At 41.7% G+C, this 115,343-nt stretch carries 99 protein-coding genes (2 of these 99 running past the window's edge); 51 read left to right on the forward strand and 48 right to left on the reverse strand.

The window, feature by feature from the left end:
* On the forward strand, window positions 1-1,016 hold the 3' portion of the coding sequence (locus LEP1GSC192_RS10870) for a PhoX family phosphatase (protein WP_036089795.1). It extends 655 nt beyond the left edge of the window; the window shows 1,016 of its 1,671 coding nt (coding positions 656-1,671); the start codon falls outside the window, past its left edge; it ends in the stop codon at window positions 1,014-1,016.
* Here the strand turns inward: LEP1GSC192_RS10870 and LEP1GSC192_RS10875 are convergent.
* From LEP1GSC192_RS10875 to LEP1GSC192_RS10885, 3 genes are read right to left on the reverse strand one after another with little or no spacing between them, the layout of a single operon-like run.
* On the reverse strand, window positions 1,013-1,360 hold the full coding sequence (locus LEP1GSC192_RS10875) for an STAS domain-containing protein (RefSeq protein ID WP_020770065.1): 348 nt from the start codon (window positions 1,358-1,360) through the stop codon (window positions 1,013-1,015). The two genes, LEP1GSC192_RS10870 and LEP1GSC192_RS10875, sit on opposite strands and share 4 nt — an antisense overlap.
* A complete protein-coding gene (locus tag LEP1GSC192_RS10880; RefSeq protein ID WP_020769982.1) occupies window positions 1,353-2,255 on the reverse strand; it encodes an NAD(+)/NADH kinase in 903 nt (300 codons plus the stop codon). Before LEP1GSC192_RS10880 ends, LEP1GSC192_RS10875 begins: the two co-directional genes overlap by 8 nt.
* Window positions 2,256-2,302: 47 nt before the next feature.
* A complete protein-coding gene (locus LEP1GSC192_RS10885; RefSeq protein ID WP_020769936.1) occupies window positions 2,303-4,684 on the reverse strand; it encodes a SpoIIE family protein phosphatase in 2,382 nt (793 codons plus the stop codon).
* Window positions 4,685-5,165: 481 nt separating this feature from the next.
* Here LEP1GSC192_RS10885 and LEP1GSC192_RS10890 point away from each other — a divergent pair, with 481 nt between their 5' ends.
* The gene (locus tag LEP1GSC192_RS10890; RefSeq protein ID WP_020770076.1) at window positions 5,166-5,645 is read left to right on the forward strand and encodes a hypothetical protein; all 480 of its coding nucleotides are present in this window, start codon (window positions 5,166-5,168) and stop codon (window positions 5,643-5,645) included.
* A gap of 61 nt (window positions 5,646-5,706) precedes the next feature.
* On the opposite strand, the gene LEP1GSC192_RS10895 is transcribed toward LEP1GSC192_RS10890, so the two are convergent.
* From LEP1GSC192_RS10895 to LEP1GSC192_RS10915, 5 genes are all read right to left on the reverse strand, one after another.
* On the reverse strand, window positions 5,707-6,513 hold the full coding sequence (locus LEP1GSC192_RS10895; protein WP_020770046.1) for an acyl-CoA desaturase: 807 nt from the start codon (window positions 6,511-6,513) through the stop codon (window positions 5,707-5,709).
* 321 nt (window positions 6,514-6,834) lie between these two features.
* Window positions 6,835-8,064, reverse strand: coding sequence for an ankyrin repeat domain-containing protein (locus LEP1GSC192_RS10900; RefSeq protein ID WP_036089799.1), 1,230 nt, complete (start codon window positions 8,062-8,064; stop codon window positions 6,835-6,837).
* 45 nt (window positions 8,065-8,109) lie between these two features.
* Window positions 8,110-9,696, reverse strand: a complete 1,587-nt coding sequence (locus LEP1GSC192_RS10905; protein ID WP_020769926.1) for a hypothetical protein — start codon at window positions 9,694-9,696, stop codon at window positions 8,110-8,112.
* A gap of 49 nt (window positions 9,697-9,745) precedes the next feature.
* Window positions 9,746-10,699 carry an LAO/AO transport system ATPase gene (locus LEP1GSC192_RS10910; RefSeq protein WP_020770159.1) on the reverse strand — a complete coding sequence of 318 codons (954 nt, stop codon included), beginning with the start codon at window positions 10,697-10,699 and terminating at the stop codon, window positions 9,746-9,748.
* 3 nt (window positions 10,700-10,702) lie between these two features.
* A complete protein-coding gene (locus tag LEP1GSC192_RS10915) occupies window positions 10,703-12,718 on the reverse strand; it encodes a protein meaA (RefSeq protein WP_020770034.1) in 2,016 nt (671 codons plus the stop codon).
* Window positions 12,719-12,826: 108 nt separating this feature from the next.
* Between LEP1GSC192_RS10915 and LEP1GSC192_RS10920 the strand changes: the two genes are divergently transcribed.
* Both LEP1GSC192_RS10920 and LEP1GSC192_RS10925 read left to right on the forward strand, forming a co-directional pair.
* A complete protein-coding gene (locus tag LEP1GSC192_RS10920; protein ID WP_036089804.1) occupies window positions 12,827-14,158 on the forward strand; it encodes a hypothetical protein in 1,332 nt (443 codons plus the stop codon).
* Complete coding sequence (locus LEP1GSC192_RS10925; protein ID WP_020769971.1) at window positions 14,155-14,835, forward strand: bifunctional 2-polyprenyl-6-hydroxyphenol methylase/3-demethylubiquinol 3-O-methyltransferase UbiG; 681 nt, start codon at window positions 14,155-14,157, stop codon at window positions 14,833-14,835. The genes LEP1GSC192_RS10920 and LEP1GSC192_RS10925 overlap by 4 nt, the downstream gene beginning before the upstream one ends.
* 2 nt (window positions 14,836-14,837) lie before the next feature.
* Here the strand turns inward: LEP1GSC192_RS10925 and LEP1GSC192_RS10930 are convergent, their stop codons facing one another.
* The gene (locus LEP1GSC192_RS10930) at window positions 14,838-17,633 is read right to left on the reverse strand and encodes an FG-GAP repeat protein (protein WP_020769938.1); all 2,796 of its coding nucleotides are present in this window, start codon (window positions 17,631-17,633) and stop codon (window positions 14,838-14,840) included.
* A gap of 308 nt (window positions 17,634-17,941) precedes the next feature.
* Here LEP1GSC192_RS10930 and LEP1GSC192_RS10935 point away from each other — a divergent pair, with 308 nt between their 5' ends.
* Window positions 17,942-19,135, forward strand: a complete 1,194-nt coding sequence (locus tag LEP1GSC192_RS10935; protein ID WP_020770077.1) for a membrane protein — start codon at window positions 17,942-17,944, stop codon at window positions 19,133-19,135.
* 3 nt (window positions 19,136-19,138) lie between these two features.
* Window positions 19,139-19,750 (forward strand): response regulator transcription factor, encoded by a 612-nt coding sequence (locus LEP1GSC192_RS10940; protein ID WP_020770166.1) that lies wholly within the window; start codon window positions 19,139-19,141, stop codon window positions 19,748-19,750.
* Window position 19,751: 1 nt separating this feature from the next.
* On the opposite strand, the gene LEP1GSC192_RS10945 is transcribed toward LEP1GSC192_RS10940, so the two are convergent.
* The gene (locus LEP1GSC192_RS10945; RefSeq protein WP_020769915.1) at window positions 19,752-20,879 is read right to left on the reverse strand and encodes an MBL fold metallo-hydrolase; all 1,128 of its coding nucleotides are present in this window, start codon (window positions 20,877-20,879) and stop codon (window positions 19,752-19,754) included.
* Window positions 20,880-21,040: 161 nt separating this feature from the next.
* Between LEP1GSC192_RS10945 and LEP1GSC192_RS10950 the strand changes: the two genes are divergently transcribed.
* Window positions 21,041-21,940 (forward strand): haloalkane dehalogenase, encoded by a 900-nt coding sequence (locus LEP1GSC192_RS10950; RefSeq protein WP_020770020.1) that lies wholly within the window; start codon window positions 21,041-21,043, stop codon window positions 21,938-21,940.
* Here the strand turns inward: LEP1GSC192_RS10950 and LEP1GSC192_RS10955 are convergent, their stop codons facing one another.
* On the reverse strand, window positions 21,941-22,693 hold the full coding sequence (locus tag LEP1GSC192_RS10955; RefSeq protein ID WP_020770044.1) for an enoyl-CoA hydratase/isomerase family protein: 753 nt from the start codon (window positions 22,691-22,693) through the stop codon (window positions 21,941-21,943).
* A gap of 120 nt (window positions 22,694-22,813) precedes the next feature.
* Here LEP1GSC192_RS10955 and LEP1GSC192_RS10960 point away from each other — a divergent pair, with 120 nt between their 5' ends.
* Window positions 22,814-23,290: a hypothetical protein gene (locus LEP1GSC192_RS10960; protein WP_020770078.1), complete on the forward strand. Its 477-nt coding sequence runs from the start codon at window positions 22,814-22,816 to the stop codon at window positions 23,288-23,290.
* Here LEP1GSC192_RS10960 and LEP1GSC192_RS10965 read toward each other — a convergent pair.
* Window positions 23,287-24,675 carry an OmpP1/FadL family transporter gene (locus LEP1GSC192_RS10965; RefSeq protein ID WP_020770178.1) on the reverse strand — a complete coding sequence of 463 codons (1,389 nt, stop codon included), beginning with the start codon at window positions 24,673-24,675 and terminating at the stop codon, window positions 23,287-23,289. The two genes, LEP1GSC192_RS10960 and LEP1GSC192_RS10965, sit on opposite strands and share 4 nt — an antisense overlap.
* A gap of 99 nt (window positions 24,676-24,774) precedes the next feature.
* Here LEP1GSC192_RS10965 and LEP1GSC192_RS10970 point away from each other — a divergent pair, with 99 nt between their 5' ends.
* The 4 genes from LEP1GSC192_RS10970 (at window position 24,775) to LEP1GSC192_RS10985 (ending at window position 33,424) form a co-directional block, all read left to right on the forward strand.
* Window positions 24,775-25,899, forward strand: a complete 1,125-nt coding sequence (locus LEP1GSC192_RS10970; protein WP_036089808.1) for an oxygenase MpaB family protein — start codon at window positions 24,775-24,777, stop codon at window positions 25,897-25,899.
* Between the two features lie 3 nt (window positions 25,900-25,902).
* Complete coding sequence (locus tag LEP1GSC192_RS10975; protein WP_020769933.1) at window positions 25,903-26,583, forward strand: membrane protein; 681 nt, start codon at window positions 25,903-25,905, stop codon at window positions 26,581-26,583.
* Between the two features lie 71 nt (window positions 26,584-26,654).
* On the forward strand, window positions 26,655-31,922 hold the full coding sequence (locus LEP1GSC192_RS10980) for a trifunctional serine/threonine-protein kinase/ATP-binding protein/SpoIIE family protein phosphatase (protein WP_020769994.1): 5,268 nt from the start codon (window positions 26,655-26,657) through the stop codon (window positions 31,920-31,922).
* A gap of 83 nt (window positions 31,923-32,005) precedes the next feature.
* Window positions 32,006-33,424: a sodium:solute symporter family protein gene (locus LEP1GSC192_RS10985; RefSeq protein ID WP_020770173.1), complete on the forward strand. Its 1,419-nt coding sequence runs from the start codon at window positions 32,006-32,008 to the stop codon at window positions 33,422-33,424.
* Here the strand turns inward: LEP1GSC192_RS10985 and LEP1GSC192_RS10990 are convergent.
* Complete coding sequence (locus LEP1GSC192_RS10990) at window positions 33,389-34,504, reverse strand: GGDEF domain-containing protein (RefSeq protein WP_020770161.1); 1,116 nt, start codon at window positions 34,502-34,504, stop codon at window positions 33,389-33,391. The two genes, LEP1GSC192_RS10985 and LEP1GSC192_RS10990, sit on opposite strands and share 36 nt — an antisense overlap.
* Window positions 34,505-34,815: 311 nt before the next feature.
* Between LEP1GSC192_RS10990 and LEP1GSC192_RS10995 the strand changes: the two genes are divergently transcribed.
* The 4 genes from LEP1GSC192_RS10995 to LEP1GSC192_RS11010 all read left to right on the forward strand — a co-directional run bounded on the left by LEP1GSC192_RS10995 (window position 34,816) and on the right by LEP1GSC192_RS11010 (window position 39,798).
* Window positions 34,816-36,036 carry an MFS transporter gene (locus LEP1GSC192_RS10995; RefSeq protein ID WP_020770006.1) on the forward strand — a complete coding sequence of 407 codons (1,221 nt, stop codon included), beginning with the start codon at window positions 34,816-34,818 and terminating at the stop codon, window positions 36,034-36,036.
* Between the two features lie 538 nt (window positions 36,037-36,574).
* A complete protein-coding gene (locus LEP1GSC192_RS11000; protein ID WP_020770052.1) occupies window positions 36,575-37,459 on the forward strand; it encodes a patatin-like phospholipase family protein in 885 nt (294 codons plus the stop codon).
* Window positions 37,460-37,465: 6 nt separating this feature from the next.
* On the forward strand, window positions 37,466-39,367 hold the full coding sequence (locus tag LEP1GSC192_RS11005) for a cellulase family glycosylhydrolase (RefSeq protein WP_020770058.1): 1,902 nt from the start codon (window positions 37,466-37,468) through the stop codon (window positions 39,365-39,367).
* A 152-nt stretch (window positions 39,368-39,519) separates the two neighbouring features.
* Window positions 39,520-39,798, forward strand: coding sequence for a TIGR04454 family lipoprotein (locus tag LEP1GSC192_RS11010; protein WP_020770055.1), 279 nt, complete (start codon window positions 39,520-39,522; stop codon window positions 39,796-39,798).
* A gap of 46 nt (window positions 39,799-39,844) precedes the next feature.
* Here the strand turns inward: LEP1GSC192_RS11010 and LEP1GSC192_RS19510 are convergent, their stop codons facing one another.
* Window positions 39,845-40,138 (reverse strand): hypothetical protein, encoded by a 294-nt coding sequence (locus LEP1GSC192_RS19510; RefSeq protein WP_081603592.1) that lies wholly within the window; start codon window positions 40,136-40,138, stop codon window positions 39,845-39,847.
* A gap of 437 nt (window positions 40,139-40,575) precedes the next feature.
* On the opposite strand from LEP1GSC192_RS19510, the gene LEP1GSC192_RS11020 reads away from it, so the two are divergent.
* The 11 genes from LEP1GSC192_RS11020 to LEP1GSC192_RS11070 all read left to right on the forward strand — a co-directional run bounded on the left by LEP1GSC192_RS11020 (window position 40,576) and on the right by LEP1GSC192_RS11070 (window position 52,220).
* A complete protein-coding gene (locus LEP1GSC192_RS11020) occupies window positions 40,576-41,100 on the forward strand; it encodes an RNA polymerase sigma factor (protein WP_020770024.1) in 525 nt (174 codons plus the stop codon).
* 25 nt (window positions 41,101-41,125) lie between these two features.
* Window positions 41,126-42,154 carry a FecR family protein gene (locus LEP1GSC192_RS11025; RefSeq protein ID WP_020769924.1) on the forward strand — a complete coding sequence of 343 codons (1,029 nt, stop codon included), beginning with the start codon at window positions 41,126-41,128 and terminating at the stop codon, window positions 42,152-42,154.
* Between the two features lie 63 nt (window positions 42,155-42,217).
* Complete coding sequence (locus LEP1GSC192_RS11030; RefSeq protein ID WP_036089873.1) at window positions 42,218-42,778, forward strand: hypothetical protein; 561 nt, start codon at window positions 42,218-42,220, stop codon at window positions 42,776-42,778.
* A gap of 103 nt (window positions 42,779-42,881) precedes the next feature.
* Window positions 42,882-43,964 carry a site-specific DNA-methyltransferase gene (locus tag LEP1GSC192_RS11035; RefSeq protein WP_020770158.1) on the forward strand — a complete coding sequence of 361 codons (1,083 nt, stop codon included), beginning with the start codon at window positions 42,882-42,884 and terminating at the stop codon, window positions 43,962-43,964.
* Window positions 43,965-44,048: 84 nt separating this feature from the next.
* Window positions 44,049-44,774: a FecR domain-containing protein gene (locus LEP1GSC192_RS11040; protein ID WP_020770068.1), complete on the forward strand. Its 726-nt coding sequence runs from the start codon at window positions 44,049-44,051 to the stop codon at window positions 44,772-44,774.
* Between the two features lie 76 nt (window positions 44,775-44,850).
* On the forward strand, window positions 44,851-45,384 hold the full coding sequence (locus LEP1GSC192_RS11045; protein ID WP_020770080.1) for a DUF1564 family protein: 534 nt from the start codon (window positions 44,851-44,853) through the stop codon (window positions 45,382-45,384).
* Between the two features lie 110 nt (window positions 45,385-45,494).
* A complete protein-coding gene (locus LEP1GSC192_RS11050) occupies window positions 45,495-46,535 on the forward strand; it encodes a metalloregulator ArsR/SmtB family transcription factor (RefSeq protein ID WP_020770152.1) in 1,041 nt (346 codons plus the stop codon).
* On the forward strand, window positions 46,535-47,848 hold the full coding sequence (ahcY, locus tag LEP1GSC192_RS11055) for an adenosylhomocysteinase (RefSeq protein ID WP_020770143.1): 1,314 nt from the start codon (window positions 46,535-46,537) through the stop codon (window positions 47,846-47,848). The genes LEP1GSC192_RS11050 and ahcY overlap by 1 nt, the downstream gene beginning before the upstream one ends.
* A 17-nt stretch (window positions 47,849-47,865) precedes the next feature.
* Window positions 47,866-48,165, forward strand: coding sequence for a DUF362 domain-containing protein (locus tag LEP1GSC192_RS11060; protein ID WP_036089812.1), 300 nt, complete (start codon window positions 47,866-47,868; stop codon window positions 48,163-48,165).
* Window positions 48,162-51,899: a methionine synthase gene (metH, locus tag LEP1GSC192_RS11065; RefSeq protein WP_020770054.1), complete on the forward strand. Its 3,738-nt coding sequence runs from the start codon at window positions 48,162-48,164 to the stop codon at window positions 51,897-51,899. Before LEP1GSC192_RS11060 ends, metH begins: the two co-directional genes overlap by 4 nt.
* Window positions 51,900-51,905: 6 nt before the next feature.
* Window positions 51,906-52,220, forward strand: coding sequence for a hypothetical protein (locus LEP1GSC192_RS11070; RefSeq protein WP_020769987.1), 315 nt, complete (start codon window positions 51,906-51,908; stop codon window positions 52,218-52,220).
* A gap of 90 nt (window positions 52,221-52,310) precedes the next feature.
* On the opposite strand, the gene LEP1GSC192_RS11075 is transcribed toward LEP1GSC192_RS11070, so the two are convergent.
* Together LEP1GSC192_RS11075 and LEP1GSC192_RS11080 are read right to left on the reverse strand one after the other, a co-directional pair.
* On the reverse strand, window positions 52,311-52,934 hold the full coding sequence (locus LEP1GSC192_RS11075; RefSeq protein ID WP_020769940.1) for a hypothetical protein: 624 nt from the start codon (window positions 52,932-52,934) through the stop codon (window positions 52,311-52,313).
* 67 nt (window positions 52,935-53,001) lie between these two features.
* Window positions 53,002-54,033, reverse strand: coding sequence for a hypothetical protein (locus LEP1GSC192_RS11080; RefSeq protein ID WP_036089877.1), 1,032 nt, complete (start codon window positions 54,031-54,033; stop codon window positions 53,002-53,004).
* A gap of 120 nt (window positions 54,034-54,153) precedes the next feature.
* On the opposite strand from LEP1GSC192_RS11080, the gene LEP1GSC192_RS11085 reads away from it, so the two are divergent.
* Window positions 54,154-55,449: an ATP-dependent 6-phosphofructokinase gene (locus LEP1GSC192_RS11085; protein WP_020770036.1), complete on the forward strand. Its 1,296-nt coding sequence runs from the start codon at window positions 54,154-54,156 to the stop codon at window positions 55,447-55,449.
* Between the two features lie 36 nt (window positions 55,450-55,485).
* Here LEP1GSC192_RS11085 and LEP1GSC192_RS11090 read toward each other — a convergent pair whose 3' ends face one another.
* Both LEP1GSC192_RS11090 and argB read right to left on the reverse strand, forming a co-directional pair.
* Window positions 55,486-57,234, reverse strand: a complete 1,749-nt coding sequence (locus LEP1GSC192_RS11090; RefSeq protein ID WP_020769983.1) for a GAF domain-containing SpoIIE family protein phosphatase — start codon at window positions 57,232-57,234, stop codon at window positions 55,486-55,488.
* A gap of 98 nt (window positions 57,235-57,332) precedes the next feature.
* Window positions 57,333-58,205, reverse strand: a complete 873-nt coding sequence (gene argB / locus LEP1GSC192_RS11095) for an acetylglutamate kinase (RefSeq protein WP_020769970.1) — start codon at window positions 58,203-58,205, stop codon at window positions 57,333-57,335.
* 43 nt (window positions 58,206-58,248) lie between these two features.
* Here argB and LEP1GSC192_RS11100 point away from each other — a divergent pair, with 43 nt between their 5' ends.
* Entirely contained in the window at window positions 58,249-58,965 is a 717-nt protein-coding gene (locus LEP1GSC192_RS11100; protein ID WP_020769978.1) for an SDR family NAD(P)-dependent oxidoreductase, read from the forward strand.
* Here the strand turns inward: LEP1GSC192_RS11100 and LEP1GSC192_RS11105 are convergent.
* Complete coding sequence (locus LEP1GSC192_RS11105; protein WP_020770134.1) at window positions 58,952-60,718, reverse strand: M61 family metallopeptidase; 1,767 nt, start codon at window positions 60,716-60,718, stop codon at window positions 58,952-58,954. The two genes, LEP1GSC192_RS11100 and LEP1GSC192_RS11105, sit on opposite strands and share 14 nt — an antisense overlap.
* A 3-nt stretch (window positions 60,719-60,721) precedes the next feature.
* On the reverse strand, window positions 60,722-61,201 hold the full coding sequence (locus LEP1GSC192_RS11110) for a peroxiredoxin (protein ID WP_020770082.1): 480 nt from the start codon (window positions 61,199-61,201) through the stop codon (window positions 60,722-60,724).
* A 128-nt stretch (window positions 61,202-61,329) separates the two neighbouring features.
* On the opposite strand from LEP1GSC192_RS11110, the gene LEP1GSC192_RS11115 reads away from it, so the two are divergent.
* From LEP1GSC192_RS11115 to LEP1GSC192_RS11145, 7 genes are all read left to right on the forward strand, one after another.
* On the forward strand, window positions 61,330-63,594 hold the full coding sequence (locus tag LEP1GSC192_RS11115; protein ID WP_020769984.1) for an adenylate/guanylate cyclase domain-containing protein: 2,265 nt from the start codon (window positions 61,330-61,332) through the stop codon (window positions 63,592-63,594).
* A 52-nt stretch (window positions 63,595-63,646) separates the two neighbouring features.
* Complete coding sequence (locus LEP1GSC192_RS11120; protein WP_020770170.1) at window positions 63,647-64,015, forward strand: hypothetical protein; 369 nt, start codon at window positions 63,647-63,649, stop codon at window positions 64,013-64,015.
* Between the two features lie 163 nt (window positions 64,016-64,178).
* Window positions 64,179-65,285: a hypothetical protein gene (locus LEP1GSC192_RS11125; protein WP_020770117.1), complete on the forward strand. Its 1,107-nt coding sequence runs from the start codon at window positions 64,179-64,181 to the stop codon at window positions 65,283-65,285.
* Between the two features lie 9 nt (window positions 65,286-65,294).
* Complete coding sequence (locus LEP1GSC192_RS11130) at window positions 65,295-66,101, forward strand: SDR family oxidoreductase (RefSeq protein WP_020770051.1); 807 nt, start codon at window positions 65,295-65,297, stop codon at window positions 66,099-66,101.
* A gap of 1 nt (window position 66,102) precedes the next feature.
* Window positions 66,103-66,723: a trimeric intracellular cation channel family protein gene (locus LEP1GSC192_RS11135; protein ID WP_020770043.1), complete on the forward strand. Its 621-nt coding sequence runs from the start codon at window positions 66,103-66,105 to the stop codon at window positions 66,721-66,723.
* Window positions 66,724-66,769: 46 nt separating this feature from the next.
* Window positions 66,770-68,059: an alanine racemase gene (locus LEP1GSC192_RS11140; protein WP_020770115.1), complete on the forward strand. Its 1,290-nt coding sequence runs from the start codon at window positions 66,770-66,772 to the stop codon at window positions 68,057-68,059.
* 45 nt (window positions 68,060-68,104) lie between these two features.
* A complete protein-coding gene (locus LEP1GSC192_RS11145) occupies window positions 68,105-69,517 on the forward strand; it encodes an MFS transporter (protein WP_020769942.1) in 1,413 nt (470 codons plus the stop codon).
* Window positions 69,518-69,520: 3 nt separating this feature from the next.
* Here LEP1GSC192_RS11145 and LEP1GSC192_RS11150 read toward each other — a convergent pair whose 3' ends face one another.
* The 4 genes from LEP1GSC192_RS11150 to LEP1GSC192_RS11165 form a co-directional block, all read right to left on the reverse strand.
* The gene (locus LEP1GSC192_RS11150) at window positions 69,521-70,414 is read right to left on the reverse strand and encodes a tyrosine-type recombinase/integrase (RefSeq protein WP_020769958.1); all 894 of its coding nucleotides are present in this window, start codon (window positions 70,412-70,414) and stop codon (window positions 69,521-69,523) included.
* A 325-nt stretch (window positions 70,415-70,739) separates the two neighbouring features.
* Window positions 70,740-71,279: a shikimate kinase gene (locus tag LEP1GSC192_RS11155; protein ID WP_020769922.1), complete on the reverse strand. Its 540-nt coding sequence runs from the start codon at window positions 71,277-71,279 to the stop codon at window positions 70,740-70,742.
* On the reverse strand, window positions 71,276-72,127 hold the full coding sequence (locus tag LEP1GSC192_RS11160; protein WP_020770049.1) for an HDOD domain-containing protein: 852 nt from the start codon (window positions 72,125-72,127) through the stop codon (window positions 71,276-71,278). Before LEP1GSC192_RS11160 ends, LEP1GSC192_RS11155 begins: the two co-directional genes overlap by 4 nt.
* A 4-nt stretch (window positions 72,128-72,131) precedes the next feature.
* Window positions 72,132-72,638, reverse strand: coding sequence for a chemotaxis protein CheD (locus tag LEP1GSC192_RS11165; RefSeq protein ID WP_020770114.1), 507 nt, complete (start codon window positions 72,636-72,638; stop codon window positions 72,132-72,134).
* Window positions 72,639-72,850: 212 nt separating this feature from the next.
* On the opposite strand from LEP1GSC192_RS11165, the gene LEP1GSC192_RS11170 reads away from it, so the two are divergent.
* The 6 genes from LEP1GSC192_RS11170 (at window position 72,851) to LEP1GSC192_RS11195 (ending at window position 80,134) form a co-directional block, all read left to right on the forward strand.
* Window positions 72,851-74,047 (forward strand): TraB/GumN family protein, encoded by a 1,197-nt coding sequence (locus LEP1GSC192_RS11170; RefSeq protein WP_020770021.1) that lies wholly within the window; start codon window positions 72,851-72,853, stop codon window positions 74,045-74,047.
* Window positions 74,048-74,070: 23 nt separating this feature from the next.
* Window positions 74,071-76,212 (forward strand): 7TM diverse intracellular signaling domain-containing protein, encoded by a 2,142-nt coding sequence (locus LEP1GSC192_RS11175; RefSeq protein WP_020770083.1) that lies wholly within the window; start codon window positions 74,071-74,073, stop codon window positions 76,210-76,212.
* A 13-nt stretch (window positions 76,213-76,225) separates the two neighbouring features.
* Entirely contained in the window at window positions 76,226-76,771 is a 546-nt protein-coding gene (locus LEP1GSC192_RS11180) for a CsgG/HfaB family protein (protein WP_020770125.1), read from the forward strand.
* Between the two features lie 111 nt (window positions 76,772-76,882).
* Window positions 76,883-77,290 (forward strand): hypothetical protein, encoded by a 408-nt coding sequence (locus tag LEP1GSC192_RS11185; protein ID WP_036089815.1) that lies wholly within the window; start codon window positions 76,883-76,885, stop codon window positions 77,288-77,290.
* On the forward strand, window positions 77,278-78,705 hold the full coding sequence (locus tag LEP1GSC192_RS11190) for a UTP--glucose-1-phosphate uridylyltransferase (protein ID WP_020770053.1): 1,428 nt from the start codon (window positions 77,278-77,280) through the stop codon (window positions 78,703-78,705). The genes LEP1GSC192_RS11185 and LEP1GSC192_RS11190 overlap by 13 nt, the downstream gene beginning before the upstream one ends.
* Before the next feature lie 55 nt (window positions 78,706-78,760).
* Entirely contained in the window at window positions 78,761-80,134 is a 1,374-nt protein-coding gene (locus LEP1GSC192_RS11195; protein ID WP_020770060.1) for an EAL domain-containing protein, read from the forward strand.
* Window positions 80,135-80,326: 192 nt separating this feature from the next.
* Here LEP1GSC192_RS11195 and LEP1GSC192_RS11200 read toward each other — a convergent pair whose 3' ends face one another.
* The 15 genes from LEP1GSC192_RS11200 to LEP1GSC192_RS11270 form a co-directional block, all read right to left on the reverse strand.
* Window positions 80,327-82,726: a C1 family peptidase gene (locus LEP1GSC192_RS11200; protein WP_020769995.1), complete on the reverse strand. Its 2,400-nt coding sequence runs from the start codon at window positions 82,724-82,726 to the stop codon at window positions 80,327-80,329.
* Between the two features lie 11 nt (window positions 82,727-82,737).
* A complete protein-coding gene (locus tag LEP1GSC192_RS11205) occupies window positions 82,738-83,190 on the reverse strand; it encodes a hypothetical protein (protein ID WP_020770132.1) in 453 nt (150 codons plus the stop codon).
* A 159-nt stretch (window positions 83,191-83,349) separates the two neighbouring features.
* Window positions 83,350-83,928: an SCO family protein gene (locus LEP1GSC192_RS11210; protein ID WP_020770098.1), complete on the reverse strand. Its 579-nt coding sequence runs from the start codon at window positions 83,926-83,928 to the stop codon at window positions 83,350-83,352.
* Window positions 83,929-84,071: 143 nt separating this feature from the next.
* A complete protein-coding gene (locus LEP1GSC192_RS11215) occupies window positions 84,072-84,728 on the reverse strand; it encodes an energy transducer TonB (protein WP_020769996.1) in 657 nt (218 codons plus the stop codon).
* Between the two features lie 9 nt (window positions 84,729-84,737).
* Window positions 84,738-85,142, reverse strand: a complete 405-nt coding sequence (locus LEP1GSC192_RS11220) for a biopolymer transporter ExbD (protein ID WP_020769935.1) — start codon at window positions 85,140-85,142, stop codon at window positions 84,738-84,740.
* A 27-nt stretch (window positions 85,143-85,169) separates the two neighbouring features.
* On the reverse strand, window positions 85,170-85,787 hold the full coding sequence (locus tag LEP1GSC192_RS11225) for a MotA/TolQ/ExbB proton channel family protein (protein WP_020769980.1): 618 nt from the start codon (window positions 85,785-85,787) through the stop codon (window positions 85,170-85,172).
* Between the two features lie 78 nt (window positions 85,788-85,865).
* Entirely contained in the window at window positions 85,866-86,351 is a 486-nt protein-coding gene (locus LEP1GSC192_RS11230; protein WP_232421008.1) for a hypothetical protein, read from the reverse strand.
* A 14-nt stretch (window positions 86,352-86,365) separates the two neighbouring features.
* Complete coding sequence (locus tag LEP1GSC192_RS11235) at window positions 86,366-88,912, reverse strand: TonB-dependent siderophore receptor (RefSeq protein ID WP_020770135.1); 2,547 nt, start codon at window positions 88,910-88,912, stop codon at window positions 86,366-86,368.
* Window positions 88,909-89,250 (reverse strand): hypothetical protein, encoded by a 342-nt coding sequence (locus LEP1GSC192_RS11240; protein ID WP_020769989.1) that lies wholly within the window; start codon window positions 89,248-89,250, stop codon window positions 88,909-88,911. Before LEP1GSC192_RS11240 ends, LEP1GSC192_RS11235 begins: the two co-directional genes overlap by 4 nt.
* The gene (locus LEP1GSC192_RS11245; protein ID WP_232421009.1) at window positions 89,247-89,570 is read right to left on the reverse strand and encodes a hypothetical protein; all 324 of its coding nucleotides are present in this window, start codon (window positions 89,568-89,570) and stop codon (window positions 89,247-89,249) included. The genes LEP1GSC192_RS11240 and LEP1GSC192_RS11245 overlap by 4 nt, the downstream gene beginning before the upstream one ends.
* A 96-nt stretch (window positions 89,571-89,666) precedes the next feature.
* A complete protein-coding gene (locus LEP1GSC192_RS11250) occupies window positions 89,667-90,047 on the reverse strand; it encodes a hypothetical protein (protein WP_020769928.1) in 381 nt (126 codons plus the stop codon).
* Window positions 90,048-90,356: 309 nt separating this feature from the next.
* Window positions 90,357-91,406: a methylmalonyl Co-A mutase-associated GTPase MeaB gene (gene meaB, locus LEP1GSC192_RS11255; protein ID WP_020770000.1), complete on the reverse strand. Its 1,050-nt coding sequence runs from the start codon at window positions 91,404-91,406 to the stop codon at window positions 90,357-90,359.
* 7 nt (window positions 91,407-91,413) lie between these two features.
* Window positions 91,414-93,591: a methylmalonyl-CoA mutase gene (scpA, locus tag LEP1GSC192_RS11260; protein ID WP_020770175.1), complete on the reverse strand. Its 2,178-nt coding sequence runs from the start codon at window positions 93,589-93,591 to the stop codon at window positions 91,414-91,416.
* The gene (locus tag LEP1GSC192_RS11265) at window positions 93,588-95,465 is read right to left on the reverse strand and encodes a methylmalonyl-CoA mutase family protein (RefSeq protein ID WP_020769985.1); all 1,878 of its coding nucleotides are present in this window, start codon (window positions 95,463-95,465) and stop codon (window positions 93,588-93,590) included. Before LEP1GSC192_RS11265 ends, scpA begins: the two co-directional genes overlap by 4 nt.
* Before the next feature lie 12 nt (window positions 95,466-95,477).
* A complete protein-coding gene (locus LEP1GSC192_RS11270) occupies window positions 95,478-96,470 on the reverse strand; it encodes a TerC family protein (RefSeq protein ID WP_020770050.1) in 993 nt (330 codons plus the stop codon).
* A gap of 104 nt (window positions 96,471-96,574) precedes the next feature.
* Here LEP1GSC192_RS11270 and LEP1GSC192_RS11275 point away from each other — a divergent pair, with 104 nt between their 5' ends.
* The 7 genes from LEP1GSC192_RS11275 to LEP1GSC192_RS11300 all read left to right on the forward strand — a co-directional run bounded on the left by LEP1GSC192_RS11275 (window position 96,575) and on the right by LEP1GSC192_RS11300 (window position 103,122).
* A complete protein-coding gene (locus tag LEP1GSC192_RS11275) occupies window positions 96,575-97,204 on the forward strand; it encodes a lysoplasmalogenase (RefSeq protein WP_020770142.1) in 630 nt (209 codons plus the stop codon).
* Between the two features lie 68 nt (window positions 97,205-97,272).
* Complete coding sequence (locus LEP1GSC192_RS11280) at window positions 97,273-98,013, forward strand: ferritin family protein (RefSeq protein ID WP_020769941.1); 741 nt, start codon at window positions 97,273-97,275, stop codon at window positions 98,011-98,013.
* Between the two features lie 129 nt (window positions 98,014-98,142).
* Window positions 98,143-99,288: an aminotransferase class V-fold PLP-dependent enzyme gene (locus LEP1GSC192_RS11285; RefSeq protein ID WP_036089823.1), complete on the forward strand. Its 1,146-nt coding sequence runs from the start codon at window positions 98,143-98,145 to the stop codon at window positions 99,286-99,288.
* A 3-nt stretch (window positions 99,289-99,291) separates the two neighbouring features.
* On the forward strand, window positions 99,292-100,257 hold the full coding sequence (locus LEP1GSC192_RS11290) for a bile acid:sodium symporter family protein (protein ID WP_020770041.1): 966 nt from the start codon (window positions 99,292-99,294) through the stop codon (window positions 100,255-100,257).
* 125 nt (window positions 100,258-100,382) lie between these two features.
* Entirely contained in the window at window positions 100,383-100,535 is a 153-nt protein-coding gene (gene rpmG / locus LEP1GSC192_RS19515) for a 50S ribosomal protein L33 (protein WP_010514486.1), read from the forward strand.
* A 12-nt stretch (window positions 100,536-100,547) separates the two neighbouring features.
* Window positions 100,548-101,000, forward strand: a complete 453-nt coding sequence (locus LEP1GSC192_RS11295; RefSeq protein WP_020769934.1) for a TraR/DksA family transcriptional regulator — start codon at window positions 100,548-100,550, stop codon at window positions 100,998-101,000.
* A 136-nt stretch (window positions 101,001-101,136) separates the two neighbouring features.
* Complete coding sequence (locus LEP1GSC192_RS11300) at window positions 101,137-103,122, forward strand: hypothetical protein (RefSeq protein ID WP_232421010.1); 1,986 nt, start codon at window positions 101,137-101,139, stop codon at window positions 103,120-103,122.
* A 183-nt stretch (window positions 103,123-103,305) separates the two neighbouring features.
* On the opposite strand, the gene LEP1GSC192_RS11305 is transcribed toward LEP1GSC192_RS11300, so the two are convergent.
* The 3 genes from LEP1GSC192_RS11305 to LEP1GSC192_RS11315 form a co-directional block, all read right to left on the reverse strand.
* The gene (locus LEP1GSC192_RS11305) at window positions 103,306-104,658 is read right to left on the reverse strand and encodes a PrsW family glutamic-type intramembrane protease (protein WP_020770176.1); all 1,353 of its coding nucleotides are present in this window, start codon (window positions 104,656-104,658) and stop codon (window positions 103,306-103,308) included.
* Between the two features lie 82 nt (window positions 104,659-104,740).
* Window positions 104,741-106,630 carry an LruC domain-containing protein gene (locus LEP1GSC192_RS11310; protein WP_020770042.1) on the reverse strand — a complete coding sequence of 630 codons (1,890 nt, stop codon included), beginning with the start codon at window positions 106,628-106,630 and terminating at the stop codon, window positions 104,741-104,743.
* Window positions 106,631-106,689: 59 nt separating this feature from the next.
* Complete coding sequence (locus tag LEP1GSC192_RS11315) at window positions 106,690-107,436, reverse strand: ubiquinone/menaquinone biosynthesis methyltransferase (RefSeq protein WP_081603593.1); 747 nt, start codon at window positions 107,434-107,436, stop codon at window positions 106,690-106,692.
* 96 nt (window positions 107,437-107,532) lie between these two features.
* Between LEP1GSC192_RS11315 and LEP1GSC192_RS11320 the strand changes: the two genes are divergently transcribed.
* Both LEP1GSC192_RS11320 and LEP1GSC192_RS11325 read left to right on the forward strand, forming a co-directional pair.
* Complete coding sequence (locus LEP1GSC192_RS11320; RefSeq protein ID WP_020770149.1) at window positions 107,533-108,009, forward strand: MotA/TolQ/ExbB proton channel family protein; 477 nt, start codon at window positions 107,533-107,535, stop codon at window positions 108,007-108,009.
* Between the two features lie 6 nt (window positions 108,010-108,015).
* Window positions 108,016-108,420 (forward strand): biopolymer transporter ExbD, encoded by a 405-nt coding sequence (locus tag LEP1GSC192_RS11325; RefSeq protein WP_020770023.1) that lies wholly within the window; start codon window positions 108,016-108,018, stop codon window positions 108,418-108,420.
* Here LEP1GSC192_RS11325 and LEP1GSC192_RS11330 read toward each other — a convergent pair.
* From LEP1GSC192_RS11330 to LEP1GSC192_RS11355, 6 genes are all read right to left on the reverse strand, one after another.
* Window positions 108,417-108,749 (reverse strand): nucleotide pyrophosphohydrolase, encoded by a 333-nt coding sequence (locus LEP1GSC192_RS11330; protein WP_020769944.1) that lies wholly within the window; start codon window positions 108,747-108,749, stop codon window positions 108,417-108,419. The genes LEP1GSC192_RS11325 and LEP1GSC192_RS11330 overlap by 4 nt on opposite strands.
* Window positions 108,746-109,816, reverse strand: a complete 1,071-nt coding sequence (locus LEP1GSC192_RS11335; RefSeq protein WP_020770122.1) for a DUF1574 family protein — start codon at window positions 109,814-109,816, stop codon at window positions 108,746-108,748. Before LEP1GSC192_RS11335 ends, LEP1GSC192_RS11330 begins: the two co-directional genes overlap by 4 nt.
* A 3-nt stretch (window positions 109,817-109,819) precedes the next feature.
* Window positions 109,820-111,217 (reverse strand): MBOAT family protein, encoded by a 1,398-nt coding sequence (locus LEP1GSC192_RS11340; RefSeq protein ID WP_020770148.1) that lies wholly within the window; start codon window positions 111,215-111,217, stop codon window positions 109,820-109,822.
* Window positions 111,218-111,219: 2 nt separating this feature from the next.
* Window positions 111,220-112,380, reverse strand: a complete 1,161-nt coding sequence (locus LEP1GSC192_RS11345) for a hypothetical protein (protein WP_036089883.1) — start codon at window positions 112,378-112,380, stop codon at window positions 111,220-111,222.
* A gap of 7 nt (window positions 112,381-112,387) precedes the next feature.
* Window positions 112,388-113,896 carry an MBOAT family protein gene (locus tag LEP1GSC192_RS11350; RefSeq protein WP_020770144.1) on the reverse strand — a complete coding sequence of 503 codons (1,509 nt, stop codon included), beginning with the start codon at window positions 113,894-113,896 and terminating at the stop codon, window positions 112,388-112,390.
* A gap of 63 nt (window positions 113,897-113,959) precedes the next feature.
* Window positions 113,960-115,343, reverse strand: the 3' portion of a protein-coding gene (locus LEP1GSC192_RS11355) for a hypothetical protein (protein ID WP_020770107.1). Its footprint extends 2 nt past the window's final position; only the last 1,384 of its 1,386 coding nucleotides appear in the window; its start codon straddles the right edge of the window (only 1 of its three bases is visible, at window position 115,343); its stop codon occupies window positions 113,960-113,962.

Here is a 115,343-nt window from a genome sequence, read left to right on the forward strand (position 1 = left end):
AAACATTATGGGATACCGTACTTTCTTGTGAAGAAAACTACGAAATGGTCGTGGAAGATTGTAAACTGGAAGACTCCAAAGAATACGGTTGGATCATAGAAGTGGATCCTTTCGATCCTTTTTCCACTCCGGTAAAACATACCGCGCTCGGAAGATTTTCTCATGAGAATGCTGCGTTAACCGTTTCTCCTTCGGGAAAATTAGTCGTGTATATGGGAGACGATTCCAAGGACCAATGTGTTTATAAGTTCGTCTCGGAAAAAAAATATGATCCTAAAAAAGGAAAATTGAACTCGGAACTTTTGGATGAAGGAACATTATACGTAGGCAATTTCGAAAAATGTGTATGGGTTCCATTAGACCTTGAAAAAAACCCGAATTTGAAAAACGCAAAAGATAAAGAGGGAAAATTAAAATTTAAGACCCAAGCGGATGTCTTAGTATCCTGCAGAGATGCCGCAAAAACTGCAGGCGGGACTCCAATGGACAGGCCGGAAGATCTGGAAGTCCATCCATTAGATAAATCTGTTTTTGTTTCCTTCACTAATAACGATTCCCATGGAAATTTTTACGGACAGATCGTTCGTATCAAAGAGGAAAATTCCGATGCGGAATCGGTCCGTTTCGAGTTCGAAGTGTTCGTTGCAGGTGGAGGGAAGAGCGGATTTTCTTCTCCGGATAATTTGGTCTTTGATTCTTCCGGAAATCTCTGGGTGGTAACCGACATGACAACTCGTTTGCTCGGAAAATCCATCTTCAAAAAATTCGGGAATAACGGTTTGTTTTTTATTCCTACGAGAGGAGAAGATGCCGGGAAAGCATTCCAATTCGCTTCAGCGCCGATCGGTGCGGAATTTACAGGCCCATGGTTTACACCCGACGAAGAGTATTTATTCTTATCCGTGCAGCATCCGGGTGAAGATACGAAGGATTACGATCTTCCCACGAGTCGCTGGCCTAGGAGAACAAAGGGAGATATTCCGAGGCCGGGTGTGGTAGTTATCAGAAGGGCTTAGTTTTTAAGGCAAGCAGCGATTGCGTCTTCTTCTTTTTCAAAATGGACGAAAGGTTTCCAAAGGCCTAATAGATTGAAGATCTGAATGACCTTCTCTCCCGCTTCTGTGAGTAAAAGTTTTTTGCCTTCGCCGGATAGTCTGTTCTTTAATTCGAAGATAGCGCGGATGCCGGAACTAGAAACATATTTGAGATCGGATAGGTTTAAGACTGTGTTGTTTGCATGGGTCACATCCAATACTTTTTCCTTAAACAGGGGAAAGGTGGATTCGTCTAGTCGGCCGGAAACCAAATAAACTTTGATCTCTTGGCCTGCATCCTGTTCTAGAATTTTCAAACTATCCATGTTTTTGTACCAGCACCCGCAATCTTTCCGGAGAAACGGAAAAGTCCGCTTTTGCCCCGGGAGGGAAATCGTATATACGTTCCGCCAAGGAATCGATGGAGATCCCTCCGCGCATTTCCGATATTAGACGGAAAGAATTGCGAACAGTAAAGTGATCCAACTTATACTGGAAACTTTCTTTTTTACGCAACTCTCTACAGTACACTTTGAAATAAGGCTCTTGCTTGTCAAAGCTTACGTCTTTATTTTCGCAAGACATAACCCAGCCGGTAGAACCCGCTCCGGTATATACTAGAAGCCCGGAACATTTCTGTTCTTCGGTGACCTGTTCATGAGAGATCAAAAATCGGCTAGTTAAATCGGGGCTATTGTTCCGGATAGAAATTTCGCTTATCCCTTGGAAAGTTTCTATCGCTTTGCCGTCTGGATATTCGATCCTAACATTGATCCTGGGCCATTCTTCTATTTGAACATTTTCCCAATTTTGGGAAACAGCTTTGGAAATATCGGAAGTATGAAAGGATAAAAGGGCGCCTACCGAAGTTTCCGGATCCGAATTACACCCTAGGACTAGATTGTCCAAAGCATGATGGGCAACGTAAGTGAAGTGATTATCCCCGCCTAATGCGATCACAAGATCATAATCTGAAATATCTATATTTTCTAATTCTTCTCGGAATATGAACTTCCCGTTCGGGAAAGTACGTTTTAACTCTTCTCTGCTTTGGATCTGTCTAAGATGGGATTGGTAGATCCTAGAGAAAGAATCGTTTTGGATCTGTGCTACTCTTTTGAATTCATCCAGAGAGCCGTAACTCTCCAGATCCAATTCGTATTTTGTTCTTTTGATGACTACCAGAACAGATTCGATCTTTTTTCGCATTTCCGCCGACATGGATTACCAATTTGGACGGATCTAGGTCTCCCAGAAAACGAAAAAAATCAAACCAATGCGGGTTCCGAGGAATTATTTGCCTTAGGGTCCGAGTCTGCGAGGATCAATTTTAGAACGGACATAGTGGCTCTGAACTTCATTCGATTTCCGGTAAGTCTGTATAAAGCAACCAAATGTTTTAGATTTCTAATATTTTCAGGTTCTCTGGATCTGAGTTTTTCCGCGAATTCCAAAGACTTCCAGTAATCCTTGGTTTTTCTGAGGCAATAGGAAAGATAGAAGATATACTCGTTGTCGAACGGGATCTTTGAAAGATACGTCTCTGAATATTTCGCACCTTCTTCGAATTCTTTCGCGTTGATACAGATTCTTGCCATTTGTTTGTAAAGTGCAGGGTCCGAATCGTCGATCGCTAACGCTTGTACAAAAACTTCCTTAGTCTTTTCGGTATTCCCTTTTTTATACTCTTTGATCCCGATCTGTAGTAACCGATTGTATTCTTCCGAAATTACTTTCGTGCGAGAAGAAGGAATTTTCACCTCTTTATAACTGATACTTAAAAGACTTAGATCGTCTGAAATTTCTCCTGCGGCGTTAATCAATCTTTCTAGATCTTCCAAATTTCCGCCGGAAAGTTCCACGAATCTTAAGAATAAGTTTTCGTCTTCGTTCATTACAGGCTCAGGCGAGTTCGGGTCATATAGGAGGATATCGTCTCTTCCATCCGAGCCTAAGAAGATCCTGTCTCCAGCTTCCAGTTTATCCACTCGCACCAAAGGTTCGGTTGTATTTTCCGAAAAACCTAATTTACGGATCGGGAAGTCCGAATCCAAAAAGTTTGCCTTAGCATCTCGGTACAATACCATATTAGGATGTTCTGCATTAATGGAATATAATGCACCGGTTTCTTCATCCAGAAGACAAAGTAATGCTGAAACAAGCATCGTGCCGTCGAATGTAACGAATACGTTTTGTAATTCGGTGTAGCAGTCTTTGAGCCATTTTTCGGGGGTTTTTTTCTGGTTACTTCTGGAAAGTTGAGTCCTGGTTACGATCGCTTTGAATACTGTTCCCATTACGAGTGCACCACCCGCTCCTTGGATGGATTTCCCCATAGCGTCGGAGTTCATGATACTCAGGTATTTTTTGCCGTACAATGTGATTTCGCTGATGGAAACCAGGTCCCCGCCTATGTCGGCCTCCTTTTTTCTGAATACGAAAGTTTTCTTTTGTCTTAAAATGCCGCTGATCTTAGTATTCGGGCTTTCATACTTAGTGGTAGCAAGCGGACGTAGAAGTAGGGAAGTCAGGTAATAATCTCCGTCTTGTTTTTCCTTCAATGTGCGGAGATCGTCCAAGGTTTCCTGTAATTCTTTGGTTTTCTCCTCCACCTTTTTTTCCAAGAACATTTGGTGGTCCAAAAGATCCTTCTTCATTTCGATGAATACTTCCGCCATTTCTCCCAATTCATCGGAACGATTTAAGTCCACAATTTTGGATTCGTCTTCGTTCGGGTTTTGCATCGCGAAGTTAAGAGCCTTAACAGCGTCTATAATATCTCTGGAAAATCTATAGGATGCGAATAAGATCCCGCCGAAAACCGCAAGGGCGATGAGGCCACAATATAACCAAAGGTTTCGAGTAGATTCATACAACTCGGTCTCATCTATCAGGAGAACGAAATCTAGTTTAAGATTACTTAATCCTTGATTTTCATAAGGGACTTGAGTCAGATAATAATGTCTTCCTTCCAAAGTGAATCTGGAAATTCCCACAAGGTCTTTCGGTTTTCTATCCCCTAAATATTTGGAGATTGTATTGTCCGAAAAGGAAATCAGTTTTTCTTTTTCATAAATGGCAAGGTGAACGTCTTCCGAACCTGTGATTGCCTGGATGAATTTATCGTCCACTACCTGGCCCACCATCAAGATCCCTCCGTTCTTAAGCGGTGCGGTGACCCTAAGCCCAAGACCGCTATGGCCGATCTCTAGGGTAGAAGCGATTCTACCTTGCAAAGCTTCCTGAACGATCTTCTGTCCCGACTTATCGTCGCCATAATCGGCCGGTCTATGAAATCTAAAATAAACATGTCCTGTTCTATCATGGATCTCAAAGATAGAAAGACCATACTGAGTCATAATACCTTTGATATATTCCAGGTTGTTTTGAAGAATACCTCGATTACCCAAACCGTTCTCTAAAATAGAAAGAGTTTTTTGATTTCTTTCTATTTCTTTTAAAAGAAGACGGATGACTTCTTCCTTATGTTTGAGTTCCTTCCTGAACTCTAGGGAGCGGTCTAATGCTCGTTTGTCCTGGGGTTCGTTTTTTACTTGGTCGATCATTTGTATGAATGTGACCGCGAGGATAAGTACTAAAAGAAGCTGACTTGCTCCCAGAATAAGAAAAATTTTCTGTCTAAAACTCATATATTGTTCCGGAAATGAAATCTCCCTAAATCGGGAAGGCACACTTTGTATTTTTAGCCTTTTCTTTTCTTTGGAAAAAGAGATTTAAAACTTACACTGGAAAAATCCCATTCGTACTAAGGATTCGTGAAATTCAGGTTACAAAAATACTCCGCCTAATGGGTAGTTAGTCGGTATGGAAGGCACAGAGTTTAGGTCCTCTGGAATATTTTGAAGTCGTTTCTTAAAATTCACACGAATCCTGCTCCTCTGTGTTCTTTGTGCTCTCCGTGCGAAACAAAAATAAGAAAACAAGCTTCGCACAGAGGTCACTGAGCACACAGAGATAGGATCAGTAAGTCTGGAATACGATGTAGGAATTCCAACATTGACAAACAAATTAAACCCTCCGTGACCTCCGTGCGAAAACACCCTGCGTCTCTTTCAAACTCAGCGCCTCTATGGACTTGACCGGGATACGGTCGGTAGGAACTCTAACAAGATGGAAGATCAGGAACCTAAAAAGCAGGGCTTTCCATTTCGCCCTCTGGAAGATTTCGTGTTGGGAGAGGTATTGGGAAGGACCTTAGTCGCCTTAGGACATTCTAAAGAAGAAATACAAAAGGCTATTTACTCTCACTTGCCCGATGGACAATCCGAATTCCTTTTTACTCCGAACGCAAAAAAACAACTCCTTTTACAAAGTATGCCTGTGGAACTCAGAAGTTTCCTGGAGGCCGGAAAAGATAAAGAGGTCCAGGACATCTTTCGCAAAACGATCTCGGTAGAAGGTAGACTCGACCTAGCGCTGGAACTTTTGGAGTGGATCTGTACCGGTTTCGAAAAAGAAGAATTGGTCCGCGCATTATTCCAATTGGTATTGAACGGGAAAATAGAATTAAGCCCGGAATTTTATCCTCTCTTAATGAAAGAATACGACAAAGAGATGAGAGGAGACTTGGATCGGATCCGAGAAGAATAAAAAAGCCGCTTGTTCCCAAGCGGCCTTATAACATTCTACTTTAAGAACTTGAGGTCTTAAACTAAGCTACGTCGGCTAGGGGAGAAGGAGCCGTACCTGAAAGTTCTTTTCTTCCTTTTTCGGTCCAGACCGCTCTTTGGATGGTGATGATCCCCATAAAATGTAGTACCTTCATCACTTGGTATGTAAGATCCAACTCGAACCAACGGAAGGCGAAGTTCGGGGAATTCGGGTGAGCGTGGTGATTGTTCTGGTATAATTCTCCCATGATCAAAAAGTCCACAGCTAAGGTGTTTTTGGAATTGTCCGGATTTTTTGCGTGGTTGCGGTAACCATACATATGTCCGCACCAGTTTACGATAGCTCCGTGAGTCGGTCCCATTAGATAGTGGATCGGTAATAAAGCGTAGAGCCAAACTGCGTCAGCCGGAACAAAAGCCATATAGAAAAGAGTATAAGAAGTTCCGAAGAACAAACGAACAAACCAAGAATCCGCAAAACGATCGAACCAAGGGATCTCAGGATAATTTCCTTTGAATTCCTTCTCCACTTCTTCTTTACGATCCAAAATATTTTCGTAAACGACAGCGGTCGTCCACATCATATCTAAAAACCCTTTAGAAGCTACCGGAGAATGGGGATCTTTTTCCGTGTCGCTATATGCGTGGTGTCTTCTGTGAAGAATGGCATAAGCTCTCGGATTGAGAAAGGAAGAACCTTGCACAACGAAGGTAAAGAAATAGAAGAACTTTTCCCAGAAACGGTTCAGTTTGAACATCTGGTGCGCAGAATAACGATGTAAAAAGAACGACTGAACGAAAGCGGCTAAAATCCAGTGTGCCGCAAAAAAACTTAGAATGATTGCCATGGAGGGCTCCCTTTTTTTCTACAAGATACGAGTCATTTGGGGAGGGTAGGTTGCAAAAAAATGTGAGGGTGAACCGGAGAAATATAGGCGATTATGGTCTCTTTAGAAGGATTCCTCCGCAAAAAAGGCAGGTTTTGGGCGACTCCTTCGGATCGGGCTACTACGGGCTCGCGCATTCGCGCTCGTCCGGCAGGCCGGACTAAAGCCCTTCGTATCCCTGTCGCAGCGACTTTGCGAGCACTCCAAGCTTATTCTCCGCTGAGTCGGTGACCGAAGGTCAAACGAAACAGCAGATGGTTATGTTTAATAATAAGGCACTATCTACTTTTTCAAATTCGGGAACTTCGGTTTTTTAAAGGCGGCCCTGCTTCTAGTCCCACCTTCTTTTTCCAAAAACTCGGCGATCTCTTTACGTTCGTAGACAAGTGCCAAAGACAAAGGGGTATACCCTTCCGCCTGAGCGTTGATGGAGGCTTTTTTACGAACTAATTCTTTCACTACATTCGGAAGATCGAATACGATTGCAAGATGGATCGGCTTCCAGCCCTGATAATCCGCATTAGGATCGGCGCCTTTTTCAAGAGATTCCAAGGATCCATTTTCGTTCTTATCGTAAAGGTTTGCGATCAAGATACGATTTTGTTTTAGTCTTTCTTCTTCCGAAATTTTGGTCTCCGTATCCGTATTTGAACTCTCAGATCTCAAAAAATTGGAAGGATCACCTGCAAAGGCATAATCATAAACAGGCCTAGAAGCGGGGGGTTTCGTATGATAATACAAGGAGGATCCGGAAAAATTCGGATGGGAAATTTTAGTTACTTCCTGTGGATTTGTTTGGCTAAAATAAACATCACCGTAATTCTTATTCGTAAATAATAACGCTAGAATTGTCTGAGCGGTCCAAGGCGCCCAAGTTGCATAATATCCTTTGAATCCGGTCTCCAAAAAAGGAGAAGAATACATAGAGATCCTTTTTTTGGTCTCTTCGTCCCGGATCACACCCATATCATAAGCCATATTCCCCGCGGTAAAACAAGCTCCTAAAAATAGAACGATTGCTCCGGGGGCGGGTTTTAAACCCGAAGAAATCTGCTCATTCGACACGAATTCTTTTCCCAAATAAAATCCGCCTACGGATCTTTGATCGTAAGGAGGCTGGTTCAAGTTGGTACCGACCCCGTGTCCTGCATACAAAACTATATTCGCATTTTCTGATGCTTCTTTGATCCCTGACCAAGGATTATTCGGAGGATAAAATTCGCTGACGGAAACTCCTCTTTCTTTTAGGACTTTTACGAGACCTTTGATATTATTTACGTATTCTCTGGTCTTAGGGCCTTCATTTCCATCCACTTCACCAACGATCGCAACCGCTTTTAAACCTGTACCGGAGACGGTAGGGGAGGGAAGTTCCGCTCTTTTTTTGATTCCGGAGAATGTGCTACCGACAGCATTCGTTGGATGAACGAATTTGAGTTCTTCCGAGAAAGCAGGACCGAACGAAAATAAAAGTAATAAACTTACGAAGAATAAACCTGAGGAAAATTTCATCCAATGATTGGACAAAAAATCCGGTTTAAATCAATCAATAATTTATTATAACTTAACGGGGGGTTCAAAATCCCCAACCCAGATATCAAAAAAAGGAGAATCTACCTTTTGCACATTCGGATAGAAATCCGAAATTTTGGAGGGGATATTCTTACTCTTCCAAGGTTCCGTTTTCAGCATGATATCGAAAACGGGACTTTTTCTGGTCTTTTCCAATTTTTCAGGAGTGATCAATTCTTCTTTGATCTGGATGAGTGCGATCCTTTTTCCTTTCACTTTTTGGGAAATGGTCCTTAATAATGCGGATAAAGAATCCTCTTTAGGAGCGCACAAGACATTTTTGGATAAGTAATCATTTCCCATAAAGTACATTACGGAAAAATCATGGAATACGAATGTATCCGCTTTCAACTCATGGAATAAAGTGTATGTTTTTAGAAGTTGTTTTCTGGATTGATTTAAGAAATTTAACCCGATAAAAGTCATGATCAAAGGAATTGAGATCAGAATTCCGAAACTGTACTTTTGAATGAGTCGATTCCTCCTTCTCGCAAAATAATTCCAAAACCAGAATAGTACCAAGGTCGCAGGAGGAATTCCTGCACTCAAATATCTAGGTCCCCATTCCCAGAATCCGTAGTTTGGAGCCAAAAACGGGATCGTAAAAAGAAAGAATAATGCTCCTAGAACGATTGTTTTTCTTCTTACGGAAATTTTGCGGAAATTAAAAAGAAGAATGCCCGATCCTATTAGAGCAAACGGCATGTAGATAAAAAATCCGATCCGAATTGTTTCATCTATCTTATTTAAGAATAAGAAACCGAGGGCCCATTGGATCTTATGCACAAAGCCGGCTCCGGATTCACCGTAATTTGCATGAAATCTAGGACCTAAAAAGGAAGAATATCTAAAATAATTGAACAGGACGAAAGCGAAAAATATAAGTGCGAATCCAAGACCGAAACGGAACGTATTAGAAGTATTCCATTTTATTTTTTTATTGAATAGCGGAAATCCTTCGCTAATCCAGGAGGCCAATAAGATACAACCGGCAAATACAATGCCTTCATGTCTAAACCAAATGGATAATCCGGCAAAAATCCCTGCATAAAATCCCGCTCTTTTGTATAAGAAGGTAAGACTTGCGAGTAGAATCGCTATAAACAATGTATGTTCCGCAAATTCCATCATTAGGATGGGAAGATAAGATCCGAAGAATGCGAGTGTTATAAAAGTGTTGGATGCTTTCCAAAATTTTCTTAAGATCCCAAAAAATACGAAAACTCCGAGTAAATTAAAATAAGGTAATCCTTGGTTTCCTGCAAAATAATAAAAAGGAGTTGCGAGTGCGGCAAGTAATATCGGAAAAACGGAGATAGTCGAATCTCCCGATTTTGTATAATTATTCGCAGGCATTGGAAGGAATTCTTCTTTCGGATCTATAAACTTTGCAGGGTAGGGAAGCGCTTCCGATCCGAAACCTGAGTGAACTAATGCGTGGGTCTGGAGAGATTTTGTTCTGGAATCGTATGCAAGTGAAATTTCCGGTTTAGATGATTTGATCAGGACGAAGCAGAAAAGAAGTAGGGATAAGAACCCTAGGAGATTTCTTTTTTTAAATACGGATCTCATCTATTTCGCCTCTTTGAAAATACTTAAATAAGGTCTAAGTATCTAGAATTTATAATAGTCTTTTACGAATTTCTGATTGAAAGAAACTTTCCCAATCTTCATAATTCTTTTGGGGAATATTTCCTAACTTCTCGGAGAAAGAAAGCCCAAAATTCCCATACTCGGTCTTGATCCATTTTTCGATCTGGACCTTGGTTTCCGAAGATCTTTTCGGATGAGGTTTACTTTTCAAAACAAAATCCAATAGTTCTCGGATGCCTTTTTTCGTTTTTACACTGGTCAGGAAAATAGGGGGGATACTTCCTCCTGGAACAATATCTCGTAAAAATTCGAGAGTGGTCGAAAGAGTATGGAAACTAGCTCTTGCTAAGGATTCTTCATCACATTTGTTTAATATGAAAGCGTCCGGGACTTCCATAATCCCGCTTTTCATGAATTGGATCTGGTCTCCTCCCAAAGGGACCATGACTAAAAAGGAAAGATCCGCCAATTTGGAGACTTCTATCTCGTTTTGCCCGATCCCAACCGTTTCAACGAATATAAAATCGAAAAAACAACGGAGCAGTCGGATCACATGGTAAGTATAAGGATTTAAACCTCCCAGCTCCAATTGGCTGGGTTGAGATCTGAAAAAGATCCTCTTTTCGCGGACTGGGAGCGAAAGCCTTGTGCGATCTCCTAGTAAAGAACCTCCGCTTATATGACTGGAAGGATCTATGGCGACTACCGCCATTTTTTTATCTGGGACTGTTTGTAAAAAATTGGTGGAGATCTCTCCTAAGAGTGAGGATTTTCCTGCTCCGGGTGTTCCTGTAAATCCGATAGTGACGGACCTGTCTCCATTAAAGCCGGAGTTTTCCAGCTCTTTGAATAGGACTTTACGAAATTCGAATGAATCCGGTTTTTCCAGTTCGCTGATCAGCTTCGCAAGAGGATATTTTTCCCCTTGGGAAGCTTCTTGGATCAGTTCTTTGAGTTCCTTCTCTGCAAACCGTACGGTCATGCCTTATCGGAGAACCGGGGTTTTCTCGGATACGATGTCTATGATACGATCCATTACATCCATAAGATCGTAATCCTTTGGTGTAAAGATCGCTTTGACTCCGATGGAATGTAGTTTTTCGAAATCAGGTTGAGGAATAATTCCACCGAAGACCACAGGTATATCCGCTTTATAATGTTTTAATTCCGAGAATATCTGCTCTGCGAGTTCGACATGAGATCCGGAAAGTATGGATACTCCGATCACATTTGCGTTTTCTTCCACTGCGGATTGTACGATTTCTTCCGGAGTGAGTCTGATGCCGGAGTAGATCACATCGAATCCTGCATGTTTTGCGGATACTGCAATCATCTCTGCGCCGTTGGAATGTCCGTCTAACCCAGGTTTGCCGACTACGATCTTAGGTCTGGCACCTGTCGCTTTTTGGAATTTTTCCACTTTGGATCTGACATTAGCTACTTTGTCTGACTCCAGATTGAGTTTTTGTCCTTCTACTCCGGTGGATGGGCGATATTCTCCGAATACTTTTCTGAGCGTGTCCGCCCATTCTCCCGTAGTTACAAGAGCCTTGGCACATTCTACGGAAGCGAACATCAAGTTCTTACCGTTTCTGGCATCGTCTTCTAATCTCGCTAAAGTTTCCGCAACCTTCTTCGCATCTCTTCTTGTTTTTACATCAGAGAGTACTTTAAGAGTTTGCTCCGCGGATTTAGGATCTACTTTGAAGATCCCTCCGTCTGGATCGTTTGTAAGAGGGGAGGGGATCCCTTCTTTCCATTTGTTTTTTCCGACGATGATAAGTTCGTCGTTATTGATCTTCGCGAGTCTTTCCGCTTGGGATTTAACAAGCTGGGCTTTCATGTAACCGTTCTCGATCGCCTTGATAGCTCCGCCCATTTCTTTGATCTTTTGGATCTCTTTGTTCGCGTTCTCGATCAGATCTTTAACTTTACTTTCCACCACTCTGGAACCTTCGAATAGGTCCGGATATTCCAGTAGGTCGGTTTCGTAAGCGAGTACTTGTTGCAAACGAAGCGACCATTGTTGGTCCCAAGGGCGAGGAAGGGAAAGCGCCTCGTTCCATGCCGGAAGCTGGAGTGCTCTACATCTTGCATCTCTGCTTAAGGTGACTCCTAAAGCTTCGATTAAAATTCTCCAGGCGTTGTTTTCGGGTTGTTCCTCGGTTAATCCGAGTGAGTTTACTTGGACTCCGTAACGGAATCGGCGGTATTTCTCGTTTTTTACCTGATAAATCCCTTTGGTGATCTCTTCCCACATGTCGGAGAAGGCCCGCATTTTACACATTTCTTCGATGAATCGGATCCCTGCGTTTACGAAGAAGGAGATCCTACCAACGCACTGCTCGAATTCTTCGTGAGTGAAACAATTTCTTTCTTTGACCGCATCCAGGATGGCCATCCCGGTTGCGAGTGCGAATGCCAACTCTTGCACTGGAGTTGCACCCGCTTCTTGTAAATGGTAGGAACAAATATTGGATGGGTTCCATTTCGGAATTCTTTTCAAACAGTATTCGTACATATCCACGATGATGCGGATCGAATGTTCAGGTGGGAAAATATAAGTCCCGCGAGCTAAATATTCTTTAATTATGTCGTTTTGAGTGGTCCCTTGGAGTTTGGAAACGTCTTCTCCTCTTTCTTCCGCCAAAGCCACGTATAGCGAAAGTAACCACATGGAAGTTCCGTTGATGGTCATGGAAGTGTTCATTTCCTCGATCGGGATCTGATCGAATAGGATGCGGAAGTCCTCTAATGTGTTGATGGGAACTCCTACTTTTCCGATTTCCGGCTTTGCTATGGGGTGATCCGAGCTATAACCGCATTGAGTGGGAAGATCAAATGCGATGGAAAGGCCTGTTTGACCCTTTGCCAGGTTTTTTCTAAAGAGTTCGTTAGACTCCTTCGCATTCGTGTGTCCCGCGTAAGTTCTGAAAATCCAAGCCGGCTCTTTGCTGGGATTTCCGGTCTTATCGTAAAGGATATGGTCTTTTTTTTCCATCTTCTTGCCCTCGGAATATGCCTCTTAGTTTAGTTCAAAATGTGTTGGTATAATTTCACCTAAATTTTTAACGTAGCTCCGAAATCCGTAGGAGAAGAATTCCACCGCATGGACTTGGAAAGAAACAGAAAAGCAAACCCCGCGCTCATTTCACTTTCGACGCTGTTTCTCACCGGTCTATTGACTCTTCTCTATTCCTGGCACGGAGACCCGTCCAACGGAGAAAGTTTCCGGACATTGGCGGAATTACGTTCTCTTTCCGAAGACGGAAAATTTTTCTCACTTCAGGAGCCTCTTCCCTTTTTGCTATTATCGTTTTGGAAATCGATCTTAGGTTTGAATTATATACCCGCTTATCTCTCTTTCGGAGCGTTTTTCCTGAGTTTAGGGATACATCTCTGCGCTTATATCATGGAAAGAGAGAGCTGGAAATTGAATCATTATCTATTCTGTTATCTTGCCGCGATCAATCCGTTCTCCTATCTAGTTCCTTTGAATATGTTGGGAGAAGTAGTCAGCTTTTCGTTTTTATTAGTCCTATTTCTTTCATTCCGAATGGAAACCGTAATCGATCTTTTAATCTTAGTTTCCTGTACAGTGCTCGGGTTTTTCTCCCATTTTACTTTCTTCCTGATCGGATTTACTATCTTTGTGATCAAAGCGGGAACGGTAGGGATACGAGAGAAGAAGAAGCAGCAATCCGTATTTTTCAAAAGAAGGAACCTGCCTAAACTTTTCTTATTCGGTTATCTTTCGGTTTTTGTACTTGGGATTATTCTATTAGGAAATCTTAATTTTTACGGAGCTCATTCTTTTGTGTTCATGGGCCTGTCCGTTTGGAAATATCTTTTAGGCTTCGGTTCTTTTATTCTAATTCTCTTCGTGGGTAATTTTTTACTTCGTTCCGAAAAGGAATTAAACTCCCTTCCCGCTTCCATCGGGATTTTTGCACTGATCGTAGTATCGGGGTATTTTACAATCCGCCCTATTTTAGGTTTGGATAAAGCAAAGTTAAGTTCCTTGGCAAAGGACGTGGCTTCTCTCAGGGGAAGATTGATCGTCAATCAGGACGAAAGGATCTATGTTTCTCCTGAAATTTCCGCTTATATATATTTTACTTCTAAACAAAAGACCCATTTCACTTCTCATCCGGAAATAAGGGATAAAGATTATATACTGCTATCTGAGGTTTGGGCCGTAGACAGAAAACTTTTACTAAGAGAGGTAAAAGCCAAGAATACTCCTTACCTTTTCCTGTCGGGAGAAAGGATTCTCATCAATGGGTTCTTATGGAAAAGGATACAAACGGATCCTAGTTTAAAAACTTTAAGGACCAGATCCATCGAAGCTAAGTCCGAACTTTCCGACCAAAAAGGTTACGATGATCTTAAAACCTTTCTTATTTCCTGGTTTGCTTCTTCCAAGGCTCCTGATGTATGAGTAAAAAACCGAAAGACTCCGATTATATCGCATACGGAGCCAACGGTCTACCATTCGAAACTTCCTATTGGAGTGAGATTTACGGAAGCGGGAAGGATGTGGACGCTTCATTCAACGCGAAAGAACATGCGAAATACGTAAAATCTCTTTTTGATCTGATGCAACTTCATCCTAGGAGTATCGCGGACTTTGGGTTTGGCAAGGCATTACTTTTAAAAGAATTCGTAAAAATATTCCAACCGAATCGTGTGTTTGCAGTCGATCCTTCGGAAGAAATGATAGATGCGATCGCAAAACAGAAATGGATCCGTTCTTATAATCTTTCTTTTTTACACTCTACAATCCAGGATCTGGAGCTGAAACATTTTAATCTTCCTCCTTTCACACTTGGTATTTGTAACTCTGTGGTTCAATATATAGAAGATAAACATCTTCCTAAAGTTTTCGAAAAACTACATAAGATCGTGAATTATCTCTATTTTACGGTCCCGACCAAGAACGATTACACAAGAATGAAGAAGGAGATCTACTTTACGGATCCTTATGCCCACCAAAGATCCAAAAAGTATTACGAAAAACTAATTCGTCCTTATTTCAGAAGAGTTGCATTCAATCTTCTGGAAAGTAGGATCACGAAAGACAGCCCGTTTTGTGACGAGCTGTTCGTGGACGATTGATACTATCTCGTGAATACGTAGCCGGCACCTGCACCAACTGCGCCATTATCCGCACTTCCGTAAGCACCGTTCGTGATCGTATTTTCGGAACTTGCCTCCAAATACGCGCTCACCAAAAGACTATTACCGTCCAAACACACACCTCCAAAGAAGTCATAGGCATTCGCGTTAGGCGCTTTGATATATGCCGTCTGGGACCAGCTTGTGCCGTTTCTTTCGAAAATATAAACCGCTCCGGAATACTGAGCGCTATTGTCCGAGCTGGCAGTACTTCCATAAGAGATCGTAGTCTGAGCGCTTGAGTCCAATGCTCCCACAGCAATCGTATCTCCATAGAGGCTGATTGCCGCCCCGAAATAATCAGAAGGATCGGAATTAGAAGATTTCAAATATGCTTGTTGCGACCAGATACCTCCGCTTCTAACAAACACATATACTGCACCTGAACTATTGGAGGAATTATCCGAAGAAGCGGTTGTACCGGATGAGATACTAGTTTGGTTGCTGTCTTCTCCGCTGGCGCCGACCGCTAAAGTATCGTCATATAGAGAAACGTTGACCCCGAATTGGTCGTCCACATCCGGATTGGAAGGTTTGATATAAGCTTCTTGAGTCCAGATGCTTCCGCTTCTATTGAAAATATACACTGCTCCGGCTCTAGTTAAGCTGTTGTCGGAACTTGCACCGCTTCCGTTCGTAATATAGTTTTGATTGCTGCTCTCATAATAAGAACTTACGGCGATCTTATCTCCGCTGATTGCAACACTATATCCGAAGGAATCGTTTTCATCCGGATTGGAAGGTTTGATATAAGCTTCTTCCGCCCAACTGGTTCCTGTTCTTTTAAATACATAAACGGCCCCACTTTGGAAGAGAGTATCATCATTCGGAGCAGGTTGTCCGTTAGAGATCGTATTTTGGGAACCGCTTTCATTCTTCGAACCTACTACCAAAGTGTCATTTTGGACAGCGATGGAGTAACCAAAAGCATCGTATGCGGATGGATTAGAAGGTTTGATATAAGCCTGCTGGCTCCAAGTATTTCCGTTCCTGACAAATACGTAAACCGCACCGGCAAACGTCATACTATTATCCGAAGATGCGGAACTTCCGTTAGTAATCGTAGATTGGTTACTACTTTCCTGGATTGCACCTACTGCGATCGTATCCCCTGAGATACTTACCGAGAAACCGAACAAATCACTTTCTTCCGAATTGGAAGGTTTTAAGATCGCTTGTTGGGTCCAAGTATTTCCGTTCCGAATATAAACGTACACTGCTCCGGATGCAGGAGCGCTATTATCGGAAGAGCCCGGATTACTTCCATTCGTGATAGTATTTTGGTTACTGTCCTCCAAAGGTGCACCTACCACTATCGTGTTCCCGGAAAGAGCCCAGGATCTCCCGAAATTATCATTCGTTTCCGAGTTGGAAGCTTTGAGATAGGCTTGCAGGGACCAAAGGCCTAAAACGCAGGTAGGGGCTCCGTTGATATTTATGGGAAGATAGTTTAGGTTCACGGAGTTTCCATCTCCGTCCGTGACGGTTACGGAAACTTGGAGATTAGAGCCACAAGACGGAGCAGTCCAGATCATTTCACTTGTGGTGAGATTCCCGTTGATCGTGTTTGTAGAAGTGCCTACAACACCCGAGCTAGAATTCCAAGAGAAGGTGAGTGGGGTATTCTCCGGATCGGTAGCCGTTACCCTAAAAACCATATTGCCCGAAGGATCTAAAGATAATCCGGTTTGAAAACTAGACATGATCTGAGGAGCCAGATTGACCGTCTGGGTTTGAGAGATCTGGATCGTAAAATACCCCAGATTAGATCCGCCATTCCCGTCTGATAAAGAAACACTTAACGTACAAGGCCCTATACTTGCGGAAGGAGATGCGGTAAATACGGGGTTTTGGGCATTCACATTATCGAAACTTCCGGCACAACTCGAGCCCCAAAAATAAGAGATCGTATTCCCGTCCGGATCGAACGCAGTCAGGGAGATATTGGTAGAGGCGCCTGGAGCAATACTGGAAGGGTCCGATATAACGTTAGTTACAAAAGGAGAAGAATTAGACCCTACGTTGATACTTCCGTAACCTGTTCCGTATCCTAGTTGCACATCTGCGGTAAAACTCAAACTTGAGCTTGCCCCTAACTGGTCGCTCACTGTCAATGTGATCGAATATTGTCCGGGAACGGACGGGGAAGTCCATATAGGATTTAGAATATTCGAATTATTGAAACTTCCTCCGGTTGTAGACCAAACGTAGGTCAAAGTATCGGAAGGATTCGGATCATGGACCGTTGCATTTAGATTCATGGAAGAAGAAGGTGCAACCTGATTTGTGGAGGCAACCAAAGAATCAATAACAGGAGCAGCATTCGAAAAAGGTGGGGATGGATTCGTTTCGGATAGAACTAATACGATATTGGTGATAGAGTTAGCGGTGATCGTAACTCCAGTCACCTGGCCTTGCTGTATCAAAACATTCGAGGCATTATAACCTTCTCCCGAAAATGTTCTGTCTGTGCCTGCCGGGATCTGTCCAATAATCCCTTGCCAAGTGTCCCCGACTTTTACTAGATCGTGTACGATTGGAGTGGAGATCCCGGGACCGGTCACAGTGACTGTTACCTTTGTCAGCGAACTGGAAACATTCACGGCGAATTGAACGTTTCCGTAGGAAGGAGTTTGGGGAAGCCCGAAGAAGGCGGCCAGCGCGGATAGTCCGGAGTTCGTTCCGGAACAAAAAAAATTCAAGCAGATCAATAAGATCAAAGTCAATTTTGTTTTCATCTTAGTTTCCTAATCTTTTTAATATTAAGTTTTTGTTATGTTATTCTTTTGTTGAAGAATCGGGTTTCTTACTTTGGCGGCGCTAAGGCAAGAAACGTTGCCGTATAACTTAAGTGCTATGGCCGAATTGGGCAATACCCCCGTTGAGGTAGGGGAGAGGGAAAAAATCAGATAAGGTTGGGGGAAAAGGTAGATCGTATCCTATGTCGCTAAAATCCCGAAGTTAGCAAATATTCGAATAGAGTTTTATTCTCCGATAGATACCATGTGCCAAACGATGATATTAACGGCATTTATCGGAAGCGAATATGGAAATAATGAAAGAAAAGGAAAAGGATAGATTTGCAAGCGAGGAATTCTATTCCCAAAATTATAGAATAGCCTCTTACTTTTTCGGGATTGTATGTGCAATCACCGTATGGGGAGCGATTTTAGAATATTTTCGCTCCAATTACCTTTTGCTCTATTTGGATCTGATCTCCGCTTCTATCTGTTTGTTCAGTTTGGGAGTGATCCGATTTTATTCCAAAAATTATTTCAGAAAGAACCTGATCGTATTCGGCGGACTATTCATCTTATTGGTCCTGGAAGTAGAGACACAATTCCATGACAACGAGTATTATTTTTACGATAATCATATGTGGATCACTAACCAAGTGATCCTTTTTTTAGTAAGTTTATTCTTTAACGGGAAACCTATCTTTTATACGATCTATTCTTTTTCCGTAGTTGCCTTATACATTCTTAGGATCTTTCCGGAAGGAAGCGAATATTTTTCGAGCAGGACCTTATGGGTGCAGATCGGTAATATGAGTGCTCTCCAATTGTTTATTTGTTTATGCAATACTTGGTGGTACGGATATAGGATAGAGCATCTTAAGAAGACCAAAAATTTGCAGGATAGATTGTATAATGAAAGAGAGGCCATCACTAGAGACCTTCACGATTATTTAGGGGCGAAAGTAACGGATCTAAATTTATTGGTACGTTCCATCCAGGTTTATAAGAGCGGAGATACGGATGCTCTTCTGAGATTGGAAAAATTATCCGAAGATATTTTTACGGGGATTAGGGAGATCACTGCGAGTATGGTCGATGTAAAATTGATCTCGGAAGATGTCTGGAGTGGGATAAGAGTATTGTTATTAAGAAGGTACGGTAATGCAGGAAGAAAGGTTAGGTTCACAAGAGAAGGTGAGGACGATTTTCATATCGATACGGAAAAAGCGGAACAAATTTTAGGGATCGTTACGGAGATCTGTTCCAACGATCTAAAATACGGTTCAGGAATTTCTCATTGGACCTTCTCTCCTAAAAAGGATTCCATAGAAATATCCATCAGGACCCGTACTAATTTCCAAGAGATGAGAATAGGTTCCAAAGGAAATAAAACCATTCAATATAGAACTTCCGCGATCAACGGAGAATGGAAAGAAAATCTGGAAAATCGGGACTTTAAAGGATTTCTGGAGATCCCGATCCGTCAATTGCGGAGAATTTGATTCGTGAAGTTATACAAAATAGCGATCTTAGAAGACGATCCAATCTTTGCAAGTCAGTGCAAAGAGAGATTAAAAAAATTGAATAGAGTAACGAAAGTGGAAGTTTATACTTCCGCCGAGGAATTTCCTAAAGGCAAGGATGTGCCGTACGATTTGGTATTTGTGGATATAGATCTTCCCGGTCAAAGTGGATTGGATTTTATTTTAGAAAGACACTCTGAGGATTCAAAAACGAATTATGCGATCTTATCCGCTTTCGAATCCGAAGAGGTCTTATTTAAGGCGTTAAAAGCGGGGGCTATAGGATATATATTAAAAAAGGATGTTGGAGATATCCAGGAGAAAGCGGAAATACTTTTGGAGGGAGGAGGGATACTTTCCCCAGGACTTGCCGCTAGAGTGATCCTTTCTTTTCGTAAGACTACTCAGAAGGAGGTGGAAGTGTTGTCCAATAGGGAAAAAAAAGTATTGGATTTGATAGTGGACGGCAAAAGAACCAAAGAGATCGCCGCTTTCTTGGGCACTAAAGAAGGTACAGTGAGGGTGCAAATCAAAAGTATATTCAGGAAACTGCATGTTAATTCCAGATTGGAGTTGGTGAGAAAATTTTCTTAACCTACTTTACCTTCTCCCACCAAGATTCGAAAACAAGATCCTTTTTTAGATCCAGCCATTCTCCCGGTTTAGGTGTGGCTAGGCGAACTCCGTTTTGATCCGCTCCTTGTTTTGTCCTTAAAATAGGTTCGTCCCAAGAATGGATCGCCAGATTAAAAGTGGCCCAGTGAACAGGAAGCATCGTTTTTCCTTTTAGATCCAAATGGGCTTGGACAGCGCTTTCCGGACTCATATGAATTCCTTCCCAGGTCCAATCATAAGCTCCGACCTTGATAGACGTCAGATCGAACGGTCCTAACTTTTTCCCGATTTCGGTAAAATGAGGAGAATATCCTGTATCCCCACTATGGAAAAATTTATGTTTAGGCCCGATCAGGCTCCAAGAAGACCAAAGAGTGGACTTACCGTTGAATATACCTCTTCCGGAATAATGAACGGCAGGAGTACAGATAATTTCAATATTCTTAATGTTTCCTTTCTCCCACCAATCCAATTCTATAATCTGATTTTCCGGAATTCCCCAGGATTCCAAATGAGCCCCAATACCCAACGGAACGAAATATTTCGTTCCGTTCTTTGCTAAAAATTGAGCGGTTGCCATATCCAAGTGATCGTAATGGTCGTGGGAGATCACAACTGCATCTATATTAGGAAGTTCTGATAGTTCTAACGGCAAAGGGAAAAGTCGTCCCGGCCCGATACTTTCGAAAGGAGAAACTTTCTCCGAAAAAACAGGATCAGTGAAGATGCGTATTCCGTCTATTTCCACCAATACGGAAGAATGTCCGAACCAGATCGCTCTGAGCCCCGGTGAAATCGGATCTGAAAAAGTTTTTAAATCAGGTTTTTGGATTGGAATGGGGGAAGGAGGGATTCTCATTTCGGAACCGAATAGTTGTCTTTTTAAAACGCCGATATAGTTTCCGGAACTTAACATAGGGACGAAAGGATCGTTTTCAAACTTTCCATCATGGAACATCTTGGAAGTTTTCATTCTTTCCAGTCTGGTTCCGCTTGGGCTTCCTCCGAAAGAACTCAGACAAGCTGTTTGACATAAAACCGATAAGAATAAACCGATTAGAACAAAAGAAGTGTAAAACGTAATTTTCTGCGCTCTTTTACCGAACATAAAACTCTCTTACTGGGAGGTCCTACAAGATCTTATTTTCCTGTTTTTTAAAATCAGAAATTTGAGTCGGTCGACTTTTTTAGGAAGAAGTTTGACAAGATTTCCTGATAATCTACGATCTGAGACCGTACTTAAAGTACGTTCGTTCTGGTAGATTTGATATGCAAACTTATTTAGAAACTCCTTCCGAATGTTTTTCCGATTTAAAGGATTACCCTTTTTCTCCTCATTATATTTCTGTAGGAGAATTTAAGATACATTATGTGGACGAGGGTCCTAAAAATGCAAAGGAAACGGTTCTATTATTGCATGGAGAACCCAGTTGGTCTTATCTTTATCGAAAAATGATCCCTCCTTTATCAGAAAAAGGTTATAGAGTAATCGCTCCAGATCTGATCGGTTTTGGAAAATCCGACAAGCCTATCGATCTAAATACGTATACATATAAGAATCATGTGGACTGGCTGAAAAATCTGATCACCGGTTTAGATTTACAGAATATTACGCTCTTTTGCCAAGACTGGGGAGGGCTTTTAGGTTTAAGAGTAGTAGCGGAGATGGATTCTCGTTTTGCAAGAATATGCGCTGCGAATACTTTTTTGCCTACGGGAGATATTGCTCCGAAGGAGGATTTTTTAAAATGGCTTCGTTTTTCCCAGGAAGTGAGTAAACTTCCCGTAGGAAAGATCATCCAAAACGGATGTGTGAGTAAATTAAGTTCGGAGATCATTCGTGCATACGATTCTCCTTACCCGGATGAATCTTATAAGGCGGGCGCTAGAAAATTTCCTACTCTCGTTCCGATCTCTCCCGATAATCCTGAAACGGAAAGGAATCGCCAAGCTTGGATCTTTTATAAGAATTTCAGAAAACCCTTTATTACTATGTTCAGCGATTCGGATCCGATCACAAAAGGCGGGGATGTATTTTTTAGAAGGACCATCCCGGGTGCAAAAGGCCAGAAACATACTGTGATCCAAGGCGCCGGGCATTTTTTACAGGAAGAGAAAGGTGAACTACTTGCCGAACTTCTTTCCGAGTTCATCCAAAACAATCCTTAGTCAGACTTTTTGTTTAATGGATTTCGCATATTCGGAGATTATTTTTAGAAAATTCGGATTTTCCAAAAATTCTTTGAACAGATCGAATTCTTTTTTTAGATTTTCGTAAAGATTACCTTGGAAAAAATTATTCGCTATCTCTTTTTCGGCTCGGATGAGTTTCGGGTCCCATTGAGTTAGTTTCTCCAGTACTTTTAATCCTTTTGCGATCGAGTCACCTTCCAAAACTAGATCGTCGATAATCCCCAATTGGACTGCGTCTTGGGAACGGATAGGATCTCCTAATAATGTTAAAGATAATGCTTTTGCCGGACCTACCTTTCGAGCTAGAGTAGTGATGAGTGGCGGACCTCCGAAACGAATTTCAGGGCGAAATAGGAATGTTTTCTTTTCCGCAAGAATATAATCTCCGCAAAGAGCTAAGTCAAAACCTCCAGCGGAACAAAAACCTTTTAATACACAAACCAAAGGTTTCGGAAATGAATAAAGTTCATAATGATATTCTAAAATACGATGACGGAAAGATCCTAGTTTTGTTTCGATAACTTCCTCCAGATCGTATCCGCTGCAGAAGTTTTTGCCGATTGCTCCTAAAAGTATTCCTCTTACTTTAGGATCTTTTTTGGACTCTGAAAAAATGGATTCTAATTCGTCTCTAATTCTTATATTTAACGCATTACTGTATTCCGGACGGTTCAAAAGTACAATTAGTAACCCGTTTTTGTTTTCTATACACAGATGTTTATAATCCATAGAAGGCTTTGGTACTGTTTATTTTCAAAAATTCAAATGAAAATGGATCCTTTTTTTGCGGAAATTCGGTAACCTTTTTCGTTCGGGGTAGAAACTAAAGAAAACGGAAAGGAGTTCGCTATGTTATCTAAGGTCCGATTTTTTGTGATTGTTTTGGCCGCATTAACTCTTGGAATGAGATTTGCTCATGTAATGGAAGCGGCGCCTAAATTACATTGGGAAGCAGAACTGTATTTTCCGGTCCAAACAAGTTTGTATAAATATTTCGGGATCATCGGTCCTATCGTACAGATAAGTTCCATTCTTCTTATTTTTATAATCGCTTATCTCTCCAAGGGCACAAAATCGTTTCGTTATACGATTTTAAGCGGGTTCTCTTTTATTTTTTCTTTAGGGGTTTGGTTCTTATTTGTGGCGCCTGCTGCTTCTCGAATCAAAGAATGGACCGTCACTCATACTATCCCGGAGCATTGGAATAGTATAAGATCCGCTTGGCAGTTCGGTCAAGTAGGAGCATTCAGCTTCGACTTTATCGCATTTTGTTTGTTGGTTAGTTCTATTTTGATCTCTCAAAAAGACTATATGCAAAAATCTTAATTAAACGAATAGCTTGCTCCTAATAAGATCGCGGGGATATCGGATCTTAAGGAATGTTTGAATTGTGCCACTCTGATGTCGTCTTTGGAAAATACTGCATGGTTGAAGTTCCAATCTGCAGAGCCTCCGTTATAGACTTTTACAGGAAGATAGTATAAAAGTGTAAAATCGAATTTCCATTTTCCTGCGGTATATCCGAAACCGCCTGAGACAAGATCTTGGACCATGATACCTGCTTGAAGAGCGTTCGTTCCTTCCGATCTTAAAACTCCGGAGTTATGCCTTGCTCCTAATCTATAAGTCCAATCGTTTACGATCCATTCTCCTCCGATGCCCAAAGCCCAAGAATCATGATAACTTAAATTTTGAGGGACTACATTCGTTTGTCCGAATGCAGTCGGAAATACGGGAGCAGCCAAAGTTTGTTTATAGATAGAAGTGTAAGAAGAATAATTATAATACAAAACATCTATTCCGACATTGAATGTATCCGTTCCATAAGAAAAACCAAATCCATGTCTTTCCGGAACTGCAAATGTCGCAGACACTCCGGTTCTGCTCGGATACGAGCCTACTTGTATACTTCCATCCAAAGGGATTTTTGCGGAAGTTTGGTAAGTATAAGCGATCTTTAATGTTTCCGTGATCTGATAAGTGGTTCCGAATATGCCGCCTAGTGCATAGGCATGCTTGCTTCTATAATCGAAACCTTGGCCGGGGACTTCGACGGTTCCTGTGATATCATGAAATTTTTGATATGCGATCTGTCTGGAATAAATTCCTTCTACTCCGAATGCCAGAGAAAGTCCGCCGATCTTATAGGAAAGTGCGTGAGTGGATTTCACTAGATAAAATGTAGAAGAATAACTTTCTTGAATTCTTTTAGAATCTCCTATCGGACTTGGGAGTTTCATTCCTGACCAATCGTTCAAACTTTGGCCGTTAGGAGTGATCCTTGTGAGTCCGTAGACTTCTCCATTTCCTCCTCCCGGGATATAAATCCCTCCACCATAAGACCATTTTTCGCCGAGTGGGATCCGGATCGCAAAATAGGGAAGTGGGGCAAGCACATTATAGGATTCCGAATTTTCGTAGGTAAGATTCGGGTCCGGATCCAAAAACTTATCTTTGTATACTGTACGGATGTACGGCAAAGAAATTCCGAACTCCAACTCTTTTCGATTTTTGAGACTTAAGTTAGCGGGATTGGTCCCTATGTCCATAGGAGATCCCCCGATCGCTAAATTTACTCCCCCCATACCGCCGTATCTCGCGTTGTGAGAAGGTTGAAAAAGTCCTACAGCTTCGAGCTTAGGAGCCAGGAAAGAAATTATAGCCAGGGAAAACAGGGAAAATTTTTTACGAACTCTAGATCCAAAAAGCATGCTTCAAGGAATTCGTTACGGTTTTTTTTACAAGTGCTTTCTTTTTAAAATTCAAAATATAAAACTGGCGCATTCCTGAGACGAGGCTTAAGTTTTAGAATGAATTCGAGCGAGTTACGCGCATTACGAAATGAAACTGATCCGTTAGCAGACGAGATTGTCACAAAATATTTTACTGAATCCGCTTTTGACCGGCAAAAAACGATGCTTTTTTTCGATGCTCTTTCCAGGAACTCGGACCCTATTCCTTCCGGGCTGCCGGATTATCTAGAAAAATATTTTTATGAGACGGAAGATCTTCCTTCTTGGGCGGACAAAACTAAGATCGCAAAGGGAGAGCGACTATTCTCCACTTATGGTCCCCAGATCCTAATGATGCTTTGTGTAAAGTCGCTTCCTATGGCATATTCTTGCGGAGACGGAGCGCAGGTACTTTATAAAACTGGAAGATTAATAGAACAGAATGGAGTGATTGATGGGGTTAATAGAAGACTCATGGAAACCACTCAGTTTGTGATCTCCGTCGCTCAGGAAAATGGACTGGGCCCTCAAGGAAAAGGGATACGCACTGCCCAGAAAGTACGATTAATGCATGCATCCATTCGTTATTTTTTAGGGAAGGGACAAGATTGGGATCCTGCTTGGGGGCGGCCGATCAACCAAGAAGATATGGCAGGTACTTTGCAGTCTTTTTCTAGCTTAGTGCTGGATGGACTGGCTCAATCTTCTTTAAAGTTAAGTCAGGAAGAAAAAGACGCATACATTCATCTCTGGAGAGTGGTTGGACATTTTATAGGTGTAAAACCGGAACTTTGTCCGGAAGGATACGATACCGCACATTCCTTAGGCGAGTCCATTTTTAACGATCAACAAAAACCATCTGACGCGGGCAAGATACTTGCAAAATCCCTGTTGGACTTTATGGAGTATATGCTTCCGGGGAACTTATTCGATAGTCTTCCATTATTTTTTCTGCAAACATATATGGGACAAAAAACAAGCGAGGTACTCGGCCTAGGATGGCCTCCTAAAAATCCTTTGGGTTATTTTATGGAAAGGATTTTTAAGGATGTCGACTCTCATGTAGACGATGACGAGGGATTCGGAAAGTTAGTCGCTTATTTTGCTTCCAAACTTCTTTTTTCTATGGATCATTTTTATTACGGCGGAAAAAAAGCCAGATTCTGGATCCCGCCTTCATTAAGAGAGAATTGGAGACTATAAAGGATGAGTTTTTGGCAGACTTTAGCAACGGATCCGGAGTATTTCGGACGTTATACGCTGTTTGAGAATATTTGTTTACTTTTGGGTGTGGCTTTCTGGGCATATATGTATGCAGTTCTTCTAATAGAACCATTTAAGAAAAAATTCGTCGAGATGCCCGTTTTTATCGCCTGTGGGAATATTATTTGGGAATTATTATGGGGATTCTGCTTTAAAGAACCTATGGGTGCGATATTACTCTGGGGCTATAGACTTGGGTTCGTATTGGATATAGTGATTTTCTACCAGGTGATCCGATTCGGTAAAAAACAAATTTCCTTGCCATTGTCGGACAAGGGATATAAATTCCTTTTGGGCATTTTGGTGACGTCTTGGGGATTATTGATATATACCTTTTATATAGGAGGTTATGATCTTTTTACCGGATCTAATTCGGCTTATATCTTAAGTCTGATTATTTCGGTAATGTATCCGATCCTTTTCCTGAAAACCGGAGATCCGAACATGTTCTCTTATTCGGTTTCTTGGGCAAAATTTTTGGGCAACGGGTTCTTTACAATCTTCATCTTTTTATACTTTCCGGATAAGTACTTCGTTCAGGTTTTGAGCGGACTCGGAACGATAGCCGACATATACTATGTTTGGTTATTTACCCGTCAAAAGTATTCGCCCTCTAAAGTGTGAACTTTAAAAATTAGTTCAGTCGAGGTTTTCGAAATTCCGTTACGATTTCGAAAAAGATCAAATTGGAAATTATGCAGGATTTGTCCACAGACAGGGTTCCTTATGAATTGGGGGAATTGTTGTACGAGGACAGTTTTTCCCAAACGTATAGAGGAAAATTAGGTAGGACTAGAGAACCGAAGATCATTCGAATACAAAGACCGGAGGGGAAAGAAACCTCTTCGGTGTATTTTCTGAATGAATTCGAATTGGGGAAATTAGTCAGCGATCCCGGCATTCTTAAACCGGAAGATATGTTCGAAAATTCGGACGGTATCTGCCTGGTGTATGAAAATATTCCTTCTAAACTTCTGCACCAAAGTTTGGCAGGATCCATTTCTCTAGAAACTTTTTTAGAGATAGCCGTAGCGATCACGGAAAATTTGGCAAGGTTACATTCTTTCGGGATAGTTCATAACCAAATTTCCCCGCGTGCATTTTTTTATAATCCGGATAACGGTGAGACCAAACTTGCCTGGTTAGGCGGAGCCTCCCTTCTACTTTCCGAAAAGGGAAGTTATGCACCTCTTAGATATACGTTCGATATTCTACCGTATTGTTCTCCGGAAAATACGGGAAGATTGAACCGTCCGGTCGATTTTAGATCCGACGCATATTCCTTAGGCGCACTATTTTATAAGATGATCTCGGGAGCTCCTCCGTTTGAAACGGAAGACCCTTTGGAGATGGTGCATTATCATATCGCAAGATCGCCGGTTTCTCTAGTTAAGAAAAGAGAGGATGTTCCGGCTGCGATCTCTACCTTGGTGGACAAATTGCTCTCCAAGATGCCGGAAGAAAGATACTTCTCTTTGGAAAATCTGATACATGATCTAAAGAGTATTAAAGATTCTTTAAGGTCTAAACGTAAGCTCTCTGAATTCGTTCCCGGGGTATATGAAAGAAAGGTGGGTTTTCGGGATTCTCCTAGGATCTACGATAGGGACCGGGAAAGAAAAGAGATCGAATCTAGTATAGTGAATGTGACTAACGGAAGAAGGTCCGCAATTTTTATCGGCGGTAAATCAGGGACCGGAAAAACGGCGTTAGTGGAGGATGCTATCACTTATCTGGATATCTATTCAGTGGTCCTTTTGCGTGGAAAATTCGAAGAAGATAAAAAGGAGATCCCGTATTACGCGTTCCGCCAGATTATGGACGATCTTTTAAGAAGGATCCTTCAGAAAAAAGAAGAGGAAATCATTTTATTAAAAAATTATATTAAGGAAACCTTAGGAGATAATATCGAGATCCTTACCCAATTTTTGCCGGACCTGGGAAAAACTTTAGGAATAGAAATACCGGTAAAAACGCATAAGAGGCAGAAGGACGAAAAGGTCCTGTTTGCAGTCGCTCTTAAATTTCTGACTCTTTGTTTTGATCGAAAAAATCCCGCTATTATTTTGGTGGATGATCTTCAATGGGCGGATTCGGCTTCCCTGGCTTTACTAGAATTCATTTTGAACAGTGAAGATTGGGAAGGATTACTTTTTGTTCTCACTAGTCGATCTGAGGATGCGGATTTTTTTCCGAATATTACGGTAAAACCAGGACCCTTAGGTTTGGATCTGAGAGAAATACGACTTTCTCCTTTGAATGAACATAGCGTATTTAAATATGTATCCGATAGTATCCATGTATCCGCCGAGGATGCGAGTCGACTTGCGGAAGTTCTCGTTTCTAAGACGGGAGGAAATCCTTTATTTTTGCACCAATTCTTGAGATCCCTGTATGAAGAGGGTTGCCTAAGTTTCGATACGAAAACCGCATATCATATAGTGGACTGGGATCGCCTTTTGCAAAGAGCGGTTACGGATAACGTTTTAGATCTATTTCTGGATAAAGTGGGGAAACTTCCCGACGAGACCTTGGAAGTCCTGAGAGTAGGGGCCTGTATCGGCGCAAAATTCGATCTGAAAGATATGTACGATTTTTTTAAGGCTCGGCCAGGTGTTTTGTCTAGGGGAATTCGGGAAGCAGTCCGAGAAGGGATCGTATTTTATAGAGAATCCGGAAATATGTTATTTCCGGCTTTGCAGTATATTTCCCAAAAAAAGATAGAAGAGTCTGGAATGTATTCCTCTCTATCCGATATCCAATTTCATTTTTCTCATGATAGAATGATCCAAAGTATTTTGGATGCTACGGACTCTTCCGAAAAAGCAAGGATCCATAATACTCTTGCTAGACTATTGATCGAAAGAGAAAAAAAATCCGGCGGATCTGAGCTGATCTTAGATATTGCAAATCATCTTCTGCGTTCCAGAGAATTATATACGAACGGACAGGAGAATGAAGACTTCTTCCATTATACGATACTTGCGGGAAATTCTGCCAAAGCCGGGGCCGCTTACGAATCTTCTTATTCTTTTTTCAGTTTGCTTGCTTCTCAACTCAAAGACTCTTATTGGCAAAAAGACAGAAAGAATGCGATCCATATCCTAAAATCTCTTGCGGAATCGGCATATTATTTATCCAGAAGAGAAGAGGCGGAGAAGATCGTATCCGATTTACTTTCCAAACTGCAAAGTCCATCCGAAAAAGCGGACGTTTACCTAATGCAATTGGAAGTGATGAACGTTTATAACGATCTTGACTCCGCATCCAAAATAGGGATCAAGGCGCTTCAATCGCTCGGTATAGGTTTCAAGGAAAAGCCGGGTTTTTTAGCGGTGTTCGGTGAAGTATTGAAGATGATCTTTTATAGTAGAGGAAGATCTCCGGAAAAGTTAGTAAATGCTAAAGACAGCAAAGATCCGTATAAAACGGAAGCTTTGAATATTTTGGTCAACCTTCTGAATTACGGAAAACATATGGATATGAAGGTTATGGCTTATATTTATTTGAAGCTAATCAATCTTACTTTGAAAGAAGGAAATGCTCCTTTCAGCTTTTTCGGTTACGCAGGCTTCGGATCCATATTACTTTCTATCACTGGAAATTTCCAACAGTCTATGAGATATTGGACCTTGGCGGAAAAGATATTAAAAAAGTTTAAATCGGATGAACTTTACGGAAGGTTCGTGTTTGGCCGGACCATTCTTTTGGATTATTTCATGTATCCATTCCGTTCCATAGTGGATTATACGGAGGAAGCGTTCCATAAATGTATGCAGTATGGGGATTATCTTTGGGCTGCATTCGCACTTTTCTCCCAAAATACGAACCAGTTATATTCCGCGGAAAATTCCCTTTCGTACCGGGAAAAGATCAGGGAAAATTTAGAAAGGGGATCCAAATTAAATTACGATATTCTGATGATCCTTTTACATTCTTCCGATTCTTATTTGGATCGTTTAGAAGGAAAATCCACTGAAACCGTGCGGTATAAGGAAAATTTGTACACGGACCGTGAATTCGAGTCTCAGGTCCTGGAATCCGCAGGGAACGGAACCGCTAATTCTTGGTATGCGACCCTATTCGGATCTCTTGCATATTTATCGGGCTATTATTTGGAGGCGGAAAGAATTTTTAAAAATTACCATTCCGATCTGGAAAAATCCAGGATCATGTTTATTTATTCAGAGTATCGGTTTTATAGATCCTTAGGTCTTTTAAAGTTGCGTAGAAAAAAGTTAAAATTGAGCGAGAAGTTCTTCTTTAGATATTCATTATATTTATTTAAACTTTGGTCGAAGATCTATCCGCCTAGTTTTCAATTATTTTATTTTATATTAGGTGGGCTTTACGAGGATTACGCAGGAAGAAAGGAGAATTCTTCCCTGTATTTCGATATGGCCATACAACAAGTGGAATCGGAGCCGAACGATTTTAGAAAGGCAGTCGTATACCAACATGTTGCGGAATGGAATATAGAACAGGGTAGGACTTCCTACGGAAAATTTTTGATACAAAATGCGGTAAGGCTCTACAGTTCTTGGGGAGCCAAATCAATCGTAAACTTACTTAGGGACGAACATGGAGAGTTGCTTCGTCCTCAAGGAACTACGAAACGTTCCATGGAAAAAATCCTGGCGGATTCAATTCTTCCCACATCCTTCGATTTGGATCTCAGGACTGTACTCAAGGCCTCTCAAAGTATTTCGGGAGTTATCGAATTAGGTGAATTACTTAGGCAGTTGATTCGCACAATTATGGAAAATGCCGCGGCAACTCGAGGTTTTTTAATTCTCCCTCAAAACAAAGAATTGTTTTTGATGGCAGGGTCGGATATAGAAGAACCGGGCTTTTTACCCAAACCAATCTCGCTCGATGAAGCGGGCCATCTTCTTCCTTTGGAAGTGGTGTATTTTTGTTTCCGTTCCGGACAGAAGGTTTTGATCTCGGATGCGGCAAAAGATTCTTTTTATTCCGTAAATCCTTATATCAAAAGAAGTAAACCGAAGTCCCTGTTATGTATGCCGATCACAAAACAAGGAAGAACGTTATGTGTTCTTTATTTGGAAAATCGACTTACTGCCGGTATCTTCGACGAACATAGATTAGAAATTTTGGAAATACTTTCCGCACAGGCAGCGATTTCACTGGAGAATGCCAAGTTATATGAGGATATCACTCGTATGAATTTCGAGCTGGAAAGAAAAGTAAACGAAAGAACGGAAGAATTAGCCAAATCCCTTTCGATCATCCGAAAGGATATGTTGTATTCCCAAAAGATCCAAAGAAGTATCCTTCCGGAACTAAAAAATATCCCGGGCTTAAGATATTCCGTCAATTATCTGCCTATGGACGAGGTAGGAGGGGACTTCTACGATATATGCAGATTAAGTAATGGGAGATATAGATTATTTTTGGCTGATGCTACCGGTCACGGAGTGCAAGCGGCTTTAGTAACTATGGCAATCAAGGGGGAATACGAAGGACTAAAATCCTCTTTAGAGAGACCGGGAGAAATACTTTTTGAACTTAATAATTCTATTTTACTTAAATATAAAACTCTCTATTTTACGGGAGCGATCTGCGATGTGGATCTATCGGAGAAAAAAGTTTATTTTGCATCCGCGGGTCATATATCCCAATTTTTAGTACATTCCTATCAAATAGTAGAGATGCCTAAAACGGGGGCCATCTTAGGTTTTGTAAAAGATTATCCATATAGAACCGAAGAATATAAGATAGAATCAAGAGATCGGATCTTTCTTTTTTCGGACGGGATCTACGAACAGTTCAATGAAGATAAATCGGAATACGGAGAAGAAAGATTTTTGCATTCCATTCGCGCAAATGTTCAGTTCGAACCTCAGGTCCAAGCAGAAAGAATACTTTCCGATCTCCAAAATTTTATTTCTAAAACCTCTATCCAAGACGATATCACTCTGTTGATCCTGGATATCGATTGATCCTCTTTGTTATTATCGCTTGCGTTTTCATTCTCTGAATTTCAGGATCACAATTAATAAGTTTTCTCACAGGACTCTCTGAATTGCTCGGTCTCTTTGTCATTTTATATATTTGTATAACCATTTTAATCGGAGCATTTGCCTCCAGATTTGTAAAAAGTTCCCAGGATTATGTGTTAGCCGGAAGAAAACTTCCGCTTGTTCTTGCATCGTCCGCTTTGTTTGCCACTTGGTTCGGTTCGGAAACACTGATGGGAGCTTCGTCCAAGTTTGTAGACGGAGGGGTCCTAGCGGTGATCGAAGATCCTTTCGGGGCGGCACTTTGTCTTTTTTTAGTAGGGATATTCTTTGCTAGGCCCTTGTATAGGATGAACATTCTCACTTTCGGAGACTTATACAAAAATCGTTTTGGCCGAAGGGTGGAATTTCTTTCCGCACTATTTATGATCCCTTCCTATTTCGGCTGGATTGCGGCTCAATTAGTAGCAATGGGTATTGTCATTCATTCCTTATTCGGATTCGATATGTATGTAGGAATATTATTGGCATCCGTTGTCGTATTGATCTACACATATATCGGAGGTATGTGGGCGATTTCCATTACGGATTTCTTACAGACCATTTTGATCATAGTAGGGCTTTTGGTTTTGGTTTGGGACCTACAAGGAAAGGCCGGTGGATTTCAAACTGTGATAGCGACGGCGAAGCCGGGATTTTTTTCCTTTTTTCCGCCATTACAAACGGAAGCAATCCTCGCTTATATTGCAGCTTGGATGACGATAGGGTTAGGCTCTATTCCACAACAGGATATTTTTCAAAGAGTGATGTCTTCTAAGTCGGAAAAGGTTGCCGTGTATTCCTCTCTGTTGGGCGGGGGATTGTATCTGACCGTCGCATTTTTACCTTTGCTTGCTGGATATTTTGCAAGAAGAGTTTATCCTGAGATAGCGGCGGGGGATAATCAAATGATACTTCCTCATGTAGTGTTATTACATTCTACTTTGTTTATTCAGATTCTTTTTTTTGGAGCATTACTTTCCGCTATCTTAAGTACAGCTTCAGGCGCGATCTTAGCTCCCGCTTCCGTTTTAGGAGAGAATTTGATCCGTCCTACTTTAAAAAATCCTTCCGAGAAATTATTATTGAGAGTGATGCGTTTTTCCGTGTTGATAGTGGCATTCGTATCCACAGGAATGGCGCTGAGTGAAACGAATATTTATCAGTTGGTAGCCGATTCTTCTTCCATAAGTTTGGTTTCCCTTTTTGTTCCATTGGTTGCCGCAATTTTTTGGAAAGATGCGAACGCAACCGGGGCAGTGTATGCTATGTTCTCGGGGATGATTGTATGGTTGGGCCTGAAATTTTTCGGACCGGAATGGCTGCCTCCGACAATCCCAGCTTTGGGTGTCAGTTTTTTAGGTCAGTTTTTAGGAAGATATATTAGGATTTCTTTATTCGAACCCGAACTAAGCGGAAACTCTGTTCCTTCCGGCGGCCTTTGATTCGTATAATTTCTTATCTGCTGCTTTTAGGAAATCTTCCGGAGTCTCGTCATTGTCTCTGGTTGCGACGCCGATACTTACGGTAATCGTCCAAGGGATCTCTTCGAAGGTCTCAGTTTCGATTCTAACGCGGATCCTCTCCGCAACGAATTTCGCTCCTTCAATATTCGTGTTGGAAAGTACAACGCAGAATTCTTCTCCCCCGTAACGGGCAGCTACATCACAATCTCTCACTAATCCGGATAATAATCTTCCGATTGTAGCTAGTAGTTTGTCTCCCACTTGGTGCCCCAAAGAATCGTTCGCCTTTTTAAAATGGTCCAAATCGAGAAGAAGTACCGACAAAGGAAAATCATATCTTTTGGATGCGGCTAAAAGGGTATTTAAAGATTCCATTAAATGCCTTCTATTAAAAAGTCCGGTTAAGGAATCCTTATGAGATAACTCTTTCAGATTTTTATTGGATTCTTCCAGTTGTAATTGTAGAAGGTTACTTTTTAAGCGGGTGCCTTCGACATTGATTGCCGTTCCTATACTTGCTATGGAGAACGCGAAGATGGGGGTTATTACTGAGAAAGTTAATTCCCTTTCTATTATATAAGAATACCCCAACGAAAAGAAAAACAAGTTGATAAATACAATCGTCAGGTAGGTCACAAAACTTGCCCGAAGAAATAGCGGAAGAAGAAGTAATCCGAAACAAAAAGCGGAATAATCGGAGGTGTGGTACTGGTCCACTAATGTCGCAAAAGTGGTGGTTAATGTGAGTAGTCCCACGTAGACTATCATTGCTAAATAGGAAAGTTTTTTACCCTTCCCATCATTTAGCGCTAGGACAGCCAGCATTAAACTTGAGAATAATGCAGAACTTCCAAAGCTCAAACCGTACAAAAATTGGACTTGCCCACCGCTAGGTGTCCCCGGTGAAAGGAAATTTTGCGCAAGAAGAAGACAAGACACAATAAGAGCGAAAATACTTAAGATCCTGATCGACTTATCGTTGTCTAGGGTCCGAAGTCTACGGATTTCCCCGGATCTAGAATAAGAAAAGTCTTCCGAAAGATATCTTCTGAGTTTCATAGCGGATAATCAGATAGACGGATGAAGATTTAGGTTTATACGCTTTGGAGAACGGAAGTAAAAAATCCAAGCATTAAAAATCGGAAAAATATTTTCTTAGCTAAGAAAGAAACGAGGGTGCCGATTCGTCATCCAAACTCGCATAAAAAACCTTGTTTTATAATTTTGGAAATTTCTTGAACTAAGTTCTAGACGATCGTCCAGATCGATATAATGTCCATACTATGTAAGAACAAATTTATATGAGTAGAATGGGGAACTTCTAAAAATTTATCTCTTTATAACCCTCCTAAAAAAATCTGGTTAAGTATATGGAATCCGTAGCTTCAGTTCCTCGGAAAAAAATAGTTCGTCATGAATTATTCCTGATCCTGCTTCTTGCGAGTATTCAGTTCACGAATATCATGGATTTTATGATCATGTTCCCGCTTCAGGATTATTTTCTGAAGCAGTTCCAGATCGATACTGCAATGTTTTCTTTCGTTCTTTCTTCCTATTCTTTTGCCGCTGCAATTGCCGCATTAATTGGAGCTAACTTTATAGATCGTTTTAATCGTAAATCCGCCGCTATCTTTTTATATATAGGTTTTTTGGTAGGAACTGCGCTTTGTGCGATTGCAAATACGTATTCTTTCCTTCTTTTTGCAAGGATCACTGCCGGGATTTTCGGGGGAATGATCAGCGGAGTTATTCTTTCTATAATAGGTGACGTTTTTCCGATTGAAAAGAGAGGGAAGGCAATGGGCGGGGTAATGGGAGCTTTCTCGGCAGCCTCGGTTTTAGGAGTTCCTTCGGGTATCCGAATTGCCATGAGTTCCGGTTGGAATTATACATTTGCGTTTATCGTGGTCCTCGGCCTTCCGATCTTAGTTCTGGCCATTTTATATTTACCTAGCCTTCCTTCTAAAATGGAAAAGCAGAAGATGGCGGATTTCAGCCAGCTGATCAATGTACTTTCGAAAAGGGATCATTTGGTGGCACTGGCGTTTTTTATGAGTGTGATCTTGGGAGGATTTACTGTCGTAACTTCGATAGCCGTTTTTATGGAAAGGAATATGGGCTTTTCCAAAACTCAAGTCAGCCATATCTACGAGATCGGAGGGATCTGTACTTTCGTTTCTTCTTGGATTGTAGGATTTCTGTCTGATAAATTTGGAAAACATAAGATCTTTCTGATCCTTGTGCTTCTCGCCTTGTTACCTATTCTTGCAATTACCCATTTGCCTAAGGATTTGCCGGTGTACATGGCCCTCGGAGTTACGACAGTTTTTATGGTCTTAGTATCCGGTCGGGTGATTCCCTCTATGGCGATGTTAACTTCTGCCATCCGCCCGGAAGTGAGGGGAAGTTTCATGTCTGTGAATTCCAGTTTACAAAGTGTGGCCACAGGTATCGGAGCACTTCTCGCGGGTGCAATCCTGATTCAGTTGCCAAATGGAACTTTCGAAAGATTTGATGTAGTCGGCTACTTTGCGGTCGGTTTTAATCTTCTCGCTCTCTATCTTTCCAGAAAGGTGAAAATAGTTTCCTAAGTTGCGCTTTGGAAACATGTTTCTGAAATCCCTAAAAAAATGCGGACATTTCTTGACTTTTTAATGTGACAGAATACTGTCTGGCCACACGTTAAAGGAGGTGGTTTAGTTGAGTAGCGACAGTTGCAGCAAGAAAATGACCTGTGAGGTGGCTGAGCAATAGCCCAGGCCCCTGCAAAAGGACCTCTTGGACCTATTGCAATACCATCAGACCACTGGCCTTTCTGAGTTCCGAGAATTGGTCACTTTCGGGCATTTAGCGTAGCTAGACGCAGACACTCAGAAGGTTTTAATTTCTTCCTTTTACGATATTGTAGAACTTGGGGAATTCCCGAGAGCAAAATCTGTAGTAACTTCGACGCCAATCCCAGTATCCCAATCCATTTTTCCAAATCCTAAGTTCATATTAGCTGCCGATAATCGCGCTAAGACGAACTTGCGTAAAATCGTCGAAGATACTACAAAACTCCAAACCAATATTCCGTCTTGAAATTTACCTGCGAAACCTAAGACTGACTCCGGCAGGATTTTATTTGGAATGAAGCGGGCTTTGGTTTTATCCGGTGGGGGCGCTCGAGGGGCGTATCATGCCGGGGTCCTAAAATATTTAGAAGAAATCGGATTTAAACCGGATATAGTCTGCGGGACTTCCGTCGGAGCGATCACTGCTTCCGCCTTAGGATGCGGTATGGACGCTGCCAGGATTGTACAACTTTGGAAATCCATCGAAATCCAAAAAGTGATGAAATATTCCATCTGGAACGATTTTCTGGACTTGATCTTTCGAAGGTTTTCTCCTCTTGCAGATACAACTCCGCTAAAATATCTACTCTACTCTCAATTAGATTTTCGTAATATTCGAAAGAATCCTATGGAGATCATCATCACTGCGGTGAATATACTTACCGCCGAGCTGGTTTTTTTCGGAAACAAGGACATAGATATAGAACATGTAATGGCTTCTTCTGCCATACCCTTGATCTTCCCTTGGCAGTATGTGGATGGAAAACCTCATTGGGACGGCGGGGTGATGGCGAATGTTCCGATCCTCCCTGCTGTAGAAAGAGGCGCAAAAGAGATCGTGGTTGTATTATTGTCTCCTGTGGGAGGAGTGAATATGGGACTTCCGCGGAGCAGAAGGGACGGGCTTGAGAGAGTTTTTGAACTTTCTTTGATCGGGTCCTTCCAGACCATCATGGCGAACTTGCAATACCAAAAAAAACAAAAGGATAATAAGAAGAAAGGATTCACAAAATCATTATTATCCTTTTCCGAACCCGAAAAAAAGGATTATAAGATCAGAGTCATCGGTCCGAGGACTTCTCTCGGTTTCGGAAGTATATTAAATTTCTCTCAAGTGCAAGCGGACTATCTGATCAGCCGTGGATACGAAGACGCGAAGATTCAATTCGGGGAAGATTAAGACCCAATGCTGGAAATCAAGGTAGAAGACGGGAATTTTATAGATTCGGAAGGGTATATTCTCCAATTGAGAGGAGTGAACTTATCTGGAAGTTCCAAACTTCCATTCAAACCGGATGGGACGACACATTTCGATCAGTCTTTAACATTTCACGATCATCGAAAAGTTTCATTTGTTGGTAGGCCTTTAGAGGAGAAGGAAGCCGGCGAACATTTGGATCGTTTGAAGAAGTGGGGATTCAACTTTCTTCGCTTCCTCGTAACCTGGGAAGCAGTGGAGCATTTAGGCCCAGGCAAGTACGACCAAGCATATCTAGATTATATCGAAAGAATGGTGGCGCTTGCCGACAAAAAAGGGTTCTACGTTTTTATGGATCCGCACCAGGACGTTTGGTCCAGATTCACAGGGGGAGATGGCGCCCCGGGTTGGACCTTGGAAGAAGTCGGAATGAACATCGAGAATATTAAAGATTCCGATACTGCAATCGTTCATCATTTCCAGGGCAGGAATTATAGAAGAATGTCCTGGCCATTAAACTACCAGAAATATGCCTGCGCTACGATGTTCACCTTATTCTTCGGAGGAAAAACATTCGCGCCTAAACTTTCTATTCGCGGCAAGAACGTAGAAACCTTTTTACAAGATCATTATATAGAAGCGATGTGTCGTATAGCGAAGAAGGTTTCGAAATATAAAAACGTCCTTGGATTCGATTCCTTAAACGAACCTTCTCCCGGATGGATCGGCAAAAAAAATATAGGGGAATTTTCCGGATTAGGTTTCGGTAAAGTTCTGAGTACTTCTCCTTTCCAAGAAATGTTCTTGTCCGAAGGTAGAACGGTTAGAGCAAACAACGCTTATATGCTCGGCTTTACCGGGTTTAATTTAGGAAAAACAAAGTTAAATCCGAAGTCGGTCCCTCTATGGCAGGAAGGAAAACATTGTATCTGGAGACAACATGGAGTTTGGGATTACGATCCGAATGGAGCTCCTATGCTCCTTCGCCCCGATTATTTTAATAAATATAGAGGAAGGAAGATAGAATTTTACCCGGAGTTCATGCTTCCTTTTATCAAAAGATTTAAGACTAGAATACAATCCGTTCAGAAAAAATTCTCCATATTCATCGAATCGGATCCGGGAAGTCTAGAATTAGACTGGAATGAAAAGCCGAAAAAGGGAGAAGGAACGGTAATCAACGCGACTCATTGGTACGATGTTTCCATTCTGATGTTTAAACGTTATATTCCTTGGTTCGGAGTTCATATCTTTAAACAGATCCCAATATTCGGAAAAAAGAATGTAGAGAAGGCCTACGAAGATACAATCCGAATGATCAAAGAAGTTTCGATAAAGAAGATGAATAACTGTCCTACGGTGATCGGAGAAACGGGCATCCCTATGGACATGAACGGACGTTTGGCGTTCAAAACGAAAAATTATTCTCATTTGGAAGCTTCTCTTGATCGTATTATCACTTCAATCGAGAAAAATTTCGTACATTATACTCTCTGGAATTACACTCCTGACAATACCCATAGCTTGGGAGATCGATGGAATGAAGAAGATCTTTCACTTTATTCTTTGGACACTCCTAAAAGTATAGATGAAGATGGGGGAAGAGCAGTTAGAGCATTCTCCAGGCCGTATCCGATCCGAACCAAAGGAAACCCGGAAGCTATCAGTTTTGATATGGAAAAATCCATGTTTAAATATTCTTTCAGAAAAGAAGGGGATGAAATTCCAGTAGCAGAGATCTTTCTCCCCGAAATACATTACGGAAAAGGTTTCGAAGTACTAGTAAATGCAGGAAGCTGGAAATACGAATCCAAAAAAAGGATATTGACCTTCAAGGGAGAAAAGTCCGTGTCCTATTACGGTATAACTATCTTCCCGACTAAAAAATAACTTTTCTAATAGGTGGGAATCGTTAGAATGGCCTTCGTCGTTAAAATGTCGGAATTCTCCAAGGTTTTGGAAATTTTCGATCTTATCTAGTAGGAGCTTCGACTCGAGCTAATATTGGCGACATAGAATTAAAAATTCGCAGAGGTCTTTGCATGAAAAACACGTTTTTTTCGATCCTTACGATTCTAATTTTTGCAGGTCTTATTTCTTGCGGCGGAGCGAAAGTAAGCCAAGCAGAATGTGATCCAGTTGTAAACGAATTGATTTCCAATCTTTCCGTTGGTCAAACTCCAGAGCAGACTGAAAAATTGAAAGCTATGCAAGGTCAAATTTCCGCTCATCTACTTAAAGAGTGTATGACTGGTAAATACGATCTTACTTGTTTAAAATCCTCTAAAACACTTGCGGCTCTCGCTACTTGTAAGAAGTAATTTTTAACAACCAAGGGCCGGAATTTTCCGGCTCTTTCTTTCCTGCTTAATCTTCGTCTATCAAAAAGAAGCCTTTTTCTTCAGAATAACATCCATGTTCCCTATACACTCCGGATGGATAGAAGTGTATCCGTTGTGCGTACCTGTATCTACTCGAAATACATCTTAAGCATACATCCCATCGAATGGCCCAGTCGCATTCTTCTTTCCTGAAGGCAGGTAGAACCCTTAAGAGAGGTTTTGATTCGGGAGTTTCGTTCGGGAAGGAGACCTCTGGAGATGGGTGGAGAAGGGTCGAAGTTACTACAAAAAGGGCAATGATTTGGATGTATCGACTCATTCTGGTAAGGTTCTTAGAGATAAAGGGGGGATAAGAACTCTATCGGTTTGCTCGTAAAAGATCTGGAGCGCTTGTAGACTAAAAAATTATGTCTCATAGATGAAAGGAATAGCTAAGTTCTTTAGTATCTTCGACAGCTTTTCCAAAGGACTCTCTTTCCTCCGTCGAAGATACTACAGAACTCCGATCCCAATTCCGGTTGCAGAAATTCATTCTCTCCGAATTCGGACTGCTTCAAACTCAGGGCGAATCTTCTTCTGATTCCTGAAATCGAAAAAATCGAAGTGATCTTAGAAAATTTTCTCCATCGTGTAAAAAATGCCGACCCGATGTGTTATTTCAATCAAAGCCCATTCGCGAAGAGGAGAAAAGGGTATAGTTTAGAACAGCCGTCGGAAATTACTTGAATTAGCGTTTCGAGTTGGAATCTTTGTGTAATGGCATCCCGAAAAGATTTTATGGAAACCCTGTATAGGGAATCCAACGGGAGAATTTTTGATTTCTTGTATAAGTATACCGGAAATCCGGAAACCGCCTCTGACCTAATGCAGGATACCTTTCTTAATTTTTTTAAGAAGTATTCCAATTCCGACTTAAACAAAGAGCAAGCCCTAAAGCTGTTGTATACCATCGCAAGAAATCGATCGATCAACTATGCCAAGAAGTTCTCCACGGTAAAAGAATCTGGGACGGACGATATGGGAAGTTATCGGGAAGAAGGGCAGAGTTTTGTAAGAAAGACCGAACTTTCCGATTTGGAAACCAGGTTGATGGATTGTTTGGACGACTTAGAAGAAGGAGAAAGATACGCTTTAGTATTAAAAAATTTAGAAAAATACACGTTGGCTGATATTGCGGATATCATGGGGATCTCGGTTGCGACTGCATCCAGATTGGTTGTAAAGGCGACCGGAAAGCTCATAGAGATCGCAAAAAACAAACAAATTCTGCCGATGGAATAATACAAAAAGGCTGTTTGAAGGGAAGATGGACGAAAATTTCGAACATAAAATACGAAAGGCGATCGAAGGAGAGAAGAACGAATACAGCTCTTCTATCGAAAAATTGTCCGACATGCTTTCCAAATCTTGGGTGAGTCCTCCTGTACATATTTCTTTCGAGGAAATTTACGAAAAGGCCCAAACTTCTAAGGTTATTAGCTTTAACAAACCGTTATTATATACTCTTGCTTCTGTAGCTGCGATATTGATCGGAGCATTCAGCTTTATTGTTTTACAAAATTCTAAAGTTACTCCCGTAAAGACCGAGTTCGGAATATCTATAACTAAAATTATCGGAAAAGGATACTTATTCTCCCCTGATTCAGAAAAACTTTTGGCCTTAAACGAAGGTGAGTCGGTAGGTTCCGGCCAAATCTTGAAGACAGAACAGGATTCTAAACTTTTCTTAAACATTGCAAAGGGAGAAGGTATGATCTTAGAAGAATCTACGGAACTCGAGATCATGAAAGAAGGAAAACAATCTTTCCGACTTCGCAACGGTAGTATCTTAGTCCATCTACATAAGAACCTGAAAAAGGACGAATTTAGGATCATTACCGAAACAGGTTTGGTAGAAGTCAGAGGAACAAAATTCGAAGTCAGAGAAAAGCCGAAAGAAGGAACGATCGTCTCCGTTTTGGAAGGAAGAGTAGCAGCAAAAAGTAGCAGTGAACCGAACCGCGGAGAACAAGTTTTGGAACCAGGACAAAAGATCCGATTAGAGGCAAAAGGATTTCAGCGTACTTTTCTGACTTCTGCAGAACAAAAGGAACTTGGATTCAAATTTTCAGAACTTCAAGTAGATGAAATTCCTAGAAATTCCGAAAAATCTTTCTCCAATAAGGACGATCTATTTAACGAATATCAAAGGTTGGAAAGGGTTATACTATCCAACGGTGAGAGGTTAGAAGGTGTGATCGTTGACATGGACGAAAATTTTATGTATTTGCAAACTCTTGAAAAGGAAATAAAAATCCAAAGAGATTCGGTAATGGAGGTGATTCAACTTCGCTAAAATCGAATTATTTTTGACATGTGGAGAATTTTAAAGAAATTCTACCAAAGAAGGCTAATTCCCATGTCTGAAGAAACACCAAACCCCTCCGCAAAGACTCCTCGGTATAAAAGACATCTCGCCAATTATCTGATCGACAAGGACTTTCAATTAAGGTTCTTCTTAAATTTTTCCTTATTATTCATCTTCGGGTTACTGCTTACTCTCGGATTTTTATTTTGGGTCCATTCTACCAAGTACGACAAGGGAGTCGTTTTCAGACTTCGCCAGGACACTGTTAAAGTCTATCAAAAAGGATTTGAGATCGTTAACGGGGAAGAGAAGGACAAGTTTGTGGAGAAGGAACTTGCTCTTCCCGATTATGATCACGGTTTGGATCTGTTTACGATCCAATTTAAGGGAATTCTGCTATTCTCTTTATTGTATCTTCTGCTTTCTGCTATATTCGTTTTGCTTTATTCCCATAAAATGGCGGGACCGATCTACAATATTAAGAAAAATCTAAAGTTGCTGTTGGAAGGCAAAGACGTGGATAAGATCCGGATCCGAAGCGGGGATGAGTTTCAGGACCTTGCGGATCTTCTAAATGAGTTGATCGACAAAAAGATCCACGGTAAAAAGTAATAGGTTTGGATTTTGTCGTATCTTCGACTGGTCCTTCTTCTTATTTTAGTTTTCTAAATTTGAATAGCCAATTTAGGACACTCTTGAAACATGCGGAACGTGTATGAAGGAAATACTCGTTCCGGAAACTTCTCATATATTATATAATTCCGATTCGAGAAAAATGGATAAGCTTTCGGATGAAAGTATCAATCTTGTAGTAACTTCGCCACCTTACCCCATGGTTGGAATGTGGGACGATCTCTTCAAAAACTGGGACAAAAAGACTAAGAGCGCTCTTTCCAAAAACCTGGGAAACGATGCGTTTGAGGCAATGCATTTACAACTGGATAAGGTCTGGAAAGAATGCTTTCGCGTCTTGAAAGAGGGTGGGATCCTGCTTGTAAACATAGGCGACGCTACTCGAAGTGTCGGAGGTGAATTCTGTCTGTTTTCGAATCATTCCAGGATTTTATGGGCTTGTCGTAACTTCGGCTTTACTTCATTGCCAGATATTCTTTGGAGAAAACAGACTAATTCCCCTACTAAATTTATGGGCTCCGGAATGTTTCCAGTGGGCGCCTATGTTACCTATGAGCATGAGTATATTTTGGTCTTTCGAAAAGGTGGATTAAGAAAGTATTCTAAATCGGAGATGGAGATCCGACGAAATAGCGCCTTCTTCTGGGAAGAAAGGAATATCTGGTTTTCGGATATCTGGGATCTAAAAGGAGAAAGACAAATTTTTAAGGATGTAGGAGCTTCTCGGGAAAGGACGGCGGCATTTCCTGTGGATTTCGCCTATCGATTGGTGAACATGTTTTCCATAAAGGGTGATACGGTATTGGACCCATTTTTAGGAACTGGAACTACGTCGCTTGCTGCACTTCTTTCTTCTAGAAATAGTATTGGATATGATCTGGATCTTGGAATTCTTGAAATTGCCAGGAAAAAGCTTCTCAGTGCTGTGAATGTCTCGTCGAAGATACTACAAAACAGATTACAAAGCCATCTTGACTTCGTTTCGAATCGGAAGAAGCAAAAGAAGCAGATTTTGCATAAAAATAAGTACTACGGATTTCCAGTTATTACTTCTCAGGAGACAGAATTGACTTTTGAATCTGTAGATTCATCACATGAAAGTGAACATTTTTCCTTGAAAGCTCGTTATTCTCGATTTAATCTGCAAAATTCTTCCAAAAAGTAAGTTTCTAATTGTTGCTATTCTGATAGATTTAGTAGACCCTACTACAGTCTTTGTCGAATAAATTTGTATTATAGGAAATCTTCCATGAAATATCGCGTATTTATATTGGTATTAACAATTTTCTTTACTCTACCCACTTCTTTGTTTTCGGAACAAGAAATTGCGATCGTATTGTTCGTTGTGGGGGATGTTTCAGGAACGCAAAACGGGAAGAAAGTAAATCTCAGGAAGAATTCGATTTTAAAGAAGCAGGATGATGTCGAAACAAAAGATGGAAAAGTTGATCTTCAAATTGGCCCTTCAGTTGTGGTTCGTATCGCTTCTTATACAAAAGTGAAGATTTCCGAACTAAGTTCAGACAAAAAGGCAAATAAATCAAAGTTAGAGTTGATTTCCGGCAAAGTTTTTGCCCGAGTTGATAAGGGTTCTAAAAAAGAAGATTTTACAATTTCCGCCCCTTCTTACAATGCGGGTGTTCGAGGAACGCAATTTGTAGTTTGTGAAGAAAATGAAACGCAGCGCAAGGAAAACCCCGATAATGAAGATTCGGATGTGCCAAATGGAATCTTTGTGAAAGAGGGGGAAGTCGGAGTTACTACAGAAAATGGACAAAATTTTCCACTAAAGCGAGATGAAGAAGTTGTAGTATCTCCTCAAGGTCTTCTGAAGCAGCCTTTAGAGGAATTTATGCGTGAGAAAATGAAAATATTAGATGGCTTTAAGAAGATAATGGAAGAGAATTATAAAATTCTCCGGGATCAAAAACTTCAGAATCAAGAATTATTAAATCAAACCAAGCAAGATATATAATTTCCAAGGTGTAGTAATTTCTACACCTTAAGAAAAAATTTCACGCTCTAACTCAAACTTGGGAAACGTGAAGGGTATGAACTCTACCGTTTTCCTTCATGAGAAACTTAAACAGAAGGTAAAGATTGTTAAAAATCCTTATCCTTCTACGGCATTGATTCCGGAAAGGCTTTGGAGAAAAGTTCCGATTGATTGCAGACGCAACTTTCCTCGATATTTAAGGCGTCTGCAAGAGAAGTATAGTCTGTTGATTCAATCCCAAAGATATATGGGAAGGAATCCGCTGAGAACATCCTTTCAAGAAAAAGGCCAGAATCTGGTTCGCCATAGTTATCGCCCGAAAGAAGATAATTACCAAGAGCTGAGAAATATGGCTCTCGCACACGGTGTTTCGATGAATTATATAATTGTGTTAATGATTCATTGGGAATTTCTTCAAATAGATGAAAGAATTCTTTCTCACATTTGGCGTAATCGAAAACCGCCAACTTCAAAGATTATAGACATTCGTCGTGTTTTGAACTTAGAAACCGGAGAGGTTCGCATTATTCTTATAGGATGGCCTCGAAAATTCATTCTTGAAAGAGGATCTCCTTCTCATTGGGGCTAACGTTCCTGTTTTAGCGGCTGATTTATACGACATAATTTCTAGTAAGAGCATGAGAATTTTTTGCTTGAAGAAATCAAGATATCTTGATATCCTGTTGAAAGGTGTGAAAAATGTCGCTAAAGGATATGTCATTAGAAAGAGAATCTGTCGAAACTTACTCTGATTCTATTGTCGTACCATTTTCTGCTGGAATAGGATCTTTTCAGGACCGGGATATTCTACTCGCGATAAAAGCATTATCAGACGAAACCCGCATTCGCGTTCTTCGGATACTTTCTATTGTACCTCTCAATGTTCAGGAGATAACAGAAGTGCTGGAGATGGGTCAGTCTCGGATCTCTAGACATCTAAAAATCTTGTCAGATGCAGGATTTTTGACATCTCAGCGCGAGGGTTCTTGGGTTTATTATAGTCCTCGGGTCTCCAGCGATCATTCACAGGATTTTTCTGCAAGATTTCATGAACTTCTTCTGGATTTTGAAAAAAATCTTCCATATTCAGAGCAAGATTTAGCTAAAATTAAAGATATCCTTAAACAAAGAGATTTGAAAAGATCAAAGTACTTTGATGATGTTGCACAGAATTGGGAAAGCATCCAAAGTGATGTTTTGGATCCGATTTTATATCGAAACAAGATCCTTGATTTACTTCCGGAACATTCTTGTCGGATCTTAGACCTTGGCTGTGGCCCTGGAGGTTTAATCCCTTACTTATTGATGAAGAGCCAGGAAGTTATTGGAATTGATTCTTCCGAAAAGATGATCAAAGAGGCGAAAGACTCCTTTTTAAATAATTCCCAAGTCCATTTCCTCACTTCTGAGATTGAAACCCTTCCTCAAAATTTGATTCAATCCGCAGATTCTGTCGTAGCTTCGATGGTCTTACACCATCTTTCCAATCCGCCTCAGGCTATGAAAGAAATACATAAAGTTTTAAAGGATGATGGTGTTTTCATCATCGTAGATCTAAAGAAACACAACCAGGAAATCATGCGCGATAATTTCGCTGACTTATGGCTCGGATTTGAGTCGGAACTTCTATCGGATTGGTTGAATCACGCCGGTTTCAACCTTGAATCCATCGAAGAAGTAGAATCACAGAAATACTTCAAAGTATTAATAATTAAAGCTAAGAAAAGAGGAGGACTTTAATGTCCGCTACAATACAAGAAAAAGGTTTAAAATATAAGGTTAAAGACATTTCACTCGCGGACTGGGGTCGCGAAGAAATCATTCTGGCAGAGAAAGAAATGCCAGGTCTGATGTCCTTACGCAAAGAATATAAGGGGAAACAACCTCTGAAAGGTGCGCGTATCGCGGGTTCTCTTCATATGACTATCCAAACTGCGGTTTTGATTGAAACCCTGACTGAGCTTGGGGCGGAAGTTCGTTGGTCTTCATGTAATATCTTCTCCACTCAAGACCATGCGGCAGCTGCAATTGCAAAAACCGGAGTTCCTGTGTTTGCCTGGAAGGGCGAAACGGAAGAAGAATACTGGTGGTGCGTAGAACAAACTCTATTCTTCGAAGATGGGAAAGGTCCGAACATGATTTTGGATGACGGTGGTGACTTAACCATGTATGTTCACGAGAAATACCCTCAACTTCTGGCGGAGATCAAAGGAGTTTCTGAAGAAACTACTACTGGAGTAAAAGGTCTCGAAAAACTCCTCAAAAAAGGCGAGTTGAAACTTCCTGCAATCAACGTGAACGATTCCGTTACTAAGTCTAAGTTCGACAACTTATACGGTTGTAGAGAATCCTTGGCGGACGGTATCAAACGTGCAACTGACGTTATGCTTGCTGGAAAAGTAGCGCTTGTTTGCGGATACGGAGACGTTGGAAAGGGTTCTGCTGCTTCTTTACGCAATTTCGGAGCTAGAGTGATCGTTACCGAGATCGATCCTATCTGCGCTCTTCAGGCAGTAATGGAAGGATACCAAGTTCTAAGGGTAGAAGACGCGATCGAATTCGTGGATCTTGTAGTAACTGCGACCGGAAACGACGACATTATTACACTGGAACACATGAAAGCAATGAAAGACGGCGCAATTCTTTGTAATATCGGACACTTCGACACTGAGATCCAAATGTCCAGATTGAACGCTGAAAAGGGTGTAGTGAAGAAGGAAATCAAACCTCAAGTGGACAAATACACTTTCGAGAACGGAAGATCCATTATCGTTCTTGCAGAAGGTCGTTTAGTGAACCTTGGTTGTGCAACTGGTCACCCATCTTTCGTAATGTCTTGTTCTTTTACGAACCAAGTATTGGCTCAGATCGAACTTTGGAACAATAAGTACGAGATCGGTGTCTATAGATTGCCTAAAAAATTAGATGAGAAAGTTGCAGCGTTACATTTGGAGCAATTAGGAGTTCGCCTAACCACATTAAACGCTAAACAAGCTGAGTATATCGGAGTGCCTGTAGAAGGTCCGTTCAAACCGGAACACTACCGCTACTAATCGATAAAGGAGAGGTTGTGGCATACGTAGTAACTGAGCCCTGTGTAGGGTGTAAAATTACTTACTGTGCCGCAGCCTGTCCGGTGGAAGCTTTCCGAGAAGGAAAGGATTACTTAGTCATAGATCCGGACATTTGTATCAATTGTAATGATTGTTTGAGAGAATGTCCGGTGAATGCCATCTTCCCGGAAGATGAAGTACCGGTAATTTGGAAAGATTGGATCACTTTGAACGCAAAAGAATCGAAAACGTTACCGATGATCAATGATCTTAAAAAACCTCTGTTAGATAAACGCTGCAATATTAAAGAATTATGAAACATAAATTTCCCACATATACAAACCCCAAAGCGCAAGAACTCTTAAAATTATTGGAAGAAAGGATCCTAGTTCTTGACGGAGCAATGGGGACCATGATCCAAAGATATGGCCTGGGAGAAGAAGACTTCAGAGATGAAAGACTCAAAGATCATCCTTCCGCATTGAAGGGAAACAACGATTTGCTCGTGATCACGAAACCGGAAGTGATCGAAGAAATACATTATAAATTTTTAGAAGCAGGAGCGAACATTCTAGAAACGAATACGTTCAGTTCTAACAGGATCTCTCAAGCGGATTATAATGCGGAAGCTTATGTTGACGAGCTGAACAGAAAAGCGGTCAAAGTCGCTCGTGCTGCAATGGAGAAGTTTTCGAAAACTCATTCGAATCAACCGTTATTCCTTGCCGGCTCCATTGGACCTACTACTAGGACCGCTTCTCTTTCTCCCGATGTGAATAATCCCGCGTTTCGTGCAGTGACTTTCGACGAACTGGTAGAAACGTTTTACGAGCAGGTCAGGGCATTGGTGGAAGAAGGAGTGGATATTCTTCTTTCCGAAACGAATATAGATACTTTGAATTTAAAGGCGATCATTGTTGCCATCGAGAATGTATTCAAAGATTTGAATGTGCGGATCCCGGTATCTCTTTCCGTCACGATCACCGATGCTTCCGGGAGGACGTTGTCAGGACAGACGATCGAGGCATTTTACAATTCCATTTATCATGCAAATCCTCTCTCTGTTGGGATCAATTGTGCCCTGGGTGCGGGAGAGATGAGGCCTTATATCGAAGAATTGTCTAGGATCTCAGGCTGTTATATTAGTTGTTATCCGAATGCAGGATTGCCTAACGCATTCGGCGGATATGATCAAACTCCCGAAGAATTTGGAAAGTTTTTGGATGATTTTTCCAGCCAAGGCTGGTTGAACATTGCGGGAGGATGTTGTGGAACAACTCCTGCACATATCAAAGAAGGTGCTAAAGCAGTCCAAGGTAAAAAACCTAGACTAATACCTGAGATAGAAGGGAAGACCAGATTATCCGGATTAGAACCTTTGAATATAGATGAAGCGACCGGTTTCGTCCTAATAGGGGAAAGAACGAACGTAACAGGTTCTCCTAAATTCAAGAGGCTTATCTTAGAAGGAAATTTTGAAGAAGCCGTATCAGTCGCTTTGCAACAAGTAGAAGCTGGCGCAAACATCATCGATATCAATTTCGACGAGGCTCTTTTGGATGGAGAAGCCTCTATGAAAGAATTCTTAAATTTGATCGCGGTCGAACCTGATATCGCAAAGGTTCCTTTTATGGTCGACAGTTCCAAATGGTCCGTTTTAGAAACCGGCTTAAAATGTATCCAAGGAAAACCGATCGTGAACTCTATCTCTTTAAAAGAAGGGGAAGAGAAGTTTTTGCAACAGGCAAAAACGATCAAAATGTACGGCGCTTCTGTCATCGTAATGGCTTTTGATGAACAAGGCCAGGCGGCTACGAAAGACGACAAAGTCCGTATTTGTAAAAGAGCTTACTATCTATTGGTGGAGAAGGCTGACTTTTCCCCATTTGATATTATCTTTGATCCGAACATTCTAACAGTCGGAACGGGAATAGATGAACATAATAATTACGCGGTCGATTTTATAGAAGCAATCAAAGAGATCAAAGCTATTTGCCCCGGAGCGAAGATCAGCGGAGGCTTAAGTAATATTTCCTTCTCATTCCGCGGGAACAATCCGGTTAGAGAAGCGATGCACTCCGCATTCTTATTCCACGCTATCAAAGCCGGAATGGATATGGCGATCGTAAACGCAGGTATGCTTGCAGTTTATGAGGAAATTCCTAAAGATCTTTTGGAAAGAGTGGAAGATGTCCTATTAAACAGAAGATCCGACGCAACCGAAAGATTGATCGAATTCGCGGAATCCTTTAAGTCAGGCGAGAAGGTCGAAAAAAAAGAAGAAGCCTGGAGAGAGGGAACAGTCGAGCAAAGATTGGAATATTCTTTAGTAAAAGGAATTGTAGAATACATAGACCAAGACACGGAAGAAGCAAGACTCAAATACGATCAACCTTTACAAGTGATCGAAGGTCCTCTGATGGATGGAATGAGGGTTGTAGGCGATCTATTTGGATCTGGAAAAATGTTTCTTCCTCAGGTTGTAAAAAGTGCTAGAGTAATGAAAAAATCCGTAGCTTACCTTCTACCTTTTATGGAAGAAGAGAACCGTAAACAAGCTCAGTCATCCGCTAAACAAAAGTTCCTGATCGCTACAGTAAAAGGGGACGTTCACGATATCGGTAAAAACATTGTGGCAGTCGTACTTGCATGTAATAATTACGAAGTGATAGACCTCGGTGTAATGGTCCCTTGCGAAAAAATCTTGGAAGAAGCAAAAAAGCAGAATGTGGATATCATCGGTCTGTCCGGTCTTATCACTCCTTCTTTGGATGAAATGGTCCACGTTGCTTCCGAGATGAAGAGAACGGGCTTCAATATTCCTTTATTGATCGGAGGCGCTACTACAAGCTCCGCTCATACTGCGGTAAAAATTTCGGAAAAGTACGACCAACCAGTGGTTCATGTTTTGGATGCTTCCCGGGTCGTAAACGTCGTCGGAAAACTTTTAAACCCTTCTTTAAAACCGGATTATATAAAACAAATCAAAGAAGAGCAGAAAGTCCAAAGAGAAATCTATTTTAATACTAGAAGCGATCGTAAACTTGTTTCTATTGAAGATGCTCGTGAGAATAAATATGTTACCGATTGGAATGTGACACAAGTAGCTAAACCGATTTTTGTTGGAGTTCGAGTTTTTGATAATGAAGTCTCTCTGGAGGAACTCGTTCCTTATATAGACTGGTCTCCATTCTTTCAAGCCTGGGAATTGAAGGGACGTTATCCGTCCATTTTGGAAAGTGAGACTTACGGTAAACAGGCCAAAGAATTATTCAAAGACGCTCAGAAACTGTTAGAAGATATCGTTTCTAATAAAAGATACACTACCCGAGGAGTGATCGGGATCTTCCCTGCAAATAGTGTTGGCGATGATATAGAAGTGTATGAAGACGAAACCAGGACGAAAGTTAAGACTGTTTTTCACACCCTGCGTCAACAGATAAGTAAAGAGGAGAAAGACGAACCTAATTATTGTTTGGCGGATTATATCGCACCTAAGGATAGCGGGATTGCGGATTATATCGGTGGTTTTGCGGTCACCGCGGGTCATGGAGTGGAAGAGTTTGCATCCTTATTCGATTCTCGTTTAGATGATTATAATTCCATTATGTCAAAAGCCTTGGGCGATCGTTTTGCCGAGGCTTTTGCCGAATATATGCACTTGAAGGTCCGGAAAGAACTTTGGGGTTACGTAGCGGACGAAAATCTATCCTCTGAAGAATTGATCCGGGAACGTTATCAGGGGATTCGTCCTGCGGCCGGCTACCCAGCAAGTCCGGATCATACTGAAAAAAGGACCTTATTCGATCTATTAGAGGTGGAGAAGAATACGGGCATTACTCTCACTGAACATTTTGCAATGATGCCGGCAAGTTCCGTGAGTGGCTTGTATTTTGCCCATCCTGATTCTAAGTATTTTGCAGTGGCGAAGATTAATAAGGATCAGGTCCAGGATTATGCGAACAGGAAAGGAATGACTATTTCCGATGTGGAAAAATGGCTTTCTCCGAATTTGGCTTATGACCCCCAGGAGGCTGTTTCCAGAGTCTAATTTTTAATGAAACGATTTGTCGAAGTTACTACAATTCCGGTTCATTCTGAATACCAGGATGAATCGGAGCCTGGAACGGAGTTTCCATTCCATCCTTGGTTGGCATCTAAAATCAGGGAGAAGCTGGGTAGGGAAGATCTACTCTTGAAGCTAAGTGAGATTCGTTGTGAGGAAGTTGCATGTCCTGTGATGGAGACTAGGATTGAGGTCATAGATACTACATCCGGCGAAACTGCGTCTATTCTCAGATTTGGCAGAAAGAAAGAACAAATCAATAAGCTGGATCTGCAACTTTCCTTTCAGAAAATGCAAAATTTGTAGTAACTTCGACGGAATTCAGACGCGAATTCAAATTCCGCTATCGAAAGATCGTTATAAGCCGTGGTTTCTGTCGAAGTTACTACAAACCTCTCAATTCAAAACAAAACCCGAAATTACCTTCTCAAAATTCGCCTTTTCTTTCTCAAACTGGCTTTCTAGGGTAAAAGTAGAGAACTGAACTGAACCGAAATTACCGCTAGTTAGAAAGGAATAAAAAATAAATCTAAGACCTTTGATCTGCGCCGTATAAGTGACAATCTTTCCAAGGACTCCGTTCACGGAACAATCTTCTATGTTTAAGATCCTCGCATCCGGATCCGTTTTGACTACATTTAATAGAACTAATTCAGGAAATGATTCCAAAGGAATTTCCAAACCTTCATAGATTACCATCGCGTTGCCGGTTCTTGTTTGGTTTACGAAATGGAACTCTGCAAATTCATGGTTTTCGGTCACACTTGTCCATTGGGCCGAATTATAAAAAACGGAATATACTCCTGACGTACTTTTAATCAGACTAGTTTGGTCGGTCCCTTTCAGGATTGGCCTGGTCGTATTTGATTTTTTTGATGGATCTACTTTGGGTTCGGGGGCATACTGCCAGGTAAAATTTTCTTTTAAGATTATCTTCTTTCCCGCTTTTGTATAAACCACTTCATCGGCCCATATCGTCGTAACAGCACAAAATAAGATTAGGAATTCGATTTTTTTCATAGGCCTTTCTCCTAAATTTGGATATCGGTGTGTAGCGTCGGAAAATGATATTAGAAAAAATTGATCTTTATTTTTGTAAATTTGGAGAACTATCGGAGAATTTATATTTTACCCCGAGCATACCTTGGATTTCGGGGGTAAGTAATCCGTCCATATTCGGAAATGGCTGGTGAAGAGGCAAACGTACTAAACCTTCGAAACTCAAGTTTTTTGTTGAAATGGAAAATCCGGGGTTTACGTAATATTCGTAACCTTGCTGCCAACCTTTGAAAGCTTGGGGGGTATCGATCGGTAAAAAACTCTTATCGTTAAATCTTTTGATTCCGGAAACTTGTAAGAAGAAATCCATCTTATTTAAACTGCCGGAGTTTGAGATCAAAGAATAACTTATACCAATGGAGGATTTTGCAGATTCGGGAATCGCTAAACCTACGTTGTTACCGACCATTCTCCAGCCTAGATCCATTTGGATCCCTGCGCGTCCGAGCAAATATCCGAAAAGTAAATTCCCTGCTTGGTTATCCAAACCCCTAGAAAGATTAGAACCTAGTCCAGGCAGAACGGAAGAAGTCACTCTCACGTCCGTTAAAGGATCGAAAGCCCTTCTTTCCGTATTCGCTCCCACATAAGCTTCGGATTTATTTTCTTTATTCTGGCCCATGCTCATTGCCATTACAAAAACCTCTTCTCTTCCGAGGGAAGGGTAGAGGGCGAAAAATTCTCTCTTTTGTAGAAGAATTTTAGGTTGGTTCGGTAACTTATTCGGCAGTCCCGGAATCGAATCGTAAGATGCGGATTCGGTCGGGAGGTATTCCTGAAACACTTTCATTTCATAAGGATATTTGAATGTAAGAGCGGAAAAAAATTGGACCTTATTCTCTTCCTTCTCGTCTTTCTGGTCGGAAGTTCCCTTTTGGGAAAATAGGGCTTTATTTTTGGAAAAGTTGTCGAAAGAATCCCAGAAAAAAGTAGAACTGTTCTCTCCGTAGATTACGGACAGGCTCGCTATAAAGGGAATGATCACCTGCAGGATGGAAGGGAAGGTCTTTCTAAAAAACGAGCGCTTACGTTTAGGAAGAGATTTGGAATCAAATGTCATCTTCTCGGTTCTCATCCTATATTTATTGATATATGACGGAATATTCTGCTTTGCCAATGAAAATTCCGTCATATTTAGCAAAAAAACCAACCTTCTATAATTTACTTGGAATCGGTAAAAATGAACACAAAGATCAGAAATTTCGGCCCCTGCAAATTTGAAAGTCCGGCCGCCTATGAATATTACACCGCAGACGAATCCAAGGTGGTTTTTAAGACGGTATTCGAAACGGAAGAGAACTGGAAGGAATATATAGAAGAAGGCGCCGAATTTTTCGAACAAGCAGGTCCTAGAAAGAAAATCTATTTCGACCCGAAAGAAGTGACCGCCGGGATCGTAACCTGCGGCGGGCTTTGTCCAGGGATCAATGACGTGATCCGAGGGATTGTAATGGAATTAAATTATAGATACGGGGTCAAACGTATCCTTGGGTTTCCTTACGGTTATCAGGGCCTTGTCAAAAAGTATGATCATAAACCTATAGAGTTGAATCCCGAAAACGTGGCTCATATAGGAAGGGACGGAGGTACGATTCTTGCCTCTTCCAGAGGGAACCAAAATCCTTCCGACATGGTGGATCGACTCTCATTATATGGGGTAAAGATGCTCTTCTGTATCGGAGGAGACGGAACCTTAAGAGGTGCAAAAGAGATCGTTAAGGAGATTGATAAAAGGGGAGAGGAGATTTCGGTCATCGGAGTTCCTAAAACGATAGATAACGATATCAATTATGTGCAAAAAACTTTCGGATTTTCCACGGCCTTCTCCAAAGCGATGGAAGCTGTAGAATGTGCGCATGTGGAAGCAAAAGGGGCGCCGAACGGGATCGGTGTAGTAAAGTTGATGGGAAGACATTCCGGTTTTATCGCGGTGAATGCAGCTCTGGCTTCTCAAAACGTAAATTATTGCCTCATTCCGGAAGTGGATTTTGATCTGCATGGAAAAGGTTCCTTCTTTGATGTTCTCAAAAAAAGAATACAGACCAGAGAACATGCAGTGATCATCGTAGCGGAAGGAGCGGGGCAAAAGTTTTTCGGCAAGACGGAAGAAAGAGACGCTTCAGGAAATCTAAAGTTAGGCGATATAGGGGTGTATCTTAAAAATTCCATCCAAGAATTTTTCAAAGCGGAGAAGATAGAAGTGAACGTAAAATATATAGACCCGAGTTATATCATCCGTTCCATTCCCGCAAACCCTGAGGATTCCATTTTTTGCGGATTTTTAGCCCAGAATGCCGTGCACGCTGCTATGGCAGGCAAGACGGATATAGTGATCGGTATGTGGAATAATGTATTCACACATCTTCCGATCGATATAGCCATCCAGGAAAGAAAAGTGCTGCAACCTACTAAGAGTACTTTATGGAGAACCTTGCTGGCCTCTACAGGGCAGCCCGCTCATATGGTGGCAGAATAGTAGAAGAGCCTATCTATTGAGTTATATTATGAAATCCTAATTCAGACGGACCATTACTAAAGTGTAATCGTCGTGAGGATCCGCCTCTCCTCTGAACGCATCGGTAGTATCCAGGATCAGTTCTTTTAGATTTTCCACAGGCATGTCCCCGTTTCTTTCTATCAGTTTTGCAAGATTTTCCAGAGAATACATTTCTCCGCCTTCGTTAGTGGTCTCGCTCACACCGTCGGTATATAGAACTAGAAGATCTCCCGGTTGGTATTCCACTTCATGTTCTTCTATCTCCGACTCTTTGATGCCGAGAGGCATTCCTTTTCCGGAGAGAAGTAATACTTTCTTCTCTTTTGCTTTATATAATAGCTGCTCGTTATGGCCCGCACTAGAATAACGTATCCTTTTTTTGAGCATATTGATACGAGTGAGCATTACCGTAACGAACATAAAATAACCGGACTTCTCCTGGATGATCCGATTCGCCCCCATAAGGCTGATGCTTGTGGAAGAGTTACGCGCCACTTCACCTGCGATAATCGTTTTGGAAAATTCCATAAACAATGCTGCGGCGATCCCTTTTCCGGAAACGTCCGCGATCAGGATACTCACTTCGTCAGGATTATGGTAGATTAGATCGTAAAAATCTCCGCCGATCTCCTTAGATGCGGTATAAGAAGTTTCGATCTCCAAAAGATGCATCTTCTTAGGAATATTAGGCAATGAGTTCAGCTGGATCTGAGAAGCGATCTGCATGTCTCTTCGGATAGAGGTTAACTTCTCCTTTTGGTTCTTTGCCAAAAGACTATTATATGCTTCTGCGATCTGGTTGGAGATCGTGCTTAAAATGGAAAGATCCTGGTGAGAGAAACTATCCCCACTGATCTTATCCGCAGCGTTTAAAACGCCTATGATGGTACCGTCTTGGCGGATCGGAACGGAAACAAAGGATCTTGTCTTATAACGATTTGGGGTAAGAAGGTCCGGATTGATATCCGTTTGTCCTTGTACTAAAAGAGCTTTTCCCTGGGATAAAATTTCGTTTAAGATCCCTCGGGACTCATCCACCAAATGGGATTCTTCTTCCAAGCTGAAACCGATTGATTTTGAGAGTTCGAAAGATTTTGTTCTAGGATTTTGGAAGATTAAAGAAACTCTTTCCGCACCTAAAACATCGGAGATGGAGTTTACTGTCAGATTTAAGAATTGGTCCAACTCGCCGATATTAGAAATCGCCTGGCTGATCTGATAGAGACAGTCCAATTCTCTCGCGCGGTCTTTTAGATCGCGGATCAATTTTCTGTTACGGATCGCGATCGCAGCAAGATCGGAAAGATATTCTAATATTTTAATATCCTTAATTGTGAATTCGGGCCTTTCCAAAGAGTTCACCGCTTCCAGTACTCCCTGGATCTCTCCTTGGGCCTTCATCGGAACGCAGATCAGGTTTTTTGTGGTAAATCCGACTGCGTCGTCTATATTCCTATAAATCCTAGGATCGTTTGCCGCATCGTTTACGATGACAGGTTCTAAACTTTCTAGAACCATTCCGGCGATCCCTTTTCCTCTCGGGACTTTTAATTCTGTGAGGGACTCTCCCTTATCCCCTTTGGCGACTTGGAATACGAGACAATCTTCTTCCCGATCGTAGAGTAGAAGGGAACATCCTTCCGTATTGAGTACATCTTTTGTGGTCTCTATAATAATTCCTAAAAGTTCTTCCAGATCATCCGTGGAGTTGATCCTGGCGGTAATGTCTGAAATAAGCGCTAAGGAGAGCTGTTTGAAACTCATTTGGTCCGGGAATACTTCTTTTTTTGAGAGATTTTCAGATTGGAGGGCTTATTCCAGCCCAAATCCAACTCCTGTCAAGGAGATTCGGAATTTCCATCTTATTCGATCAAGGAACCGATCCCTTGATCGGTAAAAATTTCGATCAGAATAGAATGGGGGACTCTTCCGTCAATAATATGAGTCCTTCTCACTCCTTGGTCGATCGCAGAAAGACAACATTCCACTTTGGGGATCATTCCTCCGGTGATATCTCCTTTTCGAATATAATCTTTTACTAAGGCACGGTTTAAACCGGTTACTAGTTTTCCGTCGATCAGGATCCCGCTGGTATCCGTAAGTAGGATCAGTTTTTCCGCTTTCAGAGCTCCTGCCAATTCTCCCGCAAAAGTATCCGCGTTGATATTTAAGGAATCTCCTGATCCCGATTCGGCAACAGGAGAAATGACCGGGATAAAACCTTTTTCTTGCAGAGATAAAACGACAGTCGGATCTATTTTGTCGATCTTACCGACAAGACCCACATCCACGAGTTCCGATTTTTTTCCTTCTACATCCACTTCGATCTTAGTCTTGGAAGCGACTGCCAGATTTCCGTCTTTTCCGGAAAGTCCTACTGCATTCCCACCTTCTTTATTGATCATGGAAACGATCTGTTTATTTACTTTTCCGGTGAGGACCATTTCTACCACGTCCATGGTCTCTTCATTTGTGACCCGATGTCCATGAACGAACTCGGTCGGAATATTCAGACTATCTAAGAGTCTGTTTATTTCAGGCCCACCTCCGTGTACGATGACCGGATGGATGCCTACATATTTTAGAAGAACGATATCTTTTGCGAAAGATTCCTTTAAATCGGCCTTAGCCATTGCAGCCCCGCCATATTTGATGACCACGGTTTTCCCGGAGTATTTCGTAATATAGGGAAGGGCCTCCAGAATATTGTTGACCCTCTCAAAGGAATGTTCCATACCAAACAGAGAAATCGTTCCCCACTTGTACGTCGATTCGGAAATGTTTACAATTTTAATCACTGGAGGAAGTGGGGGCCTGGGTCGCGCTCTCGTTTCCGAATTAGGAAGTTCCGGATATTCGATCCTAAATTGGGATCTAATTTCTCCTGACAAACTCCATTCATACGAAACATTCCAAAAAATGGACCTAACTTCTTCGGACGAACTGGAGAATGCCTGTAAAAATTTGCAGTCCGAACCTTCTTCTTCTATCCGTGGGTTTATACATTGTGCGGGTTACGGCGGTCCTTATCATAAAATCACCCAAGTTTCTTTGGAAGAATGGGACAGGATCTTTTCCATTAACCTTCGCTCCGCTTTTCAAATTACAAAATCGTTACTTCCAATTTTTAGCGCCCAAGGATTCGGAAGATTCGTTTATATCGCATCTTCATTGTCCGTGCAAGGAAGCGCCTTGTCCGTTGCCTACTCCTCTTCCAAACATGGTATGATAGGTTTTATGAAATCGATCGCTGCGGAATGGGGAGAAAAAGGAATTACGTCTAACGCAGTAAGTCCCGGTTATATGGAAACCAAGATGGGCATCCAAGAAGATCAAGTGGACGATCATCGCAAAAAAATAATAGAGATGACCCCCGTTAAGAAGATCGCTTCTCCGGAAGAGATCGCTAGAGTGGTGACTTTTTTAATTTCTTCCGAGTCCGGTTATATCAACGGTGCGAACTGGACTGTGGACGGAGGGATTACCTCGATCTAGTTTTTTTGGGAGAAGGTTTCGAAGTCGCCGGATCTTTTCCCAAGTTCAAAAAGATCTCTCTCAATTCCTTGGTAGAGTCCTCCACTTTTTCATCGATCCATAGTTCGTTTGCAGATGGGGAAGAATCGAATTTGATCTTTCTTTTTAAGATTTTCCCTCTTCTGGAAAGAAGAAGGTTCGCTTTTTTACCAGGCTGGTATTGATTTAATAATTCTGTCCAATTGCCTGGGAGAATCCTTTTATCATCCAAAGCGATCCATTCGTCGCCTAGATTGATATCCGTTTCTTTTACGGATTTGGAAAGAAGGATCTTACTTACGATCATTCTTCCTCTTTCTTCTTTTACCCTAAATCCGGATTCGATTTTAGGTTTGGAAGCGGTCCTTTCCACCCCGATCAGATGTAAATATTTTTCAACAGGAATACGCTTCGGTTCCACGATATAAGGATCGAATTCCAGTTTAAGATCCAGACCTGTGACCTTCTTCGCCGTTTGGAAAAATTCAGCCTTGGTAAATCCTCTTTTTTTCTCCTGATGGAACTGCTTATTCAAAGCAATCATGATATCGACTAGTGATTTTTTACCCTTGGTCTCTTTCAGGATATAAATATGTATGCTTAAGGATAAAATAGCGCCTTTCGTATAATAAGAGATCCCGGTATTCGAAAAATTCGGATCGAAAGGACGATTATAATATTTAGTCCAAGCGGTAAAACTGGAATCTTCCAAACTCATCCAGGATTCACCCAAAGACTCCTCCAACTCCCGTATGTCCTTCCAAAGTTTGTTCAGATACTGCTGGGGGGAATAAGATCCGCAAAGAAGTAGAAAGTAGGCGTCGAAGAAGCTAGTGATACCTTCCGCGATCCATAATTCTTTTGTTAAATTCGGTTTTTGGTAATCGAAAGGGCCGAGCGCGATCGGACGAATTCTTTTTACATTCCAGTGATGGAAATATTCATGAGATAAAAGTTCTAAAAGTGTTCTGTAATTATCGGGGCTGGACCATCCATTCGGATCGAATTGGTTGATGCTACTATTTAGATGTTCCAATCCTCCATACTGATTATCGCTCATATCCAAAACGAATAGATAATATTGATTTTCCGTTCCGCCCAACAGTTTGATCTGGGTTTCCACAATGGTTGCCAGATCCTTGGAGATCTTCTTCTTATTCTTTGTTTCAATATCTCCTAGAATGACTAGATCGAATTCGCATCCTTCTACGCTAAAACTGAGCTGCTTTTCGTTTGTAAGAAGGATAGGACAATCGAAAAATTCATCAAAGTTCTTTGCCTTCCAGGTTTGTTTGGAACCTTCCTTCTTCTTTAATCCCGTATAACAAAAGCGAAAAGGAGTTAGGGTTCTCCAACTCAGCTCCGGTTCCAGATCGATCCGATCTTTCGGGTATAAGAATGTTGCGGGAGGGTGGACTAAAATAAAATCGCTAGTGAAATAATTGGTTCGAACCGTGTGTTCGAATCCGTAGACTAGATAAGAAATTTTGAATGTTTCTCCCTTGGAAGAAACTTTCCATGTATCCAAGTCTGTTTGCTCTAGGCTCCAGCCCGGTTTGGACTGTGTAAATTGGACTTGGTGGATGGATTTGGAATAATCTCGGATCTTGTAAGAACCCGGGGACCAGTTCGGAATACAGAGAAATGTTTCCTGTTTGTCCGGGTGGACTTCCATTTCCACCTTTAATAAATGTAGAAGCGGTTGGTATGTATCTAATATATATTTTACGATCACGCCTTAGGCACCGGCCTCTTTTAAGATCGCCTCTAAAGTTTCGGCGACCGTTTTAGTGGGATCCACTTTTCTCCATACTTTGCGAATGGTCCCGTCAGGTCCCACCAAAAAGCTGTCTCTAGAAAGTCCCTTGAACACTCTGCCTTGCCATTCTTGGTCTCCATAAACTCCTAAGGGACCGCTCAAACTTTGTTTCGGATCGGACAGAAGAGGGAAGCTTAGATTGAACTTGTCAATAAATTGTTTATGACTGTCCAAAGAATCGGAACTGATCCCATAGACCTTTGCCCCTGCTTGGGTGAACTTTTCCAAATTGTCTCGGTAAGAGCAGGCTTGTTTAGTACATCCTGGAGTGTCGTCTTTCGGATAAAAATACAACAAGGTCCAAGAACCGGCTGAGTCTTTAGGTAGATGTACGGTGTTTCCGGTAGAGCTGGATAAACTTACTTCCGGCAATTTTTTGCCTTCCCATGAGTCAGACATAAAGTTTTCCTCCTATTTTCCCTTCCGGATAGTTTCTGCCGAAAACATTTTCGGGAAAAGGAAAAAATCCGCTAAAAAACTTGAAATCTCTCGGTTTTTCTCATCCAATTACTGCTGTCGAATAACGCATGCTGCAAAATCAAAAAATTCCCACTTTACCTTTTAGAACTCTAGTCTTTATTTCTTTTTTCTTATTCTCTTTTTTCTCTCTAGGTTCTCAGGAAGAAGAGCCCATCCTAGGGTGGAAAGACTTGGATCTTAAAAGATTGGAATGGGAATCCGTACAAGGATTTAAACCTTCATTCAAATCCGGTTTCGAATCCACAGAACCTGGATATGTAAAAATAGAAAAATTCCCGATCGTTCTGAACCAAATTTATAAAACTCCCGTCTCCGACAAGGTTCAGGAATTCACCATCCAGACAAAATTCAATCTTAGTTTCGATCCTAAGGCGAAAGTGTTCTTAAATCCGATCCGATTGTACTTAAATTTTATAGGAGAGAATTGGGAAATTTATCTGAACGGTAACCTTCTACAAAAAGAGATCCATTTGGACTCGAACGGAAAAATGCAAATCCGAAAAACTCTCAGAGATCTGGACGTGCAGGTGGATTCCAGTCTATTACAAGCCGGAGAAAATAGACTCGTATTCCACATGTTAGGAGATGCGCCGGCGGTTCATCTTTCTGAGGAAGAGTATCCTGTACTTTCCCCCATCTTCACTCCGACGAATGTGGACCTCGGATTTTATCTGGATGGGGATTATACTTTAGGCGTTGAATACGATTTTTCCAAGAAAATCGGGATCTTAATCAATTTAAGTTTAAATACGATCTACATATTTTTCGGGCTTTATCACCTTCTCATTTTTTCCAAACGAAGAACGGATAAATATAACTTATACTTCGGGATCTTCTCCATTTCCATGGCTGTATACTCTTTGAGTAGATCCACTATCATTTTCGATTTTATTCAGGACAGTACTTGGATTACAAGAATTGAATATGGTTCGGTGTCCTTGCTTGCACCTTTATTTTTACTTTTTCTTCACGATTATTTTTACGGGTCCACTTTACCGAATAAGGCGATACTTGGCATTACAGGATGGAGTTTTATTATCTTCTTCTTTTCTTTTTTAGCTCCATTCCAATACTTAATGATCAGTTTGAGAGCTTGGCAGATCTCCATACTACCTTCTCTCATTTATCTATTGTACTTCATGGGAAAAGCGGTTTACCTTAGAAAAAAAGACGCATCCCTTATGGCGATCAGCATGTTCATCATCGTATTCATTTCGGGTTACGATGTATTGGACTCCATGTTTTTCCAATCCGGAATACGATTCACGCAGTTTGCATATCTTCTTTTTGTGATTTCCTTAACCACCATTCTTGCAAACAGATTTATCGATCTGTACAAACAATCCGAAGAATTGAACATAGAACTTAGTCATCAAAAACTGGAACTGGCCAGACAGAAGAATGCATTCTTCCGTTTTGTTCCGATGCAATTTTTGAGTGTACTGGGAAAAGATTCCGCGGTGGATGTGAATCTGGGCGATTCCGCATTAAGAGAGATGAGCGTCCTATTCACGGACATTCGTTCTTTTACTACCATCTCCGAGAAGATGACTCCCGAAGAAAACTTCCGATTTATCAACGGCTATCTGGCTAAGATGGAACCTCTGATCCAAAAATACGAGGGTTTCGTGGATAAATTTATGGGAGATGCGATCCTCGCCTTGTTTTCTGCGGAAAGAGTGATTCATTCGGAGAACAATTGGGAAGGAAAATCTGCTGCGGATCGAGCGGTTCTTGCGGCAATTGATATGAGAAGAAGGGTCCGAGAACTGGAAGAAGAAGTGAAAGGTTTACACGGACATGTAAAGGGTGTAAGGATCGGGATCGGTATTAATACGGGAAATCTGATGCTTGGGACTGTAGGATCTTCTCATAGACTGGACACAACCGTAATTGGCGACACTGTGAACGTTGCATCTCGTTTGGAAAGTCTTACGAATTTGTATAAGGCGGATATACTGATCACTCAAAATACATTATCTAGTCTTACTATTGCCGACGATCTTGCGATCCGAGAAGTTGATTCGGTCGTGGTCAAAGGAAAAAGCCAAGCGATCATCATCTACGAAATTTACGAGTCTGACGATCCACATATCCGAAAACTAAAAGATGCAACTTTGCCCCTGATTTCTCGTGGAATTATTTTGTATAAAGTAGGAAATTTTAAGGAAGCTCTCCAAAATTTCGAACAGGCCTTAAAAGTTTATCCGGAAGATATAGTCGCGATCCTATACAGAAAACGTTGCCAAGAATATATAGAATCTCCGCCTGTTGGGAATTGGGTCGGGGTACAACATCTTTTGGAAAAGTAGAAGATCGTTTTTCGCTTTCCATAGGACCGGAGGCTTTTAAGAATAGGCACCTATGATTTCTTATCCGGTGTACAAGCTCATTCATATCCTCGGTATTCTATTCTTATTCTCCGCGTACGGTGGTCTGGCACTTCACGTAATAAGTGGGGGTACAAAAGAGAACGCTCCTAAAAAACTGATCGCTTCCGCTCATGGAATAGGCATGACCTTTATATTGATCGGAGGTATTGGAATGCTGGAAAGAATAGGACTTTTGACAAGCTTTCAAGGTTGGATTATCGCCAAGGCCCTGATTTGGCTTTTCTTCGGCGGATTATTGACTGCGTATTATAAAAAACCTGAGTTCGCAAAAATACTTTGGTTCGGTCTACCCGTGCTTGGTACATTCTCCGCATATTTGGCATTATACAAACCATTTTAAATTTTTTTAAAGAAGGTTTTTTAAGATACTCCCGTTTGAATTTTTAAGAATGGGAATATAAGGATCCGGTCCAAAAGGCCCAGGTCCTCGAGCCCGGGACCGGATATTTAACAATGACCTAAGTTTTGGGGCGGACTATAAAAATGTGTGAAGGGATAAACTTATGGCAAAGGTAAACGTTTCCAAATCGGTCAAAAAACCGTCCCCCAAAAAAGACTCCAGTCTCAAACCTATCAAAGATTTTCTAGGTTCTCGTGATCTTCCGGCCCCTGTGGATCGTTTGGAAGACGTCCGTAGAAGAGCCAGAAGGTTTAGGGATAGGTTTTTGTCGGGACCACAAGTCGTATATTACAAATCCTTTGATCTGGTGCGTGTACCTTATCCAACTAAGTATGCTTTGTTGAACGCTTTTAGTTTACCCACGCCGTTTTTGCATATCATCAATCGATTATTCATCATTCAATACAAAACTTCGGAGGGGATTAAGACCCTTTTATTCTCTCCATCCGATGTGGATGCGAACGCAGAAACTCCGTTTTTCAAAAGACTTTCCCAAAGTTTCGGCCCTTTTCAGAACCTTGGTAGAAAGATCATGGCTCCTACTTTGAATACTGTCGAACAATGTCTGAAACAAGTAGGACTTCCTCCGGAGAAAGTGGATTATATTTCTTTCGATCATTTACATACCCAGGATCTGCGTAAATGGTTAGGAGCGAACGGTCAGCGAGGATATTTCCCGAATGCAAAACTTTTAGTAATGAAAGAAGAATGGAATTCTATCCAAGGACTGCTTCCTCCTCAATCCGATTGGTACTGTCCGAATGGATCCGGCGGTATTTCCATGGATCGGGTTGTTTTATTGGATACTGATACCGAATTAGGTGGGGGAGTGGCTTTGATCCGAACCCCCGGTCATACCTACGGAAATCATAGTTTGGTAGCAAATACTCCGGAAGGAATTTTTGTGACGAGCGAAAATGGAGTGAGCGCAGACAACTATAACCCGCTTAAGTCTAGGATCCCTGGCGTGCGAAAATATGCAAAAAACACAGGCATGGAAGTGATCTTAAATGGAAACACATTGGAGATAGGCCTTGATCAATATATCTCCATGGTACTGGAAAAAGAGATTGCGGGTCCTTCTTTGCGAAATCCGGAATTTTATAATGTTATGCCTTCTTCAGAAATGAGCGGTTTCTGGCTTTTCCCCGGAACTAGTCCAACCTTCTCATTCGGACAATTAGAATTCGGTAATATAGTTATCCGTTAGGAAATATACATGAATATACTCATCACCGGTGCAAACGGCGGTTTAGGAAAAAATCTTGCGGAGAAGGCCTATTCCTTAGGTCATAATATCCTTATCACAAATCTGAACGAAAAGGCCCTAAAAGATTTCGTGTCTAAACAAAAGTTTGATAAGAACAGGGTTTTAACCGCAAAATTGGATGTGACTTCTCCTTCCGATTGGAAGAAGGTCATGGATCTTGCTTATAAAAAATGGGGAAAACTCGACATTTTAATGAATGTGGCAGGATATCTTCTTCCCGGTTATATAGAAAATGTAAGTCCTAAGGATATAGACAGGCATATCGATATCAACGCCAAAGGCCTGATGTACGGAACTAGGGAAGCTTCTATCCGAATGATCGCACAAGGCGGAGGGCATATTATAAATATTGCATCTTTAGCGGGTGTGGCCCCGATCCCAGGAATATCTCTTTATTCCACTTCTAAGTTTGCAGTCAGAGGGTTCTCCTTAGCGGTAGCCCAAGAATTAAGACCCAAAAAAGTATTCGTCAGTGTTGTATGTCCCGATGCGATCCAAACACCGATGCTTGATCTGCAAAAAGATTATGAAGAAGCTTCTATGACATTTTCCGGAAACAGATATCTCAAAACGGAAGAAGTAACCGATATTATTTTTAATAAAGTAATTCCTAATAAACCTATGGAAGTCTTGATCCCAGGTTCCAGAGGATTTTTGGCGAAGGTCGGAAGTTTTCTACCCGGTTTGAACGCGTTACTCAGTCCTTCTCTCATGAATAAAGGTAAGAAAAAACAAACGGTCTACAAAAAGGGTTAATGTGGACCTTTTTTATTTTTTCAATTTGGCCGGGGTCACCGTATTTGCGGTGTCCGGAGCCTTGGCCGCTGCGGAAAAAAGGACCTACCATGCGGATGCGTTCAGCGTATTTTTCACGGGATTTATCACTGCAATCGGCGGCGGGACACTAAGAGATATTACTTTAGGAAATTATCCTGTTTCTTGGGTTTCCGATTCGAATGTTCTTTGGGCGATATTTGCAGGTTTTGCGATCACGTTCGTATTTCCTAAATTTTTGATCCGGATGAAAACCGGGATTTTCTTTTTCGATACTGTCGGGATCGGGATCTACACGGTGATCGGAACTAGGATCTCTTTACTCAGCGGAGTAAATCCTTTTGCCGCCGCCATCTTGGGAATGATATCCGCAGTGTTCGGAGGAGTAATCCGAGACACTCTTATTAACGAAGTTCCCATGATCTTCCGAAAAGAAATTTATGCGACTGCATGTTTGGCAGGAGCAATCTTATATATCGTATTAGATAGATATGAAGTGAACGGAAGTTTAAACACTACAGTTTCCGCCTTACTTGTGATATTGATCCGAATGATTGCGGTTCGATTTAATCTCTCTCTCCCTAAATTCCGTTTGCCGGATTAGTCTAACATCTTAAAGTCCAACCTGGTTTTTCAAAGGAGGATCTAGGATGTATAGAAAAGGGTCTAATCAAGGACTACTTTGGATATTTGCAGTTATTCTTTTGCTGATCGTTTTTATAAAACCGAAAGACAACGGAGCCGCTTATACTTCTTATTTTAAGGACCTAAACACAGAGCTCAAAGAAAATGGACCCGGAAAACCGATCGTATTACTCGATTTGGATCGTTTGGATTCCAATCTAAAACTTCTGAAAGAAAAAATCAAACCCCCTCTATCTTACAGAATCGTCGTAAAATCTCTCCCTTCTATAGATCTACTTAAATATATCGTCAATGCCACAGGTTCCAAACGACTGATGGTTTTCCATTCCGGCGATATCATCATGTTATTAAATGATCCTGAATTCCAAAAATTTGATATTCTTTTGGGAAAACCGATGCCGATCGCCGCTTTGGCGGAAATATATTCCAAAACGAAAAAAGAACATTTTCAAAATGTACAATGGCTGGTGGATACTTCCTATCGAGTGGAACAATATTTAGATTTTGCAAAGAAGAAGGATCTAAATTTAAAACTTAGTTTAGAGATCGATATAGGTTTGCATAGAGGGGGATTTGCGAAACCGGAAGATTCTTTTGCAGCGTTAGAGCTCCTCCAAAAAAATCCTAAGAACGTAGAGCTTTCCGGTTATATGGGTTATGAACCTCATGTAGCTTCCGTTCCGGTCATCTTCGAAAATAAGACCTCGGCTATGGAAAAGTCCCTTAAAAATTCCTTAGAGATATATTCCGATTTTATAAAATTAGGAAAAGAAAAGTTCCCGGCTTTGTACCGAAAAGAATTGGTATTTAATGGGGGAGGGAGTAAAACCTACCGCTTTTACCAAAAAAATCCTGGAGTAGTCAACGATGTATCCTTAGGTTCCGCTTTGGTAAAACCTACCGATTTCGATGTGGAAAGTTTAGAAGAACATAGCCCTGCCGTGTATATAGCAACTCCGGTTCTGAAAAAGTTAGAAGGAACCAAAATCCCTTTCTTAGAATCTTTGTCTTTTCTATTCCCGATCTGGAATCCGAACCAAGAAGTGACCTACTTCATTTATGGAGGAGCCTTCTCCGCTAAAAAAGAATCTCCTAAAGGACTCGAGGATAATTCCTTATTCGGTTCAAGCACCAACCAAAGTATTTTAACCGGATCCCGGGCGACTTCTTTAGACCCCGACGATCATGTATTTTTTAGGCCTACTCAAAGTGAAAAGGTAATGGCGGAAATGGGAGAGATCCATTTGTTACGTTCCGGTAAATTGATCGGTACTTGGAAAACTTTTATCAATTGAGATAAAAGAACTCTTAGAGTAACGCTAGGAAGAACTCCCTATTTTATGAAAAATCAAACCTTATCACATTCTAGAATGGCAGGTTATGCTTCCGCAGAAGTAGGTATTACCGCGGTGGAAACTATGGCCCAGATCTATCTTCTGGATTTTTATGTTTCCACCGTAGGATTAAAACCTTCTCTTTTCGGTTTGGCAATGCTTATCGCAATTTTATGGGATGCGATCAGTGATCCTATTATGGGATATATCTCCGATCGAACCGGTTTTGTAAACGGAAGACGACGTCCTTATATTCTAGTAGGAGGATTTTTACTCGGATTAGGCGCTACCTTTCTTTTCACTCCTCCCGAGTTAGAAACTCAAGGTCTTAAGTTTTTGTATTTGGTAATCGTTTACTTTTTTACGAATACGTTCATGACCATGATCGCAGTCCCTCATATCAGTTTAGGGGGAGAGATGAGTTTTACCCCCGGAGAAAGGAATCAGATCTTCGGTTGGAGATTGTTTTTTGCGAATCTAGGCCTTTTATCCGGATTGCTACTTCCTGCAATTTGGGTCGCTTACGGAAAGAATGGATTTAGTTCCAGAAGTTATTCTTCTGCGACTATCTGGGTGTTATTATGTTTTGTATCTTATTTATCCTATTTTTTCACCAAAGGGAGAGATTTTCCGTACCAAAGAACCGTTACTCAGAAAATTTCCATCGGAGAAAATATTCTATCTTTCTTCCGATCGGCGGTCTTTATATTAAAAAATCGTTATTTTTTACCTCTTCTTTTGGCGTTTATCGTGGCGACGGCTGCCAGGACTTTAAATTCTTCCTTGGGACTTTTGTATTATAAGGAAAGATTGCTGCTCGAGGACTCTCAGGTGGTGATACGTATCCTTCTTCCTTTTGTATTTTTTCTTACGATCTCAATTCCTCTTTGGGTATACTTAGCAAAAAAATTCGGTAAAAAAAGACCTGCGTTCTGGGGGAGTTTTTTTCTAGGCATTTTGACAATCGTCTTGTACCCTATCTTGCCTCAGGGATCTTATGAGGCTCCTTTGATTGCTGCGTTTTTTGGCGGGCTATTTGCAGGGTCCATTCTTCTTTTCGATTCTTTGGTGGCGGATGTAGTCGATTATGACGAACTTCTAACGGGAGAAAAAAGAGAGGGGGCCTATTTCGGATTTTGGAAGATGGCGACGAAGGTCATCAGAGCCCTAGGGTTTGCATTTTTAGGATTTCTCTTGGAAGCGATTGGATACCAAGCAGGAGCGCAAACACAGAACTCCGAATTAGGTTGGAGAATTACGGTCCTATTCGGGCCTGTGGTGGGAGGTCTGTTCGTTTTGGCATCTTTGATCTTTACTAAAATGGGCCTGACTAGCGAAGTACATGCAAAGATCCAGGAACTTTTATCAAGAAAAAAGAATATTCAAAAAAGAAGAAGTTCCGGCGCTCCGGCCGGATAGGTGTCAGTATCTGTATTTCTTCTTAATTTCTTTTAGAGCGTCTTGGATATGTTTTTGTCTCACCTGAGGTCTTAAGTTCTTGCGGATAGGAAGATAACTTTCCGTAGTTGCAAGACTTTTATGACCTAAAAACTCTCTGATATCCTCTAAACTTTTCCCTTCCGCCAATTGGTGGATGGCCCTGCTATGCCTGAGAGTGAATAAGGTAACTTGATTTTTGATCCCGGCGGACTTTGCCAGATCGCCTACTAAACGTTCTACGTTCCTGGACGTCAAATGTGTACCTTGGTATTTTCCAGGGAATAAATAAGAACTTTTTTCTGTCCCAACTTCCTTTTCGAATTTTTTCAAGATCTTTTGTAATTCTCCGTCCATTACAACCGTTCTGTTTTGAGTAGGGATAGGAGAATCTACTTTGATCGTCTTTTTAGAAAGATCGAATTGCCCCCATTTTAAACGAATAATCTCTCCCACTCGTAAGCCTCCAAAATAGGCTAATGCGCAGAGAAGATGTGATCTAGGAGACTCCGATGCCGTTTCTAAAAGAAGCGTGATCTCTTTTTGGTTTAGGACCTTGGGAGTTTTATACTCTCTCGCAGGTCTTCTGAAATCTTCGAATACGTTCATATCCAGAACTTCTTCAAAAAACATTTTTAAAGAACTGATATTGATCTGAATAGTGGAAGAGGAAACCTTCTTCTTCCTTAAATATTCTATGTACTTTTCGATATCCTTTGTGACTACTTTTTCAGCGGGTTTATCCGCAAACAAAAGAAAGTCTAAATTATATCTTAGGTAAGTGTATTCGGTTGCCTTCTTATAATTTCTTTGCCGAATTACCTTTACTAGTTTCTCGAAGGAAGATTTATTCTTCTTCGGGACCTCCGTTTCTATCATCTCGGACCTCTAGTGCTAACTGTATCATTTTTATATTTTTTGTATCCGGACGTTCTAAGAGTCCAATTCCCCGGGTTGTTGGAATTCCAACAACCCGGGCATTCGTCTTTTAGAAGGATTTTTTTCGTCCCGGCTATAACGAAGATTCTAATTCCATTAGAAAGTCGTAAAGATATTTATAGTCCGCTTCAAAACTAAAGGCTATCGATCCATTTCCAAGCCGCAGGCTTCAAGAGCCTCGACACTTTGGGGACAGGCTCTTATGATTTTGATCGTATCTTATAAATTTGGACGTTTAAGGAAAGGGCAGATCGCCCTTTTTGTACTAAGTCCATCCGGATCTGCGTAGGATTTCTTCGCAAACTTCTTCCGTGCTGCGGTCATCTAAGGCAATCTGGATATCCGAATGAGCTCTATATTGTGGTAGTCTGGATTCTAAAATCGTTTTATAAGATAGAACGGAACTTAAAGGAGGACGGGTAGGATCGTTCTGGATTTTCTCCACTAAGTACTCGGATTTTCGGGATAGAGAGATCACAAATGCGGTTTCTTTTAGAAGATTGGTCTTTCTTTCGCTTACAATCTCTTTGCCGGAATCGTCTTGGTCGAATAAGATCCCACCTCCACAATCCAAGATCAGATTTTGCGATCCTGATACTTGTTTTAGGATCTGGAATTCTAGGTCACGGAAAGGTTTCCAATTTCCGGAATGTGATTTTACGAAATCCGGAATGGATACACCGCCTGTTAGGTAAACAGCTATCATGTCTGTGGAGATGACCGGTTTGCCTGTGAGTTTGGAAAGTTTACGGGAGATTTTGGATTTTCCGACACCTCTAGGGCCGATCAGGGCGATGTTTTTCAAACCGAGATCAACTCTTCGATATGTTTTGCCATCTCCGGTAAAAGAGTGTAGTACATTTGCAGATCTCCCTCTGTAACACCTACGACTTGTAAGGCTTTAGAAGAGAGTGGAATTTTCAAACCGCCTATGTCAATTCCCATTCCACCTAGGATCACGATACAATTCGCGATATGTATAATGGAAACTAGTTCAGGGAACTGTGTCGCCTTTTCAGGTTCAGTATAATATCTAGCTACTTCTATCAATTCCTGAGGGAAGTTCCATTTTTCCAGAAGTTTTGCACCTGTCTCTTGGTGGGTGTATCCGAAAAACTTAGCTTCCAGATCGGTATAGGGTCCTTCATAATTTTGTAATTCCGTTCTGAATTGCATAAGCACAGTTGGAAAAAAATCGGCGAGTATAACTTTCCCTATATTATGAAGAAGCCCGGCGGTAAATACAACGTCCTTATCCACTTTTAGTTTTTTCTGGACTGCGATTCTTTTAGCAAGTTCCGCTACGATCAGAGAATGGAGCCAGTTCGCTTCTCCATCTACTTGGTAACCTTTCAGTTCTTTTTTAAGAATACCTTTGGTCTCGTTCAGTAGAATAATCTCTTTTACAGTTTTGGTCCCAAGTGTCATTAGGGACTCTTGTACCGTTTTTACAGGTTTAGCGGGACGAAAGTATGCGGAATTGGAAAGTTTGATCACTGCAGCGGTAAGTCCGGGATCTTTGGAAATTTCCTTGGCTAGGTCTGCAATGACAACATCCGGATTTCCCACCATCTCCATAACTTTACTTACTACGGAGGAGATCTTAGGGAGCTGGGCCTCGTTTTCAAAAAGTTGATCTATCTTTTCTTTCATTCCGCTACCTGACCTTATAAAGGTACTTTTCGAATCCGCCCTTCTTTAAAAGGATCCTGCCATCATCCAAATAGAGACTGATCGTTCGACCTTCATGGCCTCCGACATCTTCTACTAGTAACGTTATTTTTTCTTTATCTAAAAATTCTTTTGCGACGCTTACGTTTAGATCCCCAATGTTCTGTAGGAAGCTTGAGTTCATTCCTTTGAACATGGAAGCTCCGCCGAATAGACGAGCGAAATATTCGCCCTTATTACAGCCTAACTCAGTCATTCTTTTTACCAATTCCGGAAGAGCGGTTTCGGCGTATTTATGGGGATTTTTGGAGGAATCTTTTCCGGAAGGGTCTTTGGCCAGCATGATATGGGCCATAGCGCCTACCTTTTTCTCCGGAGAGTAAAAAACCACTCCGATACAGGAACCTAATGTGGTGCGGATCACGGAAGGGGATTGGCCTCCTTGGATATCCGCGATCCCGACGTTTATAATTTTTACGTCTTTATTTAGCATACTTTCTATCAGTAATAACCGGGTAGTATTTTAGGATCATCCTAGTTCCTTCAAATCATTTTTCCTAGAAATTTGACGGGGACGGAATCGAATTATGTGACGATTGAACCTTCCAAAAATCCTGTGGGAATTCCCCCTCTTTTCGGAAAAATAGAGTTTCATATCCTCCTTGCGTAAAGGAAACTGTATGTACAGAAAGGAAATCATACCTCTTGCAAACAATCGCCTCCTCAGAACCGATCCGCACCTTGGAATTAAACGGTTCCCAGATCACTATTTTGGGAACAGCCCATATTAGCCAAAAAAGTATAGATGAAGTTTCCAGGATCATCCAAGAAGAAAAACCGGACACCGTCTGCGTGGAACTTTGTGCATCCAGAATGAGGTCCGTTCAGGACCAGGATCACTGGAAAAAATTGGATATTTTCAAAGTATTCAAGGAAAGAAAGATGTGGCTTCTTCTTTCCAGTCTCATCCTTTCTTCTTTCCAGAAAAAACTAGGTTACGGAAATATTCGTCCCGGGGACGAAATGAGAAAAGCGATCGAAGAAGGAAATAAGATCCATGCTAAGATCGTACCGGTAGATCGAGAGATTTCCATCACTCTTAAGAGGGCCTGGTGGAATGTGGGATTCTGGAGTAGAATGATGTTATTTTCCGCTTTGGTGAGCTCTCTTATCGTTAAAGAAGAGGTCTCTCCCGAAAAAATAGAAGAGATGAAATCGGACGATGTTCTCAAGGATCTATTTTCTCAACTTCCTTCCAGATACCACTCCGTCAAAAATGTGATCATAGACGAAAGAGACGCATATTTGGCACAAAGGATCAGACAACAAGCCGCGGTAGGTAAGAAAATTTTTGCGGTAGTCGGCGCCGGACATTTAGAAGGTATCGTAAAACATATCTTAGAAGATAAGGATATCGATCATTTGGATATCCAGCCGACTAAAGGTTTTTGGGACAGAGTCCGTCCTTTATTATTTCCCGCTATTATCATCTCTGCTTTTACTGCGCTCTATTGGTTCGGTGGAAAAGAAGAAGGTCAGGAATTTTTAATAAGATGGATCTTAGTCAAAGGATCACTTGCTGCAATCGGTGCAATCATCGCACTTGCACATCCAGTCTCCATTCTTCTTGCATTTATCGCGGCTCCTATCGGGAACTTCAATCCGATCATCAAACCGGGTTGGGTTGCTGCATTGTCCGAGTCATGGTTTAGAAAACCGTTGGTCGAGGATTTCGAAAGATTGGGAGAAGACACCGAAACTTTCAGCGGATATTGGAAGAATAAGGTGACTCGTATCTTTCTAGTATTTATGCTCCCTCAGATCGGAAGTAGCATAGGGACGTTCATAGTGTCCAAACAGATTTTTGATAAAATACTAAAATTTTTAGGCGCTTTTTTTTAGATCTTACATACGATTTGTAGCCCATGCGAAAGGAAATCAGGAATCGATCTTTAATCCTATCAAGTTTTCTTTTGGCGATCTTCTTCTCTTTTCCGATTTGGGGAGAAGGTCCGGTCTACGAAAAAAAAGACCGCTTCTACTTGGAAGAGAGGATGGACGGCGTTTCTCTTCTTCCTTATCTTTCCGTTTACCAAGATACAACAGGTAAAAAGTCCTTCAAAGAAGTGTTAAAAATTTTCGACCAAGGTGGGTCGGAAAAGGTCACACAAAATAGTTTAGGATATTCTAAATCTGCGATTTGGGTGCGTCTCAAAACGGAAAACCAGACTAACAAGCCTTTAGATTGGATCTTAGAGATAGATTATGCGCTGTTAGATTACGTGGATCTGTTTGTGGGAAGAGTTTCCGATTCTGCGGTCAATCATTCGGGAGATCTTAGGGAATTCGGCACTCGACCGATCGAACATCGGAATTTCGCCTATCCTTTTTCGGATGAGCCGGGTTCTAAAAGAGAGATCTATTTTCGGATAGCAAGTTCCAGTTCGATTCTACTACCTTTTCTGGCGTTTTCCAAAAATGAATTTATAGAACATAGTTTTACGGAACAACTTGCGCTCGGCTTGTATTACGGCTCTATGATGATCATGGTGGTATACAATCTATTTTTGCTATTTTCCACCAAAGATAGAAGTTATTTATATTACGTTATTTATATATTAACTTATGTACTCTTCCAGTTTACGTTAAACGGTCTTTCTTTCCAATATTTATGGAGAAGTTCCGTTCTATGGGCAAATTACAGCCTACCGTTTTCCATTTTTACAGTGATCTTAACTGCAGGTGCATTTAGCAGATCCTTCTTGAATGCTCCTGAATACACTCCTAAAACTTCTAAACTGTATTATTTACTTTTTGCACTTAGTTTCGGCGGGATGGTTTCCACTTTATTCATTTGGGAATACAGGACTGCGATTATGAGCAGCTTAGTACTAATGTTCTTTACATTAGGATTTTTGATCTCCAACGGGATACAATGTTTAGTCGCAGGAAGAAGAGAGGCGAAATATTTCCTATATGCCTGGTCTTCTTTCCTATTTTTTAGTTTTTTATTCGGGTTAAAATCTTTCGGGATTTTACCGAATAACTTTTTCACTTTATGGGGGATACAGGTCGGCTCCGTGATGGAAGTGACTCTTTTGTCCTTGGGATTAGCGGATAGGATCAAGGGATTGTCCGATCAACTGAAACAAAGAGTGGAAGAATTGGGAAAGATCCGTAACTATGCGGAAGAGTCTGAAGCAAAATACAGAAGTTTATTCGAAGTCGAAGAGGACTTTTTATTCTCTTTAGACCAAAACTGGAATATTCTAGCCGCAAATAAATCCGTATCTAAACATATAGGATTCAAACCTCAGGAAGTGATCGGCAAAAACTTTATGGAGCTGATCTATAAGGCGGGAGAATTACAGGATGCCTATAAAAAATTATACGTATTAGAAAAACTAGAAGAACTCGCTTCCGAAGGAAAACCTGTCAGATTTTTAGGGGAATTCCTACAGAAATATTTACGAGAACCGAAAGAGTTACAGGTCCAATTCCAAATCTTGGAATACGAGGGCCAAAGGGAAATTTTAGGAAGAGCCTACGAACCGGACCAAGACTTGATGTCTAGGTACGTGGACGACGAGAAGACTGTTTACTCTGCGAATAATTATCTGCAAAATGCGGAACTCTTAAGCCAAAGAATGACGACAAACTTGTATAGATTCGTGGATCCGGGCACGATTACTGCGATGAGAAATTGCCTGAGGGAAATGATCATCAATGCGATAGAACATGGAAATCTAAACATCAGCTTTGAGGAAAAAACCAGGGCAATGTCGGAAGGAAATTATTTCAGGTTCGTTCAGGAAAGGCAGAAGGACCCTTATTATAAGTCCAAAAAAGTAAAAGTGGAATATTCACTTTCCAGAGATAGGATCGGTGTACGGATCACCGACGAGGGAAAAGGATTTAACCATGCTAGGCTCCAGAAAAGTAGTATGGAAAAATTGAACTCCGAAGGGATCACTCATGGGCGAGGACTCACACTTACTTTAGCCACATTCGATCTGGTGAAATTTAATAGCACCGGAAACCAAGTCACATTAGTTAAATATTTTTAATTTAGGCGGGAAAATGAAAATTCGGATCTTCCTATTGGCATCTATATTCATTTTAGGTTCTTGTGTTTCGTCCGGTGAAGTTAAAAAGAAGGCGAAGGATCCGAATGCGGGAGTGGCAAGTATCGCTTCAGAGCTCAGATACCAATTTTTGACTTCTCTCAAAGCGCAAGGAGGCAAACTTCCGGCAAGGCTTGCTATCTTGCATATAGTAAACGAAGACGGAACCAATTCCCAATTAGGGAAACTCGTCACGGATAGACTCGGAAAAGAATTATTCGATCCTAAAACATTCCTATTATTGGAAAGAGATAGATTAAACCGAGTCATTGGAGAACAGGATTTTCAGGCAAGCGGTCTCGTTCTCAATGATCAAATCGTATCTATCGGGAAACTTTCGGGAGCGGAATATCTTGCCTTAGGGCAGCTTGTTTTTCGTGACCAGGAATTTTTACTGAATATCAGAATTGTCTCCTTGGGTGGCGTGATATGTGCGACTGCGGATATAGTGTTCGATTCGGATAACGAGACCTATTCTAAATATAAGGAATCCGTTAAATAGGTCCGGGGTTCTTCTTATAAAAGTAGCGGAGAATGTTATAGCTAGCGGTCCTTTCTTTTTTAAGTAAATACTTGAAGAATACTTCCTGATTCTTAATCTGTCTGTAAGTTTATGAAAGTTGTCTTTAGTCTCCCGGCACTTTGTATTTTTCTTTTTTCCGTAACCAATTTGTCTTCGGCGGTGCCTAAATATTCCGAGATGGACAAGACACTTCTTGCCGTTTGGAATAGAACATTTCCCGTCCCTTATACGAAAATTTTAAAAAGGGACCTTGCGGGAAAAGGCGTTTTGTATTATAGGAAAAACTCCAAAAAATCTGTATATATATATTCTTATTCCGTGTTCCTTCCTTTGTATATGGAACAGAACGAGAAGCCGGTAAGAAAAGACGATAGCGGAAGAGAAATAAAATTAAAACTGATTTACGATCCTTCTTCCGAGGAAGAAAAATATACGATTGAATTGGGTGAGTTCGACGAGATGTACGATGCGAAAGGAATTATAAAATGGATCCGATGATTGCAGAATCCGAAAAATTAGTTAGGGAAAAAATGTTGAGAGAGGGACTCTCCGAAGAGTTCATTTCCGATTTTATAGCCAAGATCCAAGAAGTCAGAAATGGAGAAACCGGGATCGTAAAATGGGAAGAAGTAGGGGACCTGGACCCGAACAAAGACGAGATCTCCTTAGAGAAGATCGAATCCGAATATTCAGGAGATCCTAAATTTTTAAAAGAATTAGTGGTCATCAAATTGAACGGAGGTCTTGGAACTAGCATGGGGCTTTCCGGACCAAAATCCTTGATAGAGATCAAGGATGGGATGAGCTTCTTGGAAGTTGTCTGCAAACAAATCGAGTACATCCGACAAAAATACAATCTCGAAATCCCTCTGATCCTGATGGATAGTTTCAGCACCCAGAAAGAAAGCCAGGAAGAACTTAAAAAGATCAAATTCTCCCAAAACTATCCGACGAGCTTCTTACAACATAAGGTGCCTAGATTAGTCGTCCCGGAACTGAAACCTTTGGAAATTTCCAAAAATTCCGAAGAATGGTGTCCTCCGGGCCACGGAGATATCTGGTTCACACTATTAGAAACAGGATTATTGGATCGACTTTTAGAAAATGGTTACAGAGTGGCATTCGTTTCTAACGGGGATAATTTAGGCGCAACCGTTCATCCTGGAATACTAGAATACATTCTGAAAGAAAATCTGGATTTCTGTATGGAAATGACTCCTAAAACTCTCGCAGATAAAAAAGGGGGAGCGATTTTCAGAAGGGTAGTCGGCGGAGAAAAAAAGAACTTACAATTATTGGAAACTGCTCAGGTGCCCTCCGATTATATGCATGAGTTCGAGGGTTTGGGAAAATTTAGAACATTCTCCACTAATAATTTATGGATCCGATTGGATGTATTGAAAGAAAAATTACTCGAAGGATCCTTCAAACTATCATTGATCGTGAATCCTAAAAAGGTAGAAGGGAGGGAGGTCCTACAGCTGGAGACTGCGATGGGATCCGCCATCCAAAATTTTTCCAACACAAAGGGTCTTATCATTCCCAGGGACCGTTTTGCTCCCGTGAAAAAATGTGAGGATTATCTAGTCAGACGTTCTGATGCCTATTCTTTAAATCCTGATTACTCAGTTACTATGTCGGAAGAAAGAAAGAAGGCCGGTTTAGGAGAGTTGGTCATCTCCTTGGATGAAACGTATTATAAGAAAGTGAGAGATTTTACCGATCGAATGCAAGCCATTCCTTCTTTAGTGCGCTGCACCTCCTTGAAAGTGGAAGGGGATATTTTGTTTGATAAGAAAGTAATTCTAGAAGGAGATGTTACATTAATAAACCCCGGACCAGGACAAAAAAAATTGTCCGAGCTAGGTGTGGATCGAATCTCGAACGATAGTTTACGTTTCCGCTTTACATAAAACAACAGTCGTTTAAAATCCAGTCCACGGGCTTGCGAGTATGTAAGCCCATCCTATGCCGATTAATGTCGCAAACGAAATGACCGATGCTTATAACTTAAAACTAAGATCCTTCGATATGGGGGATCTGGAACAGTTTAAGACAGTATTCATCAATGAAAATCGAGGAAAGCCAATCTTCCTCCTTAGATTTCAAAATATTTCCACAGTTTCCTTAGTAGAATTCATACAACTGATCCCTCAGAGGATCGCTGACATAGAACCTTCTCATCGTGAGCTATTTCGTTATTATGCCTATGGTGATAAAAAGAATTTACTGATCGGTGTAGCGCCTCTGGATAATTCCGGCCCGATCAGCCTTGCTAATTTTGATGCTGCCATGGGAAGATTCCATGATCATGCAATCCGGACCGGAACTCTTAATTTTGATTTCGGGATCGGAAGAACCCAATGTAATTTTATTTCCTATGTGGAAGAGATCTTTAGAGAATTGGAGACTTCTTCTCAAAAAAATCTGAAGGATAATCTGGTTCGTTGGAGTTGGACTTATCTGAATCGTGTAAACGATTATTTCGCAAGCGAACGTGCGGACGCAGTCATCCAGCCGATCATCCATTATAACCATAGGGACCATACGTTCTCTATGAAAGGTGGAGAAGTTTTCGTCGGCGGAGAGGCATACGCAGGTTATGCGGATCTGATCCGAGACATTCCTCATGACCAGGATTTAAACAGGATAGAACTTCTGATCTTAGAAAAGTTGATCATGTCTTGTAACGGTTCGCCTGGGCTTCTAAAATTTAATATTTCTCCACAGACCCTAATCGATACCTTTGACACGGACGAGAAGGTTACTCGCTTTCATGAATTACTTCTGAAACAAAACCTGAATCCGCAAAATGTGCGTATGGAGCTGATCGAAAAACCATACGAGGAAGGAGAGGCGACTCTCAAATCCGTTTGTAGAAGGTTCTGGAATTTCGGGATCAGTTTTGCCGCTGACGACTTCGGAGTAAAAAGCCAAAGTCACCAGGTGGTTTTGGATCTGGGAGAGATGATCAAAGAGTTCAAACTGGATCCGATCAGTTTCAAGTTCAAAGCCGATCAGGATTTGACCAAGTTCCTGGACAACCTTGCATTTATAGATTATTGCAGAAGACTTTCCGACAACAGAGAAGCGATCATCACTGCGGAAGCATTAGAAGATATCGATTCCTTAAACTTCCTGATTACCCACCAAGTGTATTATTTCCAAGCTAATTTATTCTGCAAAAAGATCTGGATCCAAGATTACCAGGAACGTTTTAAGGAAATGCAAAAACTTCCTGAAAACGCAGTCACTAAGATACTGAGTTCTCCCGAACTCACTCAAAGATTGAAAGAAGTCGGTAATATTTTCGTATTAGCGAAAGAAGTAGACCTGTTTTAATTGTTGGAACTCCAACGGGGAATGAGGGTGCCCCACCCTTTTTTGGGTGGGGGCTGGTCGGTGGCACACTCGCACTCCAACAAAAATCGCCTTATCACGAAATCCACAAAAGATCAAGCAGATCTTTCACCGATCCCCATGTTGGAATTCCAACAAAAGGATTGGAAGTTTCGTTCAGTCGCTTTTCTTATACTACTCCTTCAAGAAATTCAAAGTAGCTTTCTGATTGATGATCCCATTATCTTTTAAGGTTACCTGTAGAGCGTCCCCCGCGTTCTCGATCTCAATTCGGAACTTACCTTCCTTGTCGATGATCGGGCTATTTTCCACATATCGTCCTTCGAAAATTTTCTGCTTATTGAACTTCACAACATAGTTCACATTGTCTTGGCTTTCGATCTCCAAAAGGACTTGGTTCACACCCTTGGAACCGTCCCAAGACATAGCAGTCCAAGGTCCTTTAAATTTTTCTAAACTAGAATCTCCACCGAAGGAACGCATTACCTTGGCAGGTTTTGCTTGGGAAAGGACCGCTGAGACAGGAGTCGCCTTATCACTTTCTCCTCCCAGATCCGTTTTGGAAGTTACGGAGTAGAGATATAATATTTCCTTTTCGGGGATATCCGCAATAAAGTTTGTAGTCTTTTCGTTCGTTCCGGAAACAAAATCCCAAGAAGAAGCTCCTCTTTTTTTACGATACACATAGTATTCGTTGGCTCCTTTGACTGGATCCCATTTTAAGGAAATTTTTCCAGTTTTGGTATCGAGTGCTCCCTTTAGATTTGTCGGTGAGGCAAGTTTTGCCGCTCTGTGTTTATTTGGATCTATATATCCATAAGCATAGTCTGAGAATGGACCGGATAGTCCGTCCTTATTCACAGCAGCCACAGCGTAGAATGCGTACTGGCCATTCAGTTTTTCGTCAACGAATGCCTCTTTTGATTCTTCTCCTACCTTGGACCAAGCGCCTCCTCCGAATAATCCGGTCACATCGTAACGATAGACTAGATATTTGGAAGCGCCGGAAACCTTCTGCCATTGTACTTCTATTTTACTATTATAAAGTCCTTTCGTAGCGGTAAGCCCGAAAGGTTTAGAAGGTTTCGCTTCTGCTTTCATAGTAAATCCGGAAACAGCATCCGAAGTATCCCCGGTTTTACCGTTACCGATCGCCGCGATTACGTAGAACTCCGTCGCTCCGTTCCTAGCCGCAGCATTATCCGTGTAGTTGGTATTTTTTACTCTACCAACGGAGAGATATTTTTTCTGATTGGAGTTCCACTTGTATACATAGTAATCGGAAACTCCGCTGATGGGTTCCCAAGATAGATCGATCTTATTCGGATATTGTCCTTGGCTTGCTTGGACTCCCACAACCTTAGGCGGAGCCTTTGCTTCTTCGGTTTTTGCATAGCCGATCGCTTCTCCATCCGATAGATCGGAAGAATCATTGTCTGTTAAGGTCGCAATTTTATAAGAGTAAGCGATATCCTTTTGGATCCCATCATCCGTAAATCCGTTGGTCTGAGAAAGTCCGACCTTAGAAAAAGAGGAATCTCCCGGTCCTTTTCTATGGATCTCGTATCCAATTGCGTGCTGAACGGATGCCCAGGTCAGTACTACCTTATCCGAAAAAGAACCTTGGGTCGCAGCAATCTCCTTTGGAGCGGTCGGTTTTACTTTTTCAGGAGGTACGGGTTTTACATCCGTTGCCGGTGTAGTAGTGGTTGTATTCGTGGTAGTTGTCGGAGTCACATCGTCGACAAGGACGAATGCGGATTGGCAAACCTTCGTGAACCATCTATAATCAATATAGCCGTAACCGTTGTCTCCCCATTGGGTGGACCATGAGTTGATAAACTTAAACACTCCCTTGGAATCGTCGTAACCTACGATTGTAATCGCATGTCCGCCGTAGGTTTTCCCGACTCCTTCCTTATAAACTTCTCTTCCTTTTAAGTTCATAAAGTTTTCGTAAACTATTATCCCGGCTACTACGGGTCTTCCTAAGGAGAGTTGATTTTTCAGTTCGGTCGGATCGGTTTGTCTGATCCTTAAAAATTCTTTTGCCTTATAAGCAGAAGCAGCATTAAAAGCGTCTTGAGAGGGACGGCGAAGATAATCTCTTTCATTATATGGCATTGAAGACCAAGGTGCCGCCCCTTTTTCCACAACGAGACGCATTGCATCGGAAATCAACGAACCGTTGTCCCTTCCTCCGTTGATCTGGTTATAGATGAATGAAGGTGAGAAAATATTGGAATAGTTCGGACTTCCGGAAGAATCGCTTAACTTCCAACCTCTGTCCTTTCTCTCCATATACTCTTGAAAAGACTTGGTAGCGTAAGCGGTGGACCAGGCAACACAGGAACTTTGTTGTCCTTGGTCTCCGACTGGAGGCATATACTGGGAAAGATCCATGGAGGAAGAAAGCCCTCGGTGAGAGATACGATTCGGATTTGCTTCTTTGAAAGAAGCTAAAAGTTCCGCAGGTTCTTGTTTCATCCCCAGGCCGGGAACTGTCTGAGAGAGGAGGCCGGTTGCAGAGAGTGAAAGTAATAAAACGGATAAAAAACGTAAATTCGGTTTCATCTATTGGTCCTTTAGTTCTTGGTTAAAGATAAGATATTTTCTTCTAGTTGTTTGTTATATTCTCGGAAAGCGTACGGATGAGGTTCGTAAAGTCCGATCACTTCCGATTCCACTCCCTTGCTGTCCTTTACTTTTTTCTTAATTAGAAAAAGTATATATTCTCCTTCTTGAGGGGGTGCCTTCAGCCATTTTCCGAATAGTTCGGGAAAGATCAAAAATGCGATGTCGAATTTTTGCGGGAGTTCCTTTCCGCCCTTTAAGGATCTTAAAATTTCCACATTGGCTGTGACGGAGATGGAATTTGAAGAGATCTTACTTTCTTTCACATTGGAAAGTTTTGCCAATGCGATAAAGTCGGAGGAGTTCACCTGAGATTCCAGACTAGGAGGCGGTGTTAATGCGGAGACAGGCGAGATGAATATTAGGATCAGTACGAAAAGGATCAATACGAAACGTTTTTGCATTTGGAATGACTCCGGAAACAATTTGTTAACGCGGCTTTCCACTCTACTCGCGATCTGGGACCTTTTTCAAGAATTTTCCTTTCTAAATACGATTTAGAATATTCCAATTTTTGGAAAATAGTTTATAAGGGATGGTATTTTAAAGGATTTTTGGGGAACTTATTTTGCTCGGACGAGCAGGGAAGGTAGATCTATTGAATCCGGTTTTTCCGGGATTTTAGGAAATATTCCTTTGATCTTAGGAGAATCGTCCACCCAGATGAGTGCAGTCTTATATTTCATATTTCCACTCTCAGGTTGGATGTATGCTTGGATCCCGAACGCTCTGGCTAGTTCCAACGCTGAGCTTGAGTTTGCAGGTTTGAGTAAAAGTATATTCTCGCTTAGTTTGCCGAATCTATCTCTCAGATCCTGGTAGGTGTCCTTTTCGGGAGTTAGGGTGATAAAAACAAATTGAGAATCGTTCGACGCCGAGTTATCGAACCAGCGTAGAAACTTTTCCACTTCCTCCAGATCGTTTTTGGAAGAATGTAAAAATCCGAAATATAAAAAAGTTTGTTTTCCGGAGAAGACAGATTTCAAGGAAATGTCTGATTGATTTTCCGCTAAAACTAAGATCCCTTCCGGAACATCCTTCTCCGCTTGTATCATTCCCGGATCGGAATGGGAAAAGAAAAATAGTATGACTAAACTGGCTATCACGCCCGTTAAAAAGAATTTCCAAGCTCCGGATTCCATCTCTAATTACAAGGGACGAAAACTTGTCGGAAACCGCAGCTTTATTCTTAGGGAATGTCTCCGAATATTTAAGGAATCTTATTCCGAAAAATATTTCCGGTGTGTAAATTATGGAAATATTTAGGCGGTTTCAATCGTCGGAATCAGTTATCGTCGAGTTCGAAATGTACTGGAACCCTATGGTTCATTCGAGTCGGTCTTCCCTTTGCATAACCGGGGCTCCAGCGAGCCAATCGTATCACTTTTACCGCCGCTTCTTCAAAACCGTATCCTCGAATGGATGACTTGATCACTTTAGCGTTGATGAGATTTCCTTTTTCATCCACTTGTACTTCTAAATAGATCATCGCATCCGATATACCTTGGGCACGCGCATTTTCCGGGAAATAATCTCTCAAAGAAAAATCTATGATTGGAGTAGGGGCCTTATCTCCATAAAATGCGAATAAGAATCCGTCTTTGTCTGTACCTTCTCCGCTGATCTCATTTTCTTTGATCTCGTTCGGATCCGGGTCTTTCCCGTCCTCGTTGGAACCTTCTACCCATTCGTTCGGATCTTTGTGCGTAGGAGCGGTTTCCCCACCAATAAGTTCTGGAGGAATGTCTTGGATATCGACTTCTACGTTCATCTCCAATTGTTCGGAATCCACGAATTCCTTTTCTTTGTGGGTGATATAGTAGTAAGTTAGGAACAAAAATAGGTGAAAAGCAAGGGATCCATAAACACAAATCTCCCAAAGAGAAAGTTCTTTGAGCTTTTGGATTACGTTAGTCTTTACTTTTTCCAGACTAGGATTCATTTCTCCGGATCACCTTTTAACGGATAATGCGATTTGGTGCACGCCGGCCTTTTTGATTTTTCCCATAGTCTCTGCTATTTTTCCGTAAGGAAGGGAAGAATCAGCGGATAACGTGATCCTCATATTCGGACGGATCTTACTCTCTCTTTGTAATTGAGCTTCTAATCGGGGAAAATCAGTTTCATTCCCTTCTAAGAAAATTTTTCCGTCTTTGGATAATGCAACCTGAACGGTTTTAGCTAGATTCGCATCTACCGCATCCGCTTTAGGAAGATTAATATTAATGGATTCTTTTTTTAAAAAATTCGCGGTAACCATAAAAATCACCAAAAGAACCAAAATAACGTCCACCATCGGAGTAATATTAATACTGCCGATTTCTTCTCCGTCGCCGGAAGAACTTTGACCTGCCATATATTCTCCTTTCTAGAAATCCCCGGTTTAACCTTTCCGAGATAGGCTTGCTAAAAATTCTTTGGAAAGAATTTCTAGATTGGATTGGATGATTTTCAATTTTCGGGTGAAGTAATTGTTTGCCATTACCACAGGAATTGCAACAGCAAGACCTACTGCGGTGGCAAGCAGTGCCTGTGAAATGGTTCTCATCACCACTTCTCCTGCCGCGTTCCCCAAGGTTCCTAATTTATAAAAAGCACTGATCACACCGAATACCGTTCCTAAAAGTCCGATAAACGGAGCGTTGTTCCCTAAAGTGTTTAGAATGGAAAGTCTGGTCTCGAAACCAACTCTTTCTCCGATCATTTTTCCTTCCATTAATTCTCCCAAACTTTCTTTTCCACCTTTGGAATGTTCGGAAGAGAAGTCCGCAAATCTTGCGTATACGTTCTCCGGATAATTTTCTGAAAATTTAGGCGCTCCGGAGAGATCTCCTTTTCTTGCGGTTTGGATGATTTCAGGTAATACGAAGGCGGAGTCTTTCGTATTTTTAACAAATATGATCGCTCTTTCGACAACAACGGCTACTGCAAGAACGCTCGCGATCGCCATGATCACGAAGATCGCCGATTCCATGTATCCGATAGCAATTTCAAAACTCATTTGATGGTTCCTTCTTAATTTCTGTTTTTTTGTTTGATACGATCCCAGTCATTCTGTTTTTGTTCCGAAATTTCGGACTTAAAGTTCTGGTTCTGACGAATAAAGTTCTTTGCAATTTCTGACGCAGCCGAGGGTCTCTATTCCGGAATTGGAAATCAGTAGTTCGGAACCTTCTCCGCTACAATCGTTTTCGGATCCGACCCTGGACCAATAAGCTTCATTACAATTAAAAATACATTCTTGGGTTTTGGAATTTAAACCCGCCATTTGGTCCTTAGCTAATATCTGGCTACAATACGATTCATAATTTTTTGCGGACCCACCGGAGAATAATCCGGAAATCTCGACTTCTCCGCTTCCGATCAAATCGGAGGAAGTTTTTAAACAATCTTCCGTTTCTTGCATGGAGGACTTACATGCTGCGGACGGATTTGCGGAATAATGTAACAGAGATTGTAAGACCAAAGTGCTTTCATTAGACGCTTCCGGCGAATATTGGGAACAGTAGGAGAATATGACTAGAGCGGAGAATAATCCGAACCAGTGCGCAGAACCTTTTCCCAAACTCCGGAAGTGCATTAGAACTTAACCTCGATACCTATATTGAAGAACGGAATGACCACACCGCCCGGTAAAGGAATTGTTCCGAATGTCGGGCTAGGGCTTGGGTTTGTTTTGGAATAAGGTTTCGTATTATCGAAATCTTCTCCCCCTACGTTCTCTCTTAAGTAGACGTTTACTATCTCCAAGAAGGTATTAATATACCCCCATTCATAATTGAAAAATCTATCGAAACGTATGTCAAGTCGATGATAAGGCTTTAATCTACGGCTATTGATATATTCTCCCAGGGCAGGGTTATTAGCGTATTGAGGAACCCAATAGGTTTGGCCGTTGGCAGGGTTACTGAACCTTCCCCCATCGTCCCCTACGATAGGTGTAAACGGTCTGCTTGTGAGGTAGGACCATCTGGCCCCAAACTGCCATTCTTGGCTCCATCTCCAACCGAAGACCATATTGATTACATGGGTCCTGTCATAGTCGTATAATGTCTCTTTAGAATTTTTATAAAACTCCGCAGCGATCTGAGTCTCCTGAGTGTTCAAAGGAGCCGCTCCCGGATCAGGGGTGAATATATTATTGTTTCTGAATGTTTGAGACCAAGTATAAGTGATCCAACCGAACCAGTTTCTGGTTCCAGGACGAGAGTTTTTGCGAAGTACTAATTCGTAACCTCTGGACCAACCGGTTCCGCTATTGGAGTAATTTAACTTTTTGTTTACGATAAAAGGTTGAGCGATCCTGGAATAAGGATCCGGATTTGTTCCTACGTAGTCGGTGATATAAGGGTCATCCACGATCAGGTCCGAGTATTCTTGTTTGAATATCTCGCCTTTGATCTGGTAATCGCCTTCTAAGAGTTGTTCTATACCTCCGCCGTACTTGAATACCTTTTCGAAATCCAAGTGTGGATTCCCGCTATCTTTATTAAATCTAGTGTCCAGAGGGAAGCGGAAGAAATTACCTCCACCCGCAAAGATGGTAGTCCCTTTTCCGATACCTTCGAATTTATATGATGCCTGCGCTCGCGGACCGAATGCACTATTGTTGACATACGGAATATAGTCGTAACGTGCTCCCGGTTCTATGTGTAAATTTCCTAAACGGATCTTGGTGGTCAAATAACCGTTATAGTAAGCTCCCTTGGCGGTTATGTTGGTGGGGATCGTGGTAAAATCCGGACTTTGTGTATCGTACGGGTTCGGACTTAAATTATTCGGATCCGTTTGGATAATACTAGAACCGGTAGAATAATAATTCAATAGTCTATATTCGGTTCCGAACTCCGCGCTGAAATATTTGTTCGGATCCCAGAAAGCATCCTGACGCACACCATTATACGCGCCACTCGCTCGGTTCTTTCCTTGGATGGAACCGAAGGAAACGTTAAAATCGGTAAAAGGATCGTAGCTGATCAATGTGACACGATTGGAGAATGTGTCGATCGGTTTCCAAGTATAACGTACTGCCTGTGTCCTAAATCCCTGTCCTGAAGAAATACTTGCGCCTGCAAATGCGGCGGTGGAATCATTTGCCGGGTCGTTCTGGTATTTAGCGGGAAGATTTGCCGCAAAGTCGTCTTTGGAATAGAAGGAATGAAAAGAGATCTGGTGATGTTCGTTAAAGTTATGAACAAACTTTACCTGAGAGTCCACGAATCTAGGAAGTCTAAGTCCTTCCGGGAAGTCAGCGCCTAACGCGGAGGTCAATCCTTGCACAAATCTATCCAAGTATCCCACGCGGGCGGAAGCGATCAGATATCCTTTGCCGCCGAAAGTAGGGCTCATATAACTGATGCTACTGGACCAGGCGGAGATGATCAGGTTTTTCTGGGATTTGTCCACCTTATCCACCGTGTCGATATGAATGACCCCGCCCAATGCGTTATTGAAGTTTGCGGGGAACACACCCGTGTATACGTCTATGGATTTGATCAAGTTCGCATTCACCACTGCGCTCAATCCATCGAAGTGGAACGGGTACAGGATCGGAAGATCATCCACTAAATATAAGTTCGAGTTCGGATCGGAACCCCGGATCACGTAGTTATTTGCCCCGCCACCAAATGCTGCGGAGGGAACGACACCCGGTATCGTTTCCAAGGCGCGTAACGGTTCGCCGAAAGTTCCAGGCATCCTTTTGATCTCTTCGTATTTGATCGTGGTCCTGGAAAGGATCGGTTTATCTCTCTCCGCCGAGACTGTGATCGTACCTTTAGGTGCCTTGGTTTTAGGGGACGCTATGGAAGAATCGGCGCCTGCGTCCGTATAAAGAGTAACTGTTTGGCCGGACGCCTCGACGTTCCCTTTGATATCCTGCATATCTTCCACTTTTAAGATACGAAAAGTATAAATACCCGGAGAAGGTACTGTAGCTTCGAAATATCCTTCTGCGTCCGTTCTATAGATCTTTTTGGTCTCAAAAAGTAAAACCTGGGTCTTTGCTTCCCCTTGGTTTTTTTGTCTGGAGAATAACCTCGCCTTAAAGGTTACTTCTGCAAACAGATCCATTGGCGCGATTGCCGCGAGAAAAGCGATTTTGATCAGTACTTTTTTTAACTTCATGGCAATTTAGGATCCACAAATACGTCTTTAAAATTCAGATACCAAGGGATCTCTCCCGCAGGTTTATCATAATAGATCCAAAGACAAACCACAGGATAAGAATTGAAAGGGCAGTCCGCTTTGGTGATCGCGATACTACAAAGATCTAGATTCCTTCTTTGTACGTCTCCAACCGCGATCGGGAAATTGGGTGGGATAGGATCTCCGCATTTTTTGGAAAGATATTCTGATGCCGCATAGATCTGACTATTCGCATCTCCTTGTGGAACCGTATCTTCTTGAACACATTGTATGAATAAAATACAAAAGAAACTGAAAGTGAATAATCGGGCCTTCATCTTTTGCCCGCCTCGTTTTGACCGGTAGAAGGTGAACCGATCACGGTACCCTTTACTTTAAGAACACTTACAGTACCGACGGGAAAGAATAAATGAGTCTCCTGCCAGTATTTTACCTTGATCAAACTTTTCCCTCCCGGGATCTTTTGAACCGCTTCACTAAGTGCATAATCCATATTTAATGGATTAGTGATCGGAATAAGTCCGAACAAAAAGAAAACAGAACTTTCTCCACTGGAAATTCCCAACTCCATGTAATCTTTGGAACGAATGATCGTCGCGGAATCGATGAGTTGAGTGTTCGTCACCCTGCCTCCCACTTCTCCCTGGCTAAAAGTGCCGGAGCATGAGTACAAAGTAAAAAATAAAAAACAAAACAGGATGAAAGATCTGAAAAGAGTCATGTCGACCTTGGATTAACGGCCTTTCTTTTTAGGATCCGAGGACTCGTCCTCGAATTTGATCGCTTCGGCGGAGATATGAAGACGATTCATAGTTAAGAATACAAAGATGGATTTATCCGTCCAATAACGGACATTGATCAGAGCGTCCGCCTCTTTTTCCTTCTTCAATTCCTCTAATAGTTGATCGATAGGAGGAGCTCCCAATGGAATTCCGATGATCGCAATATCGAAGGTGAACCAGTACTTCGTTCCTTCTACCGGAGAGATCACTTTATACTTTTTATCCGCTACCGGAACAGTACTTGTTGCAAGTCCCGCGCTAGAAGTTGCGCAAGAGAAGATGGAAGCAGCTAACAGAATAGATAAAACTAGTCCGGAAATACGAAGTTTCATGTTTTTTCCTTTCCCAGGAACCGACTCCGGTCTAAGTTAATTTCTTATTAGAACGAAGAAGTTTCGCGATTGAGGTTCAATCTTTAGTATCCACCATCAATCTCCCAAAAGACATATTTTCCAAGAAAAAAAAATCCCTTTGAAACCGGAATCACTATGATGTGGTCTGGACAAATATCGATTCGAAGGGGGAATATATTACAAAACCATGATTCTTTGGTTTCGTTAAATATTTAAATTTGATAATAATCCATCCTGGAGCATATTTTAGCCAGGAGGTTTTAGTTTTGGACCTCAGGAACACGGGACTTATTTGGATAAGTTCTTGTCTTCGTTCTTATAACGTTGTACGAGCTTGCGAGCGGTTTGATAAGAACCTGCTAATCCTTGCGTTACAAGTTCTTCAGCCTTATGGAAATCGGTTCCCATCTTCAAGAAAAAGTCATCCAGCAATATGGATTGTACTGATTCATGTAGCCAATGTTTGGCTTGTTCTTTTCTTTTTTTCTCTAGGTAACCTTTTTCTCGGATCGTTTTTATAAAGTTTAAAATTTCTGTCCATATCTCGGAGATTCCTTCTCCGGTTAATGCCGAACATGTTCTAACGTCTGTGTGTATGCCTGACTCATGAGCGGGAAGAAAATGAACTGCGGAAATGGTTTCCGCTTTTGCGCGATTCGCTCTGCCAATATTTTCCCCATCCGCCTTGGTGATCGCGATCAGGTCCGCCATTTCCATGATCCCACGTTTGATCCCTTGTAACTCATCTCCCGCACCGGCAATTAGCAGGAGAAGGAAAACATCCACCATGGAATTGACTGCAGTTTCAGATTGTCCTACACCGACGGTTTCGACAAGTATCGTATCGAATCCAGCGGACTCGCATAAAAAGATAGTTTCTCTAGTTTTACGTGCGACTCCGCCTAAGGAATCTCCGGAAGGAGAAGGGCGAATGAAAACTTCCTTTCTTCGGGAGAGAGTTTCCATTCGGGTCTTATCTCCCAAAATGGAACCTCTCGATAATTGCGAGGTAGGGTCTATCGTTAGTACGGCGACCTTTCTGCCTTGGTCAATCAGATGATTTCCGAACGCTTCTATAAACGTACTTTTGCCGACACCAGGAATACCTGTGATGCCAACCCGAATACTTTTGCCGGAATGAGGTAAACATTTTTCTAATATAGCTTCGGCAAGCTCTTGGTGGGAATGTAATGTACTCTCGACAAGAGTAATTGCCCTGCTCAATAAAACTATATCCCCGGAGAGTATTCCTTTAGAAAAAGTTTCCGCATCCGGAAGGCTCTTCTTTTTAACGGAGCCTCGGATATGGGTTTTTTCTTTTCCCTCGGCTTGGGGCATGGGTAGATTATCCTTCTACACTCTTAATCAGAAGTTCCAGGATCTCTGCGCCTGCCTTGGAGATTTTTGTTCCTGGTCCGAAGATCCCGTTTACTCCGGCCTTATACAAGAAATCATAATCTTGCTGAGGAATGACTCCGCCTGCGATTACTAGGATATCGTCTCTTCCTAGTTTTTTGAGTTCTTGGATTACCTGAGGAACTAAGGTCTTATGACCTGCAGCAAGACTCGAAACTCCGAGCACATGCACGTCGTTTTCGATTGCTTGTTTTGCCGCCTCGGCCGGGGTTTGGAATAGGGGGCCTATATCGACATCGAATCCCATATCAGCGAAACTTGTGGAAATTACTTTTGCACCTCTATCATGTCCGTCTTGGCCCATCTTAGCGACCATGATCCTAGGCTGTCTTCCTTCCAACTTCGCGAATTTTGCGGAGAGTTCTTTTGCCTTTTTGAAATCCGGATCGTCCATGATCTCCTCCGAGTACACTCCTTTGATCATATGTGTGACGGATTTATACCTTCCGAAAATTTTCTCCATTGCAAAGGAGATCTCACCAAGGGTGGCTCTTTTTCTAGCCGCATCTACGGCAAGTGCAAGCAGGTTTCCGTTCCCTGTTTTAGCACATTCCGTGATTGCATCTAATGCAGCAGTAACCGCCGCATTGTCCCTGTTTTTTTTAAGTTCGTTTAGTTTGCGGATCTGCGATTCTCTCACGGCAGTATTATCGATATCTAAGATGTCCAAAGGATTTTCTTTAGAAGGACGATAACGATTGATCCCTACGATCACATCCTTGCCGGAATCGATCCTTGCCTGTTTTCGGGCAGCTGCTTCTTCTATCCTCATCTTTGGAATTCCGGTCTCTATCGCTTTTGCGATACCACCCAGTTGTTCCACTTCCTGGATAAGTTCCCAAGCTCTTGCCGCTAGTTGTGCGGTCAAAGACTCCACGTAAAAGGAACCACCCCAAGGATCCACGACTCTGTGGATATTGGTTTCTTCCTGTAAATAGATCTGAGTGTTTCTTGCGATCCTTGCGGAGAAGTCAGTAGGTAATGCGATCGCTTCGTCTAACGCGTTCGTATGCAAAGACTGAGTATGACCGAGTGCCGCCGCCAAAGCCTCTATACAAGTCCTTCCCACATTATTGAAAGGATCTTGTTCGGTTAAACTCCAGCCTGAGGTTTGGCAATGTGTTCTGAGTGCGAGAGACTTGTTGTTTTTAGGATTGAATGTTTTTACTAACTTCGCCCAAAGAAGTCTTCCTGCTCTCATCTTTGCGATTTCCATAAAATGGTTCATTCCGATCGCCCAGAAGAAGGAAAGACGAGGTGCAAAACTATCCACATCCATGCCTGCTTTGATACCTGTGCGTAGGTATTCCAACCCGTCCGCCAATGTATAAGCTAATTCGATATCCGCAGTGGCGCCTGCTTCCTGCATATGATAACCGGAGATGGAGATGGAATTAAACTTTGGCATGAAATCTGTGGTATATTTGAAAATATCCGCAATAATCCTCATGGATGGTTCAGGAGGATAGATATAGGTGTTACGGACCATGAACTCTTTTAAAATATCGTTCTGGATGGTACCTGAAAGTTGTTCGGGTTTTACTCCTTGTTCTTCCGCAGCTACGATATAAAAAGCGAGAGTCGGAATGACCGCGCCATTCATTGTCATCGAGACCGACATCTGATCCAAAGGGATTTGGTCGAAAAGGATCTTCATATCCAGAACGGAATCGATTGCCACTCCCGCTTTTCCTACGTCCCCGACGACTCTTTCGTGATCGGAATCGTATCCTCTGTGAGTCGCTAAGTCGAATGCAACGGAAAGACCTTTTTGTCCTGCTGCAAGGTTTCTACGATAGAATGCGTTAGACTCTTCTGCTGTGGAAAAGCCCGCATACTGGCGGATGGTCCAAGGTTGTTGGACATACATAGTAGAATAGGGTCCTCTTAAAAAAGGAGGAATTCCCGCCGCATAGTCCAAGTGTTCCAAGGACTCCACGTCTTTCGGAACGTAAACAGGTTTGACCGGGACTTTTTCAGGAGTATTCCAAATCGTTTCTTCTAATTTAGAAAGTCCTAATTCGTCCAAGGCTTCTTTGGACCAGGATTCGAATTTTGTATCTCCGGTTACCGGAGTTCTGTTGGGAGAGAATGTAGGTCTTTTCATTGGATTCCCAGCCTCTTTTGAAGATCGGAAAGTGTTTCTAATAGATTGGATCGAACATGGATGAATCCGTTCACGCCGGCGGATTCCAGTTCGGGAAGAATATCTTTTGGATAACCGGCCACGAGTGAGATTGGCTTTTGTTTTAATTTAGGAAGAATTTCCTTTACGTAACCGCTTACTTCTTCGTCGGAACTACAGAAAACGATTATCTGCGGATTTTCTTTTTGGATGCCTGCGATCGCTTCTTCGGAAGTTTCGTAACTTCCGGGATCTACTACCTGGAATCCTGCACATCCTAAAAAGTTCAATGAGAAGATCGCTCTTGCCTTCTTCATTTTTAAGTCGCCCAAAGGAAGAAGAAGTACTTTTACGGAAGTTTTGTTTTTGGATTCGTAACCTTCCGTTTTCATCCGGATCTCTTCAATCGCATCCCCCGCAAAAAACTCAGGGATTGGAGATACTTTGAGTTCGTTAGAGGCAGAAGAGATCGCCGGAGACTTGATATTCTTATTCAGGTCTTTGTTTTGGATCTTATCTTTGGAATTCGGATATTGATTGGTTCCGAGAAAGATCTCTTTTCGGGTAGAGTAATTTTCTTCCTTCTTCTTTCTGGATTCCAAAATTGACGATTGGATCTTTCCTGATTTTAGACATTCCAGGAATCCGCCGTCCTTCTCCACTTCTGTGAAAAGTTTCCAGGCCTGCTCGGTGATCTGATCCGTGATCGTTTCTATATAATAAGAACCGGAAGAAGGATCCGCAACCTTATCCAAGTAAGATTCGTGTTTTAAGAGTAACTGCACATTTCTTGCGATCCTAAGAGAGAAAGAATCCGCAGGTTGTAATAAATGATCGAATGGAAGAACATTGATGATCTCTGCACCTCCGATCGCTGCGGAGATCGCTTCGGTGGTTCCTCTTAAAATATTATTATGAAGATCATAAATCCCGTAATTATACCTTGCGGTTTCCGCCTCGATAAACGGAAGGGAAGCTTCTCCCTTATCGGAAGAATAAGAAGAAAATATTTCCGCCCATAAAGTCCTTGCCGCTCTGAACTTAGCGATCTCTAAGAAATAGTCGGGACCGATCGTAAATTGGAAGATCGTCTGCGAATTCACTACTTCGGGAGAAACTCCTAATTCTCCCAGGCGATATAAGTATTCGGACCCGAGAGCCAGAGTATAAGCAAGTTCTTGAACGATTGTAGAACCGCTATCTCTGAATGTGGATGAATGAACGGTAAGTGCGCGGAAGTTTTTCCATTTACCTGCAAGTTCCGTCAAGATCGGTTTCAGGGTTTCCGGGCCATGCCCGCCCGAATGACCATGTCTTGCGAGAATTCTGTACGGATCGTAACCGAGCCCACCTACAAGAGTTTTGTTTTTAGGAAGCCAGGAATAAAGTTCGGGAGATTTTTCTTCCGCTACGAAATGAAGAGTGATCTCGTTTAGAGGAAGGTCCGCTAACAAGAACGAGAGATCTTTTTCATTTTTAATTTGGATCCCTTTTCTTCCGGAGCCCACATCTGCGAGCACAAGTCCCAAAGCGGAAACTCCGTTGGAGATCGCTTCGATCGCTAATTCTTTTGCAGTTTTGAGATCCGGGGTATCGATATCTTGTCTGATACTCCAATCGTTCGTAAGTTTGCGAGTAGACCTAAGATAAGGAAATTTTCCGGGAAGGTTGGAAAGGAGCCATTCCTTTCCTTTTAGATTTTCTTTTCTATAAAACGGCTGGATCTTAAATCCTTCTTGGGTTTCCCAAACTAGTTTTTTTTCGAAGTCCGCACCTTTTAAGTCCTTCTGGATAAGGTTTGTCCATGCTTCGGTAGAAACCGGTGGAAATTCGGAGAAAAGTTTTTCTGATGCCATTCGATTTACCCGTCAGGCTCCTTCTTTTTTCGTTTTAAGATAATGAGGAATGGAAGCGAGTATTGAGAGTGCTAGAGTTCCTACGATCACTACCAAAGAGATCTCGATAGAAACATGGATCACTCTTCCGAAAACGTATCCGGAAAATGCGGGAAGAAGAAGTTTTACTCCCACAAATGCGAGTAAAAGTGAAACTCCTTTTTTCAGATGTACGAAAAGTTCCATCACTCCGCCTAAAAGGAAAAATAAAGATCTGAGTCCTAAGATCGCGAATACGTTGGAAGTATAGATGATAAAACTATCTTGGGTAATAGAGAAGATCGCAGGAATGGAATCGATCGCGAAAAGTATATCGCTGAATTCCACAACGACTAAGATTAAGAATGTGGAAGTAAAAAGAGTTTTTCCATGTTCTTTTACCAAAAACTTTTCCGGGTGGTAAGTTTTGGTCATGGGAAGAATTTTACGGGCATACTTCAGAAGTTTCAATTCTTCCGGATCGAAATCCTCCTCGTCGTCGTGGAAGAACATCTTCCAAGCGGAGTAGAGGAGTAGGAACCCGAAAATGTATAAGATCCATTCGAATCTAGAAACTAGTTCTGCACCAGAAAAGATCATTACGGCTCGAAAGACCAATGCACCGATAATTCCCCATTTTAAAATCATGGGTTGGTATTGGGATTGTATCCTGAACTTAGAAAAGATCATAATAAACACGAAAAGATTATCCACGGAAAGTGAATATTCTAGAAGATATCCCGCTAAAAATTCCAAAGTCTTTTGTTTTGGGAGCCCCGGGTTAGTCGGGTCTTCGTGAAAAATATAAACTAAAAGAGAAAAACTGAAAGCAAGAGTGACCCAAAACAAGGTCCAGTAACCCGACTCTCTGAGCGAGAGTTTATGGGCTCTTTTATTCATTACGAATAGGTCTAAATAGATCAAAAGGCCTATCACGACGGAAAAAATAAGAAAAAGTGTAGAATCTTTTTGGCTAAACGAGATCATCGCAGCTTCCGAGGCCAGAATTGGGCCTTTGAAAGACAGGTTCCTCGGTTCGATCAGGAAGACAATCCCAAATCGCCGAGTGTTTTAGAGATTAGGAGCTGTTAATGATCTATATTATATTCCCGGTTTTAGCCTTTATTCATTTGGGAGTTTTATTTTTTGGTGCGGACATATTTCCGCTTCGTTTGATTTCCAAAATTATTCCCATTCTATATTTAATCGCGTTAAGTGTGGGAGAAGGGAAATGGAAAACAAGAGCCGGAATTTGGCTCGGGATCGGTTTGGTATTTTCCCTTGGAGGGGATACGATACTTGCCTTCCCGGATAAATATTTTGTTTTCGGTTTGGGAAGTTTCTTAATCGCTCAAGTCGCATATTCCGTTAGCTTTTCTTGGGGGAATCCAGTACATTTTCTCAGGTTGATCCCTTATGTGGTTTTCGGCGCTTCTTATTTTTATTGGCTTCTTCCAGGGATCGCACCTGCGTTAACCATTCCAGTCGCGGTTTACGTTTCCGCAATTTGTGTGATGGGTTGGAGATCCGCTGCTCGGGAAGTTTCTTCCAGAGACAGATGGTTGGGAATTTTAGGAGCGATCAGTTTTATCATCTCCGATTCTATCATTGCTCTCGGACAATTCACTCCAAATAAACTTCCGTTCCACGGAGTTTGGGTAATGTCTACTTACTACTTAGCGCAATTTTTGATCTATCTTTCCCAAGAGGAAGAGGATTAAAAATAGAAAAAATTATTATTGAACCGACTTGAAAATCCCCTAGAATTGTCGCGACCGGAGTATGCAGAATGAGTATTAAACCTTTAAAAGAAACTACATTTTTGGAAGCCGTTGCGGCTGCAATCCAGCATGAGAAGGACTACTTCGAATTTTACATGGATACGTATGAAAAACTCCCTCCGGGAAGAACTAGGGAATTATTCGAAAAACTTGCGGAGGAAGTGGATGAACATATCAAATTCATTCAGGAGATCTATCAAGTAGCGGAAGGTGCGGAACTTCCGAACTTAAAACAATTAGCTGCGATCCATAAATTCCACCAAACTACCATCCAAAAGATCATGAATAAGGTGGAACGTACGATTACAGGTTCCGGATCCAAGAACGCTCACGAGGCGTTGGAGCTTGCAATTAGAGAAGCGGAGAACTCCGTTGCATTCTACGAAAAGCTTACCACTAAATTCGAAGATTCGAATATTAAACTATTGTTTTCCAAACTCATGGATTACAGCCATAATTACCAATCCTTGCTGGAAGCTGAGTTGAATTCATTCGACCAAACTAGCTCTGCCGGAGGTGCATACTTCTGGGACGAACAAGCCGAAGAAGTAACAAAAGCTGTAGGCAATTCCAAACCTAATAGTAAGGCTCCTAAGGGTCTAAAACCTTCTAAGCCGGCCAAAAAAGCCGCGGCTAAAAAGGTAGTGAAGAAGGCTTCCCCGAAAAAAGCTAAGGTCACCGCTAAGAAAAAGCCTGCCCCTAAAAAAGTTTCTCCTAAGAAAAAGGCAGCTACCAAAAAGAAAAAGTAAGAACTAGAAAAACCGGGAAACAGGCGCTTCCCGGTTTTGCCTTGGGCTGTTCGGAAAGGTAAACCTTTTGGAAGAAGTTCTTAAAAAAGAAGTTTTCCCTCGGACTGACAGATCCAATCTAGCCCCGAGATGAAAACGAATTCAAGTCCGGATTGGACCAAAATACAACATTTGTACCCGATAAACCGGGAAATGATCTGGTTGAATAATTGCGGGACTACTCCCGTAAACACGGACACCATCCATGCAGTGAATGAATACTTGCAAGGTTATGCGGCTAGAGGCGGCCAAACTGACGTACGTAGATACCCGACTGTTAAAAAAGTGATCCGTAATATTCTCGCGGAATTATTAGGCGTGGATGCGGAAGAACTTTCTCTAATCCATCATACCAACGAAGGGATCGGATTTATTTCCCTGGGTTTGAAACTTAAAGCGGGGGATCGGATTCTACTTCTGGAAAACGAATATCCTTCTAATATTTATCCTTGGGAACACTGGAAGGAAAAAGGTGTTTCTATGTCATTTGTGCCGATGTCGGAAACTCCGGATGGATTTTTAGAAAATCTTAAATCGTCTATCACTCCGGATGTAAAAGTAGTGAGCCTTTCCGCCGTACATTGGTGCACGGGGATGCCTTTCCCTTTGGAAGAGATCGGAAACTTCCTAACCCAAAAAGGGATCGAGTTCGTTATAGATGGGGCCCAAGGAGTGGGACTTCTTCCAGTACGCCCTAGAGAAATGGGAATTTCTTATATGGCGTTCCCTGCTTGGAAATGGTTACTCGGACCGTTAGGACTTGGCGTTCTGTACATTGCAAAGGAAAAGTTAGAAGGACTTAATTTCCCATTCAAGGGTACAGGTTCCGTGGTAAACGACGAGGTGTATTTACCTTATAGACAAGAGTTAAAAGGTACGGATCGTTACGAAATTTCCACTGTGAATTTTATAGACTGGGTCTATTTCCAATCCACGTTAGAAATGCTTCATAAAGTAGGCTTTCATAATTCTATGGAAAGGATTTACGAACTTGCGGATTATCTTTCCGACAAACTCAGAGATACAGGTTGGAAACTTGCCTCGGATCATTTTCCCGATTTTAAAACAGGGATCGTAGTTGCGGAAAAAGAAGGACTCTCCATGGAAAACATGGTATCTCATCTCAAAAAGAACGGAGTCATGTGTGCACTTCGATTGGGACGGATCCGATTCTCTCCACATATTTATCTAGCCAAGGAACAATTGGACAGGGTAGTGGACCTTCTCTCTAGATAAACGGTGGCTTCACTTTTCGAAAAGGCGGCTTTATTATTTCCACTTTGGGTCATTTTTGGTGTGACACTGAGCTGGTTTTTTCCCACGATATTAGATGGATTTAAAGGACCTTGGATTACTTACAGCTTAGGACTGACCATGCTCGGAATGGGGATCAGCCTAAGAATGGAAGATTTTACAAGGGTATTCAAGGCTCCTAAACCCATCCTAATCGGAGTGATCGGTCAATATACAATCATGCCGCTCACAGGTTGGTTTTTGGGAAACTTCTTCCAACTCCCTGCTCCTTTAGCTGTCGGCATTATAGTCGTTTCCTGTTGTCCTGGTGGAGTTGCCTCTAACGTAGTTTCTTTTTTAGCGAGGGGGGACCTTGCGCTATCAGTTACGATGACTGCGATCTCGACTGTTTTATCCGTGATCATGACTCCGCTTCTCACTTTGTTTTTGGTGGGGAATAGCGTGGGCGCAAACGCTTCCGGTCTTTTTTTCGATACGTTACAAGTAGTGATCCTTCCGGTGATCCTAGGAATTTTATTAAATCGTTATACTCCTAAATTTGCGGAGAAGGTGAAAATCATTTCTCCTTTGATCGCAGTCATACTCATCACTCTGATTGTAGCCTCCATTATCGGTTCCGGAAAGGAAGCAGTGATCCGTTCCGGAATTCATTTAATCTCCTCCATATTCTTACTCCATATTTCAGGGTATTTTTTCGGGTATTGGGCGGCTTATTTTGGGACCAAATCTTTTGTAGTAGCTAGGACGGTTTCCATAGAAGTGGGGATGCAAAACAGCGGTCTGGGCGCGGTCCTTTCCCGGAACAATTTTTCCGATCCTTTGGTGGCGATTCCGGCAGCAATCTCCAGTTTTGTACATTCTTTGATCGGAAGTGTTTTGGCGGGGATCTGGAGAAGGTCCTTTTCTCGGGAAGAAGGGGAAAAATCGCTAATTTCGGCCGATCTTCCTTGATTTTTGTCCGTCCTTTTTTTTTATAGCATAATCAGTCTGAATAGGGTAAACTTGGCGGCCATAATTTTGGTCTAAACCGAGAAGTTCCTTTTTCAGGCCAATCTTAGCTAAGAGTATCATCCGTTATGAGAGAGATCATTAAGCTTTCTTGCCAGGTTTGTAAGAAAAATTCTTACTTCCAGACCAAGAATAAAAAGGCGAAATCCGAGAAGTTGGTAACGAAAAAATTTTGCAAATTTTGCCGTGCCCACGTCGAACATAAGGAATCCAAGGTATAATTCCGAATTCAGATGGTGACTAAAAAAGCTGCATACGACAAAAAGGTCCTGAGTGAAATAACGGACCTTCTCATGGAGAGAAAAAACTCTCTATTGGAGAAGTATGCGAAGTGGGAAGATAATAGCAAACCTTCCGGCCTGAAGGAAATGGGAGATATCGCAGATATCGCGTCGGAGATCAACGAAGAGATGTTGAGTTCCGTTTTAACCGAGTCTGAGATCGAGACCATTCGAGAAATCGATGTGGCTCTCGAAAAAATCGAGGACGGTTCTTATGGCATTTGCGAGGGAACCGGCAAAAAAATTCCTTTAGCCAGACTAAAAGCGATCCCTTGGACTCGTTATACGGTTGAATACGCCGAGGCAGTTTCTAAACACAAGGCTTCCGGCAAAAAAGGTCCACTTTCGACTACATTGACGGGGACCTATAAAATACCATCCGATCCAGATTCCCTGGACGATTAATTCTCCACACCCAATCCGGCCTATTTTTTTGGATTGAAATCTACTCGTTTTCGGCGAGCATTTCCAATTCGTGCCAAATCTTTTCGCCCGATTGAGGCCTCTTAAAACTCCTACCTTTCTTACACTGATTTTAACAGTGATCCTGTCCTACCTATTGCTACGATGGACACTCGTAGTAAGAGATCCGGATGGGAACCTGGGAATCGTCTGGATCCAATTCTTAGCGGGACTTCTCCCAAATCTACATCATAGAAAATCGGGGAGAATGTTCACTGCGGCATTCGCTCTACTTTCTCCCGGTTTACTACTTTATGGGGAAGGCGGCTATTTATACTTATCCGCTCTATTTGCCGGGGCGATTTTCGGGATATTTTTGCGCCAATATATCTCCACTTTTTACGGACATCCTGCAAACGACGACGATCCTGTATTAAGATATTTTTATATAAACCGACCTTATAAGAATTCCCTTGAATTCACTAAAAACCCTAGGACTGCATTTTTGATCTTAGCGGTATTTTTACTCTTAGATCGATTACTCGCTTACTTTGGAACGGATCCTCTGACTTCTTGGATCTTGCAGGATACCGAATATTCTTCGGGGATCTCTTCTAAGTATGCCTTTGCATTGACCTTGGACAGTATAGGTTCTTGGCTCTCCGCTTTCTTATACTTCTTCGCAGAGGAAACCAGTTCTCATGATACGGACCCTCCCGGAAAACATTGGAGAACAGGGATCACAGCGGGCTTTACTGCCAATTTAATTTTAGGTGCGATCCAGGGACTTGCTCCCTCCACGGATTTTCCGTTTACTGCAGGAAACGCGGAAACTTTCGGAGTCTCCGCATTTTTTCCGGATGCAGCTTCCTTCGGGATAGGAATGCCGATACTATTCGGATTTTTCTTTTACCAGATCCATAGCAGGAACTGGAGGATCTCTTCTCGAGTTCTATTAAGCATTGCAGTATTTATCGCGCTTGGTCTTGCCGGAAGATACCAAAGCCCGGGATATTGGCTTTTGATCATCTTCCAAACCGCATTGGTGATCGGGCTTACATACCAAAGAGGATTCAGAAATCCGATCTGGAAATATTCTTTTATTCCGTTCGTAGTGCTTGGGACAATCTCCGTTTTAGTCGGAGTTTATTTTATAGGCGGAATGGATTGGTCCTTCACACCATGGCAATTGATCCGAGAAGATGTGTCTAACGCATGGACCAAGGGAAAGACACTCTCCAAAATGTTGGAAATTTTCTGGAAAGACGGTTGGATCCAAACCTTATCCGCATGGAACTGGTTCAAAGATGCTCCGGTATTCGGCCAAGGATTCGGCGGATTTGCTCTGCATTGGATCGAGTCCGGACCAAGAGGTTCTTATCCTCAGAATGGGACCCAGGACTTCGCATTAACTTCTCTGGTATTTTTACTTTCGGAAGGAGGAATCTTATTCTTCCTTCTATTCTTTATTTGGGTGGGATTGGAGTCGTATACCAGAACTTCTTATTGGTTTCTGCCTCTTCTATTTTTTCCTGTCACATTCTATGAGCCTTGGACGAGCGGGGCAGGAATATTAGGTTTTCTTTTAATATGGCTTTTAAGCGCCTCGGGACCTTCTACCCGAACTTTACCGAAATGGTGGATGGTTCCGGCGTTCAATCTGGTTTGTTTACTATTCGGCTTGAGTCTGACTGCAAAAGCGTTTATTCGACAATCTTCCCAATTGCAAGGACCCGAATTCAGATTCGAGGAAAGAAAGACCTACCAACTTTCCGCAAAAGCAAAATTCCAAGAAAAGGCCGGGGGACGATATCATATATTCCGATCCGGGACTTCATGGATCTTGGGGGATAAGGGAAATATCAGCATCCGAATCGCTTTGGAAGAAGCGCCTAAGGCGGGAAAGCCTGTGTATATCCGTTGGATTTTCTCGGATCAAAACGGAGTGGAATTACAATCCAGAAGTACTCCATTAAATGCCACAGTGAACCAAGTAGGTTTGGGGGTTCCTGCAGGGGCTAAATCATTAACTGCCAAGGTAATGAGGATTTCGTGGTACCAAGCGGGACCTTCCGAGTTTTATATCGGTACGGATGATTTTGACGGTCTAAACCGGATTAGATAGTTTTCGTGGATCGTTTTTTGTTGGAACTCCTACAGAACTTTTGCGAAATAAGTGAGTAGTAAAAATTCGAATTATATGATATAGGGACCGAGCGTTCCCACGAGCCACTCCCCGCCACCCAAAGTTCGGGCGGGGGCCGTCGTGACATTTGCGATGTTGGAATTCCAACATCGCGATCTCTAATTAAGTTCTCGTTTTAGAAAATGCATCTAACGTATTTCTATATTGTTGTTTAATACGTATAAACCATCTCCAGGCCAGTAGTCTCCAAGGGATCTTCGGGAATCTGTACAAGGCCCCGCTTTCATGACTTGGGTCTTCCGGCCTGAAGTTTTTCCAGACGGGGACTACCGGTATCTTTTCGAAATTTTTCCCTGCTATATAGAAAGAAACAGTGGTTTCTCTGTCTAATTCTGGCTCTCGGATTACCGGGGAATAAAAACCCTTTCTGGAGAGTGAATACGCTAGACTCGGTTCTTCGTCTCCTTGTGGTCCCAAGTTTACGGAAAGGAAAAGTGGAATTTTCAAAATTCTTTCCCGAAAGAAAGAAGGGTTGATCATACCTCTGAGTAGGAACAAAAATCCGAGCCAAGTAGGGTATTCCATAAAAAGGGTAATAAATTCTAACGAACTGATATTTGCCAGATAATATGGGATCCATTCCGGAACGAATAGATAAAAATTCAGACAAAAGATAGGAACTCCGAAAAGGATTATGGAGATAAACGATCTTATCGTAGAAAGATCTCTTAATAAGGGAATTTCCTTTATACTCTCTTTGGATTGGGCAGCTCTCAACCAAGAATCGTATCTGGAAAATTTGCGGATCATCGAGTAATCGTCCACGAACAGATTTTCCGCCTGTAATAATTCGAATGGAAGAGTTACTTCCGCTTGGACCACAAGTAATTCTAAGGTCAAAAAAGAAAGTCCCAGGATTAACGGAATGTATACCGTTCCGAGGCCTCCTTGTATCAGTAAAAAATTATAAAATCCGTGAAGTATTATCAAAAAGGAAAATGCGAAGATGAGATCCAGGCCGGAAAGATTTCCTTTTCTAGATTGCAGGAATTTTAAAATAAAAAATCCTAATATACCTCCCGAAAAGGTATGCAATGGCAAGGAAGTTCCCGATCTAAGTAAACCTTGCCAAAAATCCAGTCGAAAAGAATAAAATACGTTTTCTATACAACCGAAAGAAGCGCCTAAGGTCAGACCGAAATATAATCCGTCCGCAAGGTTGGAGGAATTTTTTACCTGTTTTAAGAATAGAAAGATCAGAATTGCTTTGGAAGTTTCTTCCGGAATTGCTCCTACGAGCATTGCCTTGGAGAATGCGGAATAATTTTCGAATAAGTCGAATACTCCTACTTCCCAGGCAAGAGCGATCCCGGTTGCGATCATTCCGTAAAAGAATGCAAATGTTGTGAATGTGTTTCCTTGTCCTGAATAATAGGTTTTACGGTAAAAATCCCAATAAAACCAAGCTGCAAGGATTGCAGAGATCGGTTTGCCTAAAAAGATCCAGTTTTCCATTCGCTTTAATAAAAAAGGCGTCGCCTGACAATTTTAAGCGACGCCTTTTAATCCGCAACTTTTGTAAGCGGGGGTTCTTGTTCTATGCGGTTAAAGTTTGTTTTTTTCTCAGGAAATAAACCGCAATTCCGCCTGCGATGACTAGTCCCATTGCATAGAAGATCGCGAATTTTTTCACGGAGAGGAACAGATAACCGAGTAGGCTGCTATCACTTGGGACAGGGAATACTTTGGATTCGTTGGTCACATCGAAATACCAAGTTTTATATTCTTTTCCGCCGGAAGACACCCAAAGATTGAACTCAGAATATCCGGACTCGGAAGCCTTTCTGATATCATATTTTTCATAAGGATATTTCCAAGCGCCTGGGACCAAAATTGCCCAAGGGAATCCTGTGCTGTCCAGATATTTGTCAGTTCCGTTATTGTTCTTATACAATCCAGGGAAATGGATCTCTTGTTTTGTATTGAGAACATACGCATACAAGTCGTACGGGAAGGATCCCAGTTTGGCTCTTTCAACAGGAGCGTTGAATACGATCTCCACTGTTGCGATAAAACCTGGTTTGAATACATCCCCAGGGTGAACGTTCTGACCTCTAATTGTCTTGTTCGAGTCATCAAAGATCTGGTAACCTGATTTCAAATTTGCAGCGGTTACGCTCACGGTGTTTGGGGCTACTTCTACCTTTCCGTCCGCTTGGGTCAGTTTATAAGTGATAGAAGCGCCTACATCCACAGGCAACTTGATGAACAATTGGTGTCTATAACCTGCACCTTTTGCAACGTGTTGGTAAGTTCCTCTGAGTCTTACTATCTTTCCGGAAGAGTTCAGATCTTCTTCATTCTTGAATTGGATCACGTAATCGTTTAAGTCGGCATCACCTGCGGAAGGATATAGGTCCTCGTAAGCAACCGTGAATACTCCCTCTGCCGGATAGGCAACTTCGGTGGAACGAGTCGCGTCATTTGGATAGATATCCGTATCGTCAGGTACTCCGTCACCGTCAGTATCGGCAACTTGGGTTGCTGGAAGATTGATCTCGTATCGAATGGTCCTATTGATCCCAAGAACCGATTCCAGGCTGATATATTGAGTAATTGATTCTCCGCCGATCGAGATATCAATAGTGATATTTCCGACGGAAGTCGGAACGGTCAATGTTCCGGTTACTTTACCGGAAGAATCGGAGACGCCTTGGAATAGTATATTATTATTTTCATCATATACTAGAACCGTCGCTCCGGGAACCACGTTAGATTTTTTATCTAATACAGTAAGGTTCAAAGGAATATTGATCGTTGTATTGTAGTTAAAACTCGGTTCTCCTTTCGGATCTTCTACCACAATGATAGCCACTGTAGGAGTTCCTGAAGAATCTCCTGATCCGGTATTCGAACCGCTTCCTGAATTAGAGCCGGTGTTCGAGTTATCGGAAGATCCATTCGATGCAGTTGAATCGGTATTTTCTCCTGATCCGGAGTTAGAAGAAGAACCGGAGCCTGAATCGGAAGATCCGGTGCTACTGTTTCCATTGGAAGAACTGGTATTATTACTTGCGGTATCGGAAGAAGAATTAGACCCGGAATTGGAATCATTCGGACTTCCTGAATTTCCGGAAGAAGATCCGGATGTATTGGAAGTGTCCGAAGTATTCGAATTGGAAGAAGTCTGATCGGAAGAACCGCTGGAGCCGCTATTCGAATCGCTATTTCCGGAATTGGAATCCGATGGGGTAGTGGTAGATCCTCCACTATTATTCGTACTATCCTCAGGTGGGGGGGTTACAGGATTACCGGAACCGTCTCCAGGAACAAATACTACTCCAGGGCTTCCGCTATTTCCGGGAACTCCTCCGGTTGCGGTATGTTGGCTTCCTAAGAAGAAAAACGGAAGTAAAAGGCCGTTCTTTTTATTGCCACAATTAAAAACGAACCCGGCAATCATTGCCAGGGCTAGGAACTTTTTCATGAAGGGTCTCCCCACTCTAATCTCTTTACATTAAGGAGACGGGGTGAAAAGGGTTGGTACTACGGTCTATTAGGTTTTTTTCCTATATGAAGAACACTATTCCCGAAAACAAAATTAGTGTATCGAACCTTTTCGAAACCTGTTTTTTCCAATTTGGATTTTAAACTTTTTTGGTCCGGATAATAAAGAGAAGAAACCGGTAAATAATCGAACATTTCATTTTTGCCTCCCCAGAGTATATAACCGAAAAGGGGAACGATCCTGAAAAAATAAAAATCTGCGAACGCTTTTACAAAGGGATTTTCGACTTTTCCTACGTCGAGATTTGCGAATACTCCGCCGGGTTTGAGCACTCTGTAAATTTCCGACAAGGCTTTGTCTAGATCGTTCACATTTCGGAGACCGAATCCGATGCTGACAGCATCCAAGCTTTCATTCTTAACCTGGGAAAGATTGGTGGCATCTCCCCATTCTACTTTGGCTCTACCTTGGGTAATCGGTTTTTCTAATCTTGTTTTTGCGACTTCTAACATGTTTTCGGAGAAGTCCAGGCTTAGTAAAGATTCCACTCGTTTGGACTTTTCCAGACGGATGGAGATATCACCTGTTCCGCAACAAAGATCTAAAACTCGGATAGGCCCCTTGGTTTCCGTTTCGATCTCTTTGACCAGTCTATTCTTCCAAGATCTGTGTAAGAACAAGCTACTACAATCGTTGAAACGATCGTATTTGGAAGCGATCCGATTGAAATTTACTCGAACGAAATCGGCCTTCGTATCTGAAGAAGGCATTTGAAAAGAGGCCATTTCCCTTAGGATTTTGACGGATCTATAGGGTGCAAGAGGGATTTGGATTTTTGTTCGGATGACAGAAAGGATAAGGCCCCGTATTTTGGAGAAACGATGAAAGACCTAAGCTTTCTACAAAGATTGGATTGGGTTTCGGGGCTGATCATTCTTCTTTCCGTTTGGAATCTCGGAACGTTTATCCATGTATGGAGTATTCTTCCGAAAAGAAAAGAGTCCTTAAAACAAAACTTCTTAACCGAAAACAATCCTTCCATCTGGGAGGAAAAACTTTCGGAAGTATTATTTCCCATAGAAACTAAACTTTCCTGGATGAAACATTTGGCCGGGATCTCAACTATGCTCGGACTTTTAGGGACCGTGCTCGGGATCTCCGAGGCTTTCTCTTCCCTACAGGCGGCGGGAACGGTTAGTTTAGATGCGTTTGCAGGTGGGATTAAGCTCGCACTTGTAACCACGATCCTCGGATTATTCGTCGCGATCCCTTCCTTATTCGGTTTCCAATTCTTAAAACATAGATTATTGGACTTGGAAAGAGAAGCATTGTCCTGGTTAAAGATCCCTCCTAGGTAGGAAAAAATGCGAAAGTCGATCTTAAAAGAAGAAGATCCTGGAATTGATCTGACCAGTTTTATAGACGTAGTATTTATACTTCTTGTCTTCGTAATGTTGGCGGTCAGTTTCCGAAAGGAGATCCGGTCCATTCCATTAGAACTTCCTAAAGTAGGGCAGGGAGAAGATCCGAAAGGAGAAAGAGTCGAATTCGCACTTTTGACTGACGGTTCTTATAGAATAGGAGAGGAAAAGGTCCAAAAATCCGTTTTGGAAGAAAAACTAAAACAGGGGCTTGTTAAAGAAAAAGAAGTCCGATTTTTCGCGGATAAAACTGCCAATTACGAAGAAATCGTGAAAGTATTGGATTTGTTAAGCAGATCCGGAGCTTCTTCCCTGGAGTTGGCTGTCCAAGGACAAAAAGAATATTAAAGATCCTTTAACTTAGGATTGTTCTTGTGACGATCCTTGTCACGAGTCGTGTTCTTTTCCAAAGTAGCCTTAAAAGCTTCCTCCAATGAAATCCCCATTTGGTTGGCTAAACACGTTAGAACAAAAAGGATATCTCCTAATTCCTTAGCTAATCCCTCCGGATCTTCTCCTTTTTTGAATGATTGGTCTCCGTATTTTCTTGCGACCAAACGGGAGAATTCTCCCACTTCTTCCATTAAAATGGCAAGGTTCGTAAGTTCCGAAAAATATTTTACTCCGATGGTCTTGATCCAATCATCTACCGTCTTTTGGGCTTCGTCGAAGTTCATCTTGTTTTGGGAAGATTTCCCTTTTCCTGTAAAAATTCGACCAGAAATCTAGTAGGTTCCGCATAACATCCGCCGCTGAGATGATGAGGATCTATAAACTTTTGGCATTTCATTCGGGAACGATATTCTTCCATATCCAATACTAAGGTTTCCGGATATTCTTGTACTAGTTTATTTCGTAAGCGGATCCATTCTTGGAAGAATGGAGCGGATCTTACCTTTTCGGAAAAAGTGGAATATAATAAAGGAGTCCATAAGACTACTTTAATATGATTCTCTCTTGCGGTTTTTAAAAAATTCCTAAGAAAGTATTCTTGGACCTTGGAACTTTTGAAATTTTTATATGACTCGTTAAAAATCCTCTCGGATTCCGAACCTAATTTATCTTCCGGAGTATTCGCCAAGAGTCCGTTCGGAATTCCTCCCTTGAACTTGTCTGATTCGTTGATAAGAATATCCCGAACATACATAAGTTGTTGGACTTCCCACGGATTTTTGATCCTGGAAAATGCTTCCTTAAACCTGGGAGGAAATACGGAAGTCCTGAATACTCTCGCTTTTAGAAAACTATCCCATTCATTTGTGGAGAATATATCCCAGTATTTTAAGAAAAATGGGAAATCATAAGAATAACGTAATGGATATCTGTTCGCGAAATCGGTCCCAGAATCGGGATAATATTCCAAAATGGCGTAATCTAAGGGAATTTCTTTCTTAAGAAGTTTTTCCAAAGTGAAATTATGGAAAGAATAAGGAGCGGAAGGCCCTGAAAGATTGTATACGATCAGGCCCGGGCTTTCCTTTGCAAATTCTACTAAGGAAAATTCTCCCATGTGAGAAGTTCCAAAGAACGTGAGCACTTTTTGGTCTTCCGTTTTTGAATCCGTCTCTTTTTTCATAGTAGAAAGGACCTTGTCTTTCATATTATAAAAATAATATTCAGCTCCTGTTTCCGTATAAGGCCTGATCTTCTCGGAAGAAAGAAGTCGATCCCATACGATGAGTAAGGCGGCAATCCCGAGAGGGATCCAAAGAATTTTGCGCTGTAACAAAGGAATTTTTTTCATAATCTAAAACGCGAAGTAGATAAAATCTTGTCCCTTGCCCGCGTAATTTCCGAAGATCAAAGCTCCGATCAACAGAAAAGCAAGTAAAAGTTTGGCCCTGTTTCTTTGGAACCAAAGAGGATAATGTGCCGGAGCTTCCGCAGCATGGAAAATGATTCCTCCGATAATATAAGGAATTACTAAATTGAAAGAAAGAGTACTAGCCTGCTCAGGACGGATATGAAGAAACCAGCTTTTGAAAATGTAAAAACAATCCCCTATATTAAAAGAACGGAAGAATACCGCCGCAAGTGTAAATAATAGATATGTCCAAAGGATCCGAACCCCTTGGAAAAATTTCCCGGTTTCAGGCAGGACCCTCAAACCCTTTCTTTCCATGAACCTTTCCACAAACAGAAAGAATCCGTGAGAAAGTCCCCAGGCTAAAAATGTCCAGTTTGCTCCATGCCATAAACCCCCCAAAGCGAATGTGATCGTTTGGTTGATATTGGTCCTGAACTCGGAGATCCTGCTTCCACCCAAAGGAATATAAATATAATCCTTAAGCCAAGTGCCCAGGGTGATATGCCATTTTCTCCAAAGTTCATGGATGTTTTTGCTGAAAAATGGAGCGTTGAAGTTCCTCGGTATATTAAATCCGAATAATAAAGCGCAACCTCTAGCTACGTCCGTATATCCGGAGAAGTCGGAATATACCTGCCAAGTAAATCCGATAGCCGCCAAAAGTAAAGATCCGCTTCCGTATTCTTTCGGTCTTAAAAATACAGGATCGATCAAACTTCCTAAATTGTCGGCGATCAGGATCTTTTTGCATGCTCCGAGTCCGACCAAAAATAACCCGATATAGATCGCGGTCTTATGAATTCTTAAATGTTCCAGTCTCGGGAAAAAATCTTTCGCCCTCATGATAGGTCCTGCGACCAACTGAGGGAAAAATAACAAGAACAAAGTAAAATGGAAGAAACTCGGAAGCTCTTCCACCTTTCCACGATAGACATCTATCATGAAAGCCATGACTTGAAATGTATAAAAGCTGATGGCTAAAGGAAGAATGATCCTAAAAGAGAATGTACTCGTATTAAATAGGGATAAATTCGTTACGTAGAATAGATTGTCAGAAACGAAATAAAAATATTTGAATATTCCTAAGTTGATCAAGTCGATCAATACGATAATCGTGAGCAATTTTTTACTTTTTGTCTTTGCGATCGGCTTTAAGAAAAGATAATTTACAAATACGATCCCCATGAGATGCAAAAGGAAAGGGGGATTCCAAGACGCGTAAAATGTTAAGGATGCAATGAGCAATACCCATTCTCTGTACTTGCGACTTTCCCAAGACCAGTATAGAACATAAACGATCAGAAAGAATACGAAAAATAAAGTGGAGGTAAAGATCATTTTTATTTTTTCCGGTTCAACCCAAGGATAGAGGGTAAGTCGGCGGAAAATATCGCGGAGAATTTTTCCATTCCTGCCTTATTCAAATGGATCAGATCGTAATAATAATCCCCGTTATTTGCTCCATCTAGGCTCGCTTGATAATCGAGTAGCGGGGTAGTCGGATCAATCTTTCGGATCTCTTCTTCCCAGATCTTATTCCTGTCCGGACTTCTCCAATTCTTAATGATCTCACTATACGGTGCGATCACTCCTATGATCTTGATCTTTTGTCCATTTTCGAGGCCGACTTGGCGAATATCATTATGCAGGATCTTTAATCTATGGAAGTAGTTGTTCACCTGTTTGGTCCTTTCTACTTTGATAGGAGTTTTTTCTCCTAATCCGCAGGTGTCCCAGATCGCTTTCTTATGGAATTGGTCCGAACCCACAGGAGCAGCGATCCCGTTCCCAGGATTTGTGATTTTCAAACAAGATTTGATATCTTTTACTTCCGGGAACATACTGATACTCGGAAGATTCGTATTCTCATGCGGCCAAGGAGTAAGCTTTGCTTCTTTTTTCCTTCTGCTGATATCTTTCAAACGTTTGGAAGGATCTAAGATAAAATCCCTGATATCCCTTCTGTATGCGATACTTTTGAACGCCAAAAATCCAAGATCGTCATAACGCACATTATAATTGAATTCGTAGATTAAAGGAAAAGCCATTCTTCTATCCAACTCTCCAAGCATAGCAAGAGTGTGGATTTGTAGGTCTTCTTGGTCTACCCACGGCGTGGAGATTTCCAGAATATGTAAGACGGTATGTACTTTAGGGAATTTTGGAAGAAGGTTCCGCACAAGTGCATCTTGTACTACAAGTTCGGTCCCTTCCATTGCTATGGATTGGATCTTCTCCCCGTAAGGTTCCAAGGACTCGTTTAAAGTTTTAAGAGAAAGCCCCTGGTGAGCGACCGAGGTTCCAAGAAGAAGGATCGTAGGTTCGAACTCGGCCTTCTTCTCCAAGACGTAATCGGTGTTTCGGATAACGTTTGCTGCGAAGGATCCCTTTTTTAAATAAGGTCTATAAACTCCCGTTTGTAGGCATAAATCGAATAAGGCCAATACGAGGATCGGTATCCAAAAACTTCTCTGACGGATCAAACTGATATACGGATTCACTTTCACCTCAGAAATCGAAATACAGGAAGTTTTGACCTCCTGCTCCGAAGAACAGAATGATAAATAGATTCGCAGTGACGAATACTCCGAACTTTTTCTTATTTTCCACGATCGTTTCTATCGGGTTTCGGGAGAAATAATAGGAAAGAATGAAACAGATCACAAGTAATATTCCGTAATCGTAATTTACAAAAGTTTTAACGGAATAGATCCCGCCGGGTACTGCGAAGACCAGCGATTTCATCATTGCCCAGGCGGCTTTCATTGTTTTGGCACGGAACATAATGAATCCGAAAGAAAGACAAAACATGGTGAAAACTCGAGCTCCGATATCGTAACTTATGCCGCCTCTTTCGTTTAACCAAGAGGCAAGCTTGGTTTTGGAATATTCTCTATGAATTCCGAGCATAATCCCCTGCCAGAGTCCCCACCCGACAAAATGATAAGCAGCCCCATGCCAAATACCTGCGAATAACCAAGTGATAAAAAGGTTTCTGTACCCTTTTAAAACTCCTACTCTGGAACCGCCGAGAGGTATATAAATATAATCCCGGATCCAAGTGGAGAAGGAGATATGCCAACGAGACCAATGATCCGCGATATTCCTTGCCACCATCGGAAAGTTGAAGTTCGGATCGAATTTGTATCCGAAAAGTCTTGCGGTTCCGATCGCGATATCGGTATATCCCGCAAAGTCGAAATAGATCTGCCATCCGAAAGCCAAAGCTCCGACCCAGATCTCGGCGGGATTTAGAATTTTATAATTATTGAATGTAAAGTCTACTACCTTAGCCAGATTATCCGCGAATACGATCTTTCTGGTAAATCCCATTAGGATCTGAGCAAAAGCGATCTGCACATCATCTGCAGTGACTTTTGGAGTATCGTCCAAATCCCTAAAAAATGTGTGAGCACGAACGATCGGTCCTGCCACCAATTGAGGGAAGAAGGATACGTACAAAGCAAAATCCAAGAAGGACTTACGAGCGTCCAGATTCCTTCGGAATACGTCTATGGTATAACTCATAGACTGGAACGTATAAAAAGAAATACCGACAGGCAAAATGATCTTTAGATGTTCTATCTTGAGAGGCTCACCTGTGGAGATCTGATTGATTAAGTCGGCAAAAACTTCCAAAAGGAAATTTGTGTATTTGAAATAAGCTAAGATCCCAAGATTTGTGACGAGAGATACGATCAAGCAGAGTCTTCTGAACTTTTCAGAGACTTCCGCTTTACTCATCAATCTTCCCGCAGCATAGTCGACGACCATGGAAACGATCAAGATTATGATATATAAGTTGATATTATAATTACAGAAGGATAGATCGATCCAGTTCTCGTACCAAGAAGAGGTCCTGATATCGTCACAAACTATCGTAGCAGGATGCCAAGCGTTATAGAAGTAGAGACTGGCAAGAAGAAGGAAAACCCGTTGGTATGTACCTTTTAGGATCTTTGCTAAGATCAAAACGATCGGCAAAAATACGAGAAAATGGGCTGAATTGAACAGCATTCGTTCGTTTGTCCTCGACTCCTGTGCAGTTTTTTGGACTGAGAGAAACCCACAAGCACTTATTTACTCGTTCCGATATACTGGCTCCGGAGTGATATCCTCATACTTATCTTCGATCCCTTCTATAAAACTTTTGTGCGACTTTTCGGATCTAGGAAGAGTGGAATAAGTGAAATTCACCAAAAAAAGTAAGCTCACATAAGAGAAAAAAATAATATGAGAGATGGAGCGTATTCCAAATCTCAAATTGTCGAATTCCAAAGAACGAAGTACTAAAGCCGCAAAGATCAAAAGTCCTATTACGGAAGAGACCCAGAACTCGAAAAAATAACCTTCCCACCAAGTGTAAAATACGAAGGAAGGAATAAGCCAAAAGAATAAAAGAATGAGTTCCGTTTTGAAGGACTTCCAGAGGCGGATCCAATTCAAGAACGCCAAAAATAGGATCCCGACCCAAAACGTTAGATTCAAATTATAAGGAAAACTTTTGAGAGAGGTCAGTTCGTTTGTATTTACCCTAAGTCCGTTCTTGACACCTTCAAAATTTAAAAAGGCGTCTCCAATCCCTCTATAAAAATTTATGATATAATTTTTCGGTCCTGGTGCAGCTCCCCACCTTTCTTGGGAAGCGTATAAAAATAGCCAGTTGGCAAAATTTTTCTCACTTTCGATCGGAGCAGATAAATTCCTTTCTAAAAGAATAAATCCCACATACAAATAAGAAAGTGTTAGGATAGTCACTACTGAGAATAAGTATACGAAGATGAGTTTGAGTTTATAAGAATATTCGAAACTTCTTCCTCTCCATTTATCCGCAAGAAGGACCGAAACAGGTACGAACGTCAGAAAAATCGTATCCGATTGGTGATAATAGACATTCCAAACCTGCAAAAAACCTGCTATGTATAATTTTCCCGGAGACCAACCGTTCTTGGAATTCCAAACACAGAGTAAAAATAAGGCGGCGGTAAAACAGGAATGGATGAGTGGAGTGTCGTTGTGCTGGGCATAAAACCAAAATCCTTGGGAACAATGGACTGCCAGTCCCAAAAGAACCGCACCAATCATGTCCTTGTACAATCTCCAGTAGGACAGCATGAGTATAAAAATGAAGAAGGATGCGACCGCCAACACTCTAAGCCTGAGTCCGAACATTGCGGAGTCAGCCCCATGAAACCAATACCAAAATTTTAAGTACAATAATCCTGTACTTTCGAAACCTATATGATGCGGATTGAAAAATACCTTCCAGTATTTATTGGTTACTATATTATGAGTGTAAACGATGGAGTCCCAATCGTAATGTCTGGATAAAAATCTCAGATCGAATAAGAATAAGATCCCGGTAAAACAAATTAGGAATAGAAAGCCCACCCAAAGGGAAGGAGAACGGAATATATTTTCTCCTTTTTTAAGGAATTCTAGACTTTCCAAGGAACGTTTGAGC

This window comes from Leptospira sp. B5-022, assembly GCF_000347035.1.
Classification (GTDB): domain Bacteria; phylum Spirochaetota; class Leptospiria; order Leptospirales; family Leptospiraceae; genus Leptospira_B; species Leptospira_B cinconiae.

Bases quoted from the DNA above. Each gene is read 5' to 3' on its own strand.
- LEP1GSC192_RS10875 (WP_020770065.1), bottom strand. From the start codon at position 1,360: ATGGATAGTTTGAAAATTCTAGAACAGGATGCAGGCCAAGAGATCAAA.
- LEP1GSC192_RS10880 (WP_020769982.1), bottom strand. From the start codon at position 2,255: ATGTCGGCGGAAATGCGAAAAAAGATCGAATCTGTTCTGGTAGTCATC.
- LEP1GSC192_RS10885 (WP_020769936.1), bottom strand. From the start codon at position 4,684: ATGAGTTTTAGACAGAAAATTTTTCTTATTCTGGGAGCAAGTCAGCTT.
- LEP1GSC192_RS10890 (WP_020770076.1), top strand. From the start codon at position 5,166: ATGGAAGATCAGGAACCTAAAAAGCAGGGCTTTCCATTTCGCCCTCTG.
- LEP1GSC192_RS10895 (WP_020770046.1), bottom strand. From the start codon at position 6,513: ATGGCAATCATTCTAAGTTTTTTTGCGGCACACTGGATTTTAGCCGCT.
- LEP1GSC192_RS10900 (WP_036089799.1), bottom strand. From the start codon at position 8,064: ATGAAATTTTCCTCAGGTTTATTCTTCGTAAGTTTATTACTTTTATTT.
- LEP1GSC192_RS10905 (WP_020769926.1), bottom strand. From the start codon at position 9,696: ATGAGATCCGTATTTAAAAAAAGAAATCTCCTAGGGTTCTTATCCCTA.
- LEP1GSC192_RS10910 (WP_020770159.1), bottom strand. From the start codon at position 10,699: ATGACCGTACGGTTTGCAGAGAAGGAACTCAAAGAACTGATCCAAGAA.
- LEP1GSC192_RS10915 (WP_020770034.1), bottom strand. From the start codon at position 12,718: ATGGAAAAAAAAGACCATATCCTTTACGATAAGACCGGAAATCCCAGC.
- LEP1GSC192_RS10920 (WP_036089804.1), top strand. From the start codon at position 12,827: ATGGACTTGGAAAGAAACAGAAAAGCAAACCCCGCGCTCATTTCACTT.
- LEP1GSC192_RS10925 (WP_020769971.1), top strand. From the start codon at position 14,155: ATGAGTAAAAAACCGAAAGACTCCGATTATATCGCATACGGAGCCAAC.
- LEP1GSC192_RS10930 (WP_020769938.1), bottom strand. From the start codon at position 17,633: ATGAAAACAAAATTGACTTTGATCTTATTGATCTGCTTGAATTTTTTT.
- LEP1GSC192_RS10935 (WP_020770077.1), top strand. From the start codon at position 17,942: ATGGAAATAATGAAAGAAAAGGAAAAGGATAGATTTGCAAGCGAGGAA.
- LEP1GSC192_RS10945 (WP_020769915.1), bottom strand. From the start codon at position 20,879: ATGTTCGGTAAAAGAGCGCAGAAAATTACGTTTTACACTTCTTTTGTT.
- LEP1GSC192_RS10950 (WP_020770020.1), top strand. From the start codon at position 21,041: ATGCAAACTTATTTAGAAACTCCTTCCGAATGTTTTTCCGATTTAAAG.
- LEP1GSC192_RS10955 (WP_020770044.1), bottom strand. From the start codon at position 22,693: ATGGATTATAAACATCTGTGTATAGAAAACAAAAACGGGTTACTAATT.
- LEP1GSC192_RS10960 (WP_020770078.1), top strand. From the start codon at position 22,814: ATGTTATCTAAGGTCCGATTTTTTGTGATTGTTTTGGCCGCATTAACT.
- LEP1GSC192_RS10965 (WP_020770178.1), bottom strand. From the start codon at position 24,675: ATGCTTTTTGGATCTAGAGTTCGTAAAAAATTTTCCCTGTTTTCCCTG.
- LEP1GSC192_RS10970 (WP_036089808.1), top strand. From the start codon at position 24,775: ATGAATTCGAGCGAGTTACGCGCATTACGAAATGAAACTGATCCGTTA.
- LEP1GSC192_RS10975 (WP_020769933.1), top strand. From the start codon at position 25,903: ATGAGTTTTTGGCAGACTTTAGCAACGGATCCGGAGTATTTCGGACGT.
- LEP1GSC192_RS10980 (WP_020769994.1), top strand. From the start codon at position 26,655: ATGCAGGATTTGTCCACAGACAGGGTTCCTTATGAATTGGGGGAATTG.
- LEP1GSC192_RS10990 (WP_020770161.1), bottom strand. From the start codon at position 34,504: ATGAAACTCAGAAGATATCTTTCGGAAGACTTTTCTTATTCTAGATCC.
- LEP1GSC192_RS10995 (WP_020770006.1), top strand. From the start codon at position 34,816: ATGGAATCCGTAGCTTCAGTTCCTCGGAAAAAAATAGTTCGTCATGAA.
- LEP1GSC192_RS11000 (WP_020770052.1), top strand. From the start codon at position 36,575: ATGAAGCGGGCTTTGGTTTTATCCGGTGGGGGCGCTCGAGGGGCGTAT.
- LEP1GSC192_RS11005 (WP_020770058.1), top strand. From the start codon at position 37,466: ATGCTGGAAATCAAGGTAGAAGACGGGAATTTTATAGATTCGGAAGGG.
- LEP1GSC192_RS11010 (WP_020770055.1), top strand. From the start codon at position 39,520: ATGAAAAACACGTTTTTTTCGATCCTTACGATTCTAATTTTTGCAGGT.
- LEP1GSC192_RS19510 (WP_081603592.1), bottom strand. From the start codon at position 40,138: ATGAGTCGATACATCCAAATCATTGCCCTTTTTGTAGTAACTTCGACC.
- LEP1GSC192_RS11020 (WP_020770024.1), top strand. From the start codon at position 40,576: ATGGCATCCCGAAAAGATTTTATGGAAACCCTGTATAGGGAATCCAAC.
- LEP1GSC192_RS11025 (WP_020769924.1), top strand. From the start codon at position 41,126: ATGGACGAAAATTTCGAACATAAAATACGAAAGGCGATCGAAGGAGAG.
- LEP1GSC192_RS11030 (WP_036089873.1), top strand. From the start codon at position 42,218: ATGTCTGAAGAAACACCAAACCCCTCCGCAAAGACTCCTCGGTATAAA.
- LEP1GSC192_RS11035 (WP_020770158.1), top strand. From the start codon at position 42,882: ATGAAGGAAATACTCGTTCCGGAAACTTCTCATATATTATATAATTCC.
- LEP1GSC192_RS11040 (WP_020770068.1), top strand. From the start codon at position 44,049: ATGAAATATCGCGTATTTATATTGGTATTAACAATTTTCTTTACTCTA.
- LEP1GSC192_RS11045 (WP_020770080.1), top strand. From the start codon at position 44,851: ATGAACTCTACCGTTTTCCTTCATGAGAAACTTAAACAGAAGGTAAAG.
- LEP1GSC192_RS11050 (WP_020770152.1), top strand. From the start codon at position 45,495: ATGTCGCTAAAGGATATGTCATTAGAAAGAGAATCTGTCGAAACTTAC.
- ahcY (WP_020770143.1), top strand. From the start codon at position 46,535: ATGTCCGCTACAATACAAGAAAAAGGTTTAAAATATAAGGTTAAAGAC.
- metH (WP_020770054.1), top strand. From the start codon at position 48,162: ATGAAACATAAATTTCCCACATATACAAACCCCAAAGCGCAAGAACTC.
- LEP1GSC192_RS11070 (WP_020769987.1), top strand. From the start codon at position 51,906: ATGAAACGATTTGTCGAAGTTACTACAATTCCGGTTCATTCTGAATAC.
- LEP1GSC192_RS11075 (WP_020769940.1), bottom strand. From the start codon at position 52,934: ATGAAAAAAATCGAATTCCTAATCTTATTTTGTGCTGTTACGACGATA.
- LEP1GSC192_RS11080 (WP_036089877.1), bottom strand. From the start codon at position 54,033: ATGACATTTGATTCCAAATCTCTTCCTAAACGTAAGCGCTCGTTTTTT.
- LEP1GSC192_RS11085 (WP_020770036.1), top strand. From the start codon at position 54,154: ATGAACACAAAGATCAGAAATTTCGGCCCCTGCAAATTTGAAAGTCCG.
- LEP1GSC192_RS11090 (WP_020769983.1), bottom strand. From the start codon at position 57,234: ATGAGTTTCAAACAGCTCTCCTTAGCGCTTATTTCAGACATTACCGCC.
- argB (WP_020769970.1), bottom strand. From the start codon at position 58,205: ATGGAACATTCCTTTGAGAGGGTCAACAATATTCTGGAGGCCCTTCCC.
- LEP1GSC192_RS11100 (WP_020769978.1), top strand. From the start codon at position 58,249: ATGTTTACAATTTTAATCACTGGAGGAAGTGGGGGCCTGGGTCGCGCT.
- LEP1GSC192_RS11110 (WP_020770082.1), bottom strand. From the start codon at position 61,201: ATGTCTGACTCATGGGAAGGCAAAAAATTGCCGGAAGTAAGTTTATCC.
- LEP1GSC192_RS11115 (WP_020769984.1), top strand. From the start codon at position 61,330: ATGCTGCAAAATCAAAAAATTCCCACTTTACCTTTTAGAACTCTAGTC.
- LEP1GSC192_RS11120 (WP_020770170.1), top strand. From the start codon at position 63,647: ATGATTTCTTATCCGGTGTACAAGCTCATTCATATCCTCGGTATTCTA.
- LEP1GSC192_RS11125 (WP_020770117.1), top strand. From the start codon at position 64,179: ATGGCAAAGGTAAACGTTTCCAAATCGGTCAAAAAACCGTCCCCCAAA.
- LEP1GSC192_RS11130 (WP_020770051.1), top strand. From the start codon at position 65,295: ATGAATATACTCATCACCGGTGCAAACGGCGGTTTAGGAAAAAATCTT.
- LEP1GSC192_RS11140 (WP_020770115.1), top strand. From the start codon at position 66,770: ATGTATAGAAAAGGGTCTAATCAAGGACTACTTTGGATATTTGCAGTT.
- LEP1GSC192_RS11145 (WP_020769942.1), top strand. From the start codon at position 68,105: ATGAAAAATCAAACCTTATCACATTCTAGAATGGCAGGTTATGCTTCC.
- LEP1GSC192_RS11150 (WP_020769958.1), bottom strand. From the start codon at position 70,414: ATGATAGAAACGGAGGTCCCGAAGAAGAATAAATCTTCCTTCGAGAAA.
- LEP1GSC192_RS11160 (WP_020770049.1), bottom strand. From the start codon at position 72,127: ATGAAAGAAAAGATAGATCAACTTTTTGAAAACGAGGCCCAGCTCCCT.
- LEP1GSC192_RS11165 (WP_020770114.1), bottom strand. From the start codon at position 72,638: ATGCTAAATAAAGACGTAAAAATTATAAACGTCGGGATCGCGGATATC.
- LEP1GSC192_RS11175 (WP_020770083.1), top strand. From the start codon at position 74,071: ATGCGAAAGGAAATCAGGAATCGATCTTTAATCCTATCAAGTTTTCTT.
- LEP1GSC192_RS11180 (WP_020770125.1), top strand. From the start codon at position 76,226: ATGAAAATTCGGATCTTCCTATTGGCATCTATATTCATTTTAGGTTCT.
- LEP1GSC192_RS11185 (WP_036089815.1), top strand. From the start codon at position 76,883: ATGAAAGTTGTCTTTAGTCTCCCGGCACTTTGTATTTTTCTTTTTTCC.
- LEP1GSC192_RS11190 (WP_020770053.1), top strand. From the start codon at position 77,278: ATGGATCCGATGATTGCAGAATCCGAAAAATTAGTTAGGGAAAAAATG.
- LEP1GSC192_RS11195 (WP_020770060.1), top strand. From the start codon at position 78,761: ATGCCGATTAATGTCGCAAACGAAATGACCGATGCTTATAACTTAAAA.
- LEP1GSC192_RS11200 (WP_020769995.1), bottom strand. From the start codon at position 82,726: ATGAAACCGAATTTACGTTTTTTATCCGTTTTATTACTTTCACTCTCT.
- LEP1GSC192_RS11205 (WP_020770132.1), bottom strand. From the start codon at position 83,190: ATGCAAAAACGTTTCGTATTGATCCTTTTCGTACTGATCCTAATATTC.
- LEP1GSC192_RS11210 (WP_020770098.1), bottom strand. From the start codon at position 83,928: ATGGAATCCGGAGCTTGGAAATTCTTTTTAACGGGCGTGATAGCCAGT.
- LEP1GSC192_RS11215 (WP_020769996.1), bottom strand. From the start codon at position 84,728: ATGAATCCTAGTCTGGAAAAAGTAAAGACTAACGTAATCCAAAAGCTC.
- LEP1GSC192_RS11220 (WP_020769935.1), bottom strand. From the start codon at position 85,142: ATGGCAGGTCAAAGTTCTTCCGGCGACGGAGAAGAAATCGGCAGTATT.
- LEP1GSC192_RS11225 (WP_020769980.1), bottom strand. From the start codon at position 85,787: ATGAGTTTTGAAATTGCTATCGGATACATGGAATCGGCGATCTTCGTG.
- LEP1GSC192_RS11235 (WP_020770135.1), bottom strand. From the start codon at position 88,912: ATGAAGTTAAAAAAAGTACTGATCAAAATCGCTTTTCTCGCGGCAATC.
- LEP1GSC192_RS11240 (WP_020769989.1), bottom strand. From the start codon at position 89,250: ATGAAGGCCCGATTATTCACTTTCAGTTTCTTTTGTATTTTATTCATA.
- LEP1GSC192_RS11250 (WP_020769928.1), bottom strand. From the start codon at position 90,047: ATGAAACTTCGTATTTCCGGACTAGTTTTATCTATTCTGTTAGCTGCT.
- meaB (WP_020770000.1), bottom strand. From the start codon at position 91,406: ATGCCCCAAGCCGAGGGAAAAGAAAAAACCCATATCCGAGGCTCCGTT.
- scpA (WP_020770175.1), bottom strand. From the start codon at position 93,591: ATGAAAAGACCTACATTCTCTCCCAACAGAACTCCGGTAACCGGAGAT.
- LEP1GSC192_RS11265 (WP_020769985.1), bottom strand. From the start codon at position 95,465: ATGGCATCAGAAAAACTTTTCTCCGAATTTCCACCGGTTTCTACCGAA.
- LEP1GSC192_RS11270 (WP_020770050.1), bottom strand. From the start codon at position 96,470: ATGATCTCGTTTAGCCAAAAAGATTCTACACTTTTTCTTATTTTTTCC.
- LEP1GSC192_RS11275 (WP_020770142.1), top strand. From the start codon at position 96,575: ATGATCTATATTATATTCCCGGTTTTAGCCTTTATTCATTTGGGAGTT.
- LEP1GSC192_RS11280 (WP_020769941.1), top strand. From the start codon at position 97,273: ATGAGTATTAAACCTTTAAAAGAAACTACATTTTTGGAAGCCGTTGCG.
- LEP1GSC192_RS11285 (WP_036089823.1), top strand. From the start codon at position 98,143: ATGAAAACGAATTCAAGTCCGGATTGGACCAAAATACAACATTTGTAC.
- rpmG (WP_010514486.1), top strand. From the start codon at position 100,383: ATGAGAGAGATCATTAAGCTTTCTTGCCAGGTTTGTAAGAAAAATTCT.
- LEP1GSC192_RS11295 (WP_020769934.1), top strand. From the start codon at position 100,548: ATGGTGACTAAAAAAGCTGCATACGACAAAAAGGTCCTGAGTGAAATA.
- LEP1GSC192_RS11305 (WP_020770176.1), bottom strand. From the start codon at position 104,658: ATGGAAAACTGGATCTTTTTAGGCAAACCGATCTCTGCAATCCTTGCA.
- LEP1GSC192_RS11310 (WP_020770042.1), bottom strand. From the start codon at position 106,630: ATGAAAAAGTTCCTAGCCCTGGCAATGATTGCCGGGTTCGTTTTTAAT.
- LEP1GSC192_RS11315 (WP_081603593.1), bottom strand. From the start codon at position 107,436: ATGGCCTCTTTTCAAATGCCTTCTTCAGATACGAAGGCCGATTTCGTT.
- LEP1GSC192_RS11320 (WP_020770149.1), top strand. From the start codon at position 107,533: ATGAAAGACCTAAGCTTTCTACAAAGATTGGATTGGGTTTCGGGGCTG.
- LEP1GSC192_RS11325 (WP_020770023.1), top strand. From the start codon at position 108,016: ATGCGAAAGTCGATCTTAAAAGAAGAAGATCCTGGAATTGATCTGACC.
- LEP1GSC192_RS11330 (WP_020769944.1), bottom strand. From the start codon at position 108,749: ATGAACTTCGACGAAGCCCAAAAGACGGTAGATGATTGGATCAAGACC.
- LEP1GSC192_RS11335 (WP_020770122.1), bottom strand. From the start codon at position 109,816: ATGAAAAAAATTCCTTTGTTACAGCGCAAAATTCTTTGGATCCCTCTC.
- LEP1GSC192_RS11340 (WP_020770148.1), bottom strand. From the start codon at position 111,217: ATGATCTTTACCTCCACTTTATTTTTCGTATTCTTTCTGATCGTTTAT.
- LEP1GSC192_RS11350 (WP_020770144.1), bottom strand. From the start codon at position 113,896: ATGCTGTTCAATTCAGCCCATTTTCTCGTATTTTTGCCGATCGTTTTG.